We start from the raw sequence: 115343 nt of genomic DNA, 5'->3' as shown, positions 1-115343 counted from the left end.
TACCACCAGCGCGCCCAGCACCGGGAACAGCCCGGCCAGCAGCAGCATCACGCCGGTCAGCGCCACCACATGGCGGCTGGCAACGCCCGTCAGCGACACCACGCCGACGTTCTGCGCAAAGGTGGACAGCGGCGGGCTGCACACCAGCGCCGCAAAGGCCGAGCCAAAGCCGTCGCACAGGATGCCGCGCGACAGGCATTTGCCGGAGATCGGCCGCTGCGTGGCCGAACCCAGCGCCATGAACGTGCCGGTCGACTCGACGATGGTGACCAGGAAGGCGATCGACATGGCGACGATGCCCGAGACCGGGAAGCTCATGCCGAAGTGCAGCGGCTGCGGCACCGCGAACACCGGCGCCTGGCGGACCTGGGTGAAATCGACCAGGCCCAGCGCCAGGCACAGCAGGTAGCCGCCGGCAATGCCGACCACGATGGCCGAGGCCGACAGCATGCCCTTGCCCCACTGCACCACCGCCACCACCAGCGCCAGCACGGCGACGGCAATCGCCAGGTTGCCCGGCGCGCCGTAGCGGCTGCTGCCCTGGCCGCCGGCGGCCCAGTCGATCGCTACCGGAATCAGCGACAGGCCGATCATGGTGACGACCACGCTGGTGACGGTATGCGGAAACAGCTTGCGGATCGCCGGCATGAAGAAGCTGCCCAGGATCATCACCAGCGAGCCCGCCAGCGCCGAACCCAGGATGCCGGCCACGCCGTGCTCGACGCCTACGCTGAGCGCCGCGCCGACAAAGGCGAAGCTGGTGCCCATCACGCACGGCATGCGAATGCCGACCGGGCCCACGCCCTTGCACTGGATGATGGTGACGATGCCCGAACCCAGCAGCGCGGCATTGACCAGCGCCACCACCTGGTCGGACGGCAGGCGCAGCGCGCCGCCGATCACCAGCGGCACCGCAATGATGCCGCCCAGCGCGGCCAGCAGGTGCTGGAGCGCAAGCAAGAACGTCGTCAGCCGTGGGGGGCGGTCTTCCACCTGGAACAGCAAGGGCGCCATTCGTGTCTCCTGTCGTCTGCCCGGATGTTCCGGGCTGTCTTGTTCTTCTGGCGCCGGGCGGGGAACCCGGCGCCCTCGTGCACGCTCGCGGGCCCTGGGTGGCGGCTCCGCAAGCGAGGCGGGCATGACCTGCATTCCGCCTCAACAGGCGTGCAAGAATAACAGGGATCAGCGCAGCGTGATACAAAGATTGCATACAATTTGTATCAACTCCCATGCGCTGGAAGACAAGGCGGATGACGCGGAAGCCGCCTGCATGGCGGCTTTGAGGCTCAGCGCCGCTGCCCCAGCGCCTTCTGGATCGCCGCCTCGGTCTCGGCGTACTGGCCTTCTCCAAAATGCTTGTAGACCACGTTGCCGTTGGCATCGACCAGGTACAGCGCCGGCCAGTACTGGTTGCGCCAGGCGTTCCAGGTGGCATAGGCGTTGTCCTGCGCCACCGGGTAGCGGATGTCGAAGCGCTTGAGCGCGGCCTGGACATTGCTGGTGGAGCGCTCGAACGCATACTCCGGCGTGTGGACGCCCACCACCACCAGGCCCTGGTCGCGGTATTTGTCGTACCACTTGCGCACATGGGGCAGGGTGTTGATGCAGTTGATGCAGCTGTAGGTCCAGAAGTCGACCAGCACCACCTTGCCGCGCAGGCCGGCAACGGTCAGCGGTTCAGAGTTCAGCCACTTGCCGATGCCGGTGAATTCGGGCGCCTTGCCGTAATCGGCGGGCGCGGCGGCGGCGGGCTGGATGGCGAGCGGGGCGGCAGCAAGGGCGGCCGCGGCGAACAGGGTGCGAAGGATGCGGGGCATGGTTCAGGCTCCAGGTTGGGTGGCGGGGAAAAGCGAGGTCAGCCAGGCGACGGCAAGGGTGTCGTACTGGAAGTACATGGCGATGGCGGTGGCCATCACCAGCACCCCGAAGGCCTGCTGCAGCCGCGGCGTATGGCGCGCCAGCCGGCGCACGCCGGTGGTGGCGAACTGGCCGCCGTAGGCGATGCCCAGCATCGGCACGGCGGCGCCGGCGGCGAACAAGGCCAGCAGGCCGGCGGCGCGGTGCAGGTCCTGCGCCTTGGCCACCAGCGCCAGGATCGAGGCCAGCACCGGCCCGGCGCAGGGGGTCCACACCGCGCCCAGCGTCATGCCGAGCACGAAGCCGCCGGCCAGGCCGTTGCCGGCGCGGCTGCCGGCGCCGGCAGCGCGGTCGGCGAGCGCGGCGAACGGTGCAACAAGTGGCGCCGCCAGCCGCGAGAACCCGGCCGGCCACAGCCGCGCCAGCCCGGCGGCGAACAGGATGGCGATGGCGACGTTGCGCACCACGCCCGGCGCGTCGCTGAAGGCGCTGGAAAGCGCGCCGAAGACAATGCCCAGCGCGGCAAAGGCGGACACGAAACCCAGCGCGATTGCCAGCGGGCGCAGGCGGCTGGTTTCGCCCAGCGAGGCGCCCAGCAGCATGGGCAGCACGGGCAGCACGCACGGCGACGCAATCGTCAGCACGCCGGCGGCAAAGGCAAGGCAGGCATCGATCATGGCGGTGGACTCCGGGATTGGCATGGCTGCATTGCACCGTCCCGGCGTATCCGCGTTGTTTCCGCAACCGGCCCGCTGTGCAATGTTTCTTGTCCGGCGCCGCCCCGGATACACAGCGATACAAAGCGCGTTGCCGGCGCCGCATAATGGCGGCACCGGGCCAGGCGACGGCCACCATGGCCAGCACCGGCCGGCCGTTTTTTCTTCCTCCTCTTCTTCGATTCCGGGACCCGCCATGACCCCGCAGGACCATATCCTTATCGTCGATGACGACCGCGAGATCCGCGAACTGGTCGCCGCTTATCTGGAACGCAGCGGCATGCGCGTGTCCCTGGCCGCCAACGGGCGCGAGATGCGCGCGGCGCTGGACAAGGGCTCGGTGGACCTGGTGGTGCTGGACCTGATGCTGCCCGGCGAAGACGGCCTGGCGCTGTGCCGCGACCTGCGCGCGGGCGAGCGGCGCAACCTGCCGGTGCTGATGCTGACCGCGCGCAACGAAGAGGCCGACCGCATCCTCGGGCTGGAGATGGGCGCCGACGACTACCTGGTCAAGCCCTTCGCCGCGCGCGAACTGCTGGCGCGGATCCGCTCGGTGCTGCGGCGCACGCGCATGCTGCCGCCGAACCTTCAGGTGACCGAGGCGGCCAGCGTGCTGGCGTTCGGCCCGTGGCGGCTCGATACCAACGCCCGCCACCTGCTCGACGAGCAGGACGTGATCGTCGCGCTCAGCGGCGCGGAATACCGGCTGCTGCGGGTCTTCGTCGACCATCCGCAGCGCGTGCTGACGCGCGACCAGTTGCTGAACCTGACCCAGGGCCGCGACGCCGAACTGTTCGAGCGCTCGATCGACCTGCTGGTGAGCCGCCTGCGCCAGCGCCTGCGCGACGATGCGCGCGAGCCGCGCTACATCAAGACCGTGCGCAACGGCGGCTACGTGTTCAGCGCCACCGTCGAGATCCGCGAGGAGCGCGCATGAACGGGCGCACGCGCAAGCTGCTGGCATGGCCGCGCACGCTGTTCGCGCGGCTGATGCTGATCCTGCTGGTCGGGCTGGTGCTGGCGCAGAGCCTGTCGTACAGCCTCGTGATGATGGAGCGCAAGAGCGCGGCCGACCGGCTGATGCTGGGCAACCTGGAGCGCGACGTCGCCAGTTCGGTGGCGATGCTCGACATGCTGCCGCCGGACCAGCGCGCGGCCTGGCTGGAGCGGGTGCGGCGCGACAACTACAGCTACCGCCTCGATGCCGGCACCCCCGGCGAGCCGCCGCGCGCGGCGCTGGCGCGCAAGGCCGTCGACACCATTGCCGAGGCGCTGCAGGGCCGCTATCCGGTTTCCGCCAGCGCCCAGCCGGGGGGCGGCTTCCAGGTACATCTGCGGCTGCACGACGGCAGCCCGCTGACGATCGACGTGCAGCCCAGGCGTTCGCTGGTATCGCCGTGGCTGCTGGCGATGCTGGCGGCGCAGCTGGCGCTGCTGGTGGCCTGTGCCTGGCTGGCGGTGCGCGTGGTCACGCGCCCGCTCAGCCAGCTGGCCAGCGCCGCCGAGAACCTGGGGCCGGACCTGAAGGCGCAGCGCGTGCCCGAAACCGGGCCGGCCGAGGTGGCCCATGCCGCCGCCGCCTTCAACGCCATGCAGGCGCGCATTGCCGGCTACCTGGATGAGCGCGTGCAGATCCTGGCCGCGATTTCGCACGACCTGCAGACACCGATCACGCGCATGCGCCTGCGTGTGGACCTGATGGATGGGTCCCCGACCCAGCAAAAGTTCTACCACGACCTGCGCGAGATGGAGCACCTGGTGCGCGAGGGCGTGGCCTATGCGCGCACCTTGCAGGGCGCTACCGAGACCCCGGCCCGCATCGATCCCGATGCGCTGCTCGACAGCCTGGCCGGCGACTACCTCGACGCCGGCCATGCCATCGCCATCGAGGGCCAGGCCGGCGCGCCGCTGCTGACCCGCCCGCAGGCGCTGCGGCGCATCCTGACCAACCTGATCGACAACGCGCTGAAGTTCGGTGCCGAGGTCACGCTGGCGGTGGCGCGGCAGGACGATGGCTGGCTGCAGATCGCCGTGCAGGACCGCGGACCGGGCATTCCGGAAGCGGAACTGGAACGCGTGATGCAGCCGTACTACCGCCTCGAAACCTCGCGCAACCGCGGCACCGGCGGCACCGGCCTGGGCCTGGCGATCGCGCAGCAACTGACGCAGGCGCTGGGCGGCAGCTTGCAGCTGGCCAATCGCGAAGGCGGCGGCCTGCAGGCCACGCTGCGCCTGCCCGGCTGACCGTGTGTTTTCTCCGCTCTCGCTTGCGGGAGAGTGGCCCGCACGCTGGCCATGCCGACTCGCTCCGAGTCACCGACACGTCGTCCCCGCGTAGGCGGGGACCCAGTGTCTTTGAAGCGCAAGCGCTTCTCAAAGTCGCTGGGTTCCCGCTTTCGCGGGAATGACGGTGGTCCCTCGTTGCCGATCAATCCTCCAAAACCGTTAAGCCAAAATCCCATCGCATCCCCTGATCGGGGGATAAAAGCCACCTGACCTATTCGGGTTATGTCGCAAAAAGCCTAATCAATTAGGACTAAAAGAATGCGGATTGGATGGTGGATTTATTGAATGAATTCCGCTGAATTTTACAGAATCCACATAGCAGAAGCGGAATGCGAGGATTCCGAAGGAAGGCTTGCCAGTACTGGTTTTCAGCCCGAAGAACACCACGCCGCAGCCCACGCATCCCGCACCATCCTCTTGATATTTAGAACGCGACACAGACGAATAATCGATTGAATTCATTTATCCAATCGCAAATTCGTTTGCGAAAATTAACAATCTCCGCGCGGAACCCTCCCTACAATCGCCCTCGCATTGCGGCAACGCAGCCCGATTGATCGGCCCCTGCGGTTGCACGACGCCATTCCCGCTGCGAATGGCCATCCGGCGCAGTTCCTCGGTGCCGCGCCGGATCCCGTAGGCCCTGTTCTGCCGGTGTTCGCCTCCGGCCAGGCCCGGTCGGGTTCCGTGTCCTCGTGCCGCAACGCGATAAGCCGATAACGGACCTTAAGCACCCGCGCGCCTGCGCCATCGGCGCGCGGCGCAAGCTTGGGCAATACAGAGACAGGCTGCGGATCCCATGGATTCACTGATGAAGCGCCCCGGGCGCGCCCGCAACGAGGCGCCGCGGCGGCAGGGGTGGCGCCGGCGCGCACCGGCCGGATTGGCTACCGGAATCGCTGCGGGGCTGGCGGCAATGTGCTGGCTGCCGGCACTTGCGCATGCAGACTCCGACTATGACGCACTGATCCGGCGCGCCCGCGCCGGCGACTATGCCCCCGCGCTGGCGATGCTGCGCGAGCGCGTGGCGCGCGCACCGTCGGACCAGCGGGCCGCGTGGGACCGCATCGTCATCGCCGGTTGGGCGGGGCGGCCGGGCGAAGTGCTGGAAGCCTATGGCAACCTTGGCGACACCCGCGCGCTGCCGCCGGAAGTGCTGGCCGCCGTGGCCGGCGCGTTGCGCGACGAGCGCCGCTGGGACGAGGCGCTGGCCCGCTATCGCGAGGGCCGGCAGCGCTTTCCGGCCCGCCCGGTGTTCGCGGTAGGCGAAGTCATGGTCTTGGCCGACAGCGGCCGGGCGGCCGAGGCGGTGTCGCTGGGTAAGGCGCTGGTGCAGCGCGACCCTGCCGCCGTCGACAGCCGCCTGGCATTGGCCTACGCGCAGGCGCGCGCCGGCGAGCCGTACGCGGCCTTGTTCGAGGCCGACCAGGCATATCTGCGCGCGCCGCAGCGCGCCGATGTCGTGAGGGAGTATGCCGGTGCGCTGCAGCGTGCGGGCCTGCCGGAGGCGGCGCTGCGCGTCGCGGACGAGCATCCCGCACTGTTCGACCAGCGCGCACGGCTGGCGCTGGAACTCGATGCCGCGGCCGAACTGGTGCGCCTGGCCGACCTGCCGACACGCACCGAAGCCGGGCGCTTTGCCATTGCCGACCGCGCGCTGGCGCGCTATGACGCCTTGCTGCCAGCGCTGCAGGCGCTGGGGCCGCAAGCTGCGCCGCAACTGCGCCGCGCGCGCATCGACCGCCTCGCCGCGCTGCATGCGCGGGTCCGGATGCAGGACGTGGTGACCGAATACGAGGCGCTGCGCGCCGACGGCATCGAGGTTCCGGTGTACGCATTGGGCGATGTCGCCGCGGCCTACCTGTACCTGCGCCAGCCGGAGCAGGCCGCGCCGCTGTTCCGCCAGGTGCGCGACGCCTATCCGCAAGGCCTGGATGCGGAGACCCGGCTCAAGGCGCAGACCGGTCTCTATTACGCCCACGCCGAGGCCGAAGCCTTCGACCCCGCCACCCAGGCGGTGCAGCAGGCCAGCGCCGAGCAGCCGCGCTGGCGCTGGGTGCGCGGCCAGCCGATGCGCCAGCCCAACGACCTGTGGCTGCAGGCCGAGCAGACCGCCACGCGCGCCGACCTGCAGGCCGACGCCACCGAGTCCGCGCAGCAGAAGCTGGAAGACCTGGTGCACAAGGCGCCCGGCCATTCCGGCCTGCGCGCCGCGCTGGCGGACGTCTACCGCGCCCGCGGCTGGCCGCGCGCGGCCGAGGGCGAACTGAAGCTGGCCGAGACCCTGACCCCGCGCAGCCTGGCGGTGGAAGTGCAGCAGGGCCACGCCGCGCTGGACCTGCAGGAATGGCGCCAGGCCGAGCTGCTGCGCGACGACACCCTGGCGCGCTTCCCCGAAGACCTGACCGCGCGCCGCCTGGACCGAGAGTGGCAGGTCCATAACAAGTCCGAGCTGCGCATCGAAGGCTACCGCGGGCTGGCCAATGACAGCGCCGTGGTCGGCAACGGCAACTTCGGCATCGAAGCGGTGCTGTACACGCCGCCGGTCAACTATGACTGGCGCGCCTTCGGCGGCATCGGCTATGCCACCGGCCGCTTCGACGAAGGCCGCGTCGACTACCGCTGGGCCCGCGCCGGCGCGCAATGGCGCGTGCGCGACCTGACCGTCGAGGGCGAGCTGTCGCTGCATGGCTATGGCCAGGGCGCGCGCCAGGGCGGGCGCATCGCCGCCGACTATGACATCGACGACCGCTGGCGCGTGGGCGCTTCCGCGGCGCTGCGCTCGACCGGCACGCCGCTGCAGGCGCTCAAGCACGGCATCTATGCCGACACCGCGCAGGTTTACGCGCGCTGGCGCCGCAGCGAGGCCAGCGAATGGATGCTGACGGTGGCGCCGTCGCGCTTCAGCGACGGCAACGACCGGCTTGAAGCCGGCGTGTCCGGCGTGCAGCGCTTCTACACCGCGCCGCACCTGAAGGCCGACCTGCTGCTCGACCTGTGGACCTCGCGCAATACCAGGGCCGACACGCCGTACTACAACCCGCGCGCGGACCTGACCGTGCTGCCGTCGGTACGCCTGACGCACATGCTGTACCGGCGCTACGAGACCGTATGGGAGCAGCAGTTCCTGGCCGGCACCGGCGCCTACAGCCAGCGCGGCTACGGCACCGGCGCGATCCTGCTGCTGGGCTACGGCCAGCGCTGGCGCACCAACGACGTATTCGAAGTCGGCGCCACCGTGACCGGCACCAGCCGCCCCTATGACGGCCAGCGCGAGCGCGAGCTGCGCATCGTCTTTGACCTGACCTATCGCTTCTGAACAGGAATGCAAGCCATGAACGCAACCCTGCGGCGCGCCTGCCGCGTGCTCTGGCTGGTGCTGGCGGCATGCCTGCTGGCCGCCTGCGCCAAGGACATCCCGGTGTTCACGCCGCCGGCCCAGCGCCCGGCCGCCGCCGCCGAGCAGCCCTGGCCGCGCAACCACGTGGTGGTGCTGGCCTACCACGACGTCGAGGACAAGGACCCCGACCAGGCCTACCTGAGCGTGCGCACCGACCACCTGGTCGGCCAGCTTGCCTGGCTGCGCGAGAACGGCTACCGCGCGGTCTCGGTCGACCAGGTGCTGGCGGCGCGCCGCGGCGGGCCGCCGCTGCCCGAGCGCGCCGTGCTGCTGACCTTCGATGATGGCTACCGCAGCTTCTACACGCGCGTGCTGCCGATCCTGAAGGCCTACCGCTGGCCGGCGGTGCTGGCGCCGGTGGGCAGCTGGCTCGACACCGCGCCCGGGCAGCCGGTGGATTTCGGCGGCACGCCGACGGCGCGCGAGCGCCTGCTGAACTGGCAGCAGCTGCGCGAGATTGCCGCGTCGGGGCTGGTGGAGATCGGCGCGCATACCGATGCCTTGCACTACGGCGTGCGCGCCAACCCGCAGGGCAACACCGAGCCGGCCGCGGCGGTGCGCGCCTTCGATGCCGGCAGCGGCCGCTATGAATCCGACGCCGCGCAGCAAGCGCGGCTGCGCGACGACGTGGCCCGCATCACCGCCAAGGTCCGCGCCGTCACCGGCAAGCCGGTGCGCGTGTGGATCTGGCCGTATGGCGCCGAGGGCGGCGCGGCGCTGCGCATCGTCGCCGAGCACGGCTACCAGATGGCGCTGACGCTGGAAGACGGGCTGGCCACGGTGGACCGCATGATGTCCGGCGCGCGCCTGCTGCTCAGCGACGACCCCGGCCTGCGCAGCTTCGCGCGCTCGGTGACCGCCATGGAAGAGCCCAACGGCATGCGCGTCGCGCACGTGGACCTGGACTATGTCTATGACCCCGATCCCGCCCAGGTCGAACGCAACCTGGGCCTGCTGGTGCAGCGCGTCGCCGACCTGAAGATCGACACCGTGTTCCTGCAGGCGTTCTCCGACGACGACGGCGACGGGCTGGTCAAGTCGGTGTACTTCCCCAACCGCTGGCTGCCGGTGCGTGCCGATCTGTTCAACCGGGTGGCGTGGCAGCTGGACAACCGCGCCAACGTGAAGGTTTACGCATGGATGCCGGTGCTGAGCTTCGACCTGGACCCGTCGCTGGCGCGCGTGGCGCGCTGGGACCCCGCCAGCGGCGCCGCGGCGGCCGACCCGAAGCAGTACCGGCGCCTGTCGCCGTTCGATCCGGTGGCGCGGGCCCGCATTGCCGACCTGTATGAAGACCTGGCGCGCCACGCGTTCTTCGACGGCATCCTGTTCCACGACGACGCCGTGCTGGGCGATTTCGAGGACGCGAGCGCGCCGGCGCTGGCCGCGTATCGCGCCGCTGGCCTGCCCGGTTCGATCGCCGAACTGCGCGCCAGCCCGGAGCAGATGCAGCGCTGGACCCGCATGAAGAGCCAGGCGCTGGTGGCCTTTACCCACGAGCTGACGGCGCGCGTGCGCGAGGTGCGCGGGCCCGCCATCAAGACCGCGCGCAACATCTTTGCGCTGCCGGTGCTGCAGCCCGAGAGCGAGGCCTGGTTCGCGCAGAACCTGGACGACTTCCTCGCCGCCTACGACTGGACCGCGCCGATGGCGATGCCGTACATGGAACAGGTGCCGGCCGGCCAGGAGAACGCGTGGCTCGACCGCATGGTCGACACCATCGCGCAACGCCCCGGCGCGCTGCGGCGCACCGTGTTCGAGCTGCAGGCGCGCGACTGGCGCGCGCCCGCCGCCCGCCCGGTCGACAGCGCCGTGCTGGCCGGCTGGATGCAGCGGCTGCAGCGCCGTGGCGCGCGCAGTTTCGGCTATTACCCGGACGACTTCCACAACAACCAGCCCCGGCTTGAAGTCATCCGGCCGGCGCTGTCCAACGCCTGGTACCCCGCACCATGATCGAACGACTGTTTGCCCTGGTCATCCTGTGCCTTGCGCTGGCGCTGCCGTTCGCGCTGGCCGCCCTTGCCACCGGTGACCTGCTGCTGGCCTTTGTGTTCTTCTATCCACTGTTCATGTCCGGCCTGTGGATTGCCGGCGGCCTGTACTTCTGGTGGCACTGGGAGCGCAAGTGGCGCTGGGGCGCCGGGCGCGAAGCGCCCGAGGTGCCCGGCCAGCCGTTCATCTCGATCCTGGTGCCGTGCTACAACGAAGAAGCGAACGGCGAGGAAACCCTGCTGGCGGCGCTGGCGCAGCGCTATCCGAACTTCGAGGTGATCGCCATCAACGACGGCTCGCGCGACGGCACCGGTGCCTTGCTCGATGCGCTGGCGGCGCGCCACCCGCGGCTGCGCGTGGTGCACCTGGCGCACAACCAGGGCAAGGCCATGGCGCTGCGCATGGGCGCGCTCGCCGCGCGCGGCGAATACCTGGTCTGCATCGACGGCGACGCCGCGCTCGACCCCGACGCCGCCGCCTACCTGGTCGCGCCGATGGTGGCCAACCCGCGCGTCGGCGCGGTCACCGGCAATCCGCGCATCCGCACCCGCTCGACGCTGGTGGGGCGAATCCAGGTGGGCGAGTTCTCGTCGATCATCGGGCTGATCAAGCGCACCCAGCGTGTCTACGGCCAGGTGTTCACCGTCTCCGGCGTGGTCGCGGCGTTCCGGCGCCGCGCGCTGGACCGCGTGGGTTACTGGAGCCTGGACATGATCACCGAGGACATCGACATCAGCTGGAAGCTGCAGCGCGACCACTGGTCGATCTTCTACGAGCCGCGCGCGCTGTGCTGGATTTTGATGCCCGAGACCGTGCGCGGCCTGCTCAAGCAGCGGCTGCGCTGGGCCCAGGGCGGGGCCGAGGTGTTCATGAAGAACGTGCGCTCGATCTGGATCTGGCGCCACCGCCGGCTGTGGCCGCTGATGGCGGAGTACTGCCTGTCGGCGGCGTGGGCCTTTGCCTTCGCCATGTCGATCCTGCTGTGGGCGCTGGGGCATTTCATCGAGCTGCCTGCCAATATCCGCATCCAGAAGCTGATGCCGCCGGGCTTCACCGGCATGGTGCTGGCCGCGGTGTGCCTGCTGCAGTTCGCCCTGAGCGTGCTGATCGACCGCCGCTACGAACCGCGCCTGGCGCGCACGCTGTACTGGATCATCTGGTATCCGCTGGCGTACTGGATGGTCGGCATGCTGACCACGCTGCTGGCCTTTCCCAAGGTCATGCTCAAGACCCGGCGCAAGCGTGCGCGCTGGACCAGCCCTGACCGCGGCATCCACACCATGAGGTCGTCATGAAACCTGAAAGCATGATCATCCGTACCCGCGGCTCGCGCCTGCGCTGGCTGCTCGACGCGCTGCTCACGGCGCTGGCCTGGGCCGGCTTCTTCTACCTGGGCGCCAGCGGCATCCGCGCCATCCTGCACGAAGCCTCCGCCGGCCCCGGCGTACCGTTCTGGGCCGCGCTGCTGCCCACCATGGGGACGCTGACGGTCTATGTGCTGGTGGGGCTGTTCAACGGCATCGTGCTGCTGTCATGGGCGCTCTACAACCAGTACCGCTTTGCGGGCCTGGACCGCCGCAAGCCGCTGCCCGCGCTGCGCATCGACGAACTGGCGCGCAGCTTCGGCCTGCCGGGGCAGCGCGTGCGGGCGCTGCAGCTGGCCAAGGTGGCGGTGGTGGAGCATACGCAGGAGGGGGAGGTGGCGGAGGTGAGGGCGGTGGGGTCCGGTACGCCAATCACGCCAGACGCTCCGGCGTCGACAGACAACTGCCTTCTTCAGCCAATGAACGTTGCTTCCACTTTGACACGGTCGTGCCAAAGTGCTTTCTGAACCAGAAGGCGAAAGCGCTGGCACTTGAGAATCCGAGAAGATCGGCGAGTTCGGCGAGCGAGCGGTCGCTGTCGAGTATCTGGCGGGACGCGAGCTCAGCCCTGATCGACTGCAGCAAGGAGAGGAAACTCACGCCCTCCGCAGAAAGACGGCGATGCAGCGTTCTGCGGTCTACCCCAAGGTGCTTTGCCACCTGATCCGACGTACACCTTCCGCTGGGCAACATGGCAACCACGACATGCCGAACGGTGTGCGTAGCGCTTTCGACCGAGTCGGAAAGCGCCTGGTCCAGAAATCGGCGGACATATGGCGCCATGCGGTAGTCATTGCCAGGTATCGGTACAGCCAGATCCCGCGCGGCGCAGACGATGCCGTTGAAACTCGCATTGAACTCGACGGCGACGCCGAACAGTGCCTTGTGACATGTGGCACTGCGCGGCGGACGGTGCTCGAAACAAACGCTCCGGGGCCGCCATGTTGGCCCCAATAGCTCTTCGATGGCCCGGTACAGCACGCCCACTACCAGTTCAATCGACTGCCGCACCGGGAGCCTGCCGGTGTCCAGGATCCTTTCCCGAATCACCACAGCGTCCTCGTAGTCTTCAATGCTGGCCGACAGCGTCGCATTGATCAGCCGCATGTATCGACACAGGCTCTCCAGCGCTTGCCGCACATTCGGTGCTTCGCGCATCACGACGCTGATCGGCCCGATATTGGACAGTCGCCGGTTCATGGCGAGTTGCAACCCGAAGTCCTCCACCCCTGCCGCCTGGGCGCTGTCCTGAAGCAGCCGGCGCACTGCTACGGTACTGATAGGTGTGTCCGGGTCGAGAAGGCTGCGGGGATTCAGTCCTGCCTTGCGCAACAGGCTGTCCGGATTGAGTCCGTAGTAGCGCGCCAGTTCCGCGTAGCCGGCAAGGCTGGCGCTTCGGACCAGGGGGATGTGCTGCGGCATGGTGCTGTCCCAATTTAGACATTTAACGTCCCAAATGATACATCGACGTCGACGGCGCCGAAGTATCCTTCAGACGCCTGACCTCGGTTCCATGTGGTCGACCTGCGGTGCAGGCCGCATACCAGTATCAGGAGTGGACGCGAGCCGTTGGCGAGCTCGCGTCCTGTACCAGCTCAAACGGAATTCCATCATGACAACATCCACCGTGCTCATCGTGCCCGGTCTGCGTGACGAGGTTGCGGAGCACTGGCAGACATTGCTGGCGCAGCGGTTGCCCGATGCCCGTACGGTGCCGCCCATGGGGCGGGAAAACCTTGACTGCTCGCGCCGGGTCGCGGCGATCGAGCAGGCGGTGGCAGACATCGACGGGCCTGTCGTGCTGGTCGCCCACAGTGGCGGCTGCATCATGCTTGCTCACTGGGCCCTGACAACCGCACACGCGGCACGAATCAAGGGCGCGCTTCTGGCATGCCCGCCCGACTTTGAACGTCCCATGCCGGAAGGCTACCCGACACTGTTCGCGATACAGGCCAGCGGTTGGCTCCCGGTACCGCGCCAGCGGCTGCCGTTTCCCAGCCTGGTCGCGACTAGCCAGGACGATCCGCTGGGCGAACTCCCCAGGGTTCTCGAGCTCGCCCTAGCCTGGGGCAGCGACACGACGGACCTGGGCAAGGTCGGGCACCTGAACCCGGCATCGGGCTATGGCCCATGGCCCATGGCCGAACAGTTGATTGCGCAGCTCGACGCAGCGCCCTGATCGCCGAGGTGCGCGCTGAGGCTACGTCAGCACCGCCGGCTGAGCAAACATCGGCGCAGCTCTCAATGCAAGAGTTGCCTGCATATCCCGCGCAGCAGGCCCTTGGCCCGATGCCAAGGTCCCGTGCGTACTGTTCGATGGCGCAGCCGCCGCAATGATCTTGCAGAAATGGGAGGAGACACTATGCACAAGAAAATGAGAGGAGACGATATGCACAAGAATTGCAGAAGGCAAAAGCGTCGCCGGGTGCTGGCGGCAGCCTTGGGGCTGGCGTGCGGCGTGCCTGCCGCGCATGCGCAGGTGAACTGGACGAGCAAGCCCTTGCGCCTGGTAGTTGGCGGGCCCGGCGGCGGTACCGCCGATGCAGTGGCGCGCGTGCTGGCCGAAGGGTTGCACCAGAAGCTGGGCAGACCCGTGATTGTCGAATCGAAGCCGGGTGCGGCTGGAGCCCTGGCAATCAGCGATCTGATCAATAACGGCAAGGATGGCTCGACCTTTCTGGTGATCCAGGGCGGTGCCGTCAGCGAAACCCCGCTGGCCACCAAGGTGCACTACCAGCCGTTCAAGGACCTGAAGCCGCTGGCACAGCTCAGCCGCACAGCACTGGTGCTGGTCGCCAACAATGCACTGCCGGTCAACAACCTGCAGCAGTTGGCCGCGTATGGCAAGGCGCAAAAAGACGGCGTCTCGTTCGCTTCCTACGCGTCGGGTATGCGTGCCCATGCATCAGGGATGTTGCTGGGGCAACTGCTAGGTATTTCGATGAGGCATGTGGGCTACAAAGGATCGCCGCCTGGGCTGACCGATCTGATGGGAGGGCATGTGCCCTTGATGATGGATGGCTTGTTGACATCGCTGCCGCTCATCAAGGGCGGCAAGATCAAGGCGCTGGCCGTGAACTACCCGACTCGTGCATCGGCATTGCCGAACGTGCCCACATTCAAGGAACTGGGCTATCCGCAGCTTGCAGATACTAATGGCTGGATGGGCGTTTGGGCCAATCCCGCTGCGCCAGCCGAAGCGCAGCAAGCGATTCGTGATGCCTCGCTGAAATTCTTCGCGCAGCCGGATACCCAGAAAAAGCTGCGTGAAATGGGCATGGAGCCTGGAAGCAGTGACACGCCCGAGCAGCTGACAGCCGGCCTGAAGGAGGCGTACAGGAAGCAGGCAGAACTCCTGAAGTCCATCAACTATCAGCCTGAATAAAAGCCACCCGCGCTATTCACGGCAAGCTTCATAAAAATACCGACGAAGATTGAGATTTAATCGCGGCAATGCATGCCATTGCCACGAAAACCCTGCGCGAGCGAAATCTTTGATTTCATTATTTCCAATAGGAGACACATAATGAACTTTCTGGACGGACACCTGTATCCCGAGAACCAGCAACCCCTGGTGATTACCGCTGCACCATATGCACCGGGTTACTTGCCTTCAGACTTCCCTGAGGACATCCCTGTCTCCATGGAGGCACAGATCCAAAAGGCTGTCGATTGTTATAACGCGGGCGCGACCGTGCTGCACCTGCATGTGCGCGAACCGGATGGCAAGGGCAGCAAGCGCCTGTCCAAGTTCAACGAACTGATTGCCGGCGTGCGCAAGGCCGTGCCAGAGATGATTATCCAGGTGGGCGGCTCTATCAGTTTTGCCCCGGAAGGCGAGGGCGAAGCCGCCAAATGGCTGAGCGACGACACCCGCCACATGCTGGCCGAACTGGATCCCAAACCAGACCAGGTAACCGTTACCGTCAACACGACCTTGATGAACGTTACCGAGCACGCGGAAGACGCAGACTACGCGGGCCTTTCGCGCGGGCTTCCGGCCTACTACAACGCATACAAGGAGATGATCGTTCCCTCTGGCCCGGGTTGGGTCGAGGAGCATATTCGCCGTCTGAGCAAGGCAGGCATCCAGAGTGCCTTCCAATGCTACAACATCAACAGCTTCGATACGGTGGAGCGGCTGATGCGCCGCGGCATCTACAAGGGCCCGCTGGTCATGAATTGGGTGGCGCTCAGCGGCGGCTTTGACAAGCCCAGTATCTATAGCCTCGCCAATATCGTTCGCGATGTGCCAGATGGCGCCATGCTGACCGTGGAAAGCAACCAGCGCAACGTGCTGCCGGTGAACATGATGGGTATCGCGATGGGCCTGCATGTGCGCTGCGGCATTGAAGACGGTATCTGGAACCAGCAGCGCAACGGCAAGGCTAGCAGTGTGTCCCAGATCGAGCAACTGGTACGTATCGCGCGCGAGTTCGGCCGTCCTGTTGCAAGTGCCAGGGAGGCACGCGAGATCTGCAAGATCGGCGTGTTCTATGACACCGTCGAGGAAACCCTGGCAGCCAACGGCTTTGCCCCCAATCGTAAGGGCGGAACCCAGGGGTATCTGCGCAAGACGGCCTGAGCGCCAAACTCATCATCCGGTTCCCGGCTGCATCATTGCGGCCTCGATGAGGCGAACGAAATGTGAAATCGGCCTGCGCGGGCGTCCACGCATGCTCGCGCACCAGGCTTTCACTCTCAAAGGAGAATGGCTATGCAGGTCGAACGATTGACTTGTTCCATCGGCGCCGAGGTGTCAGGCGTCAATCTCGGTGATGCATCGCGCGACGCGACGTTGTTCGCCGAGATCAAGGCGTTGCTGCTCGCGCACAAGGTTCTGTTCCTGCGGGACCAGGACATTACGCGCGCCGAGCACGTTGCCTTCGCGCGCCGGTTCGGCCAGCTTGAGGACCACCCGATCGTCGGCAGCGATCCGGAGCATCCGGGCCTCGTGCAGATCTACAAGTCGCCGGACCAGCCGCTCGACCGCCGCGAGAATTCGTGGCACACCGACGCGACCTGGCGCGTGGCGCCGCCAATGGGCGCGGTGCTGCGCTGCGTCGAGTGCCCGGACGTTGGCGGCGACACGATGTGGGTGAACATGGCACTCGCGTATGAGCAATTGCCGCAGCACGTGAAGGACGATATCGCTGATCTGCACGCGAGCCACAGCATCCAGTCGAGCTTCGGCGCTTCGATGCCGATCGAAAAACGCCTGGCGCTGAAGGCACAGTACCCGGACGCCGAGCATCCGGTGGTGCGCACGCATCCGGAGACGGGTGAGAAGGTGTTGTTCGTCAACAGCTTCACGACGCATTTTGTCAATTTCAAGACGCCCGCGCGCGTGCGTGTCGGGCAGGACGGCAACCCGGGCTCCGGCCAGTTGCTCGCCTATCTGATCAGCCAGGCCAATATCCCCGAATACCAGGTCCGCTTCCGCTGGAAGAAGAACAGCGTCGCGATCTGGGACAACCGCTGCACCCAGCACTACGCAGTCATGGATTATCCGCCCTGCGTCCGGAAGATGGACCGGGCGGCGATCGTCGGCGACCGGCCGTTCTGAACCCGGGTCTTTCGCCGGCACAGCGTGGGCGCTCCGCGCGCACACATTGGCACCCGTTGATATCGACAGACGGTGGCGTCGCGCCGTCCAGACAAGCGAACAGGAAACGAAACAGATGGCACATGCGATCAGGATTCACCAAACAGGCGGCCCCGAGGTGATGCGCTGGGAGGAAGTGGCCGTCGGGCAGCCCGGTCCGGGCGAGGTGCGGCTGAGCCACGTGGCAGTCGGCCTCAATTTCGCGGACACGTATTTCCGCTCGGGCCTCTACCCGATGCCGCTGCCAGGCGGCATGGGCGTCGAGGCGGCGGGCATCGTGGAAGCGGTCGGATCGGGCGTGACGAACGTTGCGCCCGGCGATCGCGTGACCTATACCGGCTTTCTGAACACGCTCGGCGCGTATAGCACCGAGCGCCTGATTCCGGCTGCACCGCTGATCAAGCTACCCGACGGCATCGATTGCGAAACCGCCGCGGCGATGACGATGCGCGGCCTGACGTCGGCATACCTGCTGCGCCGCATCTGGCCGTTGCAGGCGGGTGAGACGATTCTCGTGCATGCCGCGGCGGGCGGCGTCGGGCTGATTCTCTGCCAGTGGGCCAGGTTGCTTGGACTCACCGTCATTGGCACCGTGTCGACGGAGGAAAAGGCCGCAGTCGCGCGCGCGCACGGCTGCGACCACATCGTCTACTACACGCGCGAGGACGTCGCGAAGCGCGTGCGCGAGCTGACGAACGGCGTCGGCGTGTCCGTCGTCTACGACAGCGTTGGGAAGGACACCTTCGATGCCTCGCTCGATTCGCTGAAGCGCCGCGGGCTGCTCGTCTGCGTCGGCACCGCGTCGGGCAAGATCGCGCCGTTCGATCCGGCGATCCTCGCGAAGAAGGGCTCGGTGTACGTGACACGCTCGGCGCTCGCCGACTACATCGCCGATCCCGAGGAAAAGGCCGCGCTCGCGGCAGAGGTCTTCGGCCATGTCGCCGCAGGGCGCATCCGGATCGGAATCAACCAGCGCTACGCGCTGGAGGACGCAGTGCAGGCGCACCGCGATCTCGAGTCGCGCAAGACGACCGGCTCGTCGGTCTTCATGATCTGAGGAGATGTCCAGGAAATGGCATCCCTCGGATCTCTGCCCTCGGAACAGAGTTAAAGAGGGACCCTGCACGCCAGGCGCCCGCTACCAGGTCGAGATAGCGCACGTGGTCGCGAGCGGCAATCCGATGCCGGCCGCCGGGTCGGAAATTGGCTGGATTTCGATAATGGGACGTTCCGACGCGACCTTGCCGAAGATGGCGGCGAACGGAATGTCGGCGGCATCCCGGCCAGTGCCGATTCGCAGCAGGCCGGTCGGGATGGACACCCCTGACGGATCGAACAGGTACCAGCCGCCCGACAGGAACACCTCGACCACCGCATGAAAGTCTGGCGCACCGAGCGCGGGATCCGCACCATAATCCACGCTGCTGGACATACGGGCGGGAATACTCAGGGCGCGGCAGATCCCGATCATCAGGTGGGCAAAATCCCGGCATACGCCAGTGCGCTCGACGATCGTATCGATTGCCGAAGTGCGTTCGTTGGTCGAGCGCGAAACAAAGCGCACATGGTTGCGTACCCATTCCCGAATCGCATACACGCGCATATAGCCTGGGCGCATGCCGCCAAATTCGCGCATCGCGAACTCCATCATGCGGTCGGATTCGCAATACCGGCTCGGCGCGAGGTAGGGAAGTACATCGAAGGGGAGCCCGGCAACCGGTACCTCGGTGAGTGACACGCCATCGTCCAGCCGATGGTCGATGTCCACCACAGCTTCATAGCGGACGGACAGGGGCCCCTTGTCCGCATGGATTCTCAGCCGGCGATTGCATAGTGAGTCCGTGTAGCGATCAGTGTGAATTGGTGGTGTGAGCGCCAGGCGCTCGCAGACAACGGACTGTCTTGGGGTTTTGGCGGCTTCGACGATCAACAGAAAGTCTCCTGTGGAATCCAGGATGTCATAGGACAGGATCACCGAGTACCGAAGGCGGTTCATTTCTGACCTTGTGTCGACGTGGAGGCGGAGACGGTGCCGGGCGCGGGAACGGCTCCTGCCATCCAGTCAGTGTAGCGGCAGAGGCAGCGGCGGTGCGTGCGGGCATGCACCGCGGGTGCCCGCCACAGCGCTTGCCCGACCAACTTGTAAGGGGGTTAGGACAGTGCACATCGCCTCCCTATACTGCTAGTTGTAGCGTGCAGAAGCCGTGTGCTTCTGCTGTGCCTATCACTCGTTTCCGGGCCTTCCCCCTCGATGACGTCTTAGGACCGGTGACTCCTGAAGTCACCCACGGGGAGTTCCGGAGCCATCATGCGTACGCTGCTGTATTTCAGGCTGAATGACATCGCCACGGCGCGACTGGCGCAAGCGCGCTTGGCCAGGCTGGCCGGCACCCCGGAATTCGTCGCCGGGCTGTCTTTTGTCCAGCGAGACAATCAGCCGGTCGATGGATTGCCGATGGTCGACGCCGGCCAGATTACGTATCGCGAAGAGGCGGCGATCACGGGAATTTTCGTCGGTGCGATCGTCGGCGTGTTTATCATTTTCAGGTACGGCGTCTCCGCCGGCGATGCCGCCACGGCTGTCGCGTACGTGGGTGCTGCCGTGCTCGGCGCGATGATCGGCTGGTGGGTCGGCGGATTGGCCGGCGGCAAGATCGGTCGCCTTGCGTTATGGCGCCAGCATGCACGAACGGCACCAGGCCAGTTTCTGATGATTGCCAGTTGCGATTCGAAATCGAAGGAAGCCGTCAAGCAGATCGTCAACGAACTAGGTGGAGTCGGGATAGACGAGCATAGTGACCTGATGCCGAATTTCAGGTGGCTGTGAACCATGCGCCTGTAGTCAGCCACTACTGCCCGGCTGGGCCGGGAATTCCGTTGATCAACTTACTGATAAAACATTGAAGATGGCCATGGATCGCGTAACGGAGTATCGCGGGTTCGATATCCATGTCGATCTCAGAATCGCTGCCAAGGACATGTTCGACGTCTGGTTCCAGATTGAGGGACCCATGGCTCCGCCAGGCGTCGCGGCGCTTGGCAAGCGCATCAAAGTGTTTGGGGGACCATACTCCAGCCGTTGGGCTTATCTCGTGGCCGAGCTGGCCGGGAGGGCGGCGGTGGACGTTATTCTTGGCCCCGATGAGTGAGCAGCGGCCGAGAGCGGGGCAGGCATGCAAAGCCGCGGTACCTTCGGTGCAAATGAAGTGCCGGTCGCAGCATGGCGCCCGTCACCGGTACGACAGCACCAACCCCTGGATCAACTGCGTCCATCCCTCCAGCATCACGAACAGCAGCAGCTTGAACGGCACCGAGATCGTGGTCGGCGCCACCATCGACATGCCCAGCGCGAGCAGGATGGCGGCGACGTTGCGCTTCTCGGTGTGCTCGGCCAGGAATTCCCAGAGCGGGCCGGTGACGGCGTCGTAGGGCGCGGCGCTTGATGGCGTCGAAGGCGTCGAAGCCAGCATGGGGGCGGAGGTGAGGGCGGTGGGGGCCTGGCGCAGACACAACGCGGTACCAAATTTCGACGGCCAACCGGATGTCGGCAATGATGCAGGTTCGTCGCTGTGCTTTCGTCCAGCACGACCCGCTCACCACCGGCACGGTACCGCCGGAAAGATGCCTGGAAGGCGCACTGACCAGCCGGCCAAGGCCATGAATCTGTCACTCAGAACCTGTTGCCCCAGACTGGTTTTTGTAACTACAATAACACCATGCGAATCAGCTTCGACCCCGGCAAGGATGTCGCGAACAACGTCAAGCACGGCATCTCTCTTGCCATGGCGGCCGAGATCGACTGGTCAGATGTGATGGCCAGGCCGGACACCCGAAGCGACTACCGCGAGTTGCGCGAGATCGGATTCGGCTTTATCGGGGATCGGCTCTATTGCGTAGTGTTCACGCAGCGGGGCGAGACTTTCCACGTAATCAGCCTGCGCAAGGCAAACATGCGAGAGGTACAGGACTATGCCGCAAGCTATTAAGACCCGGTCAGGCCGCACAGTGATCGTGCCGACGCCCGAAGAGGACGCGGCGATCAACCGTGGCATTGCCGCCGACCCGGATACCTACGAGGTAAGCGCAGAGGAGATGAAGCAAATGCAGCCGCTCAGGAATCGAGGCGGCCGACCCAAGCTGGCCAACCCTAAAGAGCCAGTGACCATCCGCTATGACGCCGAAGTCCTGGCCGCCTTCCGCGCCAGTGGCGACGGCTGGCAAACGCGGATGAATGACGCGCTGAAGGACTGGCTTCGTACGCATCGTCCCTGACTTCTCACAGTACCAGGGGTACGAGCGCGACCGCACGCACCCTCACCGATACGACAGCACCAGCCCCTGTATCAGTTGCGTCCACCCCTCCAGCATCACGAACAGCAGCAGCTTGAACGGCACCGAGATCGTGGTCGGCGCCACCATCGACATGCCCAGCGCGAGCAGGATGGCGGCGACGATCAGGTCGACCACCACGAACACCAGGTAGACCACGAAGCCGATCTGGAACGCCCGCGTCAGCTCTGACAGCGTGAAGCTGGGGATCAGCACCATCATGTCGTCGGACTTGAGGTCGTCGGCGCGGCCCTCGGGCCAGATGCGCTTGGCGGACTGGACGAAGAAGGTGCGGTTGCGCTCTTCGGTGTGCTTGACCAGGAATTCCTTGAGCGGGCCGCTGACGGCGTCGTAGACGGTGACCACGTCGTTGACGTTGAAGGCGGCGTTGGCGTCGGCGCGGCGCTTGATGGCGTCGAAGGCGTCGGAGCCGATCGGCGCCATGATGTAGGCGGTCAGGATGATGGCGATGCCGTTCAGGACCATGTTCGGCGGCACCTGCTGCAGGCCCAGCGCGGCGCGCAGCAGGCCGAACACGATCACCAGCTTGGTGTAGCTGGTGACCATCAGCGCGACGAAGGGCGCGATGCCGAACGTCAGGATGATGGTCAGGATCAGGACCGGATTGTAGAGTCCGCTGTTCATCTTATGCACCCGATGCACCGGGCCGGGACGGGATGGCGCGGTCTGCCGCGAATCATGCGTCGCCGCCGGCGAAGGTGGTGATGCGCACGCCCAGCCGGTTGCCGACCGCGATCAGGGTGCCGGTGCCGATGCGGTTGCCGTTGGCGACGATGCGCACCTCGCTCTGCTTGAGCGGCTGCGGCAGCTCGAACACATAGCCCGGCGCGACCGCGCGCAGCTCGGCCAGCGGCACCGCGACGTCGCCCACTTCAAAGCGCAGCGTCACCTCCAGGCGATCCAGCCGCGACAGCGTCGGCTGCGCCGCGTCGGGATGGGGAATGGGCTGGGCTTGCCGTGCGGGGTCTTGCTCTTCCATATGCGCTCCGTTTGAAACGTCGGTGCTGCCGCTGTTGCTGCTGCTGATCCTGCTATCCGCGCCAGGCTGCACCACCAGCCGCCGGCCTTCGGCCAGCGCGATCCAGTCCGGGCCATGGCGCCCGGTGGTGCAGCGCACCACCAGCGCGCTGCCCTGCGAATGCCAGTCGTCGATGCCGACGATGTCTCCCGGCTCGATGCCGTGCATCTCGCCCAGCGCCAGCCGCGTGGTGCCGATGCGCACCGCGATCGGCACCGGCAGGCGCTCGATCCACGGCTGCCGTGCCGGCGGCGGTCCCGCGGGCAACGCCGCCAGCCGCTCGGGCTGGTCCAGCTGCAGCGTGCCGCGCAGCCGTGCCGGCGGCGCCTCGCGCCGCAGCTCGAAGCCAAAGGCGTGGGCCGAGGACAAGGCCTGCGCGCGGGCGCCATCGGGCTGCCAGCTGAAGGCATCGGGCATGGCCTGGCCCAGTGCCGCCACCGCTTCGGCCAGCGCATCCGCCATCAGCGCGTGGCGCAGCAGGGCAGGCAGCGCCTCGGCGGCGCCGGGCGCGGCCAGCAGCAGCCGTTCGCTGGTTACGTCCCAGCGCAGCACGCCGTGGCCGCTGCCGAGGGTGAAGGCATAGCCGGCGCCGGCCCGCGCCGCGATTTCCGCGTCTGCGGGCACGAAGCGCAGTTGCCAGTCCAGGCCGGCCGCGCGCACCGGCACGGCGCCGGCGCGGCAAGCCAGCCAGCCGGACAGCCGCGCGATATCGGGTTCCATATGCGGCAGCGCCGGCGTGGCATCGAGCCCTGACGTGGCCAGCCGTGCCGCCGCGTCGGCGCTGTGCACCAGCACGCGCGCGGCGCTGCCCGGCGCGGCCGCGGCGGGCGCCGGCACAAACGGTTCGCGGCCAGGGCGAGGCAGGACGGAAGGCATGTTGGGCGGCTCGGTTGCTCGAGACGCAACGATAAGCAGCGGGGTGCAGCCGCGTCCACTACGAGGCTTGGTAGGCTTGCGCGCAAAAGCGCCTGGCGGGCGCCCCGGAGCCGGGATGTGCGGCACCCGCTACGAATCCTCGGTACTGGTCGCTGTGCGGGGGCGGCCATACACTGCGCCCACTGATCCCACCGGCAAGGACGATGGCGAAACTCCCGGCAAACCTCCCAGCGTTCCCGCGCGGCCTCGGCCCGGGCGCGCCGGGGCTGCAGCAGATGGCCGCGGCGGCGTCGCGCCAGTCAGACCTGGCGCTGACGCTGCTGCTGTTTGCCGTGATCGCGCTGTTCGTGCTGCCGCTGCCCACTTTCCTGCTGGACCTGCTGCTGACGATCAACCTGGGCATGAGCCTGACCCTGCTGATCGTCGCCACCTATATCCCGTCGGCGCTGTCGCTGTCGACGTTCCCGTCGCTGCTGCTGTTCACCACGCTGTTCCGGCTGTCGCTGAACATCGCCTCGACCAAGCTGATCCTGCTGCACGCCGATGCCGGCCACATCATCGATACCTTCGGCAAGCTGATCGTCGGCAACAACGTGGTGGTGGGCGGCGTGGTGTTCCTGATCATCGCCATCGTGCAGTTCATCGTCATCGCCAAGGGCTCGGAGCGCGTGGCCGAGGTGGGCGCGCGCTTTGCGCTGGATGCGATGCCGGGCAAGCAGATGAGCATCGACGCCGACGTGCGCGCCGGCACCATCACCGCCGCGCAGGCGCAGGAGCGCCGCCGCGCGCTGGAACAGGAATGCCAGCTGCACGGCGCCATGGACGGCGCGATGAAGTTCGTCAAGGGCGACGCCATTGCCGGCGTGGTGATCGCGCTGGTCAATATCCTGGCGGGCATCACCATCGGCACGCTGATGAAGGACATGAGCATCGGCGAGGCGCTGCAGCGCTATGCCATCCTGACCATCGGCGATGGCATGGTGTCGCAGATCCCGTCGCTGCTGGTCTCGATCGCGGCGGGCGTGGTGATCACCCGGGTGTCGTCCGACGAAGACCGCACCCGCTCGCTCAACCTGGGCAACGTCATCGGCAAGCAGATCCTGGCCCAGCCCAGGGCGCTGGTGGTGTCGGGCCTCGCGATTGCGGTGTTCCTGGTGGTGCCGGGCTTTCCCAAGTGGACCTTCGGGCTGATGGCGCTGGTGGTGGCCGGCGGCGGCTACCTGCTGCTGCGCCGCGCGCAGCGCAGCACGGGCACCGTTACCTGGATCGAGATGGCCGATGCGGAAGAGGACGCCGGCGCCGGCACGCAGGCCGCGGTGGCGCCGGCGCTGGCGCTGGAGCTTGACGAGGGGCTGCGCGGGCGCATCGACCTGCGCCTGTTCGAGCAGCGCATGACCACCGCCAAGGGCGAGGTCGAGGCCGAACTGGGCATGGTGTTCCCGCGGCTGCGCATCCAGCACCGCGCGCTGGCCGAGCGCGACGCGTATGCGATCCGCGTGCAGGACGTGGTGGCGTCCGGCGGTTTGCTGCGCCCCGGCAAGCGGCTGCTGGAGCCGGGGGCGCGCGCGCGCGTCGACCAGGGCGTGGCCGAGCCGGGCGCACCGTTCGGCCCGTTCCAGGAAGTGGTATGGGTGCCGGCCGAGCCTGCCGCGGCGGGCGATGCCGACGCCGCCGGCGGCGTGCGCACGCTGTCGTGCGAGGAAGTGCTGGCGGTGCACGTGGGCGCGGTGATCAAGCAGCATGCGGCGCCGCTGCTGGGCATCCAGGACGTGCAGGCGATGATCCACGTGATCCAGGCCGAGGCGCCGGACCTGGTCATGGAACTGGCGCGCGTGGTGCCGCTGCAGCGCATCACCGACGTGCTGCGCCGCCTGCTGCAGGAAGGCGTGCCGATCCGCAACCTGCGCACCATCTTCGAGAGCCTGGTCACCTGGGCACCCAAGGAAACCGATGCGATCGCGCTGACCGAGCTGGTGCGCGTGGACCTGGGCCGCCTGATCACCAGCCGCCATGTCGGCGCCAATCGCTCGCTCGACGCGGTGCTGTTCGAACCCGCGCTGGAAGCGCGCGTGCAGGGCGCGATCGAGAAGGCGGCGCGCGGCAACCTGCTGCTGCTCAGCCACGACGTCACGCGCGATATCCGCGAGCAGCTGCGCGTGCTGCTGGAGAAAGCCGCGGAGAAGGCGGGTGCCGCCGGCGGTGCCGGAGCGGCGCGCGTGGTGGTGGTGGTCAGCGTCGATGTGCGCCGCTATATCAAGCGGCTGATCGAGCCGGTGGCGCCGCGCATCCCGGTGCTGTCGTACCAGGAAGTCGATGAAGACGTGACGCTGGTGCCGGTGGGCTGGATCCAGAACCCGGCCGGAGAGTGAGATGGGCGCCGACACCATTCTCGACATCACGCGCCAGGCGCTGCTGGTGGTGCTGTGGGTGACGCTGCCGGTGGTGCTGATCGGCACGCTGGTGGCGCTGGTGGTGGCGGTGCTGCAGGCGGTGACGCAGATCCAGGACCAGAGCATCGGCACCTCGGCGCGGCTGATCGCGGTGCTGGTGTCGCTGGTGCTGCTGGGCGGCTGGCTGGGCGGCGAGGTGATGCGCTTTGCGCAGCGCGCGCTGCAGACCATGCTGACCTTCCTGTAGGCGGACGGATGGATGGACGGATGGACGCGATGCGCAGGCAACCACGCAGCAAGACCACGCAGCAATAACGGACAAGCAAACTGACATGACGCTGGGGCACCACGGGGAACTCGGATCGACTGGCCGCGCTGGCCGCACTCGCCGCGCCACTTGCCTGCCGGCATGGCGCGCCGCGGCGGCGCTGCTGTGCCTGGCGGGGACGCTGCTGTGCGGCACGCAGGCCGCGCGCGCGGCGGACCTGCGCTGGCCCAACAAGCCGTTCCAGGCCTCGGCCAGCGACAAGCGGCTGGCGGACTTCCTGCGCGAGCTGACCGCGTCGCAGGGCACCACCGCGGTGATCGATCCCAAGGTGGAAGGGACCATCAGCGGCAAGTTCAATGAATCCGCGCAGCACGTGCTCAAGAGCGTGTGCTCGATGTTCGGGCTGACCTACTACTACGACGGTTCGCTGCTGTATATCGACGTCGCCAGCGAGGCGCGCAGCGAGGTGCTGCCGATCGCGCGCGGCTCCGGCGCGCGCCTGCGCGATTCGCTGGAGCGGATGCAGGTGCCCGACTCGCGCTACCCCATCACCATCAACGACGCGGAAGGCACGCTGATGGTGTCCGGCCCCAAGCGTTACGTCGAAACGGTGCGCGCCGCGGTGCGCGCGGTGGACGACCGTTCCATTGCCGACGAGCGCGCCGAGATCCAGCTGTTTCCGCTCAAGTACTCGTGGGCCTCGGACTTCCGCATCAACCGCGCCGGCAAGGAGATGACCGTGCCCGGCGTGGTCACGGTGCTGCGCAACCTGTACGGGCGCAACCGGACGCTGGCCACCGGCACCGGCCCCAGCCTGGGCACCAGCCGCGGCGCCACGCGCCAGGCCAAGCTGCGCATGGGCGAGGGCGGCGGCAGCGGCATGGGCATTCCCAGCGCCGACCCGTCGCAGATGCTCGATGCCATGGGCGGCGGCACGGGGCTGGGCCTGGGCATGCAGAACAACTGGGGCAGCGGCCAGTTGCCGCAGTTCCAGGCCGATACCCGCCTCAATGCGGTGATCGTGCGCGACACCCCGGACAAGATGGCGCAGTACCGGCGCCTGATCGAATCGCTCGACGTCAAGCCGCGGCTGGTGGAGATCGAGGTCACCATCATGGACATCAGCCAGGCCGACCTGGACAGCCTGGGCGTCGACTGGCGCCTGCATACGCGCCATGTCGACCTGCAGCTCGGCGGCGGCAACGGCAACGCCGGCCTGAGCTTCGGCAATCTCGCCAATGAAGCCGGCACCACCGCGGCGACCATCGGCAGCGGCCTGCAGTTCACCGGCGCCATCGGCAACGACGTGACCCGCTACCTGCTCACGCGCGTCAAGGCGCTGGCCGAGCGCGGCCAGGCCAACTTCGTCGCGCGGCCCAAGGTGCTGACGCTGGACAACACCGAGGCCGCGCTGGAGAACCTGCAGGAATTCTATGTGCGCGTCGACGGCTTCCAGGACGCGGGCCTGTTCAACGTGACCGCCGGCACCGCCGTGCGCGTGACCCCGCTGGTGGTCGACGAGCAGCAGAGCCGCGCGGTGATGCTGACCATCGATATCGCCGACGGCAACCTGTCCGGCGAGACCGTCGACCGCATCCCGGTGGTGCGGCGCCGCTCGATCACCACGCAGGCGATGGTGGAAGAGGGCAAGAGCCTGCTGATCGCCGGCTACACCACCGAAGAAAAGATCAACGCCTCGTCCGGCGTGCCGCTGCTGCAGGACGTGCCGATCATCGGCAACCTGTTCAAGTTCCAGGAGAAGCGCCAGAACAACATGGAGCGCTTCTACCTGCTGACGCCGCGGCTGGTGATCCCGGGGATGAGCTGATGGCCGACCTGCGCGATTCTCACGCTTCCGGCTGGACCCTGCGCTTTCTCGGCGGCGACGTCTACGGCCGCCAGGTCACGCTGCGGCGCGGCGCCAACGTGCTCGGCACCGCGGCGGACGTGGATATCAGCGTGCCCGGCGCCGAGGTGCAGCCGCGCCACCTGGTGCTGAACGTGGGCGAGCTGGCGGTGTCGGCCGAGCGGGTCGGCGAGGCCGCGGTCAACGTCAACGGCCGCGCCACCACGCAGCGCGCGTTCGCGCTGGCGGGCGGCGACATCCTTACCATCGGCGCGCTCGACGTGGAGCTGCTGCGCGCGCAGCCCGGCATGTCCGAGGCCACCGACACGCTCTTTGCCTGGGCCGAATCCGGCCGGCGCGCGGCGCGCGATGCCGACGCGCAGCAGCAAGGCGGGCGCCGGCCCGGCCGCGCGCTGCTGGCGGCGCTGGGCGTGGCCGGCGTGGTCGGGCTGGTCGGCGCCGGCTGGCTCGCCGCCACCTATGCCAACGGCGGGCTGGCGCCGCGCACGCAGCAGGTGGATCCCGCCGCCGTGCGCAAGACCGTGGCGGCGTATCCGGAGCTGGAGGTGGTGTCGCTGCCCAACGGCACGGTCACGGTCAAGGGCTTTGTCAATTCGCGCGTGGACCGGCAGCGCATCGTGCAGGCGCTGGCGCCGTTCGGCCGCGGCGTGCAGCAGCAGGTGCGCTCGGCCGACGACCTGATCGAGCATATCCAGCGCTATCTCGACGAGCCCGGCGTCGGCATCGCCTACCAGGGCCAGGGCCGCGTGCTGCTGAGCGGCACCGCCGACCCCGTGAACGGGCGCGACAAGGTGCGGCGCGTGATCGAGGACCTGCATCCGGGCGTGCTGGTGTCCGACAAGATCGACTACCGCGAGACCGCCGAGAGCCGGCGCCGGCAGGTGCGCGACGGCCACATGGAGAACTGGCAGGGCGTGTTTCCCGCGCGCGTGGTCAGCATTACCGAGGACGGCAACGGCACGCGCTCGGTGCAGCTGGCCAACGGCGCGCGTTATTTCGAAGGGGCGGTGCTGAAGAACGGCGCCGAGATCGAACGGATCGACGCGGATGGCGTGGTGCTGAAGGACAGCCCGGTGCCGCCGCAGGCACGGCGATGACGGCGTACAGCGCCCGTGCCACAGGATTTGCGCCCGCGGGCGCAGATGCCGCTTGCCCCCGGAGGGCAGGTGTTTGACGCCAACCTACCTGAAGGAGATTGTCATGGCTGAAGTCGACCTCAACGCCAAGATGCAGGAAATCCAGCAAAAAGCGCAGGAGTTCTCGGTGAACATCCTGGGCCTGCAGGACACGCTGACGCGCCAGAACGCGGTGGTCAGCAGCGAAATGGCCCACAACACGCAGAAGGCCAACCTGGTCCAGGGCGCGATGCAGGACGTGAAGCAGACCTCGCGCACCAACTGACGGCTGGCCGCCACGCGCCCCGGCGAGCCGGGGCGCCTCTAACGCATTGCAAGGAGAGCCATGATGGACCCGACCGCCGCCGCCGCCGTTGCCGCCCCCGCCACCGCCACCGCCGCCCCCGCCACCGGCGCCGCCACCGACAGCGCCACTGTCGCCGCGCACCAGTCGCCGGCCGCGGCCCCCGCCGCGCAGCCCGACCCGGCCGATGCCCGGCAGTTCGCGCAGATGGTCCAGCAGGGCCGCGCCGCCGACGGCTCGCGCACCGCGCACGTGAGCCAGGCGGCAGACCCCACTTCGACCACGCTGGGCAACGCCATCCGCGCCAGCTACGTTTCGGCCGGCGAGGAATCGGCGCGCCAGGCCGCGCGCCTGCAGGAGCTGCGCGACGGCATGTTCGCGTCGATCTACGAGGGCAGCACCAGCGAGGTGGTCTACCAGGCCATGCTGCTGCAGACGCAGTCGCTGGAGCTGTTCTCGTCGATCCACGTGACCTCCAGCATCGGCAGCGCCGGCACCAACCTGTTCAACAGCCTGCTGAAGAACCAGCAATGATGTCCAAGCCATCGCTGTGCCGGCGCCTTGCGCGCGCGGCCCGGCTGGCACCGGCGCTGATGGCGCTGGCGCTGGCCGCGTGCAAGGTCGACCTGTACGCGTCGCTGAACGAACCCGAGGCCAACCAGGTGCTGGCCGCGCTGACCGCGGAGGGCATCGACGCCGAGAAGGCGCGCGCCGACACCAGCGGCGGCACCGGCGAGGGCCAGTGGCGCGTGCGCGTCGAGGAATCGCAGCTGCCTGCCGCGCTGGAGATCCTGCGCAGCGAGGGCCTGCCCGGCGAACGCTTCGCCTCGCTGGGGCAGGTGTTCCAGAAGCAGGGGCTGGTGGCAACGCCGACCGAGGAGCGCATGCGCTATATCTTCGCGCTGTCGCAGGAGCTGTCGGAAACGCTGCGCAATATCGACGGCGTGGTCACCGCGCGCGTGCATGTGGTGATCCCCGCCAGCGATCCGCTGTCGGACAAGATCCGGCCGTCGTCGGCGGCGGTATTCATCAAGCACCGGGCCGATACCGACCTGCGCCTGCTGGTGCCGACCGTCAAGGACATGGTCGCGCACAGCATCGAAGGCGTGACCCACGACAACGTGTCGCTGTCGCTGGTCGAGGCGCGGCCGTTCGCGCCGCAGGCGGGCGCGCCGCGGCCGGCGGCCGGCTTCGCGATCGGGCGCTTCGCCGCGATCGCGGTCGGCGCCGCCGTGGCGCTGGCGCTGGTGGTGGGCGCCATCGTGGCGTGGCAGCGCGGCGGCTTGCGCTGGCCGCAGCGGCGCGGCGCGCCGCGGAGCGCATCTTGACGCTGCTGCCTGCCGAGGCTGCCGCCAGCGCTTACTCGCCCGGCACACTGCCTGGCGCACTGTCTGCCGCGCTGGCGCCCCCGCCGCCGGCGCTGCCGGAGCCGGCGCTGGCGCGCGCCGTCGCGGACTTCGTGCAGTGCCCGCTGGCACAGCTGCACCCCAGCTGGCTGCCGGCCGACTGGCCGCTGGCGTGGCGGCGGCCGGACCGTTTCGGCGCCGCCGCGGCGGACGTGCTGGCGCAGCCGCTGGGCCTGGCGGGCACCGGTGCCAGCCGCGACGCCGTGATCGACAGCCTGCTGCATGCGCCGGCATCGCTGGCGCGGCTGGTGCTGATGCCGCGCAACGACCTGCGCCTGCTGGCCTGGTGGCTGGGGCTGGCGGTGCACCAGGCCGGCTTTGCCAGCGAGCGCCGCATGTTGCCGGCGCAGCTGGCCGACAGCCTCGCACCGCTGCCCGGTGCCCTGGCCGCGCCGCTGATCGGCAGCGCGCCGCGCGCGATGCGCCGCGCCGCGCGCCGGCTCGACCGCCACGCCGTGGCCTTTATCCTGAAGCGCGTGCCGGCGCTGCCGGCGCTGCCGATGAACCTGGCGCCGCTGCGCGCGCACCCGGCCGGCGCCGGCCGGCTGATGGCCGAGCGCGGCTATCGGCTGCTGTGCGGGCTGCTGGCCGCCGAGGCGCAACAGGTAGGGCAGGCAGCGCAGGCAGCGCAGGCAGCGCCGCTGCTGCAGGCGCTGCAACGCAAGTTTCCGCGGCGGCTGGCGGCGTTGTCGCCGGCACCGCTGACCCCGCCGCAGGCCGCGCAGTTGCGCGAACTGCTGCTGCTCAACCTGATCCCCGAACGGTTCCCGGCATGGCACTGGCTTTTCTGATCACCAGCGAAAACCTGCAGCTGCTGTCCGAGCGCAAGGTGCTGAAGGAGGCGGAGTACGCCGCCTTGCTCGACGCCGCCGCGGTGATCGAATCCGCGCGCCGCGAGGCCCTGCACATCCGCAGCGAAGCCCAGCGCGAGGCCGAGGAGCGGCGCCAGCACGGCTACCGCGAGGGCTGGGCCCGCGCCCACGCCGACCACGCCGCGGCGCAAGTCAGCACCGCCGCCGAGGCCGAGCGCCAGCTGGGCGCGATGCGCCGCACCATGGCCGAGATCGTGATGAAGGCGGTACAGCAGATTGCCGGCGAACTCGACCCCGACATCATCCTGGAGGTGGCGCTGCAGCGCGTGGAGGCGCTGGTGCGGGCCGAGCCCTTCATCACCATCCAGATCCCGCTGGGGCGCGAGCAGGCCGTGCGCAGCCTGCTCGACCGGCTCGCCGAGACCCAGGAGTGGCCGCGCCGCGCCAACGTGGTGGTGGAGCCGGGGCTGGACCCCGATGCCTGCCGCATCCAGACGCCCTCGGGCACCATGGAAGTGGGCCTGCAGGCCCAGCTCGAAGCCTTTGCGCGCCGCCTGCGGGCGGGCTGATTCCCCACGGCGAGACCCATGTCCAGCGAACTCCCAGCCACCGATATCGAAGCCGCGCTGCGGCATGCCGCCGCCGACCTGGAACGCGCGTTCGAGCATTTCACGCCGGTGGCGATGCGCGGGCGCGTCAGCAAGGCGGTGGGCATGCTGATCAACGCCACCGGCATCCAGGCCCATGTGGGCGAACTGTGCCAGCTGGTCACGCCCGGCGAGCCGCCGCTGCTGGCCGAGGTGGTCGGCTTCGTGCAGCAGACCGCGCTGCTTACGCCGCTGGGGCGCACCACCGGCGTGTCGGCGCTGACCGAAGTCATCCCGTCGGCGCATGGCCACCAGTGCCCGGCGGGCGCCGCGCTGCTCGGCCGCGTGCTCGACGCGCTGGGCGAGCCCATCGACGGCAAGGGCGCGCTCGACGGCGTGGCGCGCGTGCCGGTCGACAACGAGCCGCCCGACCCGCTCACGCGCCGGCTGATCCGCGAGCCGCTGGCGACCGGCGTGCGCGCCATCGACGGGCTGCTGACGCTGGGCGAGGGCCAGCGCGTGGGCATCTTCGCGCCGCCCGGGGTGGGCAAGAGCACCTTGCTGGGCATGCTGGCGCGCGGTGCGTCCAGCGACGTCAACGTGGTCGCGCTGGTGGGCGAGCGCGGCCGCGAGGTGCGCGAGTTCATCGAATACAACCTGGGCCCCGAAGGCATGGCGCGCACGGTGCTGGTGGTGTCCACCTCGGACCGCTCGCCGATGGAGCGCGTGCGCTGCGCCTACACCGCCACTGCGATAGCGGAGCATTTCCGCGACCAGGGCCGGCGCGTGCTGCTGCTGGTCGATTCGCTGACGCGGCTGGCGCGCGCGCAGCGCGAGATCGGCCTGGCCAGCGGCGAGCCGCCGACGCGGCGCAGCTATCCGCCGTCGGTGTTCTCGATGCTGCCGCAGCTGCTGGAGCGCGCCGGCACCGGCGTGCAGGGCTCGATCACCGCGGCGTATACCGTGCTGACCGAAGGCGAGGACGACAGCGACCCGATTGCGGAAGAAGTGCGCTCGATCCTCGACGGCCATATCGTGCTGTCGGGCAAGCTGGCCAGCGCCGGGCAGTATCCGCCGGTGGACGTGCTGCAGTCGGTCAGCCGCGTGATGCCGCAGGTAGCGGGCGGCGCGCACGCGCGCGATGCGGCGCGGCTGCGCCAGCTGCTGGCGAAGTTCCAGGAGATGGAGCTGCTGCTGCAGATCGGCGAATACCGGCCCGGCGCCGACCCGGTGGCCGATGTCGCGGTGGCCGCGATGCCGAACATCCGCGCCTACCTGGCGCAGCCGGCGGCGCGGCTCGACAGCTTTGCCGGCGCCGTCGACAAGCTGGCGCAGGCGGTGCGCGTGCCGCAGCCCGCGCCGCTTGCCGGGGAAGCGCGATGACGCCGCACGGCGCCGACCCGCGCCTGGGCCAGCTGGAGGCGGTACGCCAGCGCCGCCAGCAAGAGGCGATGCGCGCCCTGCAGCAGCGCCGCGCGCAGGTGCTGGCCGGGCTGCAGCAGGCCGAGGCCGCGCAGCAGGCGGTGCAGGCCGCGCTGGCCGAGCGCGCGGCATTCATCGAACGGCTGCGGCAGGGCGCGTCGCAGGGCGGGGTGTCCGTGTCGGGGCTGCTCGATGCGCAGGGCTGGCAGAGCGCGTTCGACGCGCGCATCGCCCGCGCCAACGCCAATCTGGCCGCGGTGCTCGACGACGTGGCGCAGCGGCGTGCCGCCTTCGACGAGGCGCGCCGCGCGCTGCTGCGCGCGCAGGCGCGGCTGGACGGCGCGCGCGAACTGGCGCTGCGCGAGCGCCGCGCGCTGCGCGCCGGCGCCGGGCGCCGCGAGGACGAGGCCATCGACGAAGCCGCGGCGCGGTCCTGGCACGCCGCGCACGCGGCCCGGCACGCCTGAGATGCAGGGCGAACTGCTCGATCCCGCCTTGCTGTTCCAGTGGGGACGCGAGGTCATCATGCCGATCGTGATGGTGATGCCGCGGCTGCTGACCGCATTTACCGTGCTGCCGTTCCTGTCGCAGCAGGCCATTCCCGGCGTGGCGCGCAACGGCATCGTGCTGGCGATCGCGCTGTTCGTGTCGCCGGGCGCGCGCATCGACCTGGACGCCGTCGCCGGCGGGCTGTGGCTGGTGCTGATCTTCAAGGAGGCCTTTATCGGGCTGCTGCTGGGCATGGCGTTCGGGCTGTTCTTCGTCGCGCTGCAGATGATCGGGGAGCTAATCGACTTCCAGACCGGCTCGGGCAACGCCACCTTCTTCGACCCGGTCACGCAGCAGGAGGACGGGCCCATGGAGAACCTGCTGTCGCACTTCGGCATCGCGCTGTTTGCGGCGCTGGGCGGCTTTATTGCCATGACCGGGGTGATCGTGGAATCGTTCGCGTTCTGGCCGGTGATGTCGTTCGGGCCCGAGCTGTCGCTGGCGTCGATGGGCTTTGCCAACCTCTACGCCGGCACGCTGTTCTCGTGGGTGGTCAAGCTGGCCGCGCCGATCCTGCTGCTGCTGGTGATCGTCGAACTCGGCTTCGCGCTGATCGCGCGCTTCGTGCCGCAGTTCGACGTGTTCCAGTTCGCGCAGCCGGTCAAGATCTCGGTGGCGTTCCTGATGCTGGTGCTGATGCTGGCGGTGATGGTCGATACGCTGCAGGGCTTCCTGCGCCCGGACAATATCCTGATCGAGATGCTGCGCCGGGGCGCGGCACGGTAGCATCGGCGCGGCGATGAGCGACAGCGAAAAGAACCTCGAGGCAACCCGGCGCAAGCTGGACGAGGCGCGCAAGCGCGGCGAGGTGCCGCGCAGCAGTGACGTCACCTCGGCGGTGGTGTTCCTCGGCGTGCTGGCCGGGCTGTGGCTGCTGGGCCGCTATTTCGTGCGGCTGTTCCAGGCGTTGTGGCACAGCGCCATGGGCAGCGTGCCGCAACACCTGGTCGACCAGCAGATGCTGGTGCTGGGCGAGGCCGCGGCGCGCTTCCTGCTGATGGGCGTGCTGCCGATCGTGGCGCTGGCGCTGGTGTGCGGCATCGTCGGCGCGTTCCTGCAGGTGGGGCCGCTGGTGGCGTTCGAGCAGATCAAGCCGAACCTGGCGCGGCTGAACCCGGCCGAGGGCCTGAAGCGCATGTTCGCCGTGCGCAACCTGGTGAACCTGGTCAAGATCCTGGTCAAGATCCTGCTGCTGGCCGGGCTGGTCTACGTGCTGGCGCTGGGCGCGATCGAGGATGGCGTGCGCACCGGCTATGCCCGCCCCGCGGAGATCCTGCTGCTGGTGGCCTACATCATCCTGCGCATGTGCTGCTGGGCCGCGGTGATCTACCTGGTGATGGCGGTGGTGGACTACGTGCACGAGCGCCACCAGTTCATGAAGCGCCAGCGCATGAGCGTCGACGAGTACCGCCGCGAATACAAGGAGACCCAGGGCGACCCGATCATGGCCGGGCGCCGCCGCGCCGCCTTCTTCGAGGCCGCGTTCTTCGGCGTCAGCGAGCGGGTGCGGGTGTCGACCGCGGTGGTGTATTCCACCCAGTACGCGGTGGCGTTGCGCTACGACGGCCCCGGCACGCTGCCGCGGGTGGTGGCCAAGGGCAGCGGCCAGGTGGCGGCGCGCATCCGCCAGGCCGCGGCCGACTACCTGGTGCCGTCGGCGTTCGATTCGGACCTGGCGCAGCGGCTGTACCTGAACGTGCCGCTGGACCGGTATATCGACCGGACGCTGTTCGAGCGCGTGGCGGAGTTGATGCGGTGGGCGAAGGGGGAGTGAGGCTGCCCGGAATGCGCACCGCTGCCGGTTTGCTCCCCTCTCCCGCTTGCGGGAGAGGGGCAGGGGGTGAGGGCGGGGCGCTGGCAATATCGCCGGACTTCGCTTCGTTGATGCGCTGGCCCTCACCCCGACCCTCTCCCGCAAGCGGGAGAGGGAGTACACAATCGGTCGAAACTAAGCCGCAATCACCCCGGCCCCATCCTTCTCCCTGTCCACCGACAACGGCGCCCCAGGCGGGCGCAGCAGCGTGGCCGCGCTGGCCAGCTGCACGCGGTTGCGCACGCCGAAGTGGCTGCGCAGCCGGCGCATGTGGTAGTCGACGTTGAAGATCGACATCTCCATGCGCCGCGCGATTTCCTTGTCCGACAGCCCCTGCGCCAGGCAGGCGAGGATATCGCGCTGCACGTCCGACAGGCCTTCGCGATGGCGCCCGGCGAATGCGGGGATTTCCACGTGGCAGGTCAGGAACTCATGCAGCGCCAGCCCCATCGCCAGCGCCTGGCCCACCACCGAATCGCCGATCCAGCGCCGGCTTTCGATGCCCGACATAAAGCTGATCAGCACGAACTCGCTGTTGCCCGGCATCGGCAGGTTGAGGAAGATGCCGCTGCGCACGCCGGCGTCGCGCAGGTCTTCCAGGAAGCGGCGGCGGCGCAGCGGCGGCACGTTGCCCAGCGGCGCCTGCGCGAGGTCGTCGGCGTCCCACACGGTGGGCAGGCAGAAGGTGCCGGGCTGCGGCGTGCGCGGGTCGATCTCGTAGTAGCGCTCGCGGAAATAGCGCTCGCGCCAGCCCGGCGGGGAATAGCTTTCAAAGAAGGTGCGCGGCTGGAGCTGGCCGCCGACCTGGGCGGCGGTGGCGTAGCCCAGCCAGTCGAAGCCGATCGCGCGGATCGCGGACTGCATCACGGCGCTGCGGCCTTCGTGGGTCGGCTCGGCCTGCAGCGCGGTCACCAGGCCGGGGGTGGCGCCATGGCGCACGCGCTGCCTGACCGGCACCAGGTGGCGCTCGCCGAATACCTTGATGCCGTTGTTGGCCACCAGCGCCGGGGCGGTGGCGGGCGCAGGGGCCGGGCGGGTGGGGCGTGCGGTGGTTGTTGCGGCGCCATGCCCGGACGCCCCCGCGTCACGGTACGGCACGACTTCCACATCTTTGATCATGTAGGCCTCCGACAACGAGTCTTGGCGTGCGATCACGGCCTTGTGAGCAGGTCGACGCGCGCAAATGGGGCCGGCCTGCGCGGCGGCGCTGCGGGACGCGGTGCGTCGTGCCGGTCGTGGCGGTCCGCCGGATGCTGCCTGGCGGCCGGCCATCGCCAGCGCGTATCGCGGCTGCGCTGCATTGCCGTCGAGCGGGCAAGCCCGACATACTGCTGACCCGATTCCCGTCGGAAGACAACTGGGCAGGCCCCCTCGGGGGGCTGCCGGGATTGTTATTGTGGTGTGATTTTGCGCCCTACGCTTCCAATGCCTTGCCGCGCGTTTCCGGCAACGTCAGCGCGGCCAGGATCAGCACGCCATACGCGGCCGCGGCGAAGATGCCGATGGCATGGCCCAGCGACATCTGCTGGCTGACATGGCCGATCAGGAACGGGAAGAACGCGCCGATGGCACGGCCCACGTTGTAGCAGAAGCCCTGGCCCGAGCCGCGCACGCTGGTCGGGAACAGCTCGGTCAGGAACGCGCCCATGCCGGCGAAGATGCCCGAGGCAAAGAATCCCAGCGGGAAGCCCAGCAGCAGCATCACGGTGTCGTTGACAGGGATGTGCGTGTACGCCAGCGCGATCGTCATCGAGCCCAGCGCGAACAGGATGAAGTTGCGCTTGCGGCCGATGCGGTCGGTCAGGTAGGCGCTGGTGACATAGCCGATATAGGAGCCGACGATGACCATCGCCAGGTAGCCGCCGGTGCCCAGCACGGTCAGGCCGCGCTCGGTCTTCAGGAAGGTGGGCAGCCAGGTGGTGATGGCGTAGTAGCCGCCCTGCGCGCCGGTGGTCAGCAGCGCCGCGCGCAGCGTGATGCTGAGCAGCCGCGGCGAGAAGATCGCGGCGAACGAGGTCTTCTCGCTGGCCTGCGACTCGCGCGCCTTGTGCTCGGTGTAGACCTCGGGCTCCTTGACCATGCGGCGCAGCACGATCACGAACACCGCCGGCAGCAGCCCGATCAGGAACAGCACGCGCCATGCGGTCTCGGCCGGCAGCAGCGAGAACACCAGCGCGTAGAGCAGCGCCGCCAGGCCCCAGCCCACGGCCCAGCCGGCCTGCACCATGCCCACCGCCTTGCCGCGGTCCTGCGCGCGGATGGCTTCGCCGATCAGCACCGCGCCCGCGGTCCATTCGCCGCCGAAGCCGAAGCCCATCAGCGCGCGCGCCACCAGCAGCTGCTCATAGTTCTGCGCCAGCCCGCACAGGAAGGTGAAGAAGGCAAACCACAGGATGGTCAGCTGCAGCGTGCGCACCCGGCCGATGCGGTCGGACAGGATGCCGGCGACCCAGCCGCCCGCGGCCGAAGTCAGCAGCGTGGCGGTGCCGATAAAGCCCGCGTCGGCGCGGCTGATGCCCCAGGTGGCGATCAGCGTGGGAATCACGAAGCTGAGGAACTGCGTGTCCATGGCGTCGAGCGCATAGCCGACCTTGCAGCTCCAGAAGGTGCGCCGCTCATTGGCGGTGATGTCGCGGTACCAGGAGAAAAAGCCGCGCGACGGTGCTGGCTCGGCGCTGGCTTGGGGCGATGCTGGCTGGGGGCTCTGGATACTGCCGATCTGCGTTTCCATGCATTCCTCGTCGTGGTATGTCTGGCTCGGCCTTGGCAAGGCGCGCTGTGCGCGGCCGGCTTGCCTTGTTGTGGCGGCACGCCGTGCCGGCTTGCCGCTGCCGCGCATCGGTGGCGCGGCGCTGCGCGGTTGCAGCGCGTCCTGCGGTGCGCCCGCTGACTGCATTCTTGAAAGGCACGGCGGCCCGCGTCCAACTAGTTTTTCGGGCGGCAGCCGATAAGAAAAATTGATTCCTGTGCTGAAAGCCCGTGAATGCGCGGCTGGCGCCGGTTCCGGCGCGTGGCGCCATCGCCACGGTCCGCGGGTTTTCCCCGATGCCGCGGCAGTGGGCACTGGGCAGACCTGCGCGGGCATAAGCATACGGCGCGCCAGCGCACACGGGGTGGCAGCGGGCCTACGGAAATACGTAGGGCAGGGCGATAGCTGCATCGAGCAAAGCGGCGGCGCAGGGCGCCACTGCGTGGCTGCTCCCCTCTCCCGCTTGCGGGAGAGGGGCCGGGGGTGAGGGCCGGCGTGTGGCAAGCACGAGGCGTTCGAACTTCGTGGAAGCTCCCCGCCCTCACCCCAATCCTCTCCCGCAAGCGGGAGAGGGAGTACCCAAGCGGGATTTGAAAAGCCTGTGGCACTTCGCCATGCCAGGCAGTGCACCACCGCCGCTACGAGCCTTCGGTAATGGCACGCGCCGCCGCGCTCGGCTAGGCTTGCAGCCATTGCCCCGACCGCGCGCATGCCGCCTTGCCGATGCCCATCCTTGCCCGCCTGACCCTGTCCGCACTGCGGCTCGCCGCGCCCGCGCTGCTGCTCGCCTGGCAGGCGCCGGCGCAGGCGCAGCTGATCCCGGTGGAGCGCTCGGTCGAGGTGCTGGCCGATCCGGCGCGGGTCTGGCAGCTGGCGGGCGGCTACTGCGCGGTGCCGGACTGGGACAGCGTCTACAAGGACTGCCGCGTGGTGCTGGGCAGCGGCAGCCCGGGCACGGTACGCCGCATGGCGCACAAGGCCGGCGGCCTGCCGGCGGTCGACGTGCTGACCGACAAGGGGCCGTATTCCTACAGCTACCGCAAGCTGTCCAGCCATACGCGCGGGCGGCTGCAGGCCGCGCCGGGGCAGGGCGTGGGCACCACGCGCGTGACCTGGCAGATGTGGCTGGACCCGTCGGCCGTGCCCGACGGCGCGCGCGCGGAGTACCCGGCGGCGCTGGGCGACGACATGCTGGCTGCGCTGCAGCGCATGAAGGCGCAGGCCGAAGCGGCGCAGCACGAGGCCGAAGAGGACGCCGCGCGCGGCCCGGCGCTGATCCCGCCGCGCGAGGCGCCGACGCCGTCGCAGCCGTCGCCGCTGGGCGCGTGAGCGCGGCGCACCGGCGTTGCGGCGCGGCACGGTACCGAGTGCCGCTGTCAAACGCTTGTTCGCCACCGCGCCATGGCGTAGATTCTGTGGCCTGGATCCTGTCCTGATGCGGCGCCGCAGCGACCGTTCCGCACTCCATCGCCCATGAACCTGCGCTTTCTCGAAACCTTTGTCTGGGTGGCCCGCCTGCGCAGCTTCCGGCTGACCGCGGAGAAGCTGTTCAGCACGCAGGCCTCGATCTCCAGCCGCATCGCCGTGCTGGAGGAAGACCTGGGGGTCAAGCTGTTCCTGCGCGATTCGCGCGGCGTCACGCTGACGCCGGAGGGCCAGCGCGTGCTGGAGTATGCCGAGAAGATGGTGAACACCATGCACCATATGCGGCAGTCGCTGGACCGCTCGCGCGCCATTGCGGGGCGCGTGCGCATTGGCGCGATGGACTCGGTGATCCATACCTGGCTGTCGACCGTGGTCAAGCGCGCCATGCAGGCCTACCCGGCGCTGGAGATCGAACTGACCGCCGATGCCGCGCTGAACCTGTGCGACCAGCTGCAGAAGGGCTATCTCGACGTGATCTTCCAGACCGACCTGCTGCGGCTGGAAACGGTGCGCAATATCGAGCTGGCGCGCTACCCGATCCGCTGGATCGTCGCCACCGGCTCCGCGTATGACCGGCCCTATGCCTCGCTCGCTGAACTCGCCGCCGAACGCGTCATCACCTTCGTCAAGAACTCGCGCCCGCACCAGGACATCCTGAGCCTGTTCCACCTGAACGGCGTGGCCTCGCCGCGCATCAACTGCGTGAACTCGGTGGCGGCGATGACGCGGCTGATCGGCGATGGTTTCGGCATCGGCGCGGTGCCGCCGGCACTGGTGCGCAAGGAGCTGGCCGACGGCACGCTGTCGGTGGTCGATGTGGAGAACCATCCGCCCGCGCTGGATATCGTGGCATCGTGGCGCATCGGCGCGGGGCTGGAGGTCAACGAGTCGATCGTCGGGCTGGCCACCGGCGTGGTCGCGGAATTCTGCGCCGAGGTGGGCGAGGACATGGCGGTGCCGGTGCAGCCGCCGGCCCCGGCGCCCCACGCGGGCTCGTAGTCATCGGATTCCTTTATCGCGCTCGATCCGAAAGATTTGTTGGACGCGGGCGCCGGCGGGCACCCAGAATCGGCAGGTCAACCCGACTTTCCGCGCCGCCCGGCGCCTGCCTGCCGACCATGAACCAGCCGCTCCAGCACGCCGCCTCGCTCCTGCCCGAAGACCCCGCCGCCCTGCGCCAGCTGATCCGCGAAGGCCGCTACCACGGCCACACCAGCGGCCTGGCGCGCGGCCACGTGCAGGCCAACATCGTGATCCTGACGCGCGACTGGGCCTATGACTTCCTGCAGTTCTGCGCGCTCAACCGCAAGGCCTGCCCGCTGATCGACGTGACCGACCCGGGCGACCCGGTGTTCCGCAACCTCGGGCGCGACGTCGACATCCGCACCGACGTGCCGATGTACCGGGTCTACCGCGACGGCAACGCCTACCACGAGACCACCCGCATCACCGAGCTGTGGCGCGACGACTTCGTCGCCTTTGCCATCGGCTGCTCGTTCTCGTTCGAGCAGGCGCTGCTGGCGGCCAATGTGCCGCTCAAGCACATCAACCTGGGCCGCAACGTGGCCATGTACCGCACCGCCATCGAGACCCGCCCGGCCGGCCGGCTGTCGGGCAAGCTGGTGGTGTCGATGCGCCCGCTCAAGCCCGCCGACGCGATCCTGGCCACCGAGATCACCGCGCGCTACCCCGACGTGCATGGCGCGCCCGTGCATATCGGCGACCCCGCGCTGATCGGCATCGAAGATATCGAATCGCCCGACTACGGCGACGCGGTGCCGCTCGATGCCGACGAAATCCCGGTGTTCTGGGCCTGCGGCGTCACGCCACAAGCCGTGATCCGCGAGGCGCGGCCCGAGATCTGCATCACCCACGCGCCGGGCTGCATGCTGGTGACCGACCTCGACAACAACCGGCTGTAGCCACCGCTCGCGGCAGGTCCTACGAATTCCCATAGTTGGCCTGCGCCGCCGACGCGCGCAGAATCGGCGCGCATGATGCCCGCGGCCTGCCCGTGGCCCGGCCACGCGCCAGCGGCATCGGCAACCGTCTGACCTGCCGGCACGCGCCGGCGTCGCCAGGAGACTTGCGTCATGCTGGATTTCATGGATGCCATCCGGGCCGCCGCGCGCGCGGCCGCCGAGGCCGCGGCCCGCGCCGCCGCCGAAGCCGCGCGCGAGGCCGCCGAGCGCGCCGCCCGCGAAGCCGCCGAACGCGCCCAGCGCGCGGCCGAGGCACGCGAGACCCAGCGCCAGCAGGACACGCAGAACACGCAGCAGGCGCAACAGTCCCAACAGTCGCAGCAAACCCGGCAGACTCAGCAAGACAGGCCCGCGGACCAGCCGGACAAGCCCCAGGCGGTCGCGGTCACGCCGGCGCTTTACACCACCAGCGCCACGGGGCCGCAGTCGCCAAAAGCCGTGCAGGTCGATGCCCCGGCGCCCGAGAAGCCCAAGGTCGATCCCGCCGAGCAGGCGCGCAGGAAGAAGGAAAGCGATGCCAGGGCGCTGACCGATGGCTGGCAGCAGCAGGCGCAGGACGCCTATGACAAGGTCGTGGCCGACCTCGATGGCCGCGCCATGACCGACAAGCAGTGGCAGCCGCTGGGCCTGAAGTACGGCAACGTGATGGGCGGCGCGCAGAACGAGCTGCGCGTGGCCGCCAACAACGCCGCGGCCACCGGCAAGGATGTCAAGGCCGCGGTCGAGGCCAAGGCCGAAGAGATCCGCAAGCGCTACGACGACCCCAATGTCGCGCTGAACGTCGAAGCGACCAAGACCGAGTTCCTGAAGAACGAGAGCACGCAGCAGGCGCGCGATACCCAGGGCGCGCGCTTCAACGTGGTGCTGGCGCAGGACAAGGAGCGGCAGGCCGCCGCGAAAGTCGACGAGGAACAGGCCGCGTACCTGAAGATTCCCGGCGGCATCCGGCGCTTCGAGCTCGAGGCCGACGACCAACTGGTGGCCGCGCGCGACGCCCACGAGCAAGCACAGCAGGAACGGGTAAAGGCCGAGGAGACCTTCCTCGACGCCATGCAGAAAGAGATCGACACGGTCGCGGCGAACGGCTACAAGCAGGACGCCGACCAGGCCCTGAAGGACCTGCGCAACGCCCCGCACGACCGCACCCTGTCGATGGCGGACCGCTCGTACGACCTGACCGCGGCCAACAGCAAGGTCGGCGACGCCGACGCGCAGCTGCAGGCGCTGGCGTCGGGCAAGGGCGCCAAGGTGCCGGACAGCTATCGCGAGCAGGCGGTAAAGGACCTGAAGGCGCGCTACGGCACCGACGGCGGCATGGGCCAGCTGATCGACCGGGTCGACCTGCGCGGGCGCATCGCCGGCGAGATGGAGCACCTGACCCCGTCCACCGAGTTCGAGCGCAAGCTGGCGCAGAACGACCCCACCACGCTGGCGATGGCGCAGGCGCAGGGGCTGACGCTGGATCCGGACGCCAAGACCGATCCCAACTCCGCCACGCCGCGCGACCTGCCGCAGGCCGAGCGCGCGCTGATGGAACACAACCCGGCCGGCTACGTCATGTTCAAGGCGCTGGGCGCGGACAGCCTGGTGCCGGATCCCGGCCTGCCCGCGAACGATCCGGCCCGGGTCGCGTACGACAAGGGCGTCGCCCAGAAGGGCCTGCTCGGCTACACCGTCGAGCAGCTCAAGGCGCGCAGCGAAGACCCCAGGCTCGGCCAGGCCGAGCGCGACCAGGCCGCCAATGGCCTGAACCGCATGCTTGGCTTCATGGAGGGCTCGGTGCCGCTGCGCGTGGACGCCATGACCCGCGGCATCCAGCAGAAGCTGGACAGCAAAGATGTCACCGGCGCGCTGCAGATCCGCAAGGCCGGCGCCGACGCCGCGCAGACGCCCGAGGAACGCCAGCTTTACGTCGACGTGCACAACGACCGCTTCAGCGGCGACCTGTTCAAGGCGCAGATCGAAGCGTCGATGGACAAGGGCCTGAAGAACAAGACCCACGACGACGAGGGCCGGCCCATCATTGGCCAGGAGAAGATGTATGCCGACAAGGTCGGCGTCTACCTGCAGGAAGTGGCGCCGCACCTGATCGAGGAAGACGCCAGCACGCTGCTCGACACGGTCAAGACCACATACAGCAACGACTGGACCGGGCGCAACAACAGCCAGTCGCCGGGATACAACGACTGGGACGACTTCTACCACGGCCTGTCGGCGGTGGTCGACGCGGCCGACGCCGGCTACTATGCGCGCAACCCGCAGGCCCAGCCCGGCACGGCGCCGGCCGCGACCAGCACGGCGAGCTGGCTGACCGATCGCGACAACGAGGTCAGCATGCTGATGATGATGAACCAGGGCGGGTCGTCACGCCAGGGACGCATCTATGGCGGGGCCCAGGACGCCGCCGCCAAGGGCCACATCGGCCTGTCGGCCGCGTTCGAGCAGTCGCTGAAGTCCAGCAAGGACGCGCCGGTGATGTCAGACGTCTACCTGCGCAATGCGGTGCAGCGCGGCAGCGAGGACTACGCCAAGACCGACGAGGCGAAGGAGGCCAATCAGCGCTTCGCGCTCGACAAGGACGAGATCCTGCGCCAGACCTTCGACAGCCTGGCGATGCGCAAGGAAGAACTGAGCGCGTCCGCATCGGACGGCAAGAAGCTCGACCAGGCCATCCAGCTGGGTGCGCCGCAAGGCGACGCCGCGGCGATCAAGGCGCAGATCGCGGAAGACGCCAAGGACAAGAACACCATCGTCAAGGCGATCCCGATGTATGTGACCGGCCCGGGCGGCGTGCCGTACCAGACCGCGGTGTTCGAGTTCGAGGGCAAGGACGGCAAGACCCTGTGGGTGGACGACCAGGGCGCGGTCTATGGCAAGGAGGACCTGGACGCGAAGCGCGACTTCCAGGAGAACAATCTGCTGTCCGACAAGGGCACGGTCTACTTTGCCGAGAACCTGGAACTGGGCCGCGACGGCCATGCCGGCTACGCCGCGATGGACGCGCATATCGTCACCGACAGCGAGAAGCGGTGGGCCTGGGCCAACCTGGGCGTGGCCGCGCTCGGCGCGGTGGCGGGCGGCGTGCTGGCGGTGGCTTCGGGCGGCACGCTGACACCGCTGGTGGCCGCGGCGTGGGTGGGCATGGTGGGCAGCATGGGTTATGGCGTCGGCACCTCGTGGGCCGCGCTGGACAATATTGCGGACCATGGCCGCTCGGTCAATCCCTTTTCCAGCCAGGAAGCGATGGCGCAGTGGCTCAATGTGGCCGGCTCGCTGGCGGGCATGGGCGGCATGGGCCTGGCCAAGACCGGCGCGCTGGCGATGAACGCCGGCACCCGGCTGGCCGGCAGCACCAACCCGCTGCGCCAGATGGCGGGCGGCATGCTGACCCACAGCGCCAGCCATTACGGCAGCGCCAGCCGCGTGCTCAATGGCGTGGGCTTCGGCATCGGCGGCGTGCAGACGCTGCAGCAGGGCGCCATGTTCGCCGAGCATGGCAGCGAGATGAGCCTGTCGGAGAAGGTCCAGAACGGCGCCATGCTGCTGATGGGCGCCACGCAGATGCTGCCGTTCGCCGTGCAGAAGCGCATTGGCGAATCCGTGCGCGACGGCTACCAGGCGACCAGGCAATGGCGGGGCGCTGGCGCGGACCCGGCCGGCGCCGGCAGTCCGGCGCGTGGTGTGGCCCCGGAAGCGGTGGCGCAGGTCCGCGACGGCAATGGCGTGCCAGCCGCGACGCGGCCCACCACGCGCCGGGGTACGTCCGGCCGCGACGCTGAAGGCCAGCCGCTCGCGCGCACCGATGCCGACGGCCAGTCCGGCAAGTCCGGCAAGCACACAGACGGCGAACCGGCCCCGGGCGTGGCCCGCCCCGCGACCCCGGAGCGTGCCGGCGGCAACCGGCCGGCCACCGACGGCGGGAGCACGCCGGCGCACGGCCTGCCCGCGCCGCAGCGGCTCACGCCCTGGCAAGCCACCAAGCGCGGTGCGGCCGCGGCCTTCGACATGGCGGTCACGCGCGGCACGATCCTGCAGGAACGGGTGATCCACGGCATGATGGACCGCGCCATGAACCGGGCCATGGCGCGCTACGCTACCGAATCGGCCGCGCGCAACCCGTCGGGCGAGCGCGGCGGCGGCGGACGCACCGACGCACCGGTGCCGGCTTCGCGCCGGCGCTCTGGCAGCAGCGCGCCGGCGTTGGCGCGCGCGCCGCGCCACCCGGCGGGCGACGGCGAGGCCGGCGTGCAGCGCCGCACGGTCAGCCACGGCCCCGCGGCAGTGGCGCATGCGGACGGGCCCGACGCGCCCGCGCGGATGTCGCTGCGGCAGAACGCGATCTCGCCGCTGGACAACGTGCTGTGGATCGACGGCAGCATGGAGAACATCGGCGTGCCCTACGGCGCCGAGATGGCCGCGCGCGCGCTGGCGGACCTGGACTCGGTGATGATCGTCACCGGCCCGCTGACCGCGCATGGCGGCGCCGAGACCAACGGCCCGGTCGGCGCGGCCACGCTGGGCGCCTACCTGGCCTCGCTGGGCAAGGACGTGGTCTATGTCACCGACCGCGCCCATGCGCGCACGCTGCGCAAGATGCTGCGCCAGGACCTGAACCAGCCCAATGCCCGCGTCGAGACCTTCTCGGCGCGCGACTTCGCCAGCGCCGGGCGCCAGTCGCGCGCGCTGCTGGCGATGCACAAGCCGCAGGCCGTGGTGGCGGTGGAAGTGGCCGGGCGCAATACCAACAACGAATACCGGCTGCTGAACGGCGAGCAGGTGCGCGGCAACGCCATGCTCGACCAGCTGCTGATCGACGCCAACGACATGGCCGACATGGTCACCATTGCCGTGGGCGACCACGGCAACGAGGCCGGCATGCGCGCCGCGCGCGACCGCCTGCTGCGCGACATGGCGGTCGAAGACCAGCTTGCCGACAGCTGGTCCGACGTCAGCGCCGACCACCTGGTGACGGGCATGAACTCCAACCTGGCGGCGCAGGCGATCGGCTTCGGCGTGCAGCGCGCGCTGGGCCATGACCGCGGCATGCCGGACGCCGAAACGGTAGGCGCGCTGCTCGACACCATGGCGCGCCACCAGGCGCGCGACGGCGTCACGCTGGAGGCGGGCGCGACCAGCGTGCGCGGCTACGACAAGACCGTGCAGAAGGGCGTCTACGAACTGCTGCAGAAGGCGGCCGAACGCCTGCCCGAGCGCCTGGAGCTGGCGCAGCTGTTCGAGGGCATCCAGCGGCGCTTCCTGCCCGACGGCATCGACCCGGCCGACTTCGGCATCCGCGTGCAGGACGATGCGATCGTCGTCACCGCCTTCGACTCCAGCAACGGCGGCCTGCTGGCCGCGCAGAACATCGCGCGCCACATGTACGCCATGACCGGCAAGGCGGTGCAGGTGGTGGCGTTTACCGATCATGCCGCCGGCACCTACGGCGGGCGCGAGCGCGGCGACCTGATCAACCTGGTCCACGCCGGCGTGGTCGCGGCGCAGAAGGCCAGGGGCGCGGTCGACCTGTTTGCCTGCAACACCGCCTGCACGGCGTTTCCGGAGGCGCTGGCCGGCACCCACCAGGCCAAGGTGGTCAACCTGATCATGCAGACCGCGCCGAAGATCGTCACCGAGGGCGGGCGGCGCCCGGTGGTGGTGGCCACGCCCGGCACGGTGAAGCTGCACGCCTACCTGCAAGCGGTGACGGAGGCCAGCGGCGGCAGCGTCACGGTCAAGGAGATCGGCGCAACCGAGTGGGCCGATGCGGTCAACAACCTGATGCACCTGGCCGACGGCGCGCCGCTGGAGCAGCTCAAGGGGCTGGTGGCCAAGTACATCAACGCCGAGCAGATCCCGGCCGACGCCACCTCGCTGTGGTTCTGCTGCACCCACTATCCCGCGCTGGAGGCGCTGGTGCGCCAGCAGCTTGACGCCATCGGCCGCAGCGACGTCAAGCTGATCGACCCGATGCAGTACCAGGCGCGCAAGGGCGTGGAAATGCTGGTCGACCAGGGCCTGATCGACCGCGGCGCGCTGCTGGAGCAGCCGCTGGACCCGTCGGCCGTGCCCGACGACAAGACCCTGCCGACCATCGTCTTCACCACCGGGCAGCCGTCGCGGGTGTCCGGCCTGGCGCATGCGATGGGGCGCCGCCCGGATATCCGCGTGTTCAAGACCGCATTCGGCGAGGCCGCCGACGTGTCGCCGGCGCTGGCGCTGATCGACGGCGGGCGTCACCTGTCGCCGGTCGACCGCATCAGCTTCAACTACATCGGACGCGGCCTGCGCGAGTTCTACATGCCGGGCGGCGCCGAGCGCGCGGCGGCGTCGCTGGAGGACGCCGGCAACGTGATGCTGGTGACCGGCTTCTCGGTGGCCAAGGGCATGCCGGAAACCGACGGCCCGCCGGGCACGGCGGAACTGGGCCGCGCGCTGCGGCTGCGCGGCAAGCAGGTGACCTACGTGGTGGATTCGGCCAACCGGCCGATCCTGGAAGGCATCCTGCGCGAGATGGGCGAGCCGCTGGACAATATCCGCGTGTTCGACGAACCGGTCGGCAGCGCCGCCGGAGCGGCGCGCGCGCTGTTGCGCGAGGTCGGGCCCGACCGGGTGATGGCGATCGAGCTGCCGTCGCGCAGCGCGCGCGGCACCAAGCACAACATGCGCGGCATCGGCATCGACGACTTCAACCCGGCGCTGGACCAGATCGTGCTGGAAGCCAATGCCATCGACGGCATCGAGACCCTGGGCGTCGGCGACGGCGGCAACGAGGCCGGCATGGGCGGCGTGGGCGGGCTGATCCCGCGCGCGATGGACGGCAGCGATATCGCCGCGGTGGTGCCGGTGGACCATGTGGTCACGGCCAGCGTGTCGAACTGGGGCGCGTACGCGGTCTCGGCGCTGCTGCTGCGCCGGGGCAATATGCCGGAGCGCTTCCAGGGCCCCGAGGAACTGGGCCGCGTGCTGCAGGCCGCGGCCGATGCCGGCGCGGTCGACGGGGTCTCGCGCGAACGGGTGGCAACGGTGGATGGCTTCTCCACGGAGGTGCACCAGGCGGTGATCACGCTGTACGGACGCGCCGCCGCCGGCGCGGCGCCCCGTGGCCCGGGCGCCGCGCCCGCGCCGCTGCCGGGCGGGCCGGCGCTGGCGCGCACGCCGCTGGCCGATGCCGCCGAAGCGGTGGTCGCGCACGGCGGGCAATTGCCGCGCAAAGCCGCTTCGGCAAGCCGCGCCGACGACGTGGGCAGCGAGCCGGCGGCGATGCCCGCCGCGCGGCCGGCAATCCGCGACGGCAGCTGGTCGGTGCGCGACGGCGCGCCAAGCCGCGCCGCGATCGAGGCCACGGTCGACGGCATCCATGAATCCGGCGGGCGCCTGGCCGGCGTGCACTACGTGGTGACCCAGGGCGAAGGCCTGTCGGTGCCGCTGCGCGCCGGTTTGCCCGAGGCGTCGTACATGACGCTGCAGCAGGCCATGCGCGACCTGGGCCCGGCGCTGCAGGCGGGCGGCAACTTCCGCATCGCCATCGTCTCGCAGCGCGAGGCGGCGCGGCACGGCGCGGTCGATGCGCGCAGCGTGATCGGCACCGTGCCGCTGTCGCTGCGCGGCCACAAGCCGCATGCGGAAGGTTTTGCGCTCAATCCGGATTACCAGGGCGAGATCCGCGCCGCGTTGCCAGAAGACTTCCGCGCCGGCCTGCCGCTGGTGCGCCAGCAGGACGGCCGCCGCATCGACGTGCTGGCGCAGCTGGAGCAGTTCCCGCGCGGGCGCGCCGACCTGGACCTGGCGCAGCAGGCCGGGCAGAAGACCTTCGGCGACGAGGCGGTGGCGGTGTCGGTGCCGCAGATTCCCGGGCATTTCACCGTGCGCGCCGAGGGGCTGTTCGGCGGCATCGCGATGCGGGCCGGCGATGGCCCGTCGTCGTTGATCGATGCGAAGGCGGTGACCGACCGCATCCGCGCGCATCCGGACTACCAGGAAGGCATGCCGGTGGTGCTGTACGGCTGCTACGGGCAGGACGGCGCGGTGTCGCTGGTGCAGGAACTGGCCACCGGCCTGAACGCGCGCGTCTACGGCGCCGACGGCCGGCTGGACGTCGATGCGTTCCGCGCGCCGGGCAGCGAGCTGGCCTATGGCGCGCGCCTGCGCGTCGCCGCCGATCCCGCCGCCATGGACGCGTCCGGCGCGCCGGTGCATGTCCGCGACGGCGGCCGCTTCCACGGCGCCATGCCGGCGCTTCCTGTGGTGGCAGTCACCGGCGGCGGCAAGCCGGTGCGCCCGCATGGCGCACGCGCCGCGGGCGATCCCGTGCCGGCCAGCTGGCAGCAGGTGCCGGACCGCTGGGCCGAACTGGCGCTGGGCGAGCCGGCGGTGCGCGTCAATGCGCCCCGCGACCATCTGGTGGTGGTCGGGGCCGTGCGCCCGGAGGGCGGCCTGCGTGGCGAGGCGGGCGAGGGCGTCGGCGCCCACGAGTTGGCGTTCCTGCTGGCGCACGACTGGGAGCCCGGCCAGCCCATCGTGCTGGCGCTGGACGGCGCGCATGGCCCGCAGGGCCGCATGCTGGCGCAGCAGGTGGCCGACGTGATGCGCACCGAGGTGCTGGTGCCCGATTTCGCGCTGCGCCGCGGCGCCTATGCGCCGGACCCGGCCAAGAGCCAGATCGACCTGGCGCAGGCCGGGCAATGGCGCCGCCTGTCGCCGCAGCCCGATCCCTACGCCGGCCACAGCTTCAAGATCGACCACCACGGCAACGTGTTCCTGCGCCGGCCCGACGGCACCCGCGAACGGGTGCGGCTGGAGATCTACCTTGGGCCGCGGCTGGGCAGCGGCGGCGCCAAGACCGTGTTCGCGCTCGGCAAGGACCTGGCGGTGGGCATTGCCAACGAGGCCTGGCTGGGCGACATGGTGCACGGCGAGCGCGCCGCCATGGCCGAGGCAACTGGCACACATGGGCTCAACACCGTGCGCAGCTACGGGCCGGCGACGTTCGAGGCGTTCGGGCGCCCGGCGATCGGCTATGAGCGCTATGCGGCCAGCACCAAGGACCTGTTCGACGCCGCCGGCCAGTTGCGGCCCGAGCATGCCGCGTTGCTGAACGAGCGGTCGGCGCGCGACATCGCCGCGATCGTCGACACCATGAAGACGCGCAACCTGCATCTGGGCGACGTGGAGTTCGCGCTGTTCCCGGACGGCGCGGTCAAGGTGGCAGACCTGACCCATGTCGAGACCGGCACGGCGGTGTCGCAGGGCAGCGCCGTGTACCGCATGCTGGACCGGATGCTGGAGGCAGCGCAGGCCAGGAACGGCGAAGGCAGCCCGGGCAGAGCGGGCGCAGAGGGCGCAGAGGGCGGGGTGGTGCGCGCCACCATCTCGCACGGCCCCGCCGGCAACGCGCCGCCGCCGGGCAGCAACGGCCCGCGGCCGTGGAAGGTGCGCACCGCGCTGGCGGTGTCGGCGGCCGGCACCTTTGCCGCGGCCTCAGGCGCCGCGGCGATCTCGGCGCAGACCGGTGCCAACCTGGTGCTGACCAGCGCCGGCTGCTTCATCTATCGCGGCAGCGTGGCGATGGGGCGCACGGTGCATGCCAACAAGGTGATCCGCCGCGCCGGCACGCATGCGCCGGCCGATATCGCCTGGCTGCGGCGCGCGCTGACCGAGAAGCCGGGCACCGCGGTATGGGGCATCAACGACAAGAACCAGCAGAAGTTCGCCAGGGCGCTGGACCAGCTCGACGCCTACGCCCACCACGCCGACAAGAAGGACCTGCCCGAGGCCCCGGACAAGATCCGCGAGGCGCAGGCGGTGATCGGCACCATCGGCGCGTCGCTGCTGACGCCCGACACCCGTGCCGGCCAGGTCAACGACGCGCTGCAGCTGGCCACGCTGGCGGTCAACAACGGCAACACCCTGCTGTGGTTCGGCGAGCACGGCGTGACCCAGGTCGGCGAGCCGCTGACCTACAGCAGCGCGGTGTTCCTGGCGGCCAATTCGGTGCTGAGCACGGTCAATTTCGCTGCGCGCGCGGGCTATCACACCGGCCTGGCCCAGCCCGCGCTGCTGGGCGCGCGGCTGCGCAAGTTCGTGATGAACGCGTATTCGGTGGGGGCGGTGCCGCTGGCCGCGGCCGACATGGTGCATACCGGCGGCGTGGTCGGCGCGATCGAGGCGGGCAGCCTGGCGGTGTTCGGCATCGGCGCGCACCTGCAGTCGCGCAACGAGCAGAAGCTGATCAACGCCGAGAAAAACCGGCTGGCCAAGGCCGCCGATCCCGACGCCGTGGACAAGCCGGTCACGCCGTGGCTGGCGCAGAAATGGGATTTCTTCGGCCGCGCCATGCCCAAGGGGCTGGTGCTGCTGGGCGGCGGGGTCATCGTCAACTTTGGCGCCAAGATCCTGGTGGAGCTGCTCAAGGACGAGGACAAGGCGGTGCCCACGCCCACGCCCGCGCCGACGCCGACGCCAACGCCGACGCCAACCGGCGGTCCATCGACGCCGCCGTCGACCGGTCCCGGCCAACCCACGCCACCGAACGTGCCACCCAAGGAACCACCGAAGGAAACCCCGCGCGAGCGCCCCGCAGCCGGAACGGTGCGCGTGCAGCCCTACAGCCCCGACCATGTCGCCGGTTCCACGCTATGGGGCATCGCCGGCGCGCATCTCGACACGCTGCTGTCCGACGGCCAGAAGGCCGAGGCACAGGCACAGGCAATGACGCCGGACCAGCAGGTGGCCAACTTCGCGCTGCGCGAACTGATCAACCTGAACCCGCGCTACCGGCTGGCCGACAACCCGGACCACCTGGAGCCCGGCTGGGAGCTGGACGTGACGCGATAGCGAACCTGGCCGCGCCGCGCTTCAGCGGCTGCCGTGGCGCTCCAGGTATTCCGCGAACTCGTCGCGCACCACCGCTTCGATGCGCGCGAGCTCGTCGTCGGCAATGTCCTCGAACAGCTTGCGCTTGCGCCGCGACAGCTCGCCGTGGTTCTGCACGATCAGGTCGATCAGGTTCGACAGCCGCGACTGGCGCAGGTCGAGCCAGGTCTCCAGCCGGGTCACGCTGGCGTCGTACGCGCGCAGGTACTGGATCTCCTGCGCCAGGTCCAGCTCGACGCATTGCTCGATGCACTCGAACACGAATTCGCACAGCGCGGTGGCGTCGAACGAGGCATAGAGCCAGTAGGGCTGCGGCGACTTGATCAGGATGGTGTCGCTGTCCGCATCCAGCGCGTAATTGAGCAGCGCCGTGCGCGGCGCGGAATAGGCCTTGAGCAGGCCGGCGTAGACGTCGATCTGCTTGAGCATGCGCGCCGACACCGGCAGCACCACGCCCTCGGGCGTCACGCCGGCCTGGCGCAGCAGGTGGTGGATCAGGAAGCGGTGGAGACGGCCGTTGCCGTCATAGAACGGGTGGGCAAAGACAAAGCCGAACGACACGCACGCCGCCACCACGATCGGGTTTGCCGCCCGGGTCTCTACCAGTCCCGCCACCGCGGCGATGCCGTCCATCATCGCGCCCAGCTGCGCCGGCGGCGGCGGAATATAGTCCGCGATATTGCGCAGCCGCCCGCCGCGCGACAGCCAGTTCTGCTGGTCGCGGAAGCGGTATTCGGCGCGCAGGCCCGAGATGATCTCGTTCTGCCACTCGCACAGCTGGGTCTCGGTCAGCGGGCCGCGCTGGCCGGCATATTCCAGCAGGCGCCGGAACTTGGCGACGCGCTGGTTATCGGGAATCTCGTGCTCGATCGAATAGGTCGAGCGGGTTTCGGCAAGGTAGAGATAGTCGACCGCACGCGCCAGCAGCTCCGGCTCCAGGCGCCGGATGGCACTGCCCACGCGGCCCGGCAGGTCGGCGGCAAGCCAGCGCGCCAGCTTCCCGGTGCGGCGCACCACCGGGCAGAACGCGGCAGGCCCTAGGTGGTTGTTCTGGATGCCGAACTGCAGGTCCGGCGTTGACGGGCCGGTCACGTATTCCGCTTCGTCCAGCGCCAGCACCCGGGGCGCGCCGGCCGGCAGCTTGTAGTCGAACTGCGCCCCCGCCAGCCATTTGGCATAGAACGCGCTGAGCCGGGCATAGCGCGAGTTCGGCGTGGCCGCCAGCCAGGCGCGCACGTCCTGGACCGCCTGCGGCTGCTCGAACAGCGCCGCCAGCACGGTCAGGTCCAGCTGTTCCTTCTTCAGCGCAAAGGTGAGGTGGTCCACCGTGGTGTCGCCGCCCCGGTAGCGGTTGCGGGGGTAGACCGTGCGCGTGGTGCCGTCCGGACCGGTGTGCGTGCTGAGCACGCCGGTCTTGTCCGACAGCGCCGAGGTGCAGCGCAGCGGCGGGACGCGCAGGCCGAACTGGCGGATCAGGGCGTCGTAGCCTAGTGGTGCATGAGCCATGCGGACCTTGGTGGAAGCTGGGGCAGATGCCGATGGAGCTTACCATAGCTTCTACAGGACTTACCAAAACGTCTACTGACAGACGGATTTTATCCATTCCATCTATACCGTGTCCAGCCGGCAGCGCATGCCGGCCTGCCCGGCGAGCCGGTTTTACGAGACGCTCTACTGTGTTTGCTCTTTTCTCTATTCCAAGCGCATGCGATGACTTTTTTGTCTACAGGGAGGCTGCGCCGCCGCCAGCGCGGGGGCATTTACAAATACCCCTCAAATGACAGTCCTGTCATTTAATGGCGGCGTTTCCATATAATCGGGCGCGTGCCCGGAAAATTTGCTCAGGGTTTTCTCTGAGTTTGCCTGTTAATCGACGTGAAACCCATTTTGCTATTTGACCCTTTCCAATAATCGCCTATAACTGCAACTACATGTTGCGGCCGATGTCACGCACCATGCCTCAGCCCGCCAGGTTCGCCTGCGGGCATTTTTTTTATGTTGGCGCGAAATTAATCGACGGCATTTATCCTGGATCTCCCGCTGCCCGGCGCCATAATCATGACAATTCTGTAATCATGACAGCGTTGTCATCATGACAATATTGTAATGATTATGCCCGTTTCTGGCCGCAGCGGATTCAGAAAAACAGCTCATCTATCGCGGCGCGTCCGCCGCGGCTCGGCCCCGGCAAAGGGATTGCCGGCGACCACCGGCAGCGGCCAGCGGTTTTGCATACATCTTCCGATGCCATTTTGTCGTGAATATCCGGCGCCTATCCGCACGCCGCATTAATTCAGTGAAAACCCTGCCCCGGCTTTCGCTTGACTTACTTGATATATCACATACTGTGTATCCCATCGCCGCTCCCAGTTGAGAGAGAGGTGAGGGCGGAGACCTCAGGTCGGCGTCGTTATAAGAGGCAAATAAATGCCAATGACATAGGAGACATGAAATGCCAGCAGCCACCCCTAAGCTGAGGCGCAGCGCGACCGCATATTTCCCCGCCCTGTCGCAAGTTAATGGCCAATCGATTCAAGGAGCGCGCTATGAGTAATCCATCGGCAGCGGGGCTGGGCGTCAATCACCAGGTCCCGGAAGGCACACGCTGGATCCAGCTGATCGTGGGGGTGGTGTGCATGATCGCCACCGCCAACATCCAGTACGCCTGGACCCTGTTCGTCCCGGAAATCCAGGACACCTACGGCTGGTCGCGCGCCAGCATCCAGATCGCGTTTACGGTCTTTGTGCTGGTCCAGACCTGGCTGGCACCGATCGAAGGCTACTTCATCGACAAGTTCGGGCCGCGCATGATGGTCGCGTTCGGCGCGGTCTTCATCGGCGCGGCGTGGTGCATCAACTCGCAGGCGACCACGCTGATGGGCTTCTATGTCGGCGCGGCGGTGGGCGGGCTGGGCGTGGGCTCGATCTATGCCACCTGCATCAACAACGCCCTCAAGTGGTTCCCGGACCGCCGCGGCCTGGCGGTCGGCCTGACCGCCGGCGGCTACGGCGCGGGCTCGGCGGCAACCATCCTGCCGATCGCGGCGATGATCGAGTCGCAGGGCTTCCAGCACACCTTCCTGTTCTTCGGCCTGCTGCAGGGTTCGCTCGCCTTCGTCGCGGCGTGGTTCCTGCGCTCGCCCAAGGCGCATGAAGTCAAGGCGTCGCAGAAGCTGGTCCAGGCCACGCGCGACTACACCCTGAAGGAAGCGCTGTGCACCCGGCTGTTCTGGCTGATGCTGGTCATGTTCGTGCTGGTGGTGACCGGCGGCATGATGGCGGTGGCGCAGCTGGGCGTGATCGCCAAGGACCTCGGCGTGAAGGAGTTCCAGGTCGACCTGCACTTCTTCGTGATGGCCGCGCTGCCGCTGGCGCTGATGCTGGACCGGATCATGAACGGGATCTCGCGGCCGCTGTTCGGCTGGATCTCGGACCACATCGGCCGCGAAAAGACCATGGTCATCGCCTTCACGCTGGAAGGCCTGGGCATCATCGCGCTGGGCTACTTCGGCAGCAACCCGTACGCGTTCCTGATCCTGTCGGGGGTGGTGTTCCTGGCCTGGGGCGAGGTCTACTCGCTGTTCTCGGCACTAGCCGGCGACGCCTTCGGCACCAAGCACATCGGCAAGATCTACGGCGTGCTCTATACCGCCAAGGGCATCGGCGCGCTGTTCGTGCCGATCGGCAACCTGATGATGGAAGCCACCGGCACCTGGTCCACCGTGCTCTACACGGTGGCGGCGATGGACCTGACCGCGGCCTTCCTGGCGATCATGGTGCTGCGGCCGGTGCTGAAGAGCCACGTTGCCAATGCCAGGAGCCTGTTCTCGAAGGAGGCGGCGGCAGCCGGAACTCAGGTACCTGCCTGAACGTGGACGACGGGGCGGCGGCAACGCCGGGCCCCGGGGCATTTCGTGGCAGCAAGGGCGGGCTTCTCCGGAAGCCCGCCTTTTGTTTTTCGGCGTGGCAGATCCCGCCGGGGCAGGGCAGCGCTGTGATACACCTACGCCTGTGCCAACCCATCCCGCCCGACGCGCGGCGCTTCCATGTTCCAGGTGCTTGCTCCCTGCCCATCGCTGACGCCCTATGTCGACGGCTACTGGTTCGTGCAGGACCTGGAAGGCGCCTACGCGGGCAGCGACATCGCCACCTGTCCGTACCCGGGCGCGGTGCTGTCGGTCAACTTCGGGCGGCCGAACGCGATGGTGGGGGGGCCGACCGTGCCGACGGTGTCGTTGCTCGGCTTCCAGTCGGCCAGCCGGCGCTGGCGTTCGTGGCCGGATACGTATTTCGTCATGGCGATGCTGAGCAGCGCGGGCCTGGCGCGGCTGTTTCCCGGCATCGGGCCCGACAGCAAGGACCAGTTGCTGGATCTCGCGGGTTACCTGGGAGACCGGGACAGCCACGCGCTCAGCGCCGACCTGAGTGCGGCCTGGCTGCCGGCGCGGATCGTTGCCCGGCTGGATGCCTGGCTGCTGCGGCGGCTCGCGGCGCTGCCGGCGCCGGCAATGCTGCAGCCGATGCGCGCGGCGCACGCGCTGTTGCGCCAGGGGCGGCAGGTGCAGGAGGTGGCCAGCCTGATGGCGGTCAGCCGGCGCCAGCTGAACCGCTGGTTCGCGCAGCAGCTGGGGCTGGGGCCCAAGCAGCTGATGGAGCTGGAGCGGCTGCAGCACAGCATCCAGGCGCTCCAGCGCGGCGCCGGCGATGCGCTGGACGGCTACAGCGACCAGGCCCACCAGATCCGCGCGTGGCGCCGGCGCGTGGCGCAGACTCCGGGCGCGTATGCGCGCCACGGGCAGTCACCGCTGGCGGCGTCTTTCGGGCAGCGTCCGGCCGGTGCGCCGGCCTTCTACCTCTGAGCGGTGCGCCGGCGGCGCAGGCCACCCACGTCCCAAACGTTCAAGACAGCGTTCCCGCGCGGCCGCATGCTGGCGGCCTGAACGGAGGGAATCATGAACGCTGCAGACTTGCCGCCGGAGCGCGGCTTCATCACCTATACGGATGGCACCACCGTCTTCGAAGGCTACGTCGCCCGGCCTGCCGGCATGGCCGCGTCAGGCACGCCGTGCGTGCTGCTGGCCCATGAGTGGAGCGGCCTGAACGCGGCGATGCGCCGCTGCGCCGACCGCTTCGCGGCACTGGGCTATCCGTGCTTCGCCGCCGACGTGTACGGCAAGGGCGTGCGCGGCGACGAGCGCGGCGACAACGCGCACCTGATGGACCCGCTGATGGCCGACCGCCGCCTGCTGCGGCAGCGGCTGCTGGCGGGGTTTGAAGCGGCCAGGCGCTTGCCCGGCGTAGACCCACAGCGGATGGCCGCGGTCGGGTACTGCTTCGGCGGCCTGTGCGCGCTGGACCTGGCGCGCGCCGCCGCGCCCGGGCTGGTGGCCGCGGTCAGTTTCCACGGCGTGCTGCAGCCGCCGCGCATCGGCCCGCAGGGTGCGATCGGTGCCAGCGTGCTGCTGCTGCACGGCTGGGAAGACCCGGTGGCGCCGCCCGCCGACGTGCTCGGCATCGCCGCGGAGCTGACCTGGGCCGGTGCCGACTGGCAACTGCATGCCTATGGCCACGCGCGCCACGCCTTCACGTTCGAGGGCGCCAACTTCCCGGAGCGCGGCATTGCCTATGATGCCGCGGCCGACCGGCGTTCCTGGGCGGCCAGCGCGGCGTTCCTGGCGGAGCGGTTCGCGGTGGCTGCGACAGGCACGCCGGCGTAGCGACATCAGATTGCCTGCTGCCGCGTCAGCCTCGCGCGGCAATGGATGCAGGCATCGCGCACCATGAAATTCACCAGCGTCGGCGAGACCCCCAGCTCCGACGCGATTTCCTTCTGCGTCATGCCCTGCAGCCGGCACATCTCGAACGCGCGCTGGGTGCGCTCGGGCAGTTCCGCCAGCGCGCCGGCCAGCGCGCACAACGCCTGGCGGTCCATTGCGATGACGTCGGGCGTGGTCGTCGGCGACGGCGCGTTGATGCCTTCGTCTTCGTGTGCCATCCATTTCTGCTCCAGCGTCTGCCGGCGGTAGGTGTCGATGGCAAGGTTGCGCACCACCTGGAACAGGTAGCTCAGGCGGCAGCGGATCGACGGCTCGTCGGCCATGCCGCGCAGGCGCAGGAAGGCGTCCTGGACCACGTCCTCGGCCTGGTCGCGCGTGCCGACGATGCGCGCCGCGGCACCGACCAGCGCGCGCCGGTTGGCTACGAATAATCCGAGCAACGAGTCGCCTGCCAGGACAGGGACGGGGCGTAGGCCTGGGTCGGTCAGCGAAAGCATGGGGCGGCTCCTCGGATTGCTGCAATGCGGAGCCTTACGTTAATACGAATGCGAATGATTCGCAATAAAGGAAAATGTAACGCAGATGTTATCAGGATTGAAATTAATGGCACGGTTTCGGCATATGAGAGAAATTAAATTTCTCGCTCGGCGCTTCGTCTAGGGCGTGGCTTGGCCGGCGCTAGCCATTTTCCGAGCCGGCCACGCATGACTAAATTTGTGTCGCCGCCATTCGTCCCAAACCGGATGGAATGCCGAGACCTTGCCCCCGCCGCCGCCGCCTTCCCGCGCCGCATCCCCGCGCCGCTGCCGCAGCTATCGCTGTGGCAGGTGGAGCTGGCCGATCCCGGGCATGCGCGCGCGATCGCGGCGGCCGACTGCCTTTGCCAAACCGAGCAGGCGCACTGCGCCACGCTGCGACAAGCGGCTGATCGCAGGCGCTTCACGGGCGCGCGCGTGGCGTTGCGTACCGTACTGGCGCAGTGGCTGGATTGCGCACCGTCCACGCTGCGCTTGCGCACGGGAAGCCATGGCAAGCCCTATGTCGAAGCGGCGGGCGCACCGGCGTTCAATGTCGCGCATGCGGGGGACTACGCGTGGATCGCGCTGGCGGAAGCAGGGGAGGTCGGGGTCGATATCGAGCGGATTGACCCGGCGTTGGGTCAGGCAGAGATGCACGAGATCGCCGCGCACTGCCTGACGCCGCGCGAACGCGCGTGGCTGGCGCTGTTGCCGGCGCACGCCCGGCCGCGCGCGTTCTTCACGCTATGGACCGCCAAGGAGGCGCTGCTGAAGGCGCTGGGCCTGGGGATTGCCGACCACCTGCGGCATGTGTCGGTGATGGCGGACGGGCCGGGCGGTGCGTGCCGCCTTGCCGTGCTGCGTGAACCCGGCCAGCTCGCCGGGCATGCGGCGGCGCTGGCGCGGATGCAGTTGTACCGCGTGGCCGGCCCGGACGGTTACGCGGCGGCGATGGCCTGGGTGCCGCCCGCCTGAGCCGCCTGCGCCATCCAGCGGCGTTCGCCCGCGAGCGCGTCGTGGATGTCGCTGGCGATTTCCTCGGCACGCGCGGGCAGCACCGACAGCAGCGTGTCGCTCAGGCCGTGGCTGCTCTGGCAGAACCCTTGCAGGTACACCGGCACCGCCAGCTCCGGCGCTGCCTGCACGCGGTAGTTGCGGTCCACGCGGTAGTCGCCCAGGTAGCGCGCCAGCGGTGCCAGCAGCCGGCGATGGCTTTCGCGCTCGTAGCCGGTGGCGAGCACCACGGCGTCGTAGCGGCGCGTGTCGGTGTCGGCCGGCGCGCCCGGCGCGGTCGCGCCGATGGCCAGCTCGATGCCGCCGGCGCCGGCGTGGGCGGCCTGAACCGCCTTGCAGGTCAGCAGGTTGGCGCGGAACTGCCCGCTTACCTTCTGGCGGTACAGCATGGCGTAGATCTGGTCGATCAGGTTGGCGTCGATGACCGAGTAATTGGTGTTCAGGTATTCCTCGATCAGCCGGTCGCGGCCCGCCTGCGCCTGCTCGAACACCACGTCGGTGTAGGCCGGCGCGAAGATCTCGTTGACGAACGGGCTGTCGTCGGCCGGCTTCAGCGCCGCGCCGCGGATGATCCAGTCGACCTTGACCGAAGGATAGTTGTCGTGCAGGTCGATAAAGGCCTCGGCAGCGCTCTGGCCGGCGCCGATCACGGCAATGCGCATCGGCTTGCCGCTGGCGCACGGCTGCGTGCCGATCCAGCCCAGGTAGCCGCTGTGGTGGGTCAGGCGCGGGTCGCCGCGCAGGCCGGCAAATGCCTCGGGAATGCGCGGCGTGCCGCCGGTCGACAGCACGACGGCGCGCGCCAGCCGCGTGTGTTCGCGGCCCTGCGCGTCGACCGTCACCACGCGCACGCGCCCGATGCGCCCGTCCTCGGCTACCGGCTCGATCCGCGCCACTTCCTCGCCGTGGCTGCACTGCGCGGCAAAGTGGCTGGCGGCCCAGCGCAGGTAGTCGTTGTACTCCATGCGGCTGGGGTAGAACGTGCGCAGGTTGATGAAGTCGACCAGGCGCCCGTGGCGGTGCAGGTAGTTGATGAAGCTGTACGGGCTGGTCGGGTTGCGCAGCGACACCAGGTCCTTCAGGAACGAGATCTGCATCTCGCTCTGGGCCACCAGGGTATTGCCGTGCCACTGATAGTCGCGCTGCTTCTCGATAAAGTGCGCGTCGAGCGCGCGGCCGGCCGCGGCCTGCTCCTGCAGCGCGATCGCCAGGGCCAGGTTGGACGGCCCGAAGCCGATGCCGATCAGGTCATGGGCGGCCGGGGAAATCTCGCGTAGCGTCATGGGTTCGGTCCTTGCTGGGCAGTCGAAGAAGAGGCCGGGGCGGGGAACAGCAGGTGTTCGCCAAAGAAGCGCTCGCGCAGCAGCATCACCAGCATGGCGCGCTTGTGCGGGAAGTCGAATTCCTTGACCTTGGCAAAGCCGGCCTTGTCGAGGTTGGCGATCTGGCGCACGTGGTCGGCGCGCGGCTCGCCCACGATGCGCTGGGTGCGCGGGTCGTCGAGGAACTGGTAGTGCTGGATCGCCGGGAACCACGCGGTCAGGAAGGCCTTGCCGCGGAAGGCCGGCTCGCCGATCAGCACATGCCAGCCGCGGTCGTGGTCGTGCGCGTCGTAGAACGGCGCGATGCGGTTCTCCTTGGCCCAGTACACCTCGAAGTAGCCGAACGGGGCGTCGTCGAACGCGGCGACCAGCGGCAGCATGTGCGGGTCGTCGATCAGGCCCTGCAGGTAGGCGCGGTGCCTGGCCTCGTCGCCTTCCTCGTTCCAGAAGTACGCCACGTCGGGGTCGTTCATCCATCGGTGCAGCAGCGGCAGGTCGCGCTCGAGCTCGGCGGCGCGCAGCGTCAGGGTGCGGTCCAGCCACGGAATATGGCGCGCATAGACCACGCCGTGCGGCTTGGGCGCGCGCTGCGGATGGCGCTTGCCGTCGGTCAGCGTGTAGCGCAGCGGGTAGGGGCCGGCGCAGGGCGCCAGGTACAGCTCGGGGCGCTGCCACAGAAACTCGGCATGCGCCACGCTGCCGCGCGCGCCGGATGGGTCGCGCGCCAGCACGCCGAGCGCATGCAGCCGTTGCTCGGCGTCGCGCGATTCCAGCTGCACGCGCAGCGTGCGCGGCGCGCCGTGCGCGAACGCGGCGTCCAGCGCCGCCGTGGCGGCATGCGCCAGCGCTGCGGCATCGGCCTCGGTATCGAGCAGCCGCAGCGCATCGCCGTCCAGCGCAAAGCGGACCGGCGCGGCGGCGGGCTGCGTGACGGTCAGGCTGGCGCCGTCGAAGCGGCTTTCGCAGCGCAGCGCGGCATTCGCGGCGAATGACACGTGGCGGGGGAAGGGAGAGAGCGTAGTCGGCATCGAAGTCCTGTGCAGGCGAAGCGATGGTTGCGGGGCGGCGCGTCCGGGCTGCCCGTCATGCCTATCGAGACGAGGCAGCGCGCGCTGAATTTAGGTCTTCCGTGCGCAGGGCCAGGACATCCGGCACGGCAGCGAACGCGTGCGCCAGCGCCTCGGCGATGTCCTCATGCGCCTGCGCGGCCTCGGCAACGATATTGCCCATGCGCAGGAACTCATGGACCATGCCCGCGTACTCGCGCACCGTCACCGGCACGCCGGCATCGGCCAGCTTGCGCGCATAGGCGCGGCCCTCGTCGCGCAGCGGGTCGCATTCGGCCAGCACCAGCAAGGCCGGCGCCACGCCGCGATGATCGGGCGCCAGCAGCGGCGCGAAGCGCCAGTCGGCGCGGTCGCCGGCATCGCGCAGGTACTGGCGGTAGAACCATTCGATGGTCTCGGTATCGAGCAGGTAGCCCTGGCCGTAGCGCCGGTGCGAATCGGTGTCGGTGTGCCCGCCCAGTCCCGCATAGCACAGCACCTGCAGGCAGGGCTGCGGCAGCGCCGGGTCGTCGCGCGCGGCCAGTGCCAGCACGGCGCTGAGCGTGCCGCCGGCGCTGTCGCCGCCCACCGCGATCCGGGCCGGGTCCAGCCCCAGCCCGGCGGCATGCGCGCCCAGCCAGGCCAGCGCGTCGATGGCATCGTGGACGGCGGTGGGGAAGCGGTGCTCGGGCGTCAGCCGGTACGCCACCGACAGCACCGCGCACGGCGTGCGCTGCGCCAGCGCGCTGCACAGCGCGGCATGCGAGTCCAGGCTGCCGACGGTGAAGCCGCCGCTATGGAAATGCAGCAGCACCGGCAGCGCCGGGCCGTCGCCATGCGCGCGCGGCGCATAGAGGCGGGCATCGAGCTGCTGGCCGTCGCGGGCAGGCAGCAGCAGTGCTTCGACCCGCGCCAGCGGCTCCGGCGGCAGGTCCAGCGCGGCCGAGGCGGCGTCGAACTCGCGCCGCGCCTGGGCCGGGGTGAGCTGATGGATGACCGGGCGCTTGCCGGCCGCGGTGGCGATTTCCACCATGTCGAGCAGCGCTTCGAGATCGGGATGCAGGGCCATGATCGTTGCGGATGGGATGGACGAAGAACGGCTGGCGGCGCGTCAGGCGGCGGACGCTTCGGGCAAGCGCGTGAGGTCTTGCGGCGCGGTGTCGGCGGCAATCTGCCCGTTCTCGATCCGGATCACCCGGTCGGCCAGCCCGAAGTAGCGGTCGTCGTGCGAGATCACCAGCACCGCCTTGCCCTGCGCGCGCAGTTCCGGCAGCACCTCGCGATAGAAGATGTCCTTGAACAGCGGGTCCTGGTCGGCTGCCCATTCGTCGAGGATCAGCACCGGCCGGCGCTCCAGGCAGGCGACGATCAGCGCCAGCCGCTTGCGCTGGCCCTGCGACAGCGCCTGCGTGGTGAAGCGGCCCGCGCGCACGCTGACCTTGTGGCCAAGCTGGAAGCGCTCGATCAGCCGGTTGGCCAGGGCCTCATCCTGCGGATCGTGCGCGAGCAGCGTGTCGAACAGGTGGAAGTCCGAGAACACCGCCGAGAACAGCGCCCGGTAGTCGGCCAGCCGCGCCGGGTCCGCCGCCTTGCCGTTATGCAGCAGCCGGCCCGACAGCGGCGGGTACAGGCCCGCGACCAGCTTGGCCAGCGTGGTCTTGCCGCTGCCGTTGCCGCCCACCAGGAACACGATCTCGCCGGCGCGCAGCACCAGGTCGACTGGGCCCAGCGCGAAGAAGCTGTTCTCGCCTTCGTGGAAATAGCGGTGGCTGGCCCCGTCGAGCGCGACCGACGAGAACGGCGCGGCGGGCGCCGCGCCCGGCGGCGCTTCCGGGTCGGCATCGGCACCGAGCGCTTCGATGCGCGCGTAGGCGACGCGTGCCATGCTCAGCGCCGGCAGCGCGTTCAGCAGCGATTCCAGCGGCGACATGATGTAGAGGAACATGATGGTGAAGCCGGTCATCACCGCGGGGTCGAGCGGCGTCGCGCGCGGCGCGAACAGCACGCCGCCGATCACCGCGAAGAACAGGAAGCTGCCGAACCCCAGCGCCACGAAAAAGATCGACAGCCCGCGCGTGCGCGCCGCGCGCACCGCTTCCAGCGTGGCGCCCAGGCTGTCGCGCAGGAAGCTGCGCTGCTTGTCATGGTTGAGCTTGAGTTCGCGCGCACCCGCCACCAGCGCCTTGAACTGGCCGTGCAGCGCGTCCTGGGCGATGCCGGCCTGCTTCAGGTGCACCAGCGCGCGGCGGTGGTTCCGGTGATAGATCCACGAGCCGACGCCCAGGATGGCGCAGGCAATGGCGAAGGTCGGCAGCGACAGCCACGCCAGGTAGCCCAGGCAGCCCAGCACCACCATGGCGTTGGTCAGCACCACCGGAATCACCGACAGGCCGTTGGCGACATGGGTGCTGTCGTCCGCCAGCGCCGCCTGCACGCGCGCATTGCCGGTCTGCTCGATATGCGGATAGGGCGCGCCGATAAAGCGTTCGCAGATCTGCGCGCGGATGCGCGCCAGCGCGCTCTGGCTGACGCGCACGAACAGCGTCGACGCCAGCGTGCGGCAGGCCAGCACGGCGACGGCCAGCGCCGCGAACGGCAGCGCCAGCCGCGGCGCCTCGGCGCCCTGCGTGGCCAGCACGCGGTTGATCAGCGCCACCATGCCGACCGCGCACAGGCCCGCGGCCAGGCTGGCCGCGGCGGCCAGGACGATGGTGAGGCGCAGCGTGCGCGGCAGGGAGGCAAATAGCGTCATGCGGGCTTGGATTGAGGGTCGTTACTGACCCGATGACGTGCGGCCGCGCGGGAAAATTAGGTCGTCGGCGAATAGCGGGGACAGGTGGACGCGCACGGATGGATGCGGATGACTTCGTTGATGCGCCGGCCCTCACCCCCGGCCCCTCTCCCGCACGCGGGAGAGGGGAGCAAACAGGCGGGAAACATCAACCGCAGTCCCTCACCCCTAAGCCACAAGCCGGTTGCGCCGGTAATTTCCAGGCCGCGGCATTCGTCTTCCGTGACGTAGCCCCCGCATAGGGCATGCGGGGCGAACGCACCAGAAACCCAATGATCCCCATCCTTGCGCCGTTTTTTACCGGACCGCTGCGCCCGTTCGCCGAGCGCCTCGCCCTTGGCGCGCAGTCAGCGCTGCCCCCGGTCAGCGCCGCGGCGCTGGACCGCAGCTGGGCGGATGCCTGCCTCGCCAGGCTCGCGCAGGCGCTGGGCTGCGACGACCGGCGCGCGCTGGCCGCGGCATGGTTTCGCGACTACACGCTCGCAGTGCTGCCGGGCGCGCTGGTGGCGGCAGCGCTGCATCGGCGCAGCCTGCCGTTCGATGATCCGGCGCTCGAATGGAAAGGCGCGGCCGACGGCCGTCTCGCCAGCCTGGTGCTGCCCGATGACGGTGCGCCGGAAACGGGGACGCTGCCGCGCTTGCTGTCGCCCCTGCTCGGGCAACACCTGCCGCAGGTGGTGGCGGCATTTGCCGCCGCCGCACGCGTGTCGCCGCGGCTGCTCTGGTGTACCGGTGGTGTCGCCGCCTCGGGCGTCGCGCGGCAACTGGCCGCACATCCCGCGCTTGCGGCGGCACAGCGCGCGGAAGTGCTCGCGTGGAACGGCAACGCCATGTCCGCCGACGGCTTCGCCAATCCGTTCCACGGCGCCTTCCGTCCGGGCGCGGCGCCCGGGCTGCCCGGCGTGGCGCCGGTGCGGCGCGTCTGCTGCCTGAACCACCGCCTGCCAGGCGAGGGGTACTGCGGCACGTGCCCGCTGGTGGCGGATGGGCGGACACGCGCGGCGCTCAGCGCTGCGGAGATTGCCCCCGCCCGCGCCACTGCCGCCACAGCCAGCGCGCGGTGACCGCGACCGGCACGCCCAGGCCGATCCAGCACAGCGCATCCCACGCGCCGTCGCCAAAAATGCCGGCGGCAAGGCCGCCCAGCGACAACGCGCCCAGCAGCAGCGGCATCGGCCAGGTATCGTCGATCAGTTTCATGCCTGGTCTCCCGACAATTGCGGCGGCAGCGCTGCGCGCGCGTCCTCGCGGCTGCGCCGCGGCCGCTTGAGCCAGAAGATCAGTCCGGTCACGGTGGCCCCCGCCGTGATCACGGTCAGCAGCGCCCACAGGACCTGCAGCGGCCTGCCGGCATAGTCGCCGAAGTGGAACGGGGCCGACAGCAGCAGCACCTGCAGGTACCACGGCATGCCGCGCACCGCGGCGACGCTGCCGTCGCCGGCATCGACCAGCACGATCGCATAGACGCGCTTCTGCAGCTCGGTATGGCCGCGCAGCACCACGCCGTAGTGGCGGCCGGTGGAGAACTCGGTGCCGGGGTAGAACACGAAAGCAGGGTCCTTGCCCGGCACGGCCCGGTGGGCGGCGTCCAGCGCGCGGTCGACCGGCACCAGTTCCGGCGGCGTCGGCCCGGGCAGCGTGGCGATCAGGTGCTGCAACTCGGTCTTCTGCCACAGCCCGATGATCAGCGGGGAAAAAGACAGGAAGGTGCCGGTCAGCCCGACCACCAGCGCCCATACCATCACCACGATGCCGAACAGGTTGTGCAGGTCCGCCTGCACCACCCGCACCGGCTTGCCGAAACGCACCAGCCCGAACGCCAGCTTGCGCATGAAGGGCCCGTACAGCACCAGGCCGCTGATCAGGCTGAGCGCGAACAGCACGCCGATAAAGCCGATGAAGAACTGCCCGGGCAGGCCCAGGAACAGGTTCAGGTGCAGCTTCAGGATAAAGCCGCTGACGGTCTCGCCGGCCGGCCCGGGCTTGCGCGGCGCGCCGGTCGCGGCATCGAACTGAAGGGTGGTGCCATGGCGCAGCTTGGGCTCGCCGGGCGGGCCGACGCGCACGCCGACGGCATCGGCGTCGTCCTCGGCGAAGGCGATCGACTTGGGCGCCTGGCCGGGGTGGGCGGCGCGCGCGGCATCGACCATGCCCTGCAGCGGCGGGCGCTGCGCGGGCACGGGCAGGGTGCGTTCGGCGGACACCAGGCCGTGGTGTTCCTGGCCGGCCAGCGCGTCGATGTCCTCGTGGAAGATCAGCAGCAGGCCGGTGAGGCACAGCACCAGCAGGTTCAGGGTGCAGAGCAGGCTGGTCCAGCGGTGGATCGCGTACCAGAAGCGCAGCGTGGGGGCTTTCATGTGATGGAACTCCTGCAAGGCAGCGGCCCCGCACCCGTAGCGGGTGCAGGGCCGTGCCTGCCGTCAACGGTTGGCTTGCAACGCCATGCCGGGCTTACCAGCGGTACGTCACCGTGCCGATGATGGTGCGGCGACGGCCGTAATAGCAGTTGGTGGCGCTGTCGCAGGCGGCAACGTAGGTCTTGTCGAACAGGTTGTTGACGTTCAGCCGCAGCGTGTAGTGCCGCGCAAACGAATAGCTCGCGGCCAGGTCGACCAGCGTGAAGCCGGGCACCTCGGTCACGTTGGTCTGGTCGTAGGTCTTGCTGACGTAGCGCACGCCGCCGCCCAGCCAGACCCCGGCAAGGAAACCGCCGGAGAGCCGGTAGTCCGCCCACAGCGATGCCATGTGCCGGGGCACGTATTGCGGCGTCTTGCCGGCGTTGGGCGCATTCGGGCCCGCCTTCGTGACTTCGGCATCGGTGTACGTGTACGACGCCAGGATGTTGAAGTTCGGCGTGACCGACCACGTGCCTTCCAGCTCCACGCCGCGCGAGCGCACCTCGCCCAGCTGCGACGAGAAGCCGTTGACCGGCGACGTGGTCAGCACGTTGGCCTGGGTCAGGTCGAACAATGACATCTGGGCGAAGCTGCGGCTGCCGGCGGGCTGCCACTTCAGCCCGGCCTCGTACTGCTTGCCGGTGGTGGGCTGCGGCGTGCCGCCGCCGAACAGCGGCACCGCCGTGGCCGGCTCGAACGAGGTGGAATAGCTGACGTAGGGCGACAGGCCGTACGGTCCTTCCCACAGCAGGCCGGCGCGGCCGGTGAACTTGCCGTCGTCGCTGCCGGTGCGGGCAACGGCGTTGGTCGACAGCGTGCGCGTGTCGGTGTCGACCTTGGCCTTGTCGTAGCGGCCGGCGAGCTGCAGCATGAAGCGGTCCGAGATCCGCACCATGTCCTGCAGGTAGAAGCCGATCTGGCTGCGCGTGGTGTCCTCGTCGGTCTGGTAGTTGGGGGCGACGAAATTGCCGTAGACCGGGTTGAAGATGTTCAGCGGCGGCTGTGCGGCCGGCGTGTTGCCGGTCAGGCCGCGCAGGCGGCTGAAGGTCGAACGCGAATAGTCGATGCCGGTCAGGATGGTATGGTCGAAGATGCCATGCTTCACCTTGATCTGTGCCTGGTTGTCGACCGTGAACAGATCGAACGACTCGTTCGAGCGCAGGCCGATGCGACGCAGCAGGTAAGGGCCGTTGGGCGGATTCGCCACCAGCCCCCCGTTGCCGCCGATGTTCTCGTAGCTGACGTACATGTGGCCGTAGCGCAGGTTCTGGCGCAGCGTCACGGTATCGTTCAGGCGATGCGAGAACTCGTAGCCGGCCAGGTACTGCTCGCGCTTGAAGCGGTCGAAGCCGGGCTCGCCGGTGAACAGGTCGGTCGGGATCTTCGAGCCGTTGGCCAGCGGCGTGACCGTGCCCAGCGCCGGCAGGAAGTTGGCGCTGTTGCCGGCGTTGTCGTGGTAGATCTGCGCGTAGGCGGTGAAGCTGGTGGCGTCGGTGGGGCGCCAGGTGATCTGCGGCGCGATGAAGAAGCGGTCGTCGCCGGCCATGTTGGTCTGCGTGCCGCTGTCGCGCGCCAGCGCGGTCAGGCGGTACAGCACCTTGCCGTCCTTGTCGAGCGCGCCGGTGAAGTCGCCGGAGACCTCCTTGCGGTCATAGTTGCCGAAGCTGAGGTTGATCTCGTTGGCGGTCTCGGCCTGCGGCCGCTTGCTGATCTGGTTGACCAGGCCGCCGGGCGAAGTCTGCCCGTACAGCACCGACGACGGGCCGCGCACCACGTCGACGCGCTCCATGCCGTACGGGTCCAGTTCCCAGCCGCCGTAGCCGCCCGAGGCCGGCAGTTTCAGCCCATCCAGGTACTGGCTGTTCTGCGACACGGTGAAGCCGCGGATCATGTAGAAGCTGCGCCGGGTATCGACGATGGGCTCGGTGCGCACGCCGGCGCTGTAGCGCAGCGCCTCCTCGACCCGCTGCGCCCCCTGCGCGCGCATCTGGTCGGCGGTGATGACGCTGATCGACTGGGGCGTGTCCGCGACCGGCACATCGGACTTGGTGGCGGACACCGACTTCTTGTTCGCCGGCCCGTAGTTTTCCACGCTGTCAGCGCGCACGCTGACGGCGGGCAACTGTACCTCCGCAGTCGTTCCCGCCTGCGCCGTGCCGCTGTCCTGCGCGTGCGCGCACTGCATGGAGGCCGCCAGCGCCAGCGCCGTCAGCGCAAAGGGTTGATGGCTTGACCGGCCCTGGCTCGGGCGACCCGTTCTACCGCTGTGCATATTCCTCCTGACATTCGGCGTTCTTGATTTCGGCCGTATTGTAAATGCAAATCATTGTCATTAGCGTTAAAAAGTTTCATTCACGCCTCCTACGTCGGGAGGGTGGCCGTGCCGGTAGCGGGGTGTCGCGCTTCGGTAATGGGCTCGGGGCGGGCCCCGACACTGCGGCGCAGCTGCGCCAGCAAGCGCGGGTCGCGCACGATCGCGTGGTGGTCCACACCTTCCAGTACGGTCTCTTCGCGCGGGGCACCGAGCCAGCCGGCCAGCCGCGCGGCAGCGCCGTCGCGGCCGGCGCGCCACCACAGCGCGCGGGGTGCCTGGACCACGGGCAGCGCGCGCTGGGCCGCGGCGAGCAAGCCGAGCCGATGCGCGGCCAGGAACATGTGCGCCAGTTCGTCGGCCCCCAGCGCTGCCTGCGGCGCCGCCGAGGCGGCAATGCACGGTGCCAGCAGCGCGCGCACCGCTGCGGCATCGGGCTCGGGCGCTGCATCGGCAGGCAGCGCGGGCGGTGCCGCATCCGGCAGCAGGCGTGCGGAAAAAGCCGCCAGCGCGGCGGGCCAGCCTGGCGTCGCGGCGCCGGCGTGCGGCCGTGGCTCCGGAACGAACGGATCGACCAGCCCCAGCCATTGCACGGTCTGTCCCTGCGCTTCCAGTTCGCGCGCCATCAGCGTGGCCAGCGTCGCGCCGAGCGACCATCCCAGCAGCAGGTAAGGCCCTTGCGGCTGCACGGCGCGCCATTCGCGCACATAGTCCGCCGCGATCGACGCCAGCGACGCATCGCGCCACGCCGGATCGGCCAGCGCGCGCGCCTGGAAGCCGTACACCGTGCGCTGCGCGCCAAGCTGCGCGACGATGGCGTCGTAGTCGAACAGCGTGCCCAGCGCTGCATGGATGCAGGCAATCGGCGGCAGCGTGGCGTTGGCCGGCCCCGCCGCGAGCACGCGCAGCGCGGCGGGCTTGGCGCCCGGCCCGGCCACGGCGGGCTCGCCATCCGGCAGCAACTGCCCGATGGTCGGCGTGCGCATCAGGTCGCGCAGCTTCAGGTCGAGTCCCAGCGCCCGGTTGGCACGGACGCGGGAAATCACCTTCAGGCTCAGCAGCGAATCGCCGCCGAGCGCGAAGAAGTTATCGTCCAGCCCCACGCGCGGCACGCCCAGCACGTCCTGCCATACCTGGGCGAGCCAGCGTTGCGCTTCGGTTCGGGGCGCCACGTACTGGTCGGAGGTTTCGTCGCCTGGCACAGGCAGTGCGCGGCGGTCGAGCTTGCCGTTGGGGGTCAGCGGCAAGGTGTCGAGCACGACGAAGGCTGCAGGGACCATGTAGTCGGGCAGTTCGGCGGCCAGCGCGGCGCGCAGTGTCGCGCCTTCCAGCGTCGCGCCTGCAGCGGGCACCACGTACGCCACCAACCGCGCACCCGACGGTCCCTCGGCGGCGATCACCGCCGCATTACCCACTCCGGCTTGCGCCAGGATGCGCGCTTCGATCTCGCCCGGCTCGATACGGAAGCCGCGGATCTTCAGTTGCTGGTCGATGCGGCCAAGGTATTCGAGCTGACCGTCAGGCAGCCAGCGCGCCAAGTCGCCGGTGCGGTAAAGGCGCGCGCCGTCGCCAGCAAACGGGTCGGGTACGAAGCGCTCGGCGGTCATGCCGCCCTTGTTCAGGTAGCCTCGCGCCAGCCCTTCGCCGCCGATATACAGCTCGCCGGCGACGCCCGGCGGGACGAGGTTCAGCTCGGCATCCAGCAGGTAGCAGCAGCGCGCACCCACCGGGCGCCCGATCGGCGCGTAGGTGCCGGAGAACTCCGCTTCGGGCGCATCGGCGCGGACCTTCCATACCATCGGCGTGACCACGGTTTCGGTGGGGCCATAGCCGTTGATAAAGGACCGCGGCGCCAGCGCTCGGCGCGCCTGCGCAAACGCGGCGCGCGGCATGGCCTCGCCGCCGAAGGAGTAGAGCGCCACCGGCGGGCGCTCGCCGCTCTGCTCGCAATACTCGGCCAGCTGGCGCAGGTAGGCGGGCGGGAAGCCGGCGTTGGTGACACCGTGGCGGGTCATGGCCGCGGCGGTCTGCTCGGGCGTCCACAGCGCATCGTCGCGCAGCAGCAGCGAGCCGCCGCAGGCAAGCGCGCACAGCCAGCGTTCATGGGCGCCGTCAAAGGCGAACGAGAGGAAATGCAGCTCGCGCGAATGCGGGCCCATCTCGTAGGCGTCGATGGTCGCGGCCACATGCATGGCAAGCGGGCCGTGCGCGACGCAGACGCCCTTGGGCCGGCCGGTGGAGCCGGAGGTGTAGATCACGTAGGCAAGCTGGCCGGGGTGGACCGGCTGCTCCGTCAGCGGCGCGATCTGCTCATCGACGGTGTCGAGCGTCAGCACCGGCAGCGATGCCGGAGCGGGCAGCGTATCGAGCAGGGCCGGCTCGGTGACGAGCAGCCGGATCGCACTGTCGTCGAACAGGTAGGCCAGCCGGTCCTTCGGGTAAGCGGGATCGAACGGCACGTAGGCGGCGCCGCTGCGCATCACCGCCAGCAGCGCGACGACCAGGTCGGGCGAGCGCGACAGGGCGATGCCGACGCGGTGCTCGGCGCCGATGCCGCGCGCGTGCAGCACGGCGGCGAGGCGGTCGGCGCGGGCCAGCAGCTCGCCGTAGCGCAGGGCCTGGTCGCCGCAGATGACGGCGACGGCTTCAGGATTGGCCGCGGCGTGGCGGGCGATGTGCGCATGCACGGGCAGGTTCTCGCCCGCAGGCGGCGCGCCCCGGCCCAGCGCCAGCAGCGCGGTGCGCTCTTGCTGCGTCAGCAGGCTGAGCGCGCCGACGGTCTGCCCGGGCACGGTGCCGATCGCTTCCAGCAGCCCAGTCATCTGCGCACAGATGCGCGCCACCTGCGCGGCGTCGAACGCGCGCCGCATGTAGGTAAAGCCCAGCCGCAGGGTCTGGCGCAGGCTGACCTCGACGTCCATCTCGTATTCGGTCAGCCCCGTGCTGCCTTGCGTCTGCAAGCGCAGCCCGCTGCGGCTGGCCGATGCCAGCGCGTCTTCGAGAGGGAAGTTCTCGAACACCAGGATGCTGTCGAACAGCCGCTGGCCGGCCTGGCCGCCCCAGCGCTGGAGGTCGGACAGCGGCGTATGGCCGTGCTCGCGTGCGGCCAGGTTGAAGGCCTGCAGTTCGCGCAGCCAGTCGCCCAGCGCCTGTTCGGGCCGCGGTGCGGACAGCACCGGCAGCGTGTTGATGAACAGTCCCAGCATCTGCTGGCTGCCCGGCACGTCGGCCGGGCGCCCGGCCACGGTGGCGCCGAAGGCCACGCGGCGCTGGCCGGTGTAGCGCTGCAACAGCAGCAGCCACGCGGCCTGCACCACGGTGTTGAGCGTGACCTTCTGCGCGCGGGCGTAGGCCGACAGCCGCTCGGTCAGCGCCGCGCTGCAGGCATGCTGCAACAGCCCGTAGCCTTCGCCCGCGGCGGGCGCCGGCAGCGCCTGCGCCAGCCGCGTGGGCGTGTCGAAGCCATCGAGCTGGCCGGCCCAGAACGCCTGCGCGGCACCGGCATCGCGCTGCTGCAGCCAGCGGATGTAGTCGGCAAAGCGGCCTTCGGCCGGGGCTACCGCCTCGCCCGCATAGCGCTTCAGCACCTCGCCCAGCAGTTGCGACGTGCTCCAGCCATCGAGCAGCAGGTGATGCACGGTCCAGACCAGGTGGTGCCGGTCCGCGCCGGTGCGCACCAGTGTCAGCCGCATCAGCGGCGGGCATTCCAGGTCGAAACCCCGGGCCAGGTCCGCCGCGGCGAGCTGGTCCAGCGCGGCCGGCAGCGCTTCGGGCGGCTGCGCCGACCAGTCGTGTTCGGCCAGCGGCAGCGGCACCGCGTGCGCCACCCATTGCAGCGGCTGCTCGCCGCGCTGCAGGAAGCCCGTGCGCAAGGCATCGTGGCATCCCAGCGCCTCGCGCCAGGCCTGTGCGAAGCGGGCGGCGTCCAGACCGTCGACATCGACCCGCAACTGGTTGATATAGGCACTGCCGGCATCCGCGCGCGCCACGCTGTGGTACAGCATGCCCGCCTGCATCGGCGACAGCGGGTAGAGGTCCTGCACTTGCGCAGCGTTCAGGCCGAGGCCGTCGAGCTGGCCTTGCGACAGGCGCGCCAGCGGAAAGTCCTCGCTGCGCAGGGTGGCTCGGCGCGGCGTCGCTGCTGCGCGCACCTCGCCGGCATTGGCATCCAGCGGCGACAACGCCTGCGCCACCGCGGCCAGCGTCTGCCGTTCGAACAGCTGCCTGGGCGTCAGCAGCCAGCCCAGCGCGCGCAGCCGCGCGACGATCTGCAGGCTCAGGATCGAATCGCCACCCAGTTCGAAGAAGTTGTCGTGGCGGCCGACGCGCGCGACCTTCAGCACGGCGGCCCAGGTTTCCGCCAGCACCGCTTCCACGCCGGGCTGCGGCGCCTCGTAGGCGCTGGTACCGGTGAACTCCGGCGACGGCAGCGCGCGGCGGTCCAGCTTGCCGTTGGGCGTGACCGGCATGCGCTCCAGCACGACGATGGCGCCGGGCACCATGTAGTCAGGCAACGCCTGCGCCAGCCAGGCACGCAGCGCATCGGTGTCGATCGCTGTGCCGGCCGCGGGCACCGCATACGCCACCAGCCGCGCCGGGCCGTCGCCGGTCAGCGCAACGGCCACGGCCTCGCGCACACTGCCGTGCGCGAGCAGGCGGGCTTCGATCTCGCCCAGCTCGATGCGCAGGCCGCGGATCTTGACCTGGTGATCGAGCCGGCCCAGGTATTCGATCTGGCCGTCGGCGCGCCGCCGCGCCAGGTCGCCGGTGCGGTAGAGACGCTCGCCCTGCGCGCTGTGCGGATCGGCGACAAAACGCTCGGCCGTCAGCGCCGCGCGGCCGAGGTAGCCGCGCGCCAGTCCCGCGCCGCCGAGATACAGCTCACCCGCGACGCCATCAGGGACCGGCTGCAGCGCGCCGTCGAGCACATGCGCGCTGACATTGGCGATGGGCCGCCCGATCGGCACCGCATGCCCGCCGTTGTCGCGGCAGGTCCAGTGGGTGACGTCGATCGCCGCCTCGGTGGGGCCGTACAGGTTGTGCAGGCCTGCGTGAGGCAACAGGGCCATGGTGCGGCGGGCCAGCTCCGCCGGCAGCGCCTCGCCGCTGCAGACGATGTGGCGCACGCTGGCGCACCTGGGCGCCACGGTGCCATCGGCGACGAAGGCCTGCAGCATCGCCGGCACGAAATGCAGCGTGGTGACGCCATGCTGCGCGATCAGCGCGGCGATCCGCTGCGGATCGCGATGGTCGCCCGGCGCCGCCAGCGCCAGCCGCGCGCCCGTCATCAGCGGCCAGAAGAACTCCCAGACCGAGACGTCGAAGCTGAACGGGGTCTTCTGCAGCACCGTGTCGCCGGCATCCAGCCGGTACTGCGCCTGCATCCACCAGAGCCGGTTATACAGCGCGCCGTGCCGGTTGCCGGCGCCCTTGGGCCGCCCGGTGGAGCCGGAGGTGTAGATGACGTAGGCCAGGTTTTCCGGCGACAGTGCGGGGGCCGGGTTGCGGTCGCCGCCCTGCGTATAGAGCGCCGGATCGGACAGGTCGACGATTCCCACGGCACGGGACAGCGCCGGCATCGCATCGTGGCGCTGCACCAGCACCAGCGCGACACCGCTGTCCTCGATCATGTAGGCCAGCCGGTCGGCCGGATAGTCCGGATCGAACGGCACGTAGGCACCGCCGGCCTTGAGGATGGCCAGCAGTGCAACGACCATTTCGACCGAGCGCTCGGCCAGCACGCCCACCGGAACGTCCGGGCCGACCCCTTGTGCGATCAGCCGATGCGCGAGCGCATTGGCGCGGTGGTTCAGCGCCGCATAAGTCAGCCGCTCTTCGCCGAAGCACAGCGCCATCGCGTCGGGCTGCTCCGCCACACGCGCTTCGAACAGCCGGTGCACGGGTTCGGCGGCGGGATAGGGCTGCGGGTCGGCACCCAGCGCCAGCGCGGCGCGCGCCTCGGGCGGCGCCATCAGTGCGATTTCGCCCAGCGGCTGCGCCGCGTCGGCGGCCAGCTGGCGCAGCACGGCAAACAGGCTTTGCGCCAGTTGCGCGGCGTGCGGCGCGGCCAGTTGCGCACGGTCGAAGCGGCAGGTCAGGTGCAGCGTGTCGGTGTGCGCGAACAGCAGCGTCAGCGGGTAGTTGGTCTCGGCGCGGTTGCGCACGCCGGAGAATGCAAGCCCGGCCGGCGTGCGGCGCAACGCCGCATCGACCGGGTAGTTCTCGAATACGACGATCGAATCGAACAGGGCCTGGCCGCTGTGGCCGGCCCAGCGCTGGATGTCGTAGAGCGCGGTGTGTTCGTGCTCGCGCAGCGCCAGGTTCAGCGCCTGCACTTCGCGCAGCCAGTCGCCCACGGCTTGCTGCGGGCGCGGCGATGCGATCACCGGCAGCGTGTTGATGAAGAGCCCCAGCATCTGCTGCGCCGCCGGCAGCTCGGCCGGACGGCCCGCCACGGTGGCACCGAAGGCCACGCACGGCTGGCCGGTGCAGCGCTGCAGCAGCAACAGCCAGGCGGCCTGCACCAGCGTGTTCAGCGTAACCTTCTGCGCGCGGGCAAAGCCGGCCAGCGCGGCGGTCTCGGCGGCGTCGAGTTCGTGGTGATGCTCTCCCTGGCCTTGTCCGTGTTCCGGCGTCGGCAATGCCAACAGCAGGCGGGTAGGCGCGTCGAGCGGTGCCAGTTGCGCTTTCCAGAAGGCTTCGCCGGCCGCGGCGTCGCGCGACTGCAGCCAGCCGATGTAGTCGGCAAAGCGGCCGCCGCTGGCGGGCAGCGTTTCGCCGGCATAGTGGCGCAGCACTTCGCCCAGCAGCTGCGCGGTGCTCCAGCCGTCGAGCAGCAGGTGGTGCACGGTCCAGACCAGGTGGTGGCGGTTTGCGCCGGTGCGCAGCAGCGCCAGTCGCATCAGCGGCGGCTGCGTCAGGTCGAAGCCCTGCTCGCGCTGGCTGTCGGCGAAGGCATCGATCTCGTCCGTACTGCGCCCGCGCCAGTCCTCGACCAGCAAGGGCAGCGCCGCCTGCCGGGGCACCCACTGCAGCGGCGGATCCGCCCGATGCAGGAAGCCGCTGCGCAGGCTGTCGTGTCGCGCCAGCACCGCATGCCATGCAGCGGTGAAGCGATCCGGCTCGATGCCGTCGACATCGACGCGCAACTGGTTGGTATAGGCGCTGCCGTGCTCGGCAAACACGCTGTGGAACAGCATGCCCGCCTGCATCGGCGACAGGGGGTAGAGGTCCTGCACCTGTTGCGGCACGAGCGCCAGCGCATCGAGCCGCGCCTGGGAAATACTGGCGAGCGGGAAGTCGGATGGCGTCAGGCCGGCGGCTCCGGCGGTGCAATGGGCAACAACCGCCTCCAGTTCCGCGCGCAGCGCCGCCGCGAACGCTTCGATCGTCGTGGCGCGGTAGCGGCGGCGGGCATAGGCCACCGACAGCTTGAGCTGTCCGTCCTGCACCTGCCCGCTGACCGACAGCGGATGCGACAGCGGCGTGGCGGGGTCCTGGTTGGCGCCCGCGCTGTCGCCCGATAGCCGCCACGGGCTGTCTTCGGCAAAGCTGGCGTCGAACTGGCCCAGGTAGTTGAACACCACGTCGGGCTTCGGTACGGCCGCCAGCGCGGCCTGCTGCGCGGACGAACCGAAGCGGCGTAGCAGGCCAAAGCCGATGCCGTCGCCGGGCACGGCGCGCAACTGCTCCTTGACGGCCTTGATCGCGCCATCGATCGCGCCGCTGCCGTCGAGCGCGACCGGGAACATCGTCGTGAACCAGCCGACGGTGCGGCTCAGGTCGAGCGTGTCGTCGACGCCTGCTACACGGCCATGGCTTTCCAGGTCGATCAGCACCTGCGCGCGGCCGCTCCAGGCGCCCAGCGCCCGCGCCAGCGCCGTCAGCAGCAGGTCGTTGACGCGCGTGCGGTACGCCGCCGGGGCGCGCTGCAGCAGCGCCTGGGTCAGTTCGACTGGCAGCGCCAGCGTGACGGCGTCGCGCTCGGCGATGGTCAGGGCGCCGGCCGGATCGTCGCAAGGCAGGCTGGCATCGACTTGCGCCAGCGCCTGCCAGTGCGGCAGTTCGTCATCACGCGTCGCGGCGTTGGTGCGCAGCGCCTGCGACCAGCGCTGGTACGACGCCGTGCGGGCGGGCAGCACGGCCGGCTGGCCCTGCATTCGCTGCTGGTAAGCGTCGCGCAAGTCCTCGACCAGCACGCGCCACGACACGCCATCGACCACCAGGTGGTGGATCACCAGCAGCAACTGCCAGCGCTCGCCGCATTGCAGCGCGACGGCACGCAGCAGCGGACCTTCGGCCAGGTCAAGGCTGCGCTGGGCCGCCTCGCAATGCGCCAGCCGTTCCGCCTCCGACGCGGCGTGGCGTACCCACAGCAGGTCCGGGCTGGCTTCGATGCCGGCATAGGCTTGCTGCCAGACGCCGTCGCGCTGGACGAAGCGCAGGCGCAGCGCATCGTGATGCGCTACCACATCGGCAAGCGCGGCGGCTAGCGCTGGTGCGTCGGGTGCCGCGCGGCAATCGAGCAACACCGACTGGTTCCAGTGGTGGCGCTGGCGCATCGGCGTTTCAAAGAAGTCGGCCTGGATCGGCAGCAGCGGCACCGCACCGACCGGCACCGCGTTGCTATCGATCACGTCCTGCACCACTGGCGCTGCGACCGCCGCCAGCTCTGCCAGCGTCTGGCGCTCGAACAATTGCCGCGGCGTCAGCACCCAGCCGGCGGCGCGGGCGCGGGCGACGATCTGCAGGCTCAGGATCGAATCGCCGCCGAGTTCGAAGAAGTTGTCGGCACGGCCGACGCGCGGCAGGTTGAGGACATCGGACCAGATCGCGGCGAGTGCGGTTTCTGCTTCGCCTTCTGGCGCGACGAAGTCTTGGGCGCTGTCGAACGCCGGGGAAGGCAGTGCGCGGCGGTCGAGCTTGCCGTTGGGGGTCAGCGGCAGGGTGTCGAGCACGACGAAGGCGGCAGGGACCATGTAGTCGGGCAGCTCTGCGGCCAGGGTGGTGCGCAATGTCGCGCCTTCCAGCGTCGCGCCTGCAGCGGGCACCACGTACGCCACCAACCGCGCACCCGACGGTCCTTCCGCCGCAATCACCGCTGCGTTGGCTACGCCCGGCTGCGCCAGGATGCGCGCCTCGATCTCGCCCGGCTCGATGCGGAAGCCGCGGATCTTCAGTTGCTGGTCGATGCGGCCCAGGTATTCGAGTTCGCCATCTGGCAGCCAGCGCGCCAGGTCGCCGGTGCGGTAAAGCCGCGCGCCATCGCCGGCAAACGGGTCGGGTACGAAGCGCTCGGCGGTCATGCCACCCTTGTTCAGGTAGCCTCGCGCCAGCCCTTCGCCACCGATATACAGCTCGCCGGCGACGCCAGGCGGGACGAGGTTCAGCTCGGCATCCAGCAGGTAGCAGCGGCGCGCACCCACCGGGCGCCCGATTGGCGCGTAGGTGCCGGAGAACTCCGCTTCGGGCGCATCGGCGCGAACCTTCCATACCATCGGCGTGACCACGGTTTCGGTGGGGCCATAGCCGTTGATAAAGGTCCGCGGCGCCAGCGCTCGGCGCGCCTGCGCGAACGCGGCGCGCGGCATGGCCTCGCCGCCGAAGGAGTAGAGCGCCACCGGCGGGCGCTGGCCGCTCTGCTCGCAATACGCGGCCAGCTGGCGCAGGTAGGCGGGCGGGAAGCCGGCGTTGGTGACGCCGTGGCGGGTCATGGCCGCGGCGGTCTGCTCGGGCGTCCACAGCGCATCGTCGCGCAGCAGCAGCGAGCCGCCGCAGGCGAGCGCGCACAGCCAGCGTTCATGGGCGCCGTCAAAGGCGAACGAGAGGAAGTGGAGCTCGCGCGAATGCGGGCCCATCTCGTAGGCGTCGATGGTCGCCGCCACATGCATGGCCAGCGGGCCGTGCGCGACGCAGACGCCCTTGGGCCGGCCGGTGGAGCCGGAGGTGTAGATCACGTAGGCAAGCTGGCCGGGGTGGACCGGCTGCTCCGTCAGCGGCGCGATCTGCTCATCGACGGTGTCGAGCGTCAGCACCGGCAGCGATGCCGGGGCGGGCAGCGTATCGAGCAGGGCCGGCTCGGTCACGAGCAGCCGGATTGCGCTGTCGTCGAACAGGTAGGCCAGCCGGTCCTTCGGGTAAGCGGGATCGAACGGCACGTAGGCGGCGCCGCTGCGCATCACCGCCAGCAGCGCGACGACCAGGTCGGGCGAGCGCGACAGGGCGATGCCGACGCGGTGCTCGGCGCCGATGCCGCGCGCGTGCAGCACGGCGGCGAGGCGGTCGGCGCGGGCCAGCAGCTCGCCGTAGCGCAGGGTCTGGTCGCCGCAGATGACGGCGACGGCTTCAGGATTGGCCGCGGCGTGGCGGGCGATGTGCGCATGCACGGGCAGGTTCTCGCCCACAGGCGGCGCGCCCCGGCCCAGCGCCATCAGGCCACTGCGCTCGCTGTCGTCGAGCAGCTCCACCGCATCGAGCCCTTGCTCCGGCGCGTCGGCCAGCCGGCCCAGCAGGCGCACGTAATGGCGCGCGAGCCGCTGCACCGTGCCGGCGTCGAACAGTTCGGCGGCATAGAGGAAGCAGGCATGGATATGGCCGTCGCTGTCCTCGCGGGTATCGAGCGTCAGTTCCAGTGCCGTGGTGCGCTCGCCCACCGGCGCGCTTTCCAGCTCCAGGCCCGGCAGCGACGCGCGCGCGGCGCGGTCGCCGCGGCGGTGGTTGTGCACCACCTGGAACAGCGGGTGGTAGCTCAGGCTGCGCTCGGGCTGCAGCGCCTCCACCAGTTGCTCGAACGGCAGGTCCTGGTGCGCCTGCGCGCCCAGCACCGCTTCACGCGTCCGGCCGAGCAGCGCTGACAGCGGCTGGCTGCCGTCAATGGTCCCGCGCACGACCTGGGTGTTGACGAACAGCCCCACCACGCGCTCGGTTTCGATGCGGTTGCGGCCCGCCACCGGCACGCCGACGCAGAGGTCGCGGCTGCCGGTGTAGCGGTACAGCAGCGCCTGGAAGCCCGCCAGCAACGCCATGAACAGCGTGCCGCCGCAGGCTTGCGAGCGCTGGCGCAGCGCCTGGGCGAGCGTGTCGGCAATGGCGATCTCGCAGCGCTGCGTGTGGTAGGCCGCGGCGGCCGGGCGCGGGCGGTCGGTCGGCAGCGCCAGCACGCCGGGCGCGCCGTCCAGCGCTTGCCGCCACCAGGCGAGTTGCCGTGCCTGCTCGCCGGCCTCGAGCCAGTTGCGCTGCCACACCGCATAGTCGGTGTAGCCGATGTCCTGCTTTGCCAGGGGCAAGGGCTGGCCGGTCCGTTGCGCGCGGTAGGCCGCCGCCAGCTCGTCGATCAGCAGTTGCATCGACCAGCCATCCGAAACGATATGGTGCATCGCCAGCACCAGCCGATGGTGCGCTGCGCCCAGGCGCAGCAGGTGCACGCGCAGCAGCGGTGCGCTGCCCAGGTCGAACGGCGCTTCGGCGATTGCAGCGGCGCGCGCATCGGCGCTGGCGGGGTCCGCCGACAAGTCGGTCAGCGGCAGTTCGATGCTGGCTTCGGCGCGCACATGCTGCCGCACCTTGCCGTCGGGGTCCGCCAGGAACACCGTGCGCAGGGCTTCATGGCGTTGCGCCAGCATGGCGAACGCCGCCTGCAGCGCGCCGATGTCGAGTTCGCCGCGCAGCTCCACGCGGCTGCTGATGTGGTAGGCCGCGCTGTCGGGCGCGAAGCGGTGCAGGAACCACTGGCGCTGCTGCGCGTACGACAGCGGCGCATCGTAGCCGGCCGCGGCATCGGGCCGCGGCAGCGCTGGGATCGGCAATTGCGAGAATGCGATGCCTTGCGCGGCCATCTTGTCGAGAAAGGCACGGCGCTGGGCCGGCGCCAGCGTGGCAAAGCGCGCGGCCAGCCGGGCCGCGGTGTTGGCTTCGATCATTCAGACTGACTCCAGGGTATTGGCGAACGCTTCCAGTTCCAGCAGGGCGGCTTCATCGGCATGGCGTTGCTGGGCCGGCAGCGCCGCGGCCAGTTCGGCCAGCGTGGCGGCGCCGAACAGCAGCGCCAGCGGCACGTCGATGCCAAGTTCGCCCTGGATCCGGGACAGGAGCTGCACGGCCAGCAGCGAATGGCCGCCCAGTGCGAAAAAGTTGTCGTGTCGGCCCACGGCGGGCACCTGCAGCAGCGCCTGCCAGATGTGGGCGAGGCGCGTTTCGAGTTCGCCTTGCGGAGGCTCCTGCAGCGCGCTGCCGGATGGCGCCGCGGTGTCCGCCGGCGGCAGTGCGCGGCGGTCGAGCTTGCCGTTGGCAGTGAGCGGCAGCGCGTCGAGCAGCACGATGGCGGCCGGCACCATATGCGGCGGGAGCGTCGCCGCCAGCGCGCGGCACAGCGCCGCGGGATCGGGCCGAGCCTCCGCTTGCGGGACCACGTAGCCGACCAGCTGCATGCCGACGGCAGCGGGCACGGCCACCACCGCGGCCTGGCGCACCTGCGGCAACGCCGCCAGCTGCGCCGCAGCTTCGGCGGGCTCGACGCGGAAGCCGCGGATCTTGACCTGGTCGTCGGTGCGGCCCAGGTACTCGAACACGCCGTCGGCGCGGCGTCGCACGCGGTCGCCGGTGCGATACAGGCGACCGCCATCGCGGCCAAACGGATCGGGCACGAACCGGTCTGCCGTCAACGCGGCCCGGCCGAGGTAGCCGCGCGCCAGCGCGGGCCCGCCGACATAGAGCTCGCCGGCGATGCCGTCGGGCAGCGGACTCAGGTCCGCGTCCAGCACATATGCGCCGGTGCCGGGCAGCGGCTGCCCCAGCGGCAAGCCCGCCCCGGGCTGCGCAGTAGTGCCAGCCACGTGCACGAGCACGCCCACGGTGGTCTCGGTCGGCCCGTAGTGATTGACCAGCCGGCACGCCGGCCGCGCCGCGTGCAGGCGCGCGCGCAGCGCGGCGTCGGTGGCTTCGCCGCCCAGCACCAGCGTGTGTTCGGGCAGCACGTCGGCAAGCGGCACCCCGGCGGACTGCGCGCCGTCGAGCAGGGCGCGCAGGTGGCCGGGCACGATCTTGAGCACGCCGATGCGGTGCTGAACCATGTAGCGCGCGAAGGCCGCGGCATCGAACACGCAGCGGCGCTCAGGCAGGTGCAGCGCGCCGCCGCTGGCCAGCGCGCCGAACAGCACGGTATGGCCGAGGTCGGCCGCCGGCGTCGACACCATGGCCATGCGCGCCGCCGGCGCCAGCGCCAGTTGCGGCAGCAGACCCTGCAGATAGTGCGCCAGCGCTCCGTGCGAAATGCCCACGCCTTTCGGCCGCCCGGTGGAGCCCGAGGTGTAGATCACATAGGCCAGGTGGTGCGGATGCAGCGCCGGCGCCGGGTTGGCGTGCTCGCCGTCATACTGGGACGGCGCGCCCAGGTCGATCACCGGCACGCTCGCGGGCAAGGCCGCGGTCGCGTCGGGCCGCTGCGCCAGCAGCATTGCCACGCCGCTGTCTTCGACCATGAAGGCCAGGCGGTCGGCGGGATAGTCCGGATCGAACGGCACGTAGGCACCGCCGGCCTTGAGGATGGCCAGCAGCGCGACCACCAGTTCGGCCGAGCGCTCGGCCAGCACGCCTACCGGAACGTCGGGGCCTACGCCTTGGGCGATCAATCGACGCGCGAGGGCATTGGCGCGCCGGTTCAGTTCGCGGTAGCTCAGTGGCGCGCCGTCGGCCGCCAGCGCGACGGCATCCGGCGTCGACGCCGCGTGGGCTTCGAAGCAATGGTGCGCCAGCTGGGCCGCCGCCGCAGCGGCGGGCAAGCGGACATCCGCGGTGGCCAGGCTGAGCCGGCCCAACGGGCGTGCCGCGTCGGCGGCCATCTGGCGCAGCACGGCGAACAGGCCCTGCGCCAGCCATTGCGCCTGCGGCTCGCCAACCACGGCGCGATCGAAGCGGCAGGTCAGACGCAGCGTGTCGGTGTGCGCGAACACCAGCGCCAGCGGATAGTTGGTCTCGGCGCGGTTGCCGATGCCGGAGAACGACAACCCGGCCGGCGCGCGGCGCAATGCCGCATCGACCGGGTAGTTCTCGAATACGACGATCGAATCGAACAGGGCCTGGCCGCTGTGTCCGGCCCAGCGCTGGATATTGTAGAGCGGGGTGTGCTCGTGCTCGCGCAGCGCCAGGTTCAGCGCCTGCACTTCGCGCAGCCAGTCGCCCACGGCTTGCTGCGGGCGCGGCGATGCGATCACCGGCAGCGTGTTGATGAAGAGCCCCAGCATCTGCTGCGCGGCCGGCAGCTCGGCGGGGCGCCCGGCCACGGTGGCGCCGAAGGCCACGCAAGGCTGCCCGGTGCAGCGCTGCAGCAGCAACAGCCAGGCGGCCTGCACCAGCGTGTTAAGCGTGACCTTCTGCGTGCGGGCAAAGCCGGCCAGCGCGGCGGTCTCGGCGGCGTCGAGTTCGTGGTGATGTTCGCCCTGCCCTTGTCCGTGGTCCGGCGCCGGCAGCGCCGCAAGCAGGCTGGTGGGCGCGTCGAGCGGTGCCAGTTGCGCTTTCCAGTAGGCTTCGCCGGCCGCGGCGTCGCGCGACTGCAGCCAGCCGATGTAGTCGGCAAAGCGGCCGCCGCTGGCGGGCAGCGTTTCGCCGGCATAGTGGCGCAGCACTTCGCCCAGCAGCTGCGCGGTGCTCCAGCCGTCGAGCAGCAGGTGGTGCACGGTCCAGACCAGGTGGTGGCGGTTTGCGCCGGTGCGCAGCAGCGCCACGCGCATCAGCGGCGGCTGCGTCAGGTCGAAGCGCTGGGCCAGTTCGGCGGCGGCAAAGCGGTCGAGCTCGGCGGCGTCGCGGCCGCTCCAGTCCTCGATGGTCACCGGCAGCCGCACGGAGCGGGCCACCCACTGCAGTGGCTGTTCGGCACGATGCAGAAAGCCGCAGCGCAGACTGTCGTGGCGCGCCAGTGCAGCCTGCCACGCCGCGATAAAACGCGCCGGGTCGAGCCCGTCGATATCGACGCGCAACTGGTTGGTATAGGCGCTGCCCTCGGGCTTGAGCACGCTGTGGAACAGCATGCCGGCCTGCATCGGCGATAGCGGATAAACATCCTGCACGTGCGCCGGATCGAGCTTCAGCGCGTCCAGTCCTGCCTGCGTCAGCCGCGCCAGCGGGAAGTCGCTGGGCGTGACACCCGCAGCGCCCGAACTGCAGTGGGCAATCAGCGCTTCCAGTTCCTGGCGCAAGGATTCGGCGAGTCGGCGGACCGTCTCCGCCTGATGGCGTGCCCGACCGAAGGCGAGCGTCAGGCGCAGTTCTCCGTCCTGTACCTGTCCGTTGACCGACAGCGGATGCGACAGCGGCGTGGCGGGGTCCTGGTTGGCGCCCGCGCCGTCGCCCGATAGCCGCCACGGGCTGTCGTCGGAAAAGCTGGTGTCGAGCTGGCCCAGGTAGTTGAACACCACCTCCGGCTTCGGTACGGTCGCCAGCGCGACCTGTTGCGCGGACGAACCGAAGCGGCGCAGCAGGCCGAAGCCGATGCCATCGCCGGGCACCGCGCGCAGCTGCTCCTTGACGGCTTTGATTGCGGTATCGAGCGCGCCGGTGCCATTTAGGGCGACCGGGAACAGCGTCGTGAACCAGCCGACGGTGCGGCTCAGGTCGAGCGTGTCATCGACGCCCGCGACACGGCCGTGGCTTTCCAGATCGATCAGCACCTGCGCGCGGCCGCTCCAGGCGCCCAGCGCCCGGGCCAGTGCCGTCAGCAGCAGGTCGTTGACGCGCGTGCGGTACGCCGCTGGCGCGCGCTGCAGCAGCGCCTGGGTCAGTTCGGCCGGCAGCGTCAGCGTGACGGCGTCGCGTTCGGCGATGGTCAGGGTTCCCGTCGGATCGTCGCAAGGCAGGCTGGCATCGACTTGCGCCAGCGCCTGCCAGTGCGGCAGTTCGGCGTCACGCGTGGCGGCATTGGCGCGCAGCGCCTGCGACCAGCGCTGGTACGACGCGGTGCGGGCGGGCAGCACAGGGGGCTGGCCCTGCAGGCGCTGCTGGTAGGCGTCGCGCAGGTCCTCGACCAGAACGCGCCACGACACGCCATCGACCACCAGGTGGTGGATCACCAGCAGCAGCTGCCAGCGCTCGCCGCAGTGCAGCGCAACGGCACGCAGCAGCGGACCTTCGGCCAGGTCAAGGCTGCGCTGGGCGGCTTCGCAGTGGGCCAGCCGCTCGGCTTCGGATGCAGCGTGGCGTATCCACAGCAGGTCCGTGCAGGCGTCGGTGTTGGCATAGGCTTGCTGCCAGATGCCGTCGCGCTGGTCGAAGCGCAAGCGCAGCGCGTCGTGATGCGCCACGAGGTCGCGCAATGCCTCAGCGAGTGCTGGCAATTCCGGAGCCTCGCGGCAATCGAGCAACACCGACTGGTTCCAATGGTGGCGCTGGCGCATCGGCGCATCGAAGAAATCAGCCTGGATCGGCAGCAGCGGCACCGCACCGACCGGCACGGCGTTGCCGTCGATCACGTCCTGCACCACTGGCGCTGCGACCGCCGCCAGCTCTGCCAGCGTCTGGCGCTCGAACAATTGCCGCGGCGTCAGTACCCAGCCGGCGGCGCGGGCGCGGGCGACGATCTGCAGGCTCAGGATCGAATCGCCGCCGAGTTCGAAGAAGTTGTCGGCACGGCCGACGCGCGGCAGGTTGAGGACTTCGGACCAGATCGCGGCGAGTGCGGTTTCTGCTTCGCCTTCTGGCGCGACGAAGTCTTGGGCGCTGTCGAACGCCGGGGGAGGCAGTGCGCGGCGATCGAGCTTGCCGTTGGGGGTCAGCGGCAGGGTGTCGAGTACGACGAAGGCGGCAGGGACCATGTAATCGGGCAGCTCTGCGGCCAGGGTGGTGCGCAATGTCGCGCCTTCCAGCGTCGCGCCTGCAGCGGGCACCACGTACGCCACCAACCGCGCACCCGACGGTCCCTCGGTCGCGATCACTGCCGCGTTGGCCACGCCCGATTGCGCCAGGATGCGCGCCTCGATTTCGCCCGGCTCGATGCGGAAGCCGCGGATCTTCAGTTGCTGGTCGATGCGGCCGAGGTACTCCAGTTCGCCATCGGGCAGCCAGCGAGCCAGGTCGCCGGTGCGGTAAAGCCGCGCGCCGTCGCCGGCGAACGGATCGGGCACGAAGCGTTCCGCAGTCAGACCCGGACGATTCAGGTAGCCCCGCGCCAGGCCGTCGCCGGCAATGTAGAGTTCACCGGCCACGCCGGGCGGGACCGGGTTCAGTCCGGGATCCAGCACACGCACGCCCAGGTCCGGAATGCGCTCGCCGATCGGGCTGCGTGCGCGGCTGGACGGGTCCAGGTCGGCGCGCGTGATCGGGCGGTAGGTCACATGCACCGTGGTCTCGGTGATGCCATACATATTGACCAGCTGCGGCGACGCATCGCCGAAGTGGTCGATCCAGGGCCGCAGCGCCTGCAGATCGAGCGCCTCGCCGCCGAAGATGACGTAGCGCAGCGCCAGCGGCGCGCGGTACAGCTCTGGCTGGGCCATCAGCGCGCGGAACGCCGACGGGGTCTGGTTCAGCACCGTGACGCGCTCGCGCTGCAGCAGCGCAATGAACTCCTGCGGCGCGCGGCTGACGTGGAACGGCACGATCACCAGTTGCCCGCCATGGCACAGCGCGCCAAAGATCTCCCAGACCGAGAAGTCGAACGCGTAGGAATGGAACAGCGTCCAGACGTCGGCGGGACCGAAACCGAACCAGTGCTGCGTCGCCGCCAGCAGGCGCGACAGGTTGCCGTGCTGCAGCTGCGCGCCCTTGGGGCGGCCGGTGGAGCCTGAGGTGTAGATCACGTAGGCGAGGTGTTCGGGACGGACGTCGACCGCGGGCGCGTGTTCCGGCCAGGCACCGCCGTCGTCCTGCGCATCGATCTCCAGCACCGGCAGTCCGTCCCGCCGCGGCAGCAGGCCGCGCAGCGCGGGTTGGGTCAGCAAGGCGGCGATGCCGCTGTCCTCGAACAGATAGGCCAGGCGCTCGGCGGGATAGGCCGGGTCGAACGGCACGTAGGCGCCGCCGGCCTTCAGGATGGCCAGCAGGCCGACGATCATCTCCGGCGAACGCTCCATGGCGATGCCGACGCGGACCTCCGGGCCCACGCCGAGCGCGATCAGCCGGTGCGCCAGCCGGTTCGCGCGCCGCTCCAGTTCGCCATAGCTGAGCGTTGTGTCGCCGTGGCGCAGCGCGATTGCGTGCGGCTGCTGTTCGGCATGGCGCTGGATGCGGCGATGCGCAGTTTCGGCAGCAACGTGCCGCGCCGGCTGGCCGGCGGCGTGCTGGTGCGCCAGCGTGGCGGCGTCGTCAGCGCCAAGCAGCGGCGTTGCCGCCAGCGGCAGATCGGGCTGATCCAGCAGGCCCTTCAGCTGGGCCAGGTAGTGGCGCAGCATGCGCTGCGCGGTGGCGGCATCGAACAGCGCGCAGTCGTACTCGAGGCTTACGGCCATGCCGTCACCGCGGTCTTCGACGTCGAGGATCAGGTCGAACTTGGCGCCGGTCTGGCGCGCTTCCACCGGCTGCACCTGCAGGCCCGGCAGTGCCGGCGCGGCCGGTGCCGTGGCCGTGCGCAGGTTGAACATGACCTGGAACAGCGGGCTGCGGCCGGCATCGCGCGGCACCTGCATGCCGTCGAGCAGCACTTCGAACGGCAGTTCGGCGTGGCCGAGCGCACCCAGCGCATCGGCGCGCAATTGCTCGCACAGCGCGCGGCCGCTGAGGCCGGGTGCGGTGCGCGAGCGGTAGACATGGGTATTGGCGAAGAACCCGACCACGTCGTCCAGCCCGTCGCCGTCGCGGCCCGCGTGGGGCACGCCGACAGCGAAATCGTCCTGGCCCGCATAGCGGCTCAGCAGCGCCTGCCACGCGGCAAGCAGCACCACGAACGGCGTGCAGCGCTGCGCCGCGCAGAAGCGGCGCAATGCCTCCAGCGTCGGTCCGTCCAATGCCGCATCGACGCGCCGGGCGACGCGCGTGGCCGGGTTGCCGTGCGCGCGATCCGTCGGCAACTGCAGGGCCGGCACGTGGCTGCCCAGCTGGCGCTGCCACCATGCGCGCTGGGCGTCGAGGGCACCGCTGGCCAGGCGCTCGCGCTGGCGGCTGGCATGGGCGGCGAAGGTCGTGGCGGGCGCGGGTAGCGCGATCGCGCCGTCATCCGCCAGCGCCTGCGCATAGGCCGTGCCCAGGTCGCGCGCGATCACGGCGTTGGAGACGGCATCCGAGACGATATGGTGCAGCGACAGCAGCAGCACGTGGTCGTCGTGCGCGCGCGTGAGCAGCGTGGCGCGCAGCAGCGGCGCCTGGCCGAGATCGAACGGCCGCGCGGCCTCCGCGTCGATGCATGCCTGCAGCGCATCCGGGCCGGCTGCGAGCGTTGCTTCGTTCAGGGCAAAGGCCGGCGCGGATTCGACCACCTGCTGCGGCAACGTGCCCGGCGCGGCGACGTCCGCGACGAAACGGGTGCGCAGCGCGGGATGGCGGGCGATCACGGCACGCAGCGCGGCCTGCAGCGCGCGGCGGTCGAGCGCGCCGCGCAGCGCGAAGGCGCGGGTCTGGTTGTAGGCCGTGCTGCCGGGCTCGTATTGCAGCAGGAACCACAGGCGCTGTTGCGAGAACGACAGCGGGGCCGCGGCGGGGATGGGGCTTGCCGGCGCGGCGGCAGGCTCCGCGTCCTGCTCCAGCAGCAGCGCCAGCAGCGCCGCCTGCTGCGCAGGGGTCGAGGATTGCGTCATGGAGGCGTTCCAGGGAAAAAGACGTTATGCGGTGGCAGTGACCGAGGCACGCAGCGCGGCGCGCGCGTCGGGCGACATCGCCGCCAGCTGGCGCTGCAGGCCGGCCAGCGTTTCCAGGCCGTCGGGATCAGTGCTGGCGCGTCGCAGCGCGTTGGCCAGCGCGGCGGCATTCGGCGCGTCGAAGACCACGGCCGGCGCAATCTCCAGCTTCAGCAGCTTGCGGATGCGCGCGACCAGCTTGATCACCAGCAGCGAGTGGCCGCCGGCTTCGAACAGGTCTTCGTGCACCGCCAGGCCGGGCACCCCCAGCAGGTCACGCAGCTGCTCCAGCAGCAGCGCTTCCAGTTCGGTGGCCGGTTCGCGCGCGGGCGCGGCGGACTCTCGCACCGGGCCTGCGGCGGCGGCTTGCGCCAGCGCGCGGCGGTCCACCTTGCCGTTCGGCAAGCGCGGCAGTGCCGGCACGGCGAACCACAGCGCGGGGATCATCGCTTCCGGCAGGCGCCCGGCCAGCGCCGGGCGTAGCGTGTTGCGCAGGGCGGCGTTCGTGTCTGCCACGGCGGTGTCGGCGTCGGGAACGATCCACGCCGCCAGCTGGGCCGCGCCGCCGTCCGGCGTCGCCAGCATCACCACCGCTTGCCGCACGCCGGGCAGGGCCGCCAGCGCCTGTGCGACCTCGCCGCATTCGATACGGAAGCCGCGCACCTTGACCTGGTGATCGGCACGTCCGATCAGTTCGATGCCGCCCCGCGGCAGGTAGCGGGCAAGATCACCGCTGCGGTACAGGCGCTGGCCTGGCCGTTCGGGGTGAGCAATGAAAGCCGCCTCGGCAGCGCTGTCCAGATAGCCCGCGCACAGCTGCGCGCCGCCGAGACAGAGCTCGCCGGTTTCTCCGACGGCGGCCAGGTTGCCCGCGGCGGTGCGCACATAGGCCTCGCAGTTGGCCAGCACCTGGGTCAGCGGCAGCGGCGCTTCCAAAGTTTCCGCCGCCTCCGCCGCGCGGCCGGCGTCGTGGACCAGGATGCCTACCGTGGTTTCGGTCGGCCCGTAGTGGTTGCACAGGCGCGCCTGCGGCATGCGCGCGCGCAGCCGCTGCAGCAGCGCCGGGGCCGCGGCTTCGCCGCCCAGCACGATGGTGGCGTGCGGCGGCACCGGCAGCGGCGCGGTGTCGCCGTCGAGCAGGGCATCCAGGTGCGAGGGCACGATCTTCAGGCAATCGACATGCTCGCGCGCCAGGAAGGCGGCGAAGGCGGCGGCGTGCTGCATGTCGGCCTGGTCGGCGACGCACAGGCAGGCGCCATGCCACAGCGCGCCGAACAGCGTGGTGTTGCCCAGGTCGGCGGCGACGGTGGAGGTCAGGCCGAAGCGCTGGCAGCGGTCGAGGCGCAGCGCCTGCCCGGAGGCCGCCGCGTAGTTCAGCAACTGGCCATGGGTGATGGCGACCCCCTTGGGCGTGCCGGTCGAGCCAGAGGTGTAGAGCACGTAGGCGGGCTGTGCGGCGTCCACTGCCGGCAGCGCCGGATCGGCGAGGGTGCCCTCAGCCAGCAGTGCCGCGATATCGGCATGCGGCAGCGGGCCGGCGGAAGCCGCATGGGCCGCGTCGGTCAGCACCAGCGTGGCACCCGCGGCGGCCAGGATCTGCGCGCAGCGCTGCGGCGGCCATGCCGGATCGAGCGGCAGGTACGGCGCGCCGGCCCGCATCACCGCGAGCAACGCCACCACCAGCTCGCCCGAACGCGGCAACAGCAGGCCGACCGGTTGCCCTGTGCGCAAGCCCAGCGCTGGCAGCTGCCGTGCCACCGCATCCACGACGCCCGCGAGGCCGGCGTAGCTCAGTTGCAGGCCTGGCGCTGACAACGCCGGCGCATGCGGGCGTTCGATGGCCCAGTGCGCCAGCCGCTGCGGCAGCATCTGGGTGCCGACATGCAGCGTCGGCGCGTGCATGGCGTCGGCGCGCGCGGCCTCGGCAGCGGTGGCCAGCGGCAATGCGCCCACGGCGGTGGCCGGCGCCGCGCGCAGCGTTTGCAGCAGCGTGCGGTACTGGTCGAGCAGGCACGCCATCGCGTCGGCGCCGTGGACGCCTCCGGCGTGGTGCAACACCAGATTGCGTGACATGCCGTCTTCCAGGTGCACCTGCAATGCCAGCGCCAGGCCAGGCAGCAGCGCCCGCGGCGCGTGAACGCTCCAGTGCAGATCGCCATGCTGCCACTGCATGCCGAGCGGGCCGCTGCAGCAGAAGCCCACGCGCGCGGCCGCGCCGGCGCTGGCGTCCGCCGGGCAATGCTCGCGCCAGTCCAGGTGCTGCTGCAGTTGCGCGCCGAACGCGGCAAGCCAGTCGGCAAACGGCGCTGCCATGTCGGGCTGTACCGCGACCGGCAGCAGTGATTCGTAACGGCCCACCGCGCCGGCCAGTACGTCGAAGTCATCGCGGCAGTCGTGCTGCCAGCTGGCGCAAAACGCCGCGGCCGGATCGAGGCGCGCCAGCAGCAGCCACCATGCCGCCTGCAGCGCATGCGACAGCGGCTGGCCGAGCGCCTTGGCCCATTCGGCCACGGCAGCAGCTTCCGCGGCGGGTAGCTCGACACACTGCGCCGCCAGCGTTTCGCTTGCGTTGGCGGCGCGTTGCCAGGGCAGCCGCGGCGCATCGAGAGCGGCCAGGCGCTCGCGCACCGCTTGCCAGTAGGCCGTGCCGGCTTCGGTGTTCTCCTGCGCCAGCCCGTCGGTCCAGTCGAGGTAGTCCGTATAGGGCAGGGGCGCGTCGCCTGCCGGGGCGGTTTCGTCGGCGTAGGCCTTTGCCAGTTCGTGAATCAGGGTGGCCAGGCTGGGGCCATCGGCCGCGAGCGGATGAGCGGTCAGCGTCAGCCGTGCGCGGTTGTCGTCGAGAACCTGAAGTGCGGCGTGGAGCGCGGTTTCAGGCGTGGCCGCGTCCAGGCTCGCCGACGACCACGCCGGCGCAGCGCCGGCAAAGTGCTGGCGCAGGCCGCGCAGCCCCTCGACACGGCCGAACACGAGGCCCGTCGCGGGATGGCGTTCAGCTATCCGGCACAGCGCCCGCTGCAGGCGCTGCGCGTCCAGTGGCCCGTCGATGGTTGCCGACAGCGTGACCGGCGTGGCCGCTTGCGCTGCCAGCGCGCGCTGTTCGCGCCCGAGCGCGCGGGCGTGCCGCGCAAAATCCTGGGTGATGGCGTTCATCGGCTCAGCCCTCCAGTGCGGTATCGGCCGCCGCCATGGCGTCGTGCGCGTCCGCGCGCGGGGCCAGCGGCGGCAGGTCCTTGCGCTCGAACATAGCGCCCATTGCCACCACGATCTTGCGCGGGCCCTGGTACGGGTCGCGCGCGTGGGCGGCGAGCATGTTGTCGAGCATCACCACGTCGCCCTGGCGCCAGGCAAAGCGCACCGCGCAGGCTTCATACAGCTCGCCGATGCGGGCCATCACGTCGTCGCCGATCGGGCTGCCGTCGCCGAACGTCACCTGGCGCGGCATCCGCTGCGGGCCGACGATCTCCAGCAGGTCGCGGCGCACCTCCGGGTCCAGGCAGGCGGTGTGGTGCAGCTGCACCTGGTTGAAGAAGCTGCGCTCGCCGGTGACAGGGTGCGCGATCACGGCGGGGCAAAGCTCGCGGGTCTGCAGCGTGTCGGCGTCGAGCCACGCAAAGTCGGTGCCGGAAGCGCGCAGCCGCGCTTCGACTTCCTCGTGCGAATCGGTCTTGAAGAAGTCGCGCCAGCTCACGTCGAGCTTGTCGTTGAAGGTACGCACGTAGCGCAGGCCCTTGCGCTCGAAGCGCTCGGCCAGTGCGCGCGGCAGCCGGCGGTACAGCTCGCGGCAATCGACGATCGGCGTGGCGCCGCCCACCGGCGACGGCAGCTCGCAGAAGAACCACTGCTTGCGCGGCCAGCGCGGCAGGTGCGCGCTTTCGTTGTGGAACAGGATCATCTCGCGCTCGGGGTAGGGCGTGGAGCGGTAGGTGTTGCGCCCGCCTTCCTTCTTCGGCAGGTCGCCGTAGGCGCCGTACAGCCCGGGCTCGATCGCTTCGGCGAACTGCTCGAATTCCTGCGGCGTGCGCAGGCCGAAGCCGCGCAGCAGGATGCCGCCGTGGCGGCACAGGGTAGCCTCGATCTGTTCGCGGTGCGCGAGCGCCCAAGCCACCGGATCGAGATCGGGCGACGCGGGCTCCATCACGATCGGGAAGGTCTGGCCCGGCGCCAGGAACGAGGTCCGCACCAGCGGCGCGGTGGGAGTTGCCTCGGCGGCGCGCCGGGGCAGGCTGGCGAGCTTGCCGAGTTTGTCGAGCTTGCTGGGGCGGGGCGCGGTGGCGGCAGTCATGGCGGGTTGCTCTGGAGCGGGTTCGCAAAGGCCGGCCGGCACCTCGAAGCCGGCCAGCGGACGGTCGGGATCGGCCAGCGCCTGCGCCAGCACGGCGCCGTACGCATCGGCCAGGCGCTGCATCGTGGCGCGCGGAAACAGCGCGGTGGCATAGACCCATTCGGCGCGCAGCCCGCCGTCGCCCGGTTCCAGAAACACGGCCAGGTCGAACTTGGCGGCATGCACCGGCGTGGGCAGCCGCGCGGCGTGCAGGCCGTCGAACTGCCGCGCCTGGCCGGGCGTGTTCTGCAGCACGAACAGCACCTGCACCAGCGGATGCCAGGCACGCTCGCGCGGCACGCCGGCGGCTTCGACGATGCGCTCGAACGGCAGGCCCTGGTGGTCGAAGGCGGCCAGCGTGCGCGAGCGCACCTGCGCCAGCAGTTCGGCAAAGCGCAGCCCGGCGTGGCATTGCGCGCGCAGCGGCAGCACGTTGACGAAGAAGCCGACCAGCTCCTCCAGCTCGCGGCGCGGGCGGCCGGCCACGTCGATGCCGACGAGCTGGTCTTCGGCGCCGCTGATCCGGTGCAGCAGCGCGTGAAAGGCGAACAGCAGCACCATGTAGCGCGACGCGCCTTGGGCCTGCGCCAGCGCGTCGGCCTGCGCCAGCAGCGAGGCGGGCAGGGCGGTGTAACACGCGGCACCGTCGCTCGAGGCCACCGGCGGGCGGCGGTTGGGCGTGGGCAGGGTCGGCAGCTTCGGCGCGTCGCGCAGCGCGGTGCGCCAGTAGTCGGCATCGGCTTGCTGTTGCGGGCCGGTGTCGGCGGCGCGCTGGTGCGCGGCGTAGTCGGCATACTGGATCGGCAGCGGCTGCCAGTCGACCGGAACGCCGGCGCGTGCCGCGTTGTAGGCGGCAGCGAGCGTGTCGAGCAGGATCGCGACGGACCAGCCATCGCCGACGATATGGTGCAGCGTGAGCAGCAGCGCATGGTCGTCGGCGGCCATCCGCACAAGACGCGCGCGCAGCAGTGGCGCCTGCGCCAGGTCGAAGGGCGCGCGCGCCTGGCCTTCGGCCAGTTCCTGCAGCGCGGCATCGCGTTGCGCCGGGCTCAGCGCCGACAGGTCGGTGACGGGCAGGTCGAGCGCCAGTTCGGCTTCGATCCGGGCGTACGGTGCGCCTTGCGCATCGGCGGGATAGCTGGTGCGCAGGATTTCATGGCGTGCGACCAGCGCGTTCAGGGCGGCGTGCAGCGCCGTGGGGTCCAGCGTTCCGGCGAGGCGCAGCCCGCCGGCCATGTTGTAGGTCGAGCGATCGTTTTCGGCAGAGATGCGGTCGGTCAGCCAGAGCCGTTGCTGCGCCGGCGCCAGCGGCATCTGCGGCAGCCGCGGCACGGGCGCAAGCGGCGCTTCGGCAGTGCGGCCCGGGAGCTGATCGATGGCGGCGGCGCAGGCCTGCAGCGTGGGATGCTCGAACAGCAGGCGCAGCGGCACCGCGTTGCCGTATTGCTCGCGCAGCCGCGCCACCAGCCGCGCCGCGATCAGCGAGTTGCCGCCGCTGGCAAAGAAGTGCGCGTCGCGGCTGGCGGGGGCGGTGCCCAGCAATTGCCGCCACAGCGCGGCCAGTGCGTGCTCGGTTGCGCCGCGCGGCGCATCGGGCTGGTTGGATGGCGCCTCCGCGGCGGCCGTGCCGCCGCGCGTGAAGCTGCCATGCGCCCAGACCGCGCACGCGTCCAGGCTGTCGTCCAGCCAGCCGGCGCGGCAGGCGCTGCGCTGCAGCTTGCCGCTGGTGGTCTTGGGCAGGCCGCCGGGATTGAGCAGCAGCGCAACCGCCAGCGGTTCGCCGCAGGCGTTGCCGACCGCCTGCGCCAACGCCTGCACCAGCGCCACATGGCCCACGCGCTTCTGGTCCGGACGGGAGATTTCAACGGCGACGCCGATGCCCTCGCCGTCGGGACCTTCGACCGCGAACGCGGCCACCCGGCCTCGGCGCGCGGCGGGCACCTGGTCTTCGACCGCGCGTTCGAGGTCTTGCGGATACAGGTTCTGCCCGCGCACGATGATCAGGTCCTTGCGGCGCCCGGCGATATAGAGCTGCCCGCCATGCTGCAGGCCGAGGTCTCCGGTGCGCAGCCAGCGGCCTGCGTGGGCCCTGGCAGGGTCGCCGTAGGCTGCGGCGCTGGCTTCGGCATTGCGCCAGTAGCCGCCGCACAGGCTGGGTCCGGCGATCTCGATCTCGCCGATCTGTCCGTCGGGCAATGCTTGTCCGTTGGCCCCGGTGATGCGGATGGCATGGCCCGCGCGCGGGAAGCCGCATCCGACCAGCTCGATGCCGTCTGGCGCCGGTTCGGCGTTGCCGCGTGCCAGCGCCGCCGCATCGAAGCGCGTGCTGACCATGCCGGCGAAGCGCTCGGATCCGGTGGCGAACAGCGTGGCCTCGGCCAGGCCGTAGCACGGATACAGCGCCTGCCGGCGGAAGCCGGCCGGGGCAAAGCGCTCGACAAAGGCGCGCAGCGTGTCGGCCCGCACTGGTTCGGCCCCGGAGTAGGCCACCGCCCAGCTCGACAGGTCCAGTCCGGCCAGCTGGCTGTCGCGCACGCGTTCGACGCACAGCCGGAAGGCAAAGTCCGGCCCGCCGGACAGCGTGCCGCGATGCTCGCTGATGGCCTGCAGCCAGCGCACCGGGCGCTCCAGGAAGAACTGCGGCGACATCAGCACCACCGGGATGCCGCTGTGGATGGGCTGCAGCAGCCCGCCGATCAGCCCCATGTCGTGGTACAGCGGCAGCCAGCTGACCATCACGTCGCCGGGCCCCACGCGCATGCCTTCGGCAATCGCCACCTCGTTCGCCATAACGTTGCCATGGCTGACCATCACGCCCTTGGGCGAGGCCGTCGAGCCCGAGGTGTACTGCAGGAAGGCCAGCGTGCCGGCAACGGCAGCGTAGGGCTGCCAGGGCGGCGCCGCCGCGGGCAGCGCGGCATCGGCGGCCACCACGGCCGCGCCGGTGGCGATCTCGGCCAGCGCCTCGGCATGGTCGCGGGCCTGCGCGCTGGTGGTCAGCAGCAGCGCCGGCTCGGCGTCGGCGGCGATCGCGCGCAGCCGCGCCACCTGCGCGGAGCGCACGGCGCCGGGCTCGAACGCCGGCACCGCGACCAGCCCGGCGTACAGGCAGGCGAAGAACGCGGTGACATAGTCGATGCCGCTGTCCATCAGCAGCAGCGCGCGCGCGCCCGGTTCGGCCTGGGCGGACAGGTGCGCCGCCAGCGCGCGCACGCGCGTGTCCAGCGCGGCGTAGCTGTAGCGGCTTTCGCCGGCGCCATCGACGATGACCAGCGCCGTGTCGGCGCCGCGTTGCGCGGCCAGGCGGCTGAGATGGGCCACCAGCGTGGCCGGTAGATTCGGGTCGGACTGCATGCTTGGGTCGGCTCTTCGGGAAGACGGTTGGCGTTGGGTGGTGCGTGGCGCGGCGGGTCAGGCAGGCAACGGCGCGGCGGCTGCCGCGGGCGAGGGCAGCTCTGAGCCGGCGGCCGGCGCTGCGTTCAGGTAGGCAATGAGCCGGCCGACCACCTCGGCCTGGCTGTCGTGCAGGAAGAAGTGCCCGCCGGCGAACCAGTCGAGGGTGTGGCCGGCGCGGGTCTCGATCGACCAGGCGTGCAGATCGGCCGGCGCGATCGGGTCGTGCAGGCCGGCAAACACGTGCACGGGCACGGGCAGGGCCGGCACGTCGCCGCGCCGGAAGCTCTCGCACACGCGATAGTCGGCGTCGAGCACGTCGAGCGTCAGGCGCAGCAGCTCGGCATCGGCAAACACCGCTTCGGGCGTGCCGCCGTGCTTGCGCAGGTCGGCGCTCAGCGCGGCATCGCCGCGCAGCGCCGCCAGCCGGCCGGGATCGCGCCGGATGGGCGCGGCGCAGCCGGATACCACCAGCCGCTGCGGCAGGGCATGGCCGCGCTCGCGCAGCAGGTGGCACAGGCGCCAGGCCAGCAGTCCGCCCATGCTGTGGCCGAACAGGACGTACGGGCCGGCGCGGCGCTCGCGCTGCCGGCACAGGACGTTGGCCACTTCCTCAGCCAGCGCCTCGAAATCGCGCAGCAGCGGCTCGTCGAGCCGCGCACCGCGGCCCGGCGGCTCCAGCGGGACCAGGCCGATTTCTGCCGGCAGCAGGCGCCGCCAGCGCAGGTATGCGGTGGCGCTGGCCCCCGCGTAAGGCAGGCAGAACAGCTGCAATGGCGCCATGGTCAGGCGCCCGCCTGCGCTTGCGCCTCCATGAAGCGGCGCAGGCTGAGCGGACGCATGTCCACCCAGGTGCGCTCGATATAGTCCAGGCAGGCCTGCCGGCTGCCGCTGAACCCAGCCGCCCGCCAGCCGCCGGGCACGGCCTTGTAGTCGGGCCAGATCGAATACTGTTCTTCGTGGTTGACGAGGACCAGGAAAGTGGCGTCGTCGCGGTCGAAACTCATGGCGGGCTCCCGTTCGGTACAAGGTGTGTGGCGCCATCTGGCGCATCACCCTGTTGGACGAAGGCGGAACGGGAATATTTAGGCGGGAAGGGTGGCGCGCTGGCGGGCGGCCACCCGGGGCGGGGCCAGGGTTCCTGGCCCGCGCGGGGAAAAGAGTCAGAAAGCCGGATCATGCCGCGACCTGGCTGGCCAGGCCGCGACCAAAGTGGAAGGCGTTATGCCCGGGCCTCGATGAAATCCTTGAACCGCTTCAGGTCGCCCTCGACCTTGCGTTTCAGCACGCCGGCAGCATCGCCGACCGCCTCGACCACGCCTTCGGTTTCGTAGTTCATGCGCACCGACACCCGGGTCGCGCCCGCATCCAGCGCTGTGAAATTCACCTGGCCCGAGTTCTCCGCGCCGGCGACGCTGCGCCAGGCGATGCACTGGTCAGGGACATTCTGCGTTATCTCGGCATCCCACTCCTTCTGCTTCCCGCCGACCTCGGCGCGCCAATGCAGGCGACGATCATCGAGCTGCCTCACCTCTTCCACGCCGTCCATGAACCGCGGGAATTCCTCGAACCGGGACCATTGCTGATACGCGACCTGCACCGGCACCCGGACGTCAATCGACTCTTCGATGGTTGACATAGCACCTCCTTTTTTCAAAAGGCGGGCGAACCGGTGCAAATCTCGTTCCAGACGCGTGGCGCTGCGCCAGCCGCTGCCGGAGCGAGCGTGGCGGCTGCGGTGCAGAAATTACGCGCAGTGCTGCAAGAACAGGCCGGGAATACCGGACACCGTTGGAACCGCGACGTGCCGATGCCGCCACACGCGGACATTGGCGTGGGATCGAGGGTCCTCGACCTGGCCAAGAGGAGGAGGGCAGTGAAGCTACCCGCCCGCTCCCCTCATTCCTCTTCACCGGCCAGCGATGCATGCCCGGGCGCACGCCGCAGCAACTGCGTGCGCCGGTCGGCGGCCAGCGACAGGTAGCGCTCATAGTGGCGCAGGATATCGGCGATGATCTCTTCCTGCCGCAGGTACTGGATGTCGTAGCCTTCGCGGCCGTCCTCGAAGAACGTCACCGGGGCATAGGCGTGCTGGCGCCGCGCCTCCGGCTCGGCCGCCTCGCGCACCAGGAACGAAGGCAGCGCCTGGCGCCGGCAATGCACGCCGTAGACGAAATCGCGCATATCGGCCACCGGGATGGTCAGGCGCGCGCCCGGGCCGCCCGGCTCGGTGGGCTCTGTACCGTCCGCGTGCAGCAGCACCGCGCTGGCAACACCGCGCCGCTCCAGCTCGGCCGAAACGTCGCGCATCGCCGCCACCACCGGGCCTTCGATGAACTGCCGCACGTCGGCCTCGGTGGGCTGGTGGACGATCTGCGCCAGCCGGCGGCGCCAATGCTGGCCGCTCCAGAAGCTGGTGGCGGGCGCCAGTTCCTGCGACGAATGCGCCAGATCCGCCTGCAGCCCCTGCCATAGCCCGTAGCACAGCGCCAGCATCACCAGCGCCACCGGCAGCGCCGCCACCAGGGTCATGGCCTGCAAGGCCTTGAGGCCGCCGGCCACCATCAGGATGGCGGCGGTCGCGCCCAGCACCGCCGCCCAGAACAGCCGCTGCCATACCGGCGAGCCGCTCGCGCCTTGCGAGGCAATGGTGTCGATGACGAAGGCGCCGGAATCCGCCGAGGTGACGAAGAACACCGCGATCAGCACGATCGCGAGCCACGACAGCGCCGTGCTGAACGGGAAATAGCCGAAGAAGCGGAACAGCAGCGCATCGACATTGCCGGCCGCCTGCGCCAGCGCGCCCGCGGCGCCATGCATGTCGAGCCAGATCGCGGTATTGCCGAAGGCCGTCATCCACACCAGGTTGAACGCGGTCGGCACCAGCAGCACGCCGATCACGAACTGGCGAATGGTGCGCCCGCGCGAAATGCGCGCGATAAACATGCCGACGAACGGCGACCACGAGATCCACCAGGCCCAGTACAGGATGGTCCAGTCGCCGAACCAGCCGGCATCGCGCGTGGGCGCATAGGCATAGGTGCGCAGCGACAGCCCGACCACGCCGGACAGGTAGTTGCCGATGTTGTCGCTGAGCGCGCGCAACAGCGTCACGGTCGGTCCTTCGACCACGACAAAGGCCAGCAGCACGAATGCCAGCGTAAGGTTCAGCTCGGACAGGCGGCGCACGCCCTTGTCGAGACCCGTCGCCGCCGAGATGCCGGCCAGCGCGACCACCACGGCCACCAGCCCCACGCGGAAACCCGCGCCGCTGGTATCCCAACCGACCACCTGCTGCAGCCCTGCGCTCAACTGCAGCACGCCGTAGCCCAGCGTGGTGGCAATGCCCGCGATGGTGCCGACCAGCGCGAAGGCATCGACCGCATGCCCGGCCACGCCGTTGATGCGCTGGTGCAGCACCGGATAGAGTCCGGAGCGCATGGTCAGCGGCAGGTTATAGCGAAAGCCGAAGTACGCCAGCACCAGCCCCATCACGCCATACACGGCCCAGGCATGGAAGCCCCAGTGGAAGAACGTCATCAGCATGGCCTCGCGCGCGGCCGCGGGCGTGCCGCCCGCAACGGTCGGCGGCTTCAGGTAGTGCTGCATCGGCTCGCCCACGCCGAAGTACATCAGCCCGATGCCCATGCCCGCGGCGAACAGCATCGCAGTCCACGAGACAAAGCTGAACTCGGGCCGCGCATCGTCCGGCCCGAGCCGGATGTCGCCGAAGCGGCTGCCCGCGACCAGCACCAGGAACAGCAGGAAGATGGTGACCGTGATGGTGTAGAACCAGTCGAAGTGGCTCGTTACCCAGGCCTGCGCCTGCGAGAACATGGCATCGGCCTGGCGCGGATACGCGGCGCAGAACACCAGCAGCAGGCCCACCGCCAGCAATGCCGGCACGACCACCTGGGGCTTGAGCGTGGTGCGCGGGCGCGCGGGGGCCGGGCCTGAGGTGCCGGACGTGCCGGACGTGCCGGGCGCGGTTGCGTGCGGGTCGTTCATGCAGGCTCCTGTCGCGTTGTGCCGGCTTGCATGATGCCAGAGCGCGGTGGCAACGCATACCGGCCGTTGCCTGGCGCAGTCCGGCGTGGGGTGCGCCATCGCCGGTCCGGCGTCATGCAGGTTCGGCCGTGCGCCCGCTATGTGCGGGATGCCGGCGCTTCATGATTCAACATGAGCGTTCGCGCCGGTAGCCCGCCACCAGTTGCTTCATGGCGCGGAAGGCCGTGGCACGATCGTCTCCCAGCAGGAAGGCGCGCACGCCTTGCTCACGCCATTGCTCGCATTGTCCGGCCGCGCGCGGAATGGCGCAAAACGGGACGCCTCGCGCCTGGCAGGCCTGCGCGATGCGGCGGATCGCGGCCTGCACGGCAGGATGCCGGGCGTCGGCGGGAACGCCCAGGCTTTGCGACAGGTCGATCGCGCCCTCCAGCACCATGTCGATGCCTGGCACGGCAACGATCTCCTCGATCGCCTCGACGCCTGCGCGGTCCTCGATCATGGCCACCACCATCAGCTCGCGGTTGGCCCGCTCCATATACTCCGGCAAGGTCAGCGTACCGAAGCCGGTGGTCCGGCCGCCGGCGATGCCGCGCTTGCCGAGCGGATGGTAGCGCGCGCTGTGGACCGCCAGTTCGGCGGTCGCGCGGCTGCACACGTGCGGCACCACGATGCCCTGCGCGCCGGCATCCAGTACCCGCAGGATGATGTCGGGTGCGGCCCAGGGCACGCGAACCAGCGCGGTGGTGCCGGCGCATTCCGCGGCGCGGACCATGTTCTCGAGCGTCTGCGGGTTCACGCCGACATGCTCGAGATCCAGGATCACGAAGTCGAAGCCGGCGTAGCCGATCATCTCGGTCATCAGCGGCAACGGCAGCGAGTTGATCAACCCGAACACATCGCGCCCGGCCGCGAGCGCGGCCTTGAGCTGATTAGGCTGCAGCATGGGCGTCCTCCACCGGCAGGTAGCAGTGCCGGGGGTGCGGGTGGCGCAGGAAGTCGTGGTGCGAGATATGCCAGGCATAGGCGCCGGCATAGGGGAACACCACCAGGTCGCCGGCGCGCACGCTGTCGACGTACGCGTCGTGCGCGAGGATGTCCTTGGGCGTGCAGAGCTGCCCGACCACGCTGACGCGCGCCCCGCGCACGCCGGGGCGGGCGAACGGATAGCGCCAGGACGCCACCGGCAGCACCCGGAACGGGTGGCTGTGTCCCTGCGCATAGGGTGTGCGGAAGTGGTGCGTGCCGCCGCAGGCCACGGCGAAGGCGCGGTCGAAGGCGTGCTTGACGTCGATCACCTCCATGGCGTAGTAGCCGCAGAACGCGGTGATATAGCGTCCGCATTCGAAGCGCACGGCCAGCCCGTCGCGCTGTGCCGACAGCGCCGGCAGGCCCTCGGCAAAGCGGGCCCAGTCGAACTGACGTTCGGGCTCGCGGTAATTGACGCCGATGCCGCCGCCGACATTGACCTGGTCCAGCGTGTCGAGCCCGTATTCGGCGCGCCAGCGCCTGACCTGCTGCAGGTAGGCAGCGAGCAGGCGCAGGTGCGCGGCGGCGTCGAGCTGGTGCGACATCAAGTGGAAATGGAAGCCGCGCAGCCGGATTTCCGGGTGTGCGCGCAGCCATGCCAGGCATGCGGGCAGCTGGTCGCCGGCGATGCCGAACGGCGTGGGCTTGCCGCCCATCATCAGCGTGGTGGCCTGCAGGCGCTCGACCGCCAGGTTGACGCGCAGCAGGACCGGGGCAGTGACGCCGCGCTCCCGCGCGAGCCAGGCCAGGCGCTCCAGCTCATGCAGGCTTTCCACGTGCAGCGCCTCGACCCCCAGTTCCAGCGCGCCGGCCAGCTCCGCATCGGTCTTGCCGGGGCCGCTGAAGATCAGCGGCACCCCGGCAAAGTGCTCGCGCACCCAGGCCAGTTCGCCGCCGGAGGATATTTCGAAGCCGTGCGCCAGCGGCGCCAGCGTCTGCAGGATCGGCAGGTCGGAGTTGGCCTTGATCGCGTAGAACAGCTCGAAACCCGGCGGCAGGCTGCCGGCAATGGTGGCGGCGTGCGCCCGCAGCGCTTCGAGGTCATAGACGTAGGCGCTTAAGGGGGCGCCTGCGTTGGCGAGCGCGTGGTGCAGGTGCTCGGCGACGTGTGCCCAGCGCAGGGCGGGGGCGGTCATTGCCATGCCGCCTCCATGCCGGCGAACGGGATCGGATTGGCGACGGGCACGTAGGTCGAAGCGCGGTCGGCGCGCTGGAAGAAGCGGTTGCTGAAATTGGTCTTGGCCGGGAACGGGCGGCCGGCCAGCACGCCGTTGATGCGCCGCGCCGACGCCGCATTGCCGTGGCGATGCTGGTAGGTATGCAGGTGATGGCGCACCACCGACCACAGCCGCGCGGTCATGACCTGCCTGCCGGCACCGAGCTGGGCGATCACCTCGCACAGGTTGTTGACGAACAGGCAATAGGCGACGCGGTTCCAGCCCTGTTCCTCGTCATACCACAGCGACGTCCGGGCGCGCTCGCTGATCCCGGACATGGATGACGCGGGATGGCGCGAAGGCGTCAGCTTGACCCCCTCGAAATCGCGCAGGAACAGCTGCGCCGGCATGTCCTGGCGCAGGCCCAGCACCACATTCTGCAGGTGCGGCTCGAAGATGACGCCGTGCGCGAAGAAGAGGTGGAACACGGGGTAAATCAATTGCGCCACATAGGCGGAGAACCAGCGCTCGGTCATTGCATCCACCGTGGTCCCCGCCCGCGCGGCGAGCGCCGTGAGCAGCCGCTGCATGCGGGCCTCGCCGTAATAGTGGTTGCCGAACAGCGAGCCGGCCAGCAGCGGCACGCAGTCGGGCGCGCGCAGCGTATCCACGCTCTGGCGCAGGATCAGGCCGAAGCCTTCGATGACCTGGCGGTTCTGCTCGATGTCCGCGTGCCTGAGGTCGACCGACAGGAACGCCGGCTCCTCCATCAGCGCCAGGCCCGGGAACTGCCGCGCCAGCTCCGGCAGCAGCGGACGCAGCACGCGGTTGACGTGCATCGCGCTCTCCAGCTCGTACCATGCGTTCTTGCGCACGCAGTTGGTAATGCGGATGTTCAGCGACAGCTTGTAGAAGTACGGATTGCCGGGCTGGTACAGGGTCCGGATCGATGAAGTGGGAAAGAAGTCCGCGCCCTGCGTGCCCAGGTCCTGCATGCGTCCGCTTGCCAGGGCATCGCGCACCAGCGGATGCTCGCGCAGGTAGCCCGCCTGCCAGGGATGGACCGGCACCGCGACGCGGTCGGCGGATACGGCCGGGGCATTCGCGGCGATCAGCTGGTCGCAGCTGGTGTCGAGCAGCGACTGCTGCGCGATGTCGTCGCGCGGCACCGCGAACCAGGCCAGCGCAAAGCGCGTGCGCAGTTCCGGCGAGTAGCGCAGCAGGTCCGCGTCGGAGAAACCCTGCCGGCTTTTCGGCGTGGGATGGAAGGGGTGGCCGAAGGTCAGCGATTGCTCGGAATCGATATAGGCGTCGACCGGATCGGCCGGGATGGCCGCCGGTACCGGCACGGACAGCACTTCCGTGCTGACGGCGACGCTGTTGCGGATCTGCTCCATCAGCTCGGTGTTGGGCGGCAGTTCGTGCTGTTGCGCCATCTCGCGCAACAGCAGCGCGGCCAGTGCTTCCCAGTCGAGCAGCGCCCACGGCTTGTTCTCGGCCTTGTGAAAGACCGGCGACAGGTAACGGTAGTTGCCGGTCAGCCAGGCCCCGCCGACCACGGCCAGCAAGCGGTCGTGGCTATGCGGCAACTGCACTTCCAGCACCTGGGCCGGTGCGCGCTGCAGGGTCATGGCGATGGCCGCGGGCCAGTCGCTCTGTGCGGCGGGAGGGCCGATCCGCAACTGGCCGGCGGGGGCCGCGACTTCGCGGCAATAGCAGTTCAGCAGCGTCTCCTCGCAGCGCCGCGCGGCGGCGAGTGCGGCGAGTGCGGCCAGTTCTGCCAGTTCAGCAGCCGGGCGGCGCGCCCCGGCGTCTTCGATCTTGCCTTGCATTTGCATTGTCTTGTGACCTCGTTCTCGGGAGGGATCAGAGCGGACTCATCCGCTGTCGGGCGGTAAGGACCAGGTAGGCGACGGCCGGCACCAGCAACGCCGCGCCAAGCAGGTAGGGCGCACGCTGGCCGGCGAGGCTGACCGCGGCGCCGGCGCCAAGCCCGGCCGCGACGCCGCCCCATTTCGAACTGCTTTCGAACCAGCCGAAGGTGCGGCCGGCGTTGCCCGCGTGCACCACGCTGGCGACCAGCGCATGCAGCGCGATAAAGCCGGCCGTCATGGCAATGCCCATCAGCAGCCGCCAGGCCACCAGCGCCGGCAGCCCCAGCGGCGCGGCCTGCGCCAGCAGCGCGACCGCCAGCGTGCCGTAGGCTATGGCAAGCAGCGACAGCGACGGCGTCAGCCCGAGCCACCTGGACAGCAGCGGTGCCGCGGCCAGGTAGACCAGATGGGGAAGCCCGAACAGAAGCCCGGCGGTGGCCGTGGAGATCGCGGGCATGCGGTGCTGCAGGTCCGGGATGAAGTAGGGGAACGTCGCCACGGTGGCAGACACGAACGCGAGCTGCAGCACGTAGATCTGCCCCGGCGTGGCAGGCGCCGCCGTGCCGGCGCCACTGATACGTGCGGCTGGCCGCTTCGCCGCGCCGCTGGCGTCGCCCGCGGGCAGCCAGGCGATCAGCGCCGCGGCGGCCAGCGGCAGCAGCGCCAGCCAGCGGTACAGCACGATCGGCGATTCGGCCCCCATCCATAGGCCCAGGCAGGCGGGCGCCGCCACCAGCGCGGCGCGCGCGGACCACTGCATTGCCGTCAGGCTGCGCGTGAGGGTGGTGCCGCTGGCGACCGTGGCCAGGTAGGCGTTGGACGCCGAGAACGTCCCGCCCAGCACGCCCTGCAGGACCAGCGCCGCCAGGAACGCAGACGAGCTGGTCGCATAGCTGGCGAGCAGGAAGCTTGCCGCCAGCCCCAGTTGCGCGCGCATCAGCAGCGGCTTCTTGCCGAAGCGGTCTGCGAGCCGGCCCCACCATGGCGCCGAGATCGCCGCCAGCAGCGTTGGCACCACGTAGAACGCGCCCGCGAGCCACGGCACGTCGTTGTGCAGCGAGCGCTGCAGGATCAGCGCGAAAAACGGCGGCATGCCCAGCGCCGCAAAGGCGGCGATGAAATGGCACAGCATCACCACGGCCACTACCTGCCGCGTGCCGGCGCTCATGCGGCCACCCTGAGGAAATTGGGGGCACGCTTGCCGTAGAACTTGTTGACGTCGGTCGCGCCGGTCTGGGCCTTTTCCGCCAGCGACGCGGCCGTCAGCAGGTACTTGAGGTGCAGGCGGTCGTCGTCGAGCAGCACCTGGTGCGCGAAGGCGGTGTCTTCGCCCGCGGCGGCCAGGTCGGCAAGGACGGCCTCGACGTGGCGGCGTACGCGCGCGTAGCCGGCGGCGGGGTCGGTGCCGCGACGCTGCGCCAGGCCTTCCACCAGCGCCGCGATGTTCAGCTGCAGCGTGATGGTGACGAACATCTGCGCCAGCGGCAGCGCCGCGTCTACACCGATGCGCTGGTCTTCCAGGCCTTCGAGGCGCGCCGCCAATGCCGGCCAGCGGCGCGCGAGCGTGGTGCGGTCGATGCGTGCGGCATCGTTGTCCTTGAGCATCAGGCGCAGGCCGTCGGCGCCGTAGACCAGCATCGAGTTCTGCTGGTTGGATTCCAGCGCCACGCCATAACGCAGCCACAGCGTCAGGTGCAGCTGCAGGGTCAGCGCCAGGTAGGCGTCGAGCCAGGCGTCGAGATCGCCGCCGTGATAGCGGCCAGCGAGTTCCTCGGCCACGCACAGGCCACTGGCGGTTTCCGCGAGCAGGCCCGCTACCGCGACCACGGTCTTGTCCGCCAGCTCCGGCTCGGGATAGCGGCGCAGGATATAGCCGAGGAACGGCCGCTGGTCGACATGGGCGCCGTTGGCTTCGTCGGTCAGCAGCACCTGCCCGTGCAGGCCGGGTTCCTGGCGGACAATGTCGCCAAGCAGGGTCTGGATGCGGTGGCCGTCGCCGATGGTGCTGGGCTTGATGGTGCGGATGTTCTTGGCGCCCAGCGTGCGGATCGTCAGCGGCAGCTTGATATGCCATGCCGGGGCGTCGAGCACGACCAGCGAGCGCACCGACAAGGTTGGCGACACGCGCAGCCAGGCGCGCGGTGCGCGGATGACCTGGCCGTCAAGCCCGGCGTCGGCCAGGAAGCCATCGAGGTGATGCTGCCAGACGAAGGGATGCACCGGCACCAGCGCATGCGAGCGGGCCAGCGCGGGATCGAGGCCGACATCGGCGAAACCCGGCCAGTTCGGCGGCAGCGCGTCGCCGCTGGCATGATGGCGCGCGCGCGGGACCGCGAGCCAGTTCAGTGCGAACGCCGGCTGGAACTCTGGCGCGTAGCGGGCCAGGTCGGCAGCGCCAAAGCCCAGCTTGGCACGCGCGGTGGGGTAGTAGGGGTGGTCGAGGAAGCCCGCGACGCGATCGTAGTGCAGCATGCGCTGGTTCCAGGCGGGCAGCGCGTGGCCGCCAGCGCTGTCGGCCTGCGCGAACCAGCGCGCGCGCTCGGCCATCGCGACGGTGCGATGCTCGGCCGCGGCTCGGCATTCGTCGATGTAGGCGGTGAACAGGCGCGCATCTTCCTCGGGCAGGCCGCCGGCAAATGCGGCCAGGATGGAGTCGACTTCATGCAGCGCGGCGAACGCGCCGTCCGCTTCGCGCAGCACGGGCAGGCGGGTCAGGCGCCATTCCTGCATGTAGCGCGTGGGGGTTACCGGGACCCACAGCGTGCCGGCGCCAAGGTGCGCGACGCGCAGCCACTGCTGGCCGGCGTCGAAGCCGTGCGCGGCGCCCGGTACCGCATCACCGCCGTGCAACGCGCCACGGCTGACACAGGCGCGGACGTCCTCGCGCAGCAGGGTGTCGACGACGCGAACGCAGATATAGCCCACATCGGCGTCGGCAGCGATGGCGGACCGGGACGGCTGGTCGGGCAAGCGGGCGCTCATTGTGCGATCTCCCAGGCGAGCTTGCTGCTGGCCAGTTCCACCGCAGCGGCAAGACCCGCGCTGTCGGGGCCGCTGCCGCGCAGCACGCCCAGGTAATCCTTGTTGGAGTTCGTCAGCTGGATCGCTTCGCCCACCTTGCGCAGGGGCTGGTAGGTCAGCCGCACGCCGTCGCCTTCATGCTGGCTGTGTGCCGGAGCGTGCCGCAGCGTGCCTTCCGCCTGCGCGGTGAAATAGCGGATCCAGGCCGCCCGCCTCGGCACCTCGAGCGCCGGCAGGGCCTCGCCCAGGTGCAGGCGCAACACCTGCTCGAACAGCGGGAACTGCAGGGTGTCGGACAGCAGGAATTCGCGGTAGTCGCCGATGCTGCGGTAGTTGATCTCGATAAGCCGCGGGCCTTGCGCGGTCAGCACGTATTCGGTATGGCAGGCGCCGAAACCGATGCCGAAGCGGCGGATGGTGTCCAGGACTTCGGCTTCGACCGAAGCGGGCAGGCCGGTGCCCCATACCGCTTCCAGCTCAACGAAGTACGGCGGCGGCGACAGGGTCACGCGGAAGCCGCCGAGCGCGCGGAGTTCCTTGCCGTCGCCCAGCGTTTCCAGCGTGTACAGCGGGCCTTCCAGGTATTCCTCCAGCAGCAAGACCTGGCCCGGGTGCCGGGCCCAGATCGCGCCGCAATGCTCGGCCAGCTCGGCGTGGCTGCGCGCCAGGCTGACCTGCTGGCTGGCGACGCCTTCGCGCGGCTTGACGATGCACGGCATCGGCACCCCGGCAAGCGCGGCCAGGCCGGCGCTGTCGCAAACGACCGCGTGCCAGAGCGTGTCGATGCCCGACTCTTGCAGGCGCCGCCGCATCTCCGCCTTGTTCTTGGCCGCGTAGGCGGTGCGCCAGTCCTTGCCCGGCAGTCCAAAGTACGCCGCAGCGATGGCCGTGGCCGCCTGCAGGTGATCGCTATTGGAAAACACCGCCGCAGGCTTGCCACCGCGGCGCGTGATGGCATCGATCACCGCCAGCGGGTTGAAGACATCGCACGGGACGATGTCATCCGGGTAGGCGGGCAGGCCGGCGCCGGCAAAGTGTGCGCGATGGGCATCGGCGCAATCCGTCAACAGGACGACGGAGCGCCTGAGCGCACGCGCCGCCGGCAGGAAGCCTTCGTTGACGGCGGGGGTCGGTACGTGGGCGAGTACGAAGATCTCTTGCATGAGTCGGGCCTCAGTTGGATGTGCGGGGGAGCGCAGTGAGCAACGCAATGGGTACGAAGCGGTCGAATCATGCTAATGCGACTCATTCTCACACTCAACGCGGTCCAGGCCCGTGAGCGGCATCTGCCATGGCCGTCCAGGCCCTTTGTTCCGTATTCAGGTGCTATCTACGACACATCGCGCGGCCCGGGACATCTGCCCGGTATGGGAAATTGTGCGAAGAGAGGCACCTAAAGCGGCAAATTCGTCGCAACGAGGTCTTGGCCGGTAACTGAGAATCAGTTACATTACGCGTCCGCCGTGATGCTCGATTTTTCCCAGCCGGCACGTCAGGCTGGACCCGAGACCGAACGCCTATGCCCCCAAAGTTCCTGCTCATGCTTGCCGTCTTCCCGCTTTATCAGGCATGGGACCTGTACCAGCTTGTCCACAGCGGGCCGTCATTCCACTTCTATGCCGAAACCGCGGCAACGATCGCGTTCCTGGTGATCCTCGGCATCGTGATCCGTGAGCGGCGGCGCGCCTTGCACGCGGTCGAAACGCTCAAGCATTCGGCTGATGCCGCCGTTCGCGCGGCGGCCGAACGCGACGCTGCGGCACAACGCTCCACGCGCGACTTCCTGCAATCGATGCAGGAGCAGTTCCAGCGCTGGGGCCTGACCCCGGCCGAAAGGGACGTCGCATTACTGCTGGTCAAAGGCCTGTCGCTGGAAGAAATTGCCGGCGTGCGCGAGACCGGCGCGAAGACGGTGCGGCAGCACGCCGCCAATCTTTATGCCAAGGCCAAGGTGAGCGGACGTCATCAGCTGGCGGCATTCTTCTTCGAAGACCTGTTGGCGCCGCGTCCTGGCGGCGGAGCGTAGGTCGACCATGCCGGCGCGCGCCCTGGTTCGGCCATGCCTTGCCTACACAACGTCCAACAAGTCGTCCGGATGCACCATCAGTTCACGGACCTGTCGCAGCGTCGCGTACTGGTTGAGCACGGCACGCCAGCCGGGCGCTTCCAGCAGCGCCACCCAGACCGGCTCGAGCTCGCGCGCGTCGGCAGGCGTGGGTCCCGTCAGGGTGGCGGCGAAGTCCAGCGTCGGCGCGGCCGACAACAACTGCATCCGGCTGGCGGCGCTGAGCAGTCGTGGTGTGGGCTCGGCCGGCGCGTCGCAGCAATAGAGCACCGTGCCGGACAGGGCGGCGGACGCAGAGGGCAGGGCACGCAGGGCGGCGCCCCGCAGGGGCACTGTGCCTTGCCGGGTCGCAAACGAATAGACGTCGTCCGGGTCCGCCTGCGCGAGCAGGCGCAAGCCGCGCAAGAGCCGCGGGAAGTCCGTGGCGGCAGCGTCGACCGAAGCCTTGACCTCCACCAGCAGGCACACGTCCCAGGCCGGCGCGGCGTCCGCCGCGGCAGCTTGCCCGAGCAGCACCGCATCCCATTCGGTCTTGGCGCGTTCATGCGCGGCCGGGATCGCGGCCGGTACGCGCATCGACGTCACCACGCGGTAGGGTGCCGATGCATCCCTGTCGGCGTTGAGCCGTTGCGCCAGCGCCTGCAGCGCCCGCGTGGCCAGCGCCTCCGCAGCCTCGCCACGCCGCCGTGACGACCGGCCCTGCGCAACCGCGCCAGCGCTGCCCGAGCGCGGACCATACCGCTCCCACAGCGACCGGTACTGCGCGACGAGCGGGTCCGATGCCAGCCTATCGAGACGCCGCAGCCGCGCCAGGGCCGGGTGTTCCAGCAGTTGGGTCAGGCCGCGCGCTGCCGGCGTTGCGTCTGCTAGCGCGGGCGCCTGCTGCATCTCCAGCAGGCGCTGCGCGGCGTCGTGCAACTCGTTCCAGGCCGCGGCGCCGGCGCATGCATGCAGCTGGGCTAGCGCCTCGCGTTGCGGCCCGGGGCCGAGGCGTTGCTGTTTGCCGGGATGCGCGAGCGCATTGACGGCGGCGTGAATGGCGCGGCGATCCTGGTCAGCGCGCGCGGACAGCGACGCGTACTCCCGCACCGGCGCGGCCCGATGCCGCAAGACCATGGCCTGGAACACCGGATCACCGCTATCCGCATGCATCGCTTCGCGCACCATGCGCGCGAGGGCGCCGGTGAAGCGGTCTTTCAAAGCTGCATCGGGCATCTCGCCACGCTGCAGTAAAGCGCGCGCCTGTTCAATCACGAGTGCCAGCGTCGTTGCCGGGCTGGCATCCGCGGCTGGCGCGGAGTCATTGCAGAGTTCCGGCAGGCGATAGCGGCGCGGAACGGTGCGCAGTGTCGCATCGAGCAAGGGGTGTTGGGGCGGCGTGGCCTTGTCCATGTCGGGGTGAATCGCATGAATCAGGCCTTCAAGTTTCGGCAATGTGGGGCGGGTTGTACAAGGAAGCGGTTGGCGCGCGCTCTGGGGGCTTATTTCCTTGATTTGACATAACACATAGACTTGGCAACCGAATCGGCGCCAGTGCTGGCTTGTGCGGCAGAAGGTGTCACAAAATTTGTGACACTAGCGACCAGAACGGCGAGGGTGGCGGGGGCCGCTGCCTGAGCCATCCTCCGCGAAAAAACCTCCCACAGGGATCGCTGGCCACAGCGTTCTGCTCGATCCATGTCGGCAGCCATGATGATCGGCAGAGGATCGCTCATTTCCAGTGCCTGGGCGATGTGCAGGCACGCTTCGTTGTCCGGCGTCCGCTTGCCGGTCCGGTATTGGCTGACCGTGTTCTGGCTCACGCCCAGCATGCGGGCGAGAGCCGAGTCGCTCTTCAGGTCGTGACGCTCGATCACGGCATCTAGATATTTTTCCACGCGCATTGTCTACCCCTCGGAAGTAGTACATCAAGCCATCTCACGTGAGATTACTATCTCGCGTGAGATTGGCATCTCGCTTGAGATGACGACCGAATGATAACGGGTAAACCGACCGGGGGGTCAACCAGTGGCACGTCGCGTTGTTGCACGACCTAACCAAGAGTACCTGGCGCGGGAAGGCCGGGCGGCCGGCGCGGCGGCGCGCAGCGACGCCGACCGGGCGGCCGGTTCCCCCCGTCCGGTAATACGGGGGGAAAGTGCTAAACGCGAGGCACAGCAGACGATCGTCGATTGGTTGTCCTTTACCTTCCTGCCGGCCGCTGGCGTCGGCCAGGCGCTGGAGCAGCTTGCCAAGTACTTCCACCTGTGGTTCGCGGTGCCGGTGACGATGCTGCCCAGCAAGCGCAGGGCAGGGCTGCGGGGCTACGAGGCGAGCACGGATGTGCTGGCCTACATCAACGGCGAGACGATGAAGCTCGCTTCGGTCGGCTGCGGTGGCGACAACGTGGGCGGCACGATGATGGTCGACATGTCGGGCCACGGCTGTGCGGTGGTGGACGACTGGGACGCGGTCTATGCCACGGTGCAGGACCTGGACGCTCGCATTACCAGGTGCGACCTGGCGCGCGACTTCTGCGAAGGGCAGGTGAGTGTCGACCAGGTGGAGCAGCTCTACTTTGCTGGCGAGTTCAACGCTGGCGGGCGCATCCCCAAGTACAAGAAGATCGAGAGCGGGGTAGCGGGCTTCGGTGCGTGCGGCGGGCGCACGCTGGAGATCGGCAAGCGGGTCAACGGCAAGATGCTGCGGGCCTATGAGAAGGGCCGCCAGCTGGGTAAGCAAGACAGCGACTGGTTGCGCATCGAGATCGAGTTCCGCAACAAGGATCGTGTGGTTGACCACCGCATCCTGGTCGAGCGCGATCGATATTTCGTGGGTGCTTACAAGGCGCTCGAACAGTTCCTGCAGGCCGATCCGCTCAAGTGCGCGACCGACCAGAAAGAAGCCGTGGCGCTGCATGACGAGATTGTCCTGGAGCGCAAGCTGGACCATGTCCAGTTCCAGTTCGGCAAGGCGATCAAGTACGCCAAGGACACCAAGTATCCCAACGACGCTGCACTGACGATCCGGATCAGCCGACAAGGCGTCCCGGCGCAGCTGCATAAACCTGCTCTGGCGCGGCACGTGTATGGGGGGCACGAACCTCCCCCGACCTGTCAGGAGTGAACTATGGAAATGATCGCACGCATCACCATTCGGGGCGCCAAGTCCTGGGTGGGCACGATGGATGGCAAGTCGCTGGACACCGGCAAGGTGTACGCCGATGTGGAGCTGCGTGGTGAGGACGCAAAGGGCTGCTGCACGCAGGAGCTTAAGTGCGAGAACTCGGGGGTGGTCAAGTCGATCATCAACAACCCTTTCCCGTTCCTGGCAGAGGTAACGATGATCGAGACCAGCAACGGCAAGGACGGTGGCGACCAGAAGGTTATCACCGGCATCAAGCCGCTGCAGCGGGTGGTCGAAGACAAGCCGAAGCAGGCCGCGTGATGTTCGCGCTCTGGCTGCTGTCTTTCGTGTCGGAACGGGCTGCCGTCGAGCTGGTGCGTCGGCGTCGTGCTCGGGCCCTGTACGCGGCCTACGTGGCAGCGGGCCGGGGCTGATCATGGCGCTGTGTGTCCAGGTCGAGGCAAGTGGTGCGGTGTCGGTGGTCAACCCGCAGCCTGCGGACCTGAGCACCTGCGCGTACCTGGTTCAAACGTCGGCGGAATACCTCAACAATCCGCTGGCGTTGAGTGCGGCGGATGGCGGTGCAATCGGCTCCGCGATCTTGCTGGTTTGGGCGGTGGCGTATGCCATTCGCTCGGTTCTCGCGGCGCTTGCCTCGGGTGATCAAGATTCGGCATCAAGCTGAAAGCGTGCCGGCGCGATCCGGTATTTTCGGGAGAATCCTCATGAAGTACGTTCGCAAGCTGGGCTACGCGGTTCCTCTGATGGTTGCTGGTGCGGCCCATGCCACGGTGCCGACCGAAGTGACCACGAAGCTGGCCGAGGCCGCTACCGACGCCGCTGCGGTGGGCGCCGGCATCATTCTGATTGTGCTGGCCGTCAAGGCGGTCAAGTGGCTGCGCTCGGCCCTGTAACGCTCGCGTTGCAGGTCTGGGCCACCGATCTGGCAACAGTCGGGGGCGCGGTCTTGCTGATCCGCGTCGCTATCAAGGTTGGTTTTTGGTGGCGGTCACTGCGGTGATGCTCGGGGGGCTGCGGCCCCCCATTTTTTTCGGGGGAATCATGGGGATTTTCATTGTGGTTGCGATTGTGGGGGCGGCATGGATCATGTTCACGCATCGGTGAGGGGGCTTGTCTATGCGCTATTACTTCTCTCGCTCGCTGGCTGCGCGGCAATCGATACGGCACCGCCGGGTTCTTGCGCTACTGGCGGCTCTCATTGTCTGTGGCCTGAGCTGGGCTTCTAAGGCGCATGCTGCGGCGCCGTCCGTCTCGGTCTGGGTGTTTCAGGGCCATACCGGTGGCTCCAATCCTTATGCGTTAAGCGGGGCTGAGCTTTGTACGCTTCCTAAGGTGCAACAGGCTAAGCCTGATGCAACGGCGATTGTTAGCTATAGCTCGGGGGTGTTTTGCACGTTCCGA

The 115343-nt window shown here is 69.5% G+C and carries 76 protein-coding genes and 1 pseudogene (1 of these 77 only partly in view); 42 read left to right on the top strand and 35 right to left on the bottom strand.

From position 1 onward, the window contains the following. The 3 genes from CBM2594_RS21045 to CBM2594_RS21035 all read right to left on the bottom strand — a co-directional run. On the bottom strand, nt 1–1014 hold the 5' portion of the coding sequence (locus CBM2594_RS21045; RefSeq protein WP_116358714.1) for a nucleobase:cation symporter-2 family protein. The gene continues 318 nt to the left of window position 1, outside the view; the window shows 1014 of its 1332 coding nt (coding positions 1–1014); it begins with the start codon at nt 1012–1014; the stop codon falls past the left edge of the window. 272 nt (nt 1015–1286) lie between these two features. Next, complete coding sequence (locus CBM2594_RS21040; protein ID WP_116358713.1) at nt 1287–1817, bottom strand: thioredoxin family protein; 531 nt, start codon at nt 1815–1817, stop codon at nt 1287–1289. Between the two features lie 3 nt (nt 1818–1820). Then, complete coding sequence (locus CBM2594_RS21035; RefSeq protein ID WP_116359710.1) at nt 1821–2534, bottom strand: cytochrome c biogenesis CcdA family protein; 714 nt, start codon at nt 2532–2534, stop codon at nt 1821–1823. A 235-nt stretch (nt 2535–2769) separates the two neighbouring features. Here CBM2594_RS21035 and CBM2594_RS21030 point away from each other — a divergent pair, with 235 nt between their 5' ends. From CBM2594_RS21030 to pgaD, 6 genes are all read left to right on the top strand, one after another. Then, complete coding sequence (locus tag CBM2594_RS21030; protein WP_116358712.1) at nt 2770–3510, top strand: response regulator; 741 nt, start codon at nt 2770–2772, stop codon at nt 3508–3510. After that, nucleotides 3507–4817, top strand: a complete 1311-nt coding sequence (locus CBM2594_RS21025) for a sensor histidine kinase (protein ID WP_116358711.1) — start codon at nt 3507–3509, stop codon at nt 4815–4817. The genes CBM2594_RS21030 and CBM2594_RS21025 overlap by 4 nt, the downstream gene beginning before the upstream one ends. 841 nt (nt 4818–5658) lie before the next feature. Continuing rightward, nucleotides 5659–8178, top strand: a complete 2520-nt coding sequence (gene pgaA, locus CBM2594_RS21015) for a poly-beta-1,6 N-acetyl-D-glucosamine export porin PgaA (protein WP_232346703.1) — start codon at nt 5659–5661, stop codon at nt 8176–8178. Nucleotides 8179–8193: 15 nt separating this feature from the next. Continuing rightward, entirely contained in the window at nt 8194–10212 is a 2019-nt protein-coding gene (gene pgaB, locus CBM2594_RS21010) for a poly-beta-1,6-N-acetyl-D-glucosamine N-deacetylase PgaB (protein ID WP_116358709.1), read from the top strand. Beyond that, nucleotides 10209–11546, top strand: a complete 1338-nt coding sequence (gene pgaC, locus CBM2594_RS21005; protein ID WP_116358708.1) for a poly-beta-1,6-N-acetyl-D-glucosamine synthase — start codon at nt 10209–10211, stop codon at nt 11544–11546. The genes pgaB and pgaC overlap by 4 nt, the downstream gene beginning before the upstream one ends. Further along, nucleotides 11543–12082: a poly-beta-1,6-N-acetyl-D-glucosamine biosynthesis protein PgaD gene (gene pgaD / locus CBM2594_RS21000; RefSeq protein WP_232346702.1), complete on the top strand. Its 540-nt coding sequence runs from the start codon at nt 11543–11545 to the stop codon at nt 12080–12082. Before pgaC ends, pgaD begins: the two co-directional genes overlap by 4 nt. Here pgaD and CBM2594_RS20995 read toward each other — a convergent pair. Beyond that, on the bottom strand, nt 11988–13037 hold the full coding sequence (locus CBM2594_RS20995) for an AraC family transcriptional regulator (protein WP_116358707.1): 1050 nt from the start codon (nt 13035–13037) through the stop codon (nt 11988–11990). The genes pgaD and CBM2594_RS20995 overlap by 95 nt on opposite strands. A gap of 190 nt (nt 13038–13227) precedes the next feature. Between CBM2594_RS20995 and CBM2594_RS20990 the strand changes: the two genes are divergently transcribed. The 5 genes from CBM2594_RS20990 (at nt 13228) to CBM2594_RS20970 (ending at nt 18277) form a co-directional block, all read left to right on the top strand. After that, nucleotides 13228–13794, top strand: coding sequence for an RBBP9/YdeN family alpha/beta hydrolase (locus CBM2594_RS20990; protein WP_116358706.1), 567 nt, complete (start codon nt 13228–13230; stop codon nt 13792–13794). A 183-nt stretch (nt 13795–13977) separates the two neighbouring features. Beyond that, a complete protein-coding gene (locus CBM2594_RS20985) occupies nt 13978–15000 on the top strand; it encodes a Bug family tripartite tricarboxylate transporter substrate binding protein (protein ID WP_373457603.1) in 1023 nt (340 codons plus the stop codon). A gap of 141 nt (nt 15001–15141) precedes the next feature. Beyond that, entirely contained in the window at nt 15142–16200 is a 1059-nt protein-coding gene (locus CBM2594_RS20980; RefSeq protein ID WP_116358704.1) for a 3-keto-5-aminohexanoate cleavage protein, read from the top strand. A 132-nt stretch (nt 16201–16332) separates the two neighbouring features. After that, nucleotides 16333–17181, top strand: coding sequence for a TauD/TfdA dioxygenase family protein (locus CBM2594_RS20975; protein WP_116358703.1), 849 nt, complete (start codon nt 16333–16335; stop codon nt 17179–17181). Nucleotides 17182–17296: 115 nt separating this feature from the next. Then, nucleotides 17297–18277 (top strand): quinone oxidoreductase family protein, encoded by a 981-nt coding sequence (locus CBM2594_RS20970; RefSeq protein ID WP_116358702.1) that lies wholly within the window; start codon nt 17297–17299, stop codon nt 18275–18277. Between the two features lie 81 nt (nt 18278–18358). Here the strand turns inward: CBM2594_RS20970 and CBM2594_RS20965 are convergent, their stop codons facing one another. After that, nucleotides 18359–19216, bottom strand: a complete 858-nt coding sequence (locus CBM2594_RS20965; protein WP_116358701.1) for a transglutaminase-like domain-containing protein — start codon at nt 19214–19216, stop codon at nt 18359–18361. A 312-nt stretch (nt 19217–19528) separates the two neighbouring features. Here CBM2594_RS20965 and CBM2594_RS20960 point away from each other — a divergent pair, with 312 nt between their 5' ends. Both CBM2594_RS20960 and CBM2594_RS20955 read left to right on the top strand, forming a co-directional pair. Then, a complete protein-coding gene (locus CBM2594_RS20960) occupies nt 19529–20047 on the top strand; it encodes a hypothetical protein (protein ID WP_116358700.1) in 519 nt (172 codons plus the stop codon). A gap of 85 nt (nt 20048–20132) precedes the next feature. Beyond that, nucleotides 20133–20369, top strand: a complete 237-nt coding sequence (locus CBM2594_RS20955) for a hypothetical protein (protein ID WP_116359709.1) — start codon at nt 20133–20135, stop codon at nt 20367–20369. 81 nt (nt 20370–20450) lie between these two features. Here the strand turns inward: CBM2594_RS20955 and CBM2594_RS20950 are convergent. Then, nucleotides 20451–20588 (bottom strand): annotated as a pseudogene (locus tag CBM2594_RS20950) (EscR/YscR/HrcR family type III secretion system export apparatus protein); the annotation flags it as partial. Nucleotides 20589–20936: 348 nt separating this feature from the next. Here CBM2594_RS20950 and CBM2594_RS20945 point away from each other — a divergent pair. Beyond that, nucleotides 20937–21206 (top strand): BrnT family toxin, encoded by a 270-nt coding sequence (locus CBM2594_RS20945; RefSeq protein ID WP_116358699.1) that lies wholly within the window; start codon nt 20937–20939, stop codon nt 21204–21206. After that, nucleotides 21190–21492 (top strand): BrnA antitoxin family protein, encoded by a 303-nt coding sequence (locus tag CBM2594_RS20940; RefSeq protein WP_116358698.1) that lies wholly within the window; start codon nt 21190–21192, stop codon nt 21490–21492. Before CBM2594_RS20945 ends, CBM2594_RS20940 begins: the two co-directional genes overlap by 17 nt. A gap of 42 nt (nt 21493–21534) precedes the next feature. Here CBM2594_RS20940 and sctR read toward each other — a convergent pair whose 3' ends face one another. Then, entirely contained in the window at nt 21535–22194 is a 660-nt protein-coding gene (gene sctR, locus CBM2594_RS20935) for a type III secretion system export apparatus subunit SctR (protein ID WP_012356083.1), read from the bottom strand. A gap of 52 nt (nt 22195–22246) precedes the next feature. Continuing rightward, nucleotides 22247–23464, bottom strand: coding sequence for a type III secretion system cytoplasmic ring protein SctQ (gene sctQ / locus CBM2594_RS20930; protein WP_116358697.1), 1218 nt, complete (start codon nt 23462–23464; stop codon nt 22247–22249). 203 nt (nt 23465–23667) lie between these two features. Between sctQ and sctV the strand changes: the two genes are divergently transcribed. The 13 genes from sctV to CBM2594_RS20865 all read left to right on the top strand — a co-directional run bounded on the left by sctV (nt 23668) and on the right by CBM2594_RS20865 (nt 35958). Further along, complete coding sequence (gene sctV / locus CBM2594_RS20925) at nt 23668–25833, top strand: type III secretion system export apparatus subunit SctV (RefSeq protein ID WP_116358696.1); 2166 nt, start codon at nt 23668–23670, stop codon at nt 25831–25833. Between the two features lies 1 nt (nt 25834). Further along, nucleotides 25835–26101: an EscS/YscS/HrcS family type III secretion system export apparatus protein gene (locus CBM2594_RS20920; protein WP_018007333.1), complete on the top strand. Its 267-nt coding sequence runs from the start codon at nt 25835–25837 to the stop codon at nt 26099–26101. Nucleotides 26102–26186: 85 nt separating this feature from the next. Next, on the top strand, nt 26187–27950 hold the full coding sequence (gene sctC, locus CBM2594_RS20915) for a type III secretion system outer membrane ring subunit SctC (RefSeq protein ID WP_116358695.1): 1764 nt from the start codon (nt 26187–26189) through the stop codon (nt 27948–27950). Next, complete coding sequence (locus CBM2594_RS20910) at nt 27950–29086, top strand: type III secretion system protein SctD (protein ID WP_116358694.1); 1137 nt, start codon at nt 27950–27952, stop codon at nt 29084–29086. The genes sctC and CBM2594_RS20910 overlap by 1 nt, the downstream gene beginning before the upstream one ends. A gap of 103 nt (nt 29087–29189) precedes the next feature. Next, nucleotides 29190–29390, top strand: a complete 201-nt coding sequence (locus CBM2594_RS20905; RefSeq protein WP_018007336.1) for a hypothetical protein — start codon at nt 29190–29192, stop codon at nt 29388–29390. A gap of 60 nt (nt 29391–29450) precedes the next feature. Next, a complete protein-coding gene (locus tag CBM2594_RS20900) occupies nt 29451–29942 on the top strand; it encodes a hypothetical protein (protein ID WP_198048184.1) in 492 nt (163 codons plus the stop codon). Beyond that, nucleotides 29939–30736, top strand: a complete 798-nt coding sequence (sctJ, locus tag CBM2594_RS20895; RefSeq protein ID WP_116358692.1) for a type III secretion system inner membrane ring lipoprotein SctJ — start codon at nt 29939–29941, stop codon at nt 30734–30736. The genes CBM2594_RS20900 and sctJ overlap by 4 nt, the downstream gene beginning before the upstream one ends. Then, nucleotides 30733–31605, top strand: coding sequence for a type III secretion system protein SctK (locus tag CBM2594_RS20890; protein WP_116359708.1), 873 nt, complete (start codon nt 30733–30735; stop codon nt 31603–31605). The genes sctJ and CBM2594_RS20890 overlap by 4 nt, the downstream gene beginning before the upstream one ends. After that, nucleotides 31587–32195 carry a type III secretion system stator protein SctL gene (gene sctL / locus CBM2594_RS20885; RefSeq protein WP_116358691.1) on the top strand — a complete coding sequence of 203 codons (609 nt, stop codon included), beginning with the start codon at nt 31587–31589 and terminating at the stop codon, nt 32193–32195. The genes CBM2594_RS20890 and sctL overlap by 19 nt, the downstream gene beginning before the upstream one ends. A gap of 18 nt (nt 32196–32213) precedes the next feature. Further along, nucleotides 32214–33596 carry a FliI/YscN family ATPase gene (locus CBM2594_RS20880; protein ID WP_116358690.1) on the top strand — a complete coding sequence of 461 codons (1383 nt, stop codon included), beginning with the start codon at nt 32214–32216 and terminating at the stop codon, nt 33594–33596. Further along, nucleotides 33593–34102, top strand: coding sequence for a type III secretion protein HrpD (locus CBM2594_RS20875; RefSeq protein ID WP_116358689.1), 510 nt, complete (start codon nt 33593–33595; stop codon nt 34100–34102). Before CBM2594_RS20880 ends, CBM2594_RS20875 begins: the two co-directional genes overlap by 4 nt. 1 nt (nt 34103) lies before the next feature. After that, the gene (sctT, locus tag CBM2594_RS20870) at nt 34104–34910 is read left to right on the top strand and encodes a type III secretion system export apparatus subunit SctT (protein ID WP_116358688.1); all 807 of its coding nucleotides are present in this window, start codon (nt 34104–34106) and stop codon (nt 34908–34910) included. Nucleotides 34911–34923: 13 nt separating this feature from the next. Next, nucleotides 34924–35958 carry an EscU/YscU/HrcU family type III secretion system export apparatus switch protein gene (locus tag CBM2594_RS20865; protein ID WP_116358687.1) on the top strand — a complete coding sequence of 345 codons (1035 nt, stop codon included), beginning with the start codon at nt 34924–34926 and terminating at the stop codon, nt 35956–35958. Between the two features lie 174 nt (nt 35959–36132). On the opposite strand, the gene CBM2594_RS20860 is transcribed toward CBM2594_RS20865, so the two are convergent. Continuing rightward, nucleotides 36133–37116 carry a helix-turn-helix transcriptional regulator gene (locus CBM2594_RS20860; RefSeq protein WP_116358686.1) on the bottom strand — a complete coding sequence of 328 codons (984 nt, stop codon included), beginning with the start codon at nt 37114–37116 and terminating at the stop codon, nt 36133–36135. A 295-nt stretch (nt 37117–37411) separates the two neighbouring features. Then, a complete protein-coding gene (locus tag CBM2594_RS20855; RefSeq protein ID WP_116358685.1) occupies nt 37412–38728 on the bottom strand; it encodes an MFS transporter in 1317 nt (438 codons plus the stop codon). Between the two features lie 741 nt (nt 38729–39469). Here CBM2594_RS20855 and CBM2594_RS20850 point away from each other — a divergent pair. The 4 genes from CBM2594_RS20850 to CBM2594_RS27225 all read left to right on the top strand — a co-directional run bounded on the left by CBM2594_RS20850 (nt 39470) and on the right by CBM2594_RS27225 (nt 52986). Continuing rightward, complete coding sequence (locus CBM2594_RS20850) at nt 39470–40075, top strand: SRPBCC family protein (protein WP_116358684.1); 606 nt, start codon at nt 39470–39472, stop codon at nt 40073–40075. 144 nt (nt 40076–40219) lie between these two features. Beyond that, nucleotides 40220–41170 (top strand): LysR family transcriptional regulator, encoded by a 951-nt coding sequence (locus CBM2594_RS20845; RefSeq protein ID WP_116358683.1) that lies wholly within the window; start codon nt 40220–40222, stop codon nt 41168–41170. A 119-nt stretch (nt 41171–41289) separates the two neighbouring features. Continuing rightward, complete coding sequence (locus CBM2594_RS20840) at nt 41290–42093, top strand: putative hydro-lyase (RefSeq protein ID WP_116358682.1); 804 nt, start codon at nt 41290–41292, stop codon at nt 42091–42093. A 171-nt stretch (nt 42094–42264) separates the two neighbouring features. Further along, on the top strand, nt 42265–52986 hold the full coding sequence (locus tag CBM2594_RS27225) for an LWXIA domain-containing protein (protein ID WP_116358681.1): 10722 nt from the start codon (nt 42265–42267) through the stop codon (nt 52984–52986). 21 nt (nt 52987–53007) lie between these two features. Here CBM2594_RS27225 and CBM2594_RS20830 read toward each other — a convergent pair whose 3' ends face one another. After that, the gene (locus tag CBM2594_RS20830) at nt 53008–54531 is read right to left on the bottom strand and encodes a Fic family protein (protein ID WP_116358680.1); all 1524 of its coding nucleotides are present in this window, start codon (nt 54529–54531) and stop codon (nt 53008–53010) included. Nucleotides 54532–55571: 1040 nt separating this feature from the next. Here CBM2594_RS20830 and oxlT point away from each other — a divergent pair. The 3 genes from oxlT to CBM2594_RS20815 all read left to right on the top strand — a co-directional run bounded on the left by oxlT (nt 55572) and on the right by CBM2594_RS20815 (nt 58742). Then, nucleotides 55572–56894 (top strand): oxalate/formate MFS antiporter, encoded by a 1323-nt coding sequence (oxlT, locus tag CBM2594_RS20825; RefSeq protein ID WP_116358679.1) that lies wholly within the window; start codon nt 55572–55574, stop codon nt 56892–56894. A gap of 177 nt (nt 56895–57071) precedes the next feature. After that, on the top strand, nt 57072–57884 hold the full coding sequence (locus CBM2594_RS20820; protein WP_116358678.1) for a helix-turn-helix domain-containing protein: 813 nt from the start codon (nt 57072–57074) through the stop codon (nt 57882–57884). Between the two features lie 93 nt (nt 57885–57977). Then, nucleotides 57978–58742 carry a dienelactone hydrolase family protein gene (locus tag CBM2594_RS20815; protein WP_116358677.1) on the top strand — a complete coding sequence of 255 codons (765 nt, stop codon included), beginning with the start codon at nt 57978–57980 and terminating at the stop codon, nt 58740–58742. Nucleotides 58743–58747: 5 nt separating this feature from the next. Here the strand turns inward: CBM2594_RS20815 and CBM2594_RS20810 are convergent, their stop codons facing one another. Further along, nucleotides 58748–59242 (bottom strand): RNA polymerase factor sigma-70, encoded by a 495-nt coding sequence (locus CBM2594_RS20810; RefSeq protein ID WP_441306989.1) that lies wholly within the window; start codon nt 59240–59242, stop codon nt 58748–58750. 276 nt (nt 59243–59518) lie between these two features. Here CBM2594_RS20810 and CBM2594_RS20805 point away from each other — a divergent pair, with 276 nt between their 5' ends. Then, on the top strand, nt 59519–60295 hold the full coding sequence (locus tag CBM2594_RS20805) for a 4'-phosphopantetheinyl transferase family protein (protein WP_232346701.1): 777 nt from the start codon (nt 59519–59521) through the stop codon (nt 60293–60295). Here the strand turns inward: CBM2594_RS20805 and CBM2594_RS20800 are convergent. The 4 genes from CBM2594_RS20800 to CBM2594_RS20785 all read right to left on the bottom strand — a co-directional run bounded on the left by CBM2594_RS20800 (nt 60259) and on the right by CBM2594_RS20785 (nt 65454). After that, nucleotides 60259–61617, bottom strand: a complete 1359-nt coding sequence (locus tag CBM2594_RS20800; RefSeq protein ID WP_116358674.1) for a lysine N(6)-hydroxylase/L-ornithine N(5)-oxygenase family protein — start codon at nt 61615–61617, stop codon at nt 60259–60261. The genes CBM2594_RS20805 and CBM2594_RS20800 overlap by 37 nt on opposite strands. Continuing rightward, nucleotides 61614–62684, bottom strand: coding sequence for a GNAT family N-acetyltransferase (locus CBM2594_RS20795; protein ID WP_116358673.1), 1071 nt, complete (start codon nt 62682–62684; stop codon nt 61614–61616). The genes CBM2594_RS20800 and CBM2594_RS20795 overlap by 4 nt, the downstream gene beginning before the upstream one ends. A gap of 61 nt (nt 62685–62745) precedes the next feature. Next, on the bottom strand, nt 62746–63771 hold the full coding sequence (locus tag CBM2594_RS20790) for an alpha/beta hydrolase (RefSeq protein ID WP_116358672.1): 1026 nt from the start codon (nt 63769–63771) through the stop codon (nt 62746–62748). A 42-nt stretch (nt 63772–63813) separates the two neighbouring features. Then, nucleotides 63814–65454, bottom strand: a complete 1641-nt coding sequence (locus tag CBM2594_RS20785) for a cyclic peptide export ABC transporter (RefSeq protein ID WP_116358671.1) — start codon at nt 65452–65454, stop codon at nt 63814–63816. Between the two features lie 284 nt (nt 65455–65738). On the opposite strand from CBM2594_RS20785, the gene fhuF reads away from it, so the two are divergent. Next, on the top strand, nt 65739–66557 hold the full coding sequence (gene fhuF, locus CBM2594_RS20780) for a siderophore-iron reductase FhuF (RefSeq protein WP_232346700.1): 819 nt from the start codon (nt 65739–65741) through the stop codon (nt 66555–66557). Here the strand turns inward: fhuF and CBM2594_RS20775 are convergent. The 17 genes from CBM2594_RS20775 to CBM2594_RS20695 all read right to left on the bottom strand — a co-directional run bounded on the left by CBM2594_RS20775 (nt 66499) and on the right by CBM2594_RS20695 (nt 109914). Further along, complete coding sequence (locus CBM2594_RS20775; protein WP_116358669.1) at nt 66499–66693, bottom strand: hypothetical protein; 195 nt, start codon at nt 66691–66693, stop codon at nt 66499–66501. The two genes, fhuF and CBM2594_RS20775, sit on opposite strands and share 59 nt — an antisense overlap. Next, on the bottom strand, nt 66690–67850 hold the full coding sequence (locus tag CBM2594_RS20770) for a PepSY-associated TM helix domain-containing protein (protein WP_116358668.1): 1161 nt from the start codon (nt 67848–67850) through the stop codon (nt 66690–66692). Before CBM2594_RS20770 ends, CBM2594_RS20775 begins: the two co-directional genes overlap by 4 nt. A gap of 94 nt (nt 67851–67944) precedes the next feature. Further along, nucleotides 67945–70074, bottom strand: coding sequence for a TonB-dependent siderophore receptor (locus tag CBM2594_RS20765; protein WP_232346699.1), 2130 nt, complete (start codon nt 70072–70074; stop codon nt 67945–67947). A gap of 176 nt (nt 70075–70250) precedes the next feature. Continuing rightward, nucleotides 70251–82118 carry a non-ribosomal peptide synthetase gene (locus CBM2594_RS20760; protein ID WP_198048182.1) on the bottom strand — a complete coding sequence of 3956 codons (11868 nt, stop codon included), beginning with the start codon at nt 82116–82118 and terminating at the stop codon, nt 70251–70253. Next, nucleotides 82119–89912 (bottom strand): non-ribosomal peptide synthetase, encoded by a 7794-nt coding sequence (locus CBM2594_RS20755; RefSeq protein WP_116358666.1) that lies wholly within the window; start codon nt 89910–89912, stop codon nt 82119–82121. It abuts the gene before it with no gap. Between the two features lie 24 nt (nt 89913–89936). After that, on the bottom strand, nt 89937–93101 hold the full coding sequence (locus CBM2594_RS20750; protein ID WP_116358665.1) for a non-ribosomal peptide synthetase: 3165 nt from the start codon (nt 93099–93101) through the stop codon (nt 89937–89939). A gap of 4 nt (nt 93102–93105) precedes the next feature. Further along, complete coding sequence (locus CBM2594_RS20745; protein ID WP_116358664.1) at nt 93106–97626, bottom strand: condensation domain-containing protein; 4521 nt, start codon at nt 97624–97626, stop codon at nt 93106–93108. A 57-nt stretch (nt 97627–97683) separates the two neighbouring features. Next, nucleotides 97684–98448 carry a thioesterase II family protein gene (locus tag CBM2594_RS20740; RefSeq protein WP_116358663.1) on the bottom strand — a complete coding sequence of 255 codons (765 nt, stop codon included), beginning with the start codon at nt 98446–98448 and terminating at the stop codon, nt 97684–97686. A 2-nt stretch (nt 98449–98450) separates the two neighbouring features. Then, on the bottom strand, nt 98451–98672 hold the full coding sequence (locus CBM2594_RS20735; RefSeq protein ID WP_116358662.1) for an MbtH family protein: 222 nt from the start codon (nt 98670–98672) through the stop codon (nt 98451–98453). A gap of 215 nt (nt 98673–98887) precedes the next feature. After that, on the bottom strand, nt 98888–99304 hold the full coding sequence (locus CBM2594_RS20730; RefSeq protein WP_116358661.1) for an SRPBCC family protein: 417 nt from the start codon (nt 99302–99304) through the stop codon (nt 98888–98890). 260 nt (nt 99305–99564) lie between these two features. Further along, complete coding sequence (locus tag CBM2594_RS20725; protein WP_116358660.1) at nt 99565–101673, bottom strand: BCCT family transporter; 2109 nt, start codon at nt 101671–101673, stop codon at nt 99565–99567. A 166-nt stretch (nt 101674–101839) separates the two neighbouring features. Beyond that, the gene (locus CBM2594_RS20720) at nt 101840–102616 is read right to left on the bottom strand and encodes an HpcH/HpaI aldolase family protein (RefSeq protein ID WP_116358659.1); all 777 of its coding nucleotides are present in this window, start codon (nt 102614–102616) and stop codon (nt 101840–101842) included. Then, nucleotides 102603–103835, bottom strand: coding sequence for a type III PLP-dependent enzyme (locus CBM2594_RS20715; RefSeq protein ID WP_116358658.1), 1233 nt, complete (start codon nt 103833–103835; stop codon nt 102603–102605). Before CBM2594_RS20715 ends, CBM2594_RS20720 begins: the two co-directional genes overlap by 14 nt. Next, entirely contained in the window at nt 103832–105688 is a 1857-nt protein-coding gene (locus tag CBM2594_RS20710) for an IucA/IucC family protein (RefSeq protein WP_232346698.1), read from the bottom strand. Before CBM2594_RS20710 ends, CBM2594_RS20715 begins: the two co-directional genes overlap by 4 nt. Before the next feature lie 34 nt (nt 105689–105722). Then, a complete protein-coding gene (locus tag CBM2594_RS20705) occupies nt 105723–106898 on the bottom strand; it encodes an MFS transporter (RefSeq protein WP_116358657.1) in 1176 nt (391 codons plus the stop codon). Then, nucleotides 106895–108712, bottom strand: coding sequence for an IucA/IucC family protein (locus tag CBM2594_RS20700; RefSeq protein WP_116358656.1), 1818 nt, complete (start codon nt 108710–108712; stop codon nt 106895–106897). The genes CBM2594_RS20705 and CBM2594_RS20700 overlap by 4 nt, the downstream gene beginning before the upstream one ends. Beyond that, nucleotides 108709–109914, bottom strand: a complete 1206-nt coding sequence (locus CBM2594_RS20695) for an ATP-grasp domain-containing protein (protein WP_116358655.1) — start codon at nt 109912–109914, stop codon at nt 108709–108711. Before CBM2594_RS20695 ends, CBM2594_RS20700 begins: the two co-directional genes overlap by 4 nt. A gap of 377 nt (nt 109915–110291) precedes the next feature. On the opposite strand from CBM2594_RS20695, the gene CBM2594_RS20690 reads away from it, so the two are divergent. Next, nucleotides 110292–110777 carry a helix-turn-helix transcriptional regulator gene (locus CBM2594_RS20690; RefSeq protein WP_232346697.1) on the top strand — a complete coding sequence of 162 codons (486 nt, stop codon included), beginning with the start codon at nt 110292–110294 and terminating at the stop codon, nt 110775–110777. A 42-nt stretch (nt 110778–110819) separates the two neighbouring features. Here the strand turns inward: CBM2594_RS20690 and CBM2594_RS20685 are convergent, their stop codons facing one another. Both CBM2594_RS20685 and CBM2594_RS20680 read right to left on the bottom strand, forming a co-directional pair. Beyond that, on the bottom strand, nt 110820–112208 hold the full coding sequence (locus tag CBM2594_RS20685; RefSeq protein WP_116358653.1) for a 3-deoxy-D-arabino-heptulosonate 7-phosphate synthase: 1389 nt from the start codon (nt 112206–112208) through the stop codon (nt 110820–110822). A gap of 89 nt (nt 112209–112297) precedes the next feature. After that, a complete protein-coding gene (locus tag CBM2594_RS20680; RefSeq protein ID WP_116358652.1) occupies nt 112298–112699 on the bottom strand; it encodes a helix-turn-helix domain-containing protein in 402 nt (133 codons plus the stop codon). Between the two features lie 124 nt (nt 112700–112823). On the opposite strand from CBM2594_RS20680, the gene CBM2594_RS20675 reads away from it, so the two are divergent. From CBM2594_RS20675 to CBM2594_RS20660, 4 genes are all read left to right on the top strand, one after another. Further along, entirely contained in the window at nt 112824–113921 is a 1098-nt protein-coding gene (locus tag CBM2594_RS20675; protein WP_116358651.1) for a replication initiation factor domain-containing protein, read from the top strand. Nucleotides 113922–113924: 3 nt separating this feature from the next. After that, nucleotides 113925–114242 (top strand): hypothetical protein, encoded by a 318-nt coding sequence (locus CBM2594_RS20670; protein WP_116358650.1) that lies wholly within the window; start codon nt 113925–113927, stop codon nt 114240–114242. A 115-nt stretch (nt 114243–114357) separates the two neighbouring features. Next, nucleotides 114358–114606, top strand: coding sequence for a hypothetical protein (locus CBM2594_RS20665; RefSeq protein WP_198048181.1), 249 nt, complete (start codon nt 114358–114360; stop codon nt 114604–114606). Between the two features lie 40 nt (nt 114607–114646). After that, entirely contained in the window at nt 114647–114835 is a 189-nt protein-coding gene (locus tag CBM2594_RS20660; RefSeq protein WP_198048180.1) for a major capsid protein, read from the top strand. Nucleotides 114836–115343 lie beyond the last annotated feature (508 nt).

This window comes from Cupriavidus taiwanensis (assembly GCF_900249755.1).
GTDB lineage: Bacteria > Pseudomonadota > Gammaproteobacteria > Burkholderiales > Burkholderiaceae > Cupriavidus > Cupriavidus taiwanensis_D.
The sequence above is the reverse complement of the archived record's forward strand: the minus strand, read 5'-3'. Positions and strand labels throughout refer to the sequence as shown.

Bases quoted from the DNA above. Each gene is read 5' to 3' on its own strand.
- CBM2594_RS21040 (WP_116358713.1), bottom strand. From the start codon at position 1,817: ATGCCCCGCATCCTTCGCACCCTGTTCGCCGCGGCCGCCCTTGCTGCC.
- CBM2594_RS21035 (WP_116359710.1), bottom strand. From the start codon at position 2,534: ATGATCGATGCCTGCCTTGCCTTTGCCGCCGGCGTGCTGACGATTGCG.
- CBM2594_RS21030 (WP_116358712.1), top strand. From the start codon at position 2,770: ATGACCCCGCAGGACCATATCCTTATCGTCGATGACGACCGCGAGATC.
- CBM2594_RS21025 (WP_116358711.1), top strand. From the start codon at position 3,507: ATGAACGGGCGCACGCGCAAGCTGCTGGCATGGCCGCGCACGCTGTTC.
- pgaA (WP_232346703.1), top strand. From the start codon at position 5,659: ATGGATTCACTGATGAAGCGCCCCGGGCGCGCCCGCAACGAGGCGCCG.
- pgaB (WP_116358709.1), top strand. From the start codon at position 8,194: ATGAACGCAACCCTGCGGCGCGCCTGCCGCGTGCTCTGGCTGGTGCTG.
- pgaC (WP_116358708.1), top strand. From the start codon at position 10,209: ATGATCGAACGACTGTTTGCCCTGGTCATCCTGTGCCTTGCGCTGGCG.
- pgaD (WP_232346702.1), top strand. From the start codon at position 11,543: ATGAAACCTGAAAGCATGATCATCCGTACCCGCGGCTCGCGCCTGCGC.
- CBM2594_RS20995 (WP_116358707.1), bottom strand. From the start codon at position 13,037: ATGCCGCAGCACATCCCCCTGGTCCGAAGCGCCAGCCTTGCCGGCTAC.
- CBM2594_RS20990 (WP_116358706.1), top strand. From the start codon at position 13,228: ATGACAACATCCACCGTGCTCATCGTGCCCGGTCTGCGTGACGAGGTT.
- CBM2594_RS20985 (WP_373457603.1), top strand. From the start codon at position 13,978: ATGCACAAGAAAATGAGAGGAGACGATATGCACAAGAATTGCAGAAGG.
- CBM2594_RS20980 (WP_116358704.1), top strand. From the start codon at position 15,142: ATGAACTTTCTGGACGGACACCTGTATCCCGAGAACCAGCAACCCCTG.
- CBM2594_RS20975 (WP_116358703.1), top strand. From the start codon at position 16,333: ATGCAGGTCGAACGATTGACTTGTTCCATCGGCGCCGAGGTGTCAGGC.
- CBM2594_RS20970 (WP_116358702.1), top strand. From the start codon at position 17,297: ATGGCACATGCGATCAGGATTCACCAAACAGGCGGCCCCGAGGTGATG.
- CBM2594_RS20965 (WP_116358701.1), bottom strand. From the start codon at position 19,216: ATGAACCGCCTTCGGTACTCGGTGATCCTGTCCTATGACATCCTGGAT.
- CBM2594_RS20960 (WP_116358700.1), top strand. From the start codon at position 19,529: ATGCGTACGCTGCTGTATTTCAGGCTGAATGACATCGCCACGGCGCGA.
- CBM2594_RS20955 (WP_116359709.1), top strand. From the start codon at position 20,133: ATGGATCGCGTAACGGAGTATCGCGGGTTCGATATCCATGTCGATCTC.
- CBM2594_RS20945 (WP_116358699.1), top strand. From the start codon at position 20,937: ATGCGAATCAGCTTCGACCCCGGCAAGGATGTCGCGAACAACGTCAAG.
- CBM2594_RS20940 (WP_116358698.1), top strand. From the start codon at position 21,190: ATGCCGCAAGCTATTAAGACCCGGTCAGGCCGCACAGTGATCGTGCCG.
- sctR (WP_012356083.1), bottom strand. From the start codon at position 22,194: ATGAACAGCGGACTCTACAATCCGGTCCTGATCCTGACCATCATCCTG.
- sctQ (WP_116358697.1), bottom strand. From the start codon at position 23,464: ATGCCTTCCGTCCTGCCTCGCCCTGGCCGCGAACCGTTTGTGCCGGCG.
- sctV (WP_116358696.1), top strand. From the start codon at position 23,668: ATGGCGAAACTCCCGGCAAACCTCCCAGCGTTCCCGCGCGGCCTCGGC.
- CBM2594_RS20920 (WP_018007333.1), top strand. From the start codon at position 25,835: ATGGGCGCCGACACCATTCTCGACATCACGCGCCAGGCGCTGCTGGTG.
- sctC (WP_116358695.1), top strand. From the start codon at position 26,187: ATGACGCTGGGGCACCACGGGGAACTCGGATCGACTGGCCGCGCTGGC.
- CBM2594_RS20910 (WP_116358694.1), top strand. From the start codon at position 27,950: ATGGCCGACCTGCGCGATTCTCACGCTTCCGGCTGGACCCTGCGCTTT.
- CBM2594_RS20905 (WP_018007336.1), top strand. From the start codon at position 29,190: ATGGCTGAAGTCGACCTCAACGCCAAGATGCAGGAAATCCAGCAAAAA.
- CBM2594_RS20900 (WP_198048184.1), top strand. From the start codon at position 29,451: ATGATGGACCCGACCGCCGCCGCCGCCGTTGCCGCCCCCGCCACCGCC.
- sctJ (WP_116358692.1), top strand. From the start codon at position 29,939: ATGATGTCCAAGCCATCGCTGTGCCGGCGCCTTGCGCGCGCGGCCCGG.
- sctL (WP_116358691.1), top strand. From the start codon at position 31,587: ATGGCACTGGCTTTTCTGATCACCAGCGAAAACCTGCAGCTGCTGTCC.
- CBM2594_RS20880 (WP_116358690.1), top strand. From the start codon at position 32,214: ATGTCCAGCGAACTCCCAGCCACCGATATCGAAGCCGCGCTGCGGCAT.
- CBM2594_RS20875 (WP_116358689.1), top strand. From the start codon at position 33,593: ATGACGCCGCACGGCGCCGACCCGCGCCTGGGCCAGCTGGAGGCGGTA.
- sctT (WP_116358688.1), top strand. From the start codon at position 34,104: ATGCAGGGCGAACTGCTCGATCCCGCCTTGCTGTTCCAGTGGGGACGC.
- CBM2594_RS20865 (WP_116358687.1), top strand. From the start codon at position 34,924: ATGAGCGACAGCGAAAAGAACCTCGAGGCAACCCGGCGCAAGCTGGAC.
- CBM2594_RS20860 (WP_116358686.1), bottom strand. From the start codon at position 37,116: ATGATCAAAGATGTGGAAGTCGTGCCGTACCGTGACGCGGGGGCGTCC.
- CBM2594_RS20855 (WP_116358685.1), bottom strand. From the start codon at position 38,728: ATGGAAACGCAGATCGGCAGTATCCAGAGCCCCCAGCCAGCATCGCCC.
- CBM2594_RS20850 (WP_116358684.1), top strand. From the start codon at position 39,470: ATGCCCATCCTTGCCCGCCTGACCCTGTCCGCACTGCGGCTCGCCGCG.
- CBM2594_RS20845 (WP_116358683.1), top strand. From the start codon at position 40,220: ATGAACCTGCGCTTTCTCGAAACCTTTGTCTGGGTGGCCCGCCTGCGC.
- CBM2594_RS20840 (WP_116358682.1), top strand. From the start codon at position 41,290: ATGAACCAGCCGCTCCAGCACGCCGCCTCGCTCCTGCCCGAAGACCCC.
- CBM2594_RS27225 (WP_116358681.1), top strand. From the start codon at position 42,265: ATGCTGGATTTCATGGATGCCATCCGGGCCGCCGCGCGCGCGGCCGCC.
- CBM2594_RS20830 (WP_116358680.1), bottom strand. From the start codon at position 54,531: ATGGCTCATGCACCACTAGGCTACGACGCCCTGATCCGCCAGTTCGGC.
- oxlT (WP_116358679.1), top strand. From the start codon at position 55,572: ATGAGTAATCCATCGGCAGCGGGGCTGGGCGTCAATCACCAGGTCCCG.
- CBM2594_RS20820 (WP_116358678.1), top strand. From the start codon at position 57,072: ATGTTCCAGGTGCTTGCTCCCTGCCCATCGCTGACGCCCTATGTCGAC.
- CBM2594_RS20815 (WP_116358677.1), top strand. From the start codon at position 57,978: ATGAACGCTGCAGACTTGCCGCCGGAGCGCGGCTTCATCACCTATACG.
- CBM2594_RS20800 (WP_116358674.1), bottom strand. From the start codon at position 61,617: ATGACGCTACGCGAGATTTCCCCGGCCGCCCATGACCTGATCGGCATC.
- CBM2594_RS20795 (WP_116358673.1), bottom strand. From the start codon at position 62,684: ATGCCGACTACGCTCTCTCCCTTCCCCCGCCACGTGTCATTCGCCGCG.
- CBM2594_RS20790 (WP_116358672.1), bottom strand. From the start codon at position 63,771: ATGGCCCTGCATCCCGATCTCGAAGCGCTGCTCGACATGGTGGAAATC.
- CBM2594_RS20785 (WP_116358671.1), bottom strand. From the start codon at position 65,454: ATGACGCTATTTGCCTCCCTGCCGCGCACGCTGCGCCTCACCATCGTC.
- fhuF (WP_232346700.1), top strand. From the start codon at position 65,739: ATGCGGGGCGAACGCACCAGAAACCCAATGATCCCCATCCTTGCGCCG.
- CBM2594_RS20775 (WP_116358669.1), bottom strand. From the start codon at position 66,693: ATGAAACTGATCGACGATACCTGGCCGATGCCGCTGCTGCTGGGCGCG.
- CBM2594_RS20770 (WP_116358668.1), bottom strand. From the start codon at position 67,850: ATGAAAGCCCCCACGCTGCGCTTCTGGTACGCGATCCACCGCTGGACC.
- CBM2594_RS20765 (WP_232346699.1), bottom strand. From the start codon at position 70,074: ATGCAGTGCGCGCACGCGCAGGACAGCGGCACGGCGCAGGCGGGAACG.
- CBM2594_RS20760 (WP_198048182.1), bottom strand. From the start codon at position 82,118: ATGATCGAAGCCAACACCGCGGCCCGGCTGGCCGCGCGCTTTGCCACG.
- CBM2594_RS20755 (WP_116358666.1), bottom strand. From the start codon at position 89,912: ATGACGCAATCCTCGACCCCTGCGCAGCAGGCGGCGCTGCTGGCGCTG.
- CBM2594_RS20750 (WP_116358665.1), bottom strand. From the start codon at position 93,101: ATGAACGCCATCACCCAGGATTTTGCGCGGCACGCCCGCGCGCTCGGG.
- CBM2594_RS20745 (WP_116358664.1), bottom strand. From the start codon at position 97,626: ATGCAGTCCGACCCGAATCTACCGGCCACGCTGGTGGCCCATCTCAGC.
- CBM2594_RS20740 (WP_116358663.1), bottom strand. From the start codon at position 98,448: ATGGCGCCATTGCAGCTGTTCTGCCTGCCTTACGCGGGGGCCAGCGCC.
- CBM2594_RS20735 (WP_116358662.1), bottom strand. From the start codon at position 98,672: ATGAGTTTCGACCGCGACGACGCCACTTTCCTGGTCCTCGTCAACCAC.
- CBM2594_RS20730 (WP_116358661.1), bottom strand. From the start codon at position 99,304: ATGTCAACCATCGAAGAGTCGATTGACGTCCGGGTGCCGGTGCAGGTC.
- CBM2594_RS20725 (WP_116358660.1), bottom strand. From the start codon at position 101,673: ATGAACGACCCGCACGCAACCGCGCCCGGCACGTCCGGCACGTCCGGC.
- CBM2594_RS20720 (WP_116358659.1), bottom strand. From the start codon at position 102,616: ATGCTGCAGCCTAATCAGCTCAAGGCCGCGCTCGCGGCCGGGCGCGAT.
- CBM2594_RS20715 (WP_116358658.1), bottom strand. From the start codon at position 103,835: ATGACCGCCCCCGCCCTGCGCTGGGCACACGTCGCCGAGCACCTGCAC.
- CBM2594_RS20710 (WP_232346698.1), bottom strand. From the start codon at position 105,688: ATGCAAGGCAAGATCGAAGACGCCGGGGCGCGCCGCCCGGCTGCTGAA.
- CBM2594_RS20705 (WP_116358657.1), bottom strand. From the start codon at position 106,898: ATGAGCGCCGGCACGCGGCAGGTAGTGGCCGTGGTGATGCTGTGCCAT.
- CBM2594_RS20700 (WP_116358656.1), bottom strand. From the start codon at position 108,712: ATGAGCGCCCGCTTGCCCGACCAGCCGTCCCGGTCCGCCATCGCTGCC.
- CBM2594_RS20695 (WP_116358655.1), bottom strand. From the start codon at position 109,914: ATGCAAGAGATCTTCGTACTCGCCCACGTACCGACCCCCGCCGTCAAC.
- CBM2594_RS20690 (WP_232346697.1), top strand. From the start codon at position 110,292: ATGCTTGCCGTCTTCCCGCTTTATCAGGCATGGGACCTGTACCAGCTT.
- CBM2594_RS20685 (WP_116358653.1), bottom strand. From the start codon at position 112,208: ATGGACAAGGCCACGCCGCCCCAACACCCCTTGCTCGATGCGACACTG.
- CBM2594_RS20680 (WP_116358652.1), bottom strand. From the start codon at position 112,699: ATGCGCGTGGAAAAATATCTAGATGCCGTGATCGAGCGTCACGACCTG.
- CBM2594_RS20670 (WP_116358650.1), top strand. From the start codon at position 113,925: ATGGAAATGATCGCACGCATCACCATTCGGGGCGCCAAGTCCTGGGTG.
- CBM2594_RS20665 (WP_198048181.1), top strand. From the start codon at position 114,358: ATGGCGCTGTGTGTCCAGGTCGAGGCAAGTGGTGCGGTGTCGGTGGTC.
- CBM2594_RS20660 (WP_198048180.1), top strand. From the start codon at position 114,647: ATGAAGTACGTTCGCAAGCTGGGCTACGCGGTTCCTCTGATGGTTGCT.